The organism is Chryseobacterium sp. JJR-5R (assembly GCF_034047335.1).
In the GTDB taxonomy this organism is placed as follows: Bacteria; Bacteroidota; Bacteroidia; order Flavobacteriales; family Weeksellaceae; genus Chryseobacterium.
Map to the genome: position 1 here is coordinate 865069 of NZ_CP139137.1, position 115343 is coordinate 980411.

Annotated in this window: 98 protein-coding genes and 4 tRNA genes (1 of these 102 running past the window's edge); 55 read left to right on the forward strand and 47 right to left on the reverse strand. The window is 39.8% G+C overall.

Annotation, left to right across the window (positions count from 1 at the left end; genetic code table 11):
• On the reverse strand, window positions 1-662 hold the 5' portion of the coding sequence (locus tag SD427_RS04105; protein WP_320560024.1) for a hypothetical protein. It extends 16 nt beyond the left edge of the window; 662 of the gene's 678 nt are visible here — the first part of the coding sequence; it begins with the start codon at window positions 660-662; the stop codon falls past the left edge of the window.
• A gap of 132 nt (window positions 663-794) precedes the next feature.
• On the opposite strand from SD427_RS04105, the gene SD427_RS04110 reads away from it, so the two are divergent.
• On the forward strand, window positions 795-2312 hold the full coding sequence (locus SD427_RS04110) for an FMN-binding glutamate synthase family protein (RefSeq protein ID WP_320560025.1): 1518 nt from the start codon (window positions 795-797) through the stop codon (window positions 2310-2312).
• 44 nt (window positions 2313-2356) lie between these two features.
• On the opposite strand, the gene SD427_RS04115 is transcribed toward SD427_RS04110, so the two are convergent.
• Window positions 2357-3106 carry a hypothetical protein gene (locus tag SD427_RS04115; RefSeq protein ID WP_320560026.1) on the reverse strand — a complete coding sequence of 250 codons (750 nt, stop codon included), beginning with the start codon at window positions 3104-3106 and terminating at the stop codon, window positions 2357-2359.
• 54 nt (window positions 3107-3160) lie between these two features.
• Here SD427_RS04115 and SD427_RS04120 point away from each other — a divergent pair, with 54 nt between their 5' ends.
• Entirely contained in the window at window positions 3161-3601 is a 441-nt protein-coding gene (locus SD427_RS04120) for an RNA-binding S4 domain-containing protein (RefSeq protein ID WP_320560027.1), read from the forward strand.
• A 10-nt stretch (window positions 3602-3611) separates the two neighbouring features.
• Here SD427_RS04120 and SD427_RS04125 read toward each other — a convergent pair whose 3' ends face one another.
• Window positions 3612-4127, reverse strand: coding sequence for a shikimate kinase (locus SD427_RS04125; protein WP_320560028.1), 516 nt, complete (start codon window positions 4125-4127; stop codon window positions 3612-3614).
• 114 nt (window positions 4128-4241) lie between these two features.
• Here SD427_RS04125 and SD427_RS04130 point away from each other — a divergent pair.
• From SD427_RS04130 to SD427_RS04140, 3 genes are all read left to right on the forward strand, one after another.
• A tRNA-Lys gene (locus SD427_RS04130) sits at window positions 4242-4314 on the forward strand.
• A 36-nt stretch (window positions 4315-4350) separates the two neighbouring features.
• Window positions 4351-4433, forward strand: a tRNA-Leu gene (locus SD427_RS04135).
• 53 nt (window positions 4434-4486) lie between these two features.
• A tRNA-Lys gene (locus tag SD427_RS04140) sits at window positions 4487-4559 on the forward strand.
• 293 nt (window positions 4560-4852) lie between these two features.
• On the opposite strand, the gene panC is transcribed toward SD427_RS04140, so the two are convergent.
• Window positions 4853-5701: a pantoate--beta-alanine ligase gene (panC, locus tag SD427_RS04145; RefSeq protein ID WP_320560029.1), complete on the reverse strand. Its 849-nt coding sequence runs from the start codon at window positions 5699-5701 to the stop codon at window positions 4853-4855.
• Between the two features lie 180 nt (window positions 5702-5881).
• On the opposite strand from panC, the gene SD427_RS04150 reads away from it, so the two are divergent.
• The 9 genes from SD427_RS04150 (at window position 5882) to SD427_RS04190 (ending at window position 16537) form a co-directional block, all read left to right on the forward strand.
• On the forward strand, window positions 5882-6652 hold the full coding sequence (locus tag SD427_RS04150; protein ID WP_320560030.1) for a glycogen/starch synthase: 771 nt from the start codon (window positions 5882-5884) through the stop codon (window positions 6650-6652).
• A 15-nt stretch (window positions 6653-6667) separates the two neighbouring features.
• Window positions 6668-8257 (forward strand): DUF4270 family protein, encoded by a 1590-nt coding sequence (locus tag SD427_RS04155; RefSeq protein ID WP_320560031.1) that lies wholly within the window; start codon window positions 6668-6670, stop codon window positions 8255-8257.
• A 27-nt stretch (window positions 8258-8284) separates the two neighbouring features.
• The gene (gene glmS, locus SD427_RS04160; RefSeq protein WP_320560032.1) at window positions 8285-10138 is read left to right on the forward strand and encodes a glutamine--fructose-6-phosphate transaminase (isomerizing); all 1854 of its coding nucleotides are present in this window, start codon (window positions 8285-8287) and stop codon (window positions 10136-10138) included.
• A gap of 108 nt (window positions 10139-10246) precedes the next feature.
• Entirely contained in the window at window positions 10247-11665 is a 1419-nt protein-coding gene (gene gldK, locus SD427_RS04165) for a gliding motility lipoprotein GldK (protein WP_320560033.1), read from the forward strand.
• Window positions 11666-11731: 66 nt separating this feature from the next.
• On the forward strand, window positions 11732-12424 hold the full coding sequence (gene gldL, locus SD427_RS04170) for a gliding motility protein GldL (protein WP_320560034.1): 693 nt from the start codon (window positions 11732-11734) through the stop codon (window positions 12422-12424).
• 61 nt (window positions 12425-12485) lie between these two features.
• Complete coding sequence (locus SD427_RS04175; protein ID WP_320560035.1) at window positions 12486-14075, forward strand: GldM family protein; 1590 nt, start codon at window positions 12486-12488, stop codon at window positions 14073-14075.
• Window positions 14076-14082: 7 nt separating this feature from the next.
• Window positions 14083-15021 (forward strand): gliding motility protein GldN, encoded by a 939-nt coding sequence (gene gldN / locus SD427_RS04180; protein WP_320560036.1) that lies wholly within the window; start codon window positions 14083-14085, stop codon window positions 15019-15021.
• 55 nt (window positions 15022-15076) lie between these two features.
• Window positions 15077-16111 (forward strand): FAD-dependent oxidoreductase, encoded by a 1035-nt coding sequence (locus SD427_RS04185; protein WP_320560037.1) that lies wholly within the window; start codon window positions 15077-15079, stop codon window positions 16109-16111.
• A 165-nt stretch (window positions 16112-16276) separates the two neighbouring features.
• Entirely contained in the window at window positions 16277-16537 is a 261-nt protein-coding gene (locus SD427_RS04190; RefSeq protein WP_320560038.1) for a SemiSWEET transporter, read from the forward strand.
• 78 nt (window positions 16538-16615) lie between these two features.
• Here SD427_RS04190 and SD427_RS04195 read toward each other — a convergent pair whose 3' ends face one another.
• Both SD427_RS04195 and SD427_RS04200 read right to left on the reverse strand, forming a co-directional pair.
• Window positions 16616-17056, reverse strand: coding sequence for an META domain-containing protein (locus SD427_RS04195; protein ID WP_320560039.1), 441 nt, complete (start codon window positions 17054-17056; stop codon window positions 16616-16618).
• Window positions 17057-17092: 36 nt separating this feature from the next.
• Entirely contained in the window at window positions 17093-17491 is a 399-nt protein-coding gene (locus tag SD427_RS04200) for a hypothetical protein (RefSeq protein ID WP_320560040.1), read from the reverse strand.
• 525 nt (window positions 17492-18016) lie between these two features.
• Here SD427_RS04200 and SD427_RS04205 point away from each other — a divergent pair.
• From SD427_RS04205 to SD427_RS04270, 14 genes are all read left to right on the forward strand, one after another.
• Window positions 18017-18409 carry a hypothetical protein gene (locus SD427_RS04205; protein WP_320560041.1) on the forward strand — a complete coding sequence of 131 codons (393 nt, stop codon included), beginning with the start codon at window positions 18017-18019 and terminating at the stop codon, window positions 18407-18409.
• A 170-nt stretch (window positions 18410-18579) separates the two neighbouring features.
• The gene (locus SD427_RS04210) at window positions 18580-19659 is read left to right on the forward strand and encodes an efflux RND transporter periplasmic adaptor subunit (protein ID WP_320561014.1); all 1080 of its coding nucleotides are present in this window, start codon (window positions 18580-18582) and stop codon (window positions 19657-19659) included.
• A gap of 7 nt (window positions 19660-19666) precedes the next feature.
• Window positions 19667-22861 (forward strand): efflux RND transporter permease subunit, encoded by a 3195-nt coding sequence (locus SD427_RS04215; RefSeq protein ID WP_320560042.1) that lies wholly within the window; start codon window positions 19667-19669, stop codon window positions 22859-22861.
• Window positions 22848-24290, forward strand: a complete 1443-nt coding sequence (locus SD427_RS04220) for an efflux transporter outer membrane subunit (protein ID WP_320560043.1) — start codon at window positions 22848-22850, stop codon at window positions 24288-24290. The genes SD427_RS04215 and SD427_RS04220 overlap by 14 nt, the downstream gene beginning before the upstream one ends.
• A gap of 634 nt (window positions 24291-24924) precedes the next feature.
• A complete protein-coding gene (locus SD427_RS04225) occupies window positions 24925-26619 on the forward strand; it encodes an AraC family transcriptional regulator (protein ID WP_320560044.1) in 1695 nt (564 codons plus the stop codon).
• Window positions 26620-26872: 253 nt separating this feature from the next.
• The gene (locus SD427_RS04230) at window positions 26873-28099 is read left to right on the forward strand and encodes a DUF2723 domain-containing protein (RefSeq protein ID WP_320560045.1); all 1227 of its coding nucleotides are present in this window, start codon (window positions 26873-26875) and stop codon (window positions 28097-28099) included.
• Between the two features lie 419 nt (window positions 28100-28518).
• Window positions 28519-29373 carry a cell wall anchor protein gene (locus SD427_RS04235; RefSeq protein ID WP_320560046.1) on the forward strand — a complete coding sequence of 285 codons (855 nt, stop codon included), beginning with the start codon at window positions 28519-28521 and terminating at the stop codon, window positions 29371-29373.
• A gap of 4 nt (window positions 29374-29377) precedes the next feature.
• A complete protein-coding gene (locus SD427_RS04240; protein ID WP_320560047.1) occupies window positions 29378-29860 on the forward strand; it encodes a hypothetical protein in 483 nt (160 codons plus the stop codon).
• A gap of 18 nt (window positions 29861-29878) precedes the next feature.
• Complete coding sequence (locus SD427_RS04245; RefSeq protein WP_320560048.1) at window positions 29879-36451, forward strand: RHS repeat-associated core domain-containing protein; 6573 nt, start codon at window positions 29879-29881, stop codon at window positions 36449-36451.
• Window position 36452: 1 nt separating this feature from the next.
• The gene (locus SD427_RS04250; RefSeq protein ID WP_320560049.1) at window positions 36453-36941 is read left to right on the forward strand and encodes a hypothetical protein; all 489 of its coding nucleotides are present in this window, start codon (window positions 36453-36455) and stop codon (window positions 36939-36941) included.
• Between the two features lie 538 nt (window positions 36942-37479).
• Window positions 37480-37896: a hypothetical protein gene (locus SD427_RS04255; RefSeq protein WP_320560050.1), complete on the forward strand. Its 417-nt coding sequence runs from the start codon at window positions 37480-37482 to the stop codon at window positions 37894-37896.
• A 524-nt stretch (window positions 37897-38420) separates the two neighbouring features.
• A complete protein-coding gene (locus SD427_RS04260) occupies window positions 38421-38801 on the forward strand; it encodes a hypothetical protein (RefSeq protein WP_320560051.1) in 381 nt (126 codons plus the stop codon).
• Between the two features lie 291 nt (window positions 38802-39092).
• Window positions 39093-40628 (forward strand): M20/M25/M40 family metallo-hydrolase, encoded by a 1536-nt coding sequence (locus tag SD427_RS04265; RefSeq protein ID WP_320560052.1) that lies wholly within the window; start codon window positions 39093-39095, stop codon window positions 40626-40628.
• 104 nt (window positions 40629-40732) lie between these two features.
• On the forward strand, window positions 40733-41431 hold the full coding sequence (locus SD427_RS04270) for a hypothetical protein (protein WP_320560053.1): 699 nt from the start codon (window positions 40733-40735) through the stop codon (window positions 41429-41431).
• A 352-nt stretch (window positions 41432-41783) separates the two neighbouring features.
• Here SD427_RS04270 and SD427_RS04275 read toward each other — a convergent pair.
• Both SD427_RS04275 and SD427_RS04280 read right to left on the reverse strand, forming a co-directional pair.
• Window positions 41784-41870: transfer RNA gene (locus SD427_RS04275), tRNA-Ser, on the reverse strand.
• Window positions 41871-41926: 56 nt separating this feature from the next.
• On the reverse strand, window positions 41927-42943 hold the full coding sequence (locus SD427_RS04280) for an asparaginase (protein ID WP_320560054.1): 1017 nt from the start codon (window positions 42941-42943) through the stop codon (window positions 41927-41929).
• A 164-nt stretch (window positions 42944-43107) separates the two neighbouring features.
• On the opposite strand from SD427_RS04280, the gene SD427_RS04285 reads away from it, so the two are divergent.
• Complete coding sequence (locus tag SD427_RS04285; protein WP_320560055.1) at window positions 43108-43785, forward strand: RNA methyltransferase; 678 nt, start codon at window positions 43108-43110, stop codon at window positions 43783-43785.
• Window positions 43786-43808: 23 nt separating this feature from the next.
• Here SD427_RS04285 and SD427_RS04290 read toward each other — a convergent pair whose 3' ends face one another.
• From SD427_RS04290 to tsaD, 3 genes are read right to left on the reverse strand one after another with little or no spacing between them, the layout of a single operon-like run.
• Entirely contained in the window at window positions 43809-44504 is a 696-nt protein-coding gene (locus tag SD427_RS04290; protein ID WP_320560056.1) for an RsmE family RNA methyltransferase, read from the reverse strand.
• A gap of 45 nt (window positions 44505-44549) precedes the next feature.
• Window positions 44550-44957: a hypothetical protein gene (locus SD427_RS04295; RefSeq protein WP_320560057.1), complete on the reverse strand. Its 408-nt coding sequence runs from the start codon at window positions 44955-44957 to the stop codon at window positions 44550-44552.
• Complete coding sequence (tsaD, locus tag SD427_RS04300; RefSeq protein WP_320560058.1) at window positions 44954-45970, reverse strand: tRNA (adenosine(37)-N6)-threonylcarbamoyltransferase complex transferase subunit TsaD; 1017 nt, start codon at window positions 45968-45970, stop codon at window positions 44954-44956. The genes SD427_RS04295 and tsaD overlap by 4 nt, the downstream gene beginning before the upstream one ends.
• 4 nt (window positions 45971-45974) lie before the next feature.
• Here tsaD and SD427_RS04305 point away from each other — a divergent pair, with 4 nt between their 5' ends.
• The 5 genes from SD427_RS04305 to SD427_RS04325 all read left to right on the forward strand — a co-directional run bounded on the left by SD427_RS04305 (window position 45975) and on the right by SD427_RS04325 (window position 53781).
• Entirely contained in the window at window positions 45975-50771 is a 4797-nt protein-coding gene (locus SD427_RS04305) for a translocation/assembly module TamB (RefSeq protein WP_320560059.1), read from the forward strand.
• A gap of 134 nt (window positions 50772-50905) precedes the next feature.
• Complete coding sequence (locus SD427_RS04310; protein ID WP_027386613.1) at window positions 50906-51376, forward strand: Lrp/AsnC family transcriptional regulator; 471 nt, start codon at window positions 50906-50908, stop codon at window positions 51374-51376.
• A 75-nt stretch (window positions 51377-51451) separates the two neighbouring features.
• Window positions 51452-51829 carry a hypothetical protein gene (locus tag SD427_RS04315; protein ID WP_320560060.1) on the forward strand — a complete coding sequence of 126 codons (378 nt, stop codon included), beginning with the start codon at window positions 51452-51454 and terminating at the stop codon, window positions 51827-51829.
• A 225-nt stretch (window positions 51830-52054) separates the two neighbouring features.
• Window positions 52055-52966 (forward strand): hypothetical protein, encoded by a 912-nt coding sequence (locus tag SD427_RS04320; RefSeq protein WP_320560061.1) that lies wholly within the window; start codon window positions 52055-52057, stop codon window positions 52964-52966.
• Window positions 52967-52968: 2 nt separating this feature from the next.
• On the forward strand, window positions 52969-53781 hold the full coding sequence (locus tag SD427_RS04325) for a GLPGLI family protein (protein WP_320560062.1): 813 nt from the start codon (window positions 52969-52971) through the stop codon (window positions 53779-53781).
• Window positions 53782-53839: 58 nt separating this feature from the next.
• Here the strand turns inward: SD427_RS04325 and SD427_RS04330 are convergent, their stop codons facing one another.
• From SD427_RS04330 to SD427_RS04400, 15 genes are all read right to left on the reverse strand, one after another.
• Window positions 53840-54787, reverse strand: coding sequence for a transketolase family protein (locus tag SD427_RS04330; RefSeq protein WP_320560063.1), 948 nt, complete (start codon window positions 54785-54787; stop codon window positions 53840-53842).
• Window positions 54788-54841: 54 nt separating this feature from the next.
• A complete protein-coding gene (locus SD427_RS04335) occupies window positions 54842-55693 on the reverse strand; it encodes a transketolase (protein WP_320560064.1) in 852 nt (283 codons plus the stop codon).
• 174 nt (window positions 55694-55867) lie between these two features.
• Window positions 55868-56440: a hypothetical protein gene (locus SD427_RS04340; protein ID WP_320560065.1), complete on the reverse strand. Its 573-nt coding sequence runs from the start codon at window positions 56438-56440 to the stop codon at window positions 55868-55870.
• 158 nt (window positions 56441-56598) lie between these two features.
• Window positions 56599-57705: a DUF5700 domain-containing putative Zn-dependent protease gene (locus tag SD427_RS04345; protein WP_320560066.1), complete on the reverse strand. Its 1107-nt coding sequence runs from the start codon at window positions 57703-57705 to the stop codon at window positions 56599-56601.
• Window positions 57706-57776: 71 nt separating this feature from the next.
• Window positions 57777-59336 (reverse strand): sodium:solute symporter, encoded by a 1560-nt coding sequence (locus tag SD427_RS04350; protein WP_320560067.1) that lies wholly within the window; start codon window positions 59334-59336, stop codon window positions 57777-57779.
• A 116-nt stretch (window positions 59337-59452) separates the two neighbouring features.
• Window positions 59453-59752 (reverse strand): GNAT family N-acetyltransferase, encoded by a 300-nt coding sequence (locus SD427_RS04355; RefSeq protein ID WP_320560068.1) that lies wholly within the window; start codon window positions 59750-59752, stop codon window positions 59453-59455.
• Entirely contained in the window at window positions 59745-60152 is a 408-nt protein-coding gene (locus SD427_RS04360) for an OsmC family protein (protein ID WP_320560069.1), read from the reverse strand. The genes SD427_RS04355 and SD427_RS04360 overlap by 8 nt, the downstream gene beginning before the upstream one ends.
• Window positions 60152-60697 carry an NADPH-dependent FMN reductase gene (locus SD427_RS04365; RefSeq protein ID WP_320560070.1) on the reverse strand — a complete coding sequence of 182 codons (546 nt, stop codon included), beginning with the start codon at window positions 60695-60697 and terminating at the stop codon, window positions 60152-60154. Before SD427_RS04365 ends, SD427_RS04360 begins: the two co-directional genes overlap by 1 nt.
• A gap of 21 nt (window positions 60698-60718) precedes the next feature.
• Complete coding sequence (locus tag SD427_RS04370; RefSeq protein WP_320560071.1) at window positions 60719-61621, reverse strand: pirin family protein; 903 nt, start codon at window positions 61619-61621, stop codon at window positions 60719-60721.
• 255 nt (window positions 61622-61876) lie between these two features.
• Window positions 61877-62998: a DUF4236 domain-containing protein gene (locus tag SD427_RS04375; protein ID WP_320560072.1), complete on the reverse strand. Its 1122-nt coding sequence runs from the start codon at window positions 62996-62998 to the stop codon at window positions 61877-61879.
• A gap of 401 nt (window positions 62999-63399) precedes the next feature.
• On the reverse strand, window positions 63400-64833 hold the full coding sequence (locus SD427_RS04380) for an MFS transporter (protein ID WP_320560073.1): 1434 nt from the start codon (window positions 64831-64833) through the stop codon (window positions 63400-63402).
• Window positions 64834-64973: 140 nt separating this feature from the next.
• Window positions 64974-65786 carry a hypothetical protein gene (locus tag SD427_RS04385; RefSeq protein ID WP_056222470.1) on the reverse strand — a complete coding sequence of 271 codons (813 nt, stop codon included), beginning with the start codon at window positions 65784-65786 and terminating at the stop codon, window positions 64974-64976.
• Between the two features lie 207 nt (window positions 65787-65993).
• Window positions 65994-67673 (reverse strand): asparagine synthase B, encoded by a 1680-nt coding sequence (gene asnB / locus SD427_RS04390; protein ID WP_320560074.1) that lies wholly within the window; start codon window positions 67671-67673, stop codon window positions 65994-65996.
• A 315-nt stretch (window positions 67674-67988) separates the two neighbouring features.
• A complete protein-coding gene (locus SD427_RS04395; RefSeq protein WP_320560075.1) occupies window positions 67989-69653 on the reverse strand; it encodes a GLPGLI family protein in 1665 nt (554 codons plus the stop codon).
• 138 nt (window positions 69654-69791) lie between these two features.
• A complete protein-coding gene (locus tag SD427_RS04400; RefSeq protein WP_320560076.1) occupies window positions 69792-70997 on the reverse strand; it encodes an RsmB/NOP family class I SAM-dependent RNA methyltransferase in 1206 nt (401 codons plus the stop codon).
• A gap of 180 nt (window positions 70998-71177) precedes the next feature.
• On the opposite strand from SD427_RS04400, the gene SD427_RS04405 reads away from it, so the two are divergent.
• Window positions 71178-71522, forward strand: coding sequence for a zinc ribbon domain-containing protein YjdM (locus SD427_RS04405; RefSeq protein ID WP_320560077.1), 345 nt, complete (start codon window positions 71178-71180; stop codon window positions 71520-71522).
• A gap of 617 nt (window positions 71523-72139) precedes the next feature.
• On the opposite strand, the gene SD427_RS04410 is transcribed toward SD427_RS04405, so the two are convergent.
• Window positions 72140-73081 carry an ABC transporter ATP-binding protein gene (locus tag SD427_RS04410; protein ID WP_320561015.1) on the reverse strand — a complete coding sequence of 314 codons (942 nt, stop codon included), beginning with the start codon at window positions 73079-73081 and terminating at the stop codon, window positions 72140-72142.
• 85 nt (window positions 73082-73166) lie between these two features.
• On the opposite strand from SD427_RS04410, the gene SD427_RS04415 reads away from it, so the two are divergent.
• The 4 genes from SD427_RS04415 (at window position 73167) to SD427_RS04430 (ending at window position 77409) form a co-directional block, all read left to right on the forward strand.
• A complete protein-coding gene (locus SD427_RS04415; protein ID WP_320560078.1) occupies window positions 73167-73826 on the forward strand; it encodes a YceI family protein in 660 nt (219 codons plus the stop codon).
• A gap of 124 nt (window positions 73827-73950) precedes the next feature.
• Window positions 73951-74961, forward strand: a complete 1011-nt coding sequence (pheS, locus tag SD427_RS04420) for a phenylalanine--tRNA ligase subunit alpha (RefSeq protein ID WP_320560079.1) — start codon at window positions 73951-73953, stop codon at window positions 74959-74961.
• Between the two features lie 86 nt (window positions 74962-75047).
• On the forward strand, window positions 75048-76781 hold the full coding sequence (locus tag SD427_RS04425) for a HAMP domain-containing sensor histidine kinase (RefSeq protein ID WP_320560080.1): 1734 nt from the start codon (window positions 75048-75050) through the stop codon (window positions 76779-76781).
• Window positions 76765-77409 carry a response regulator transcription factor gene (locus SD427_RS04430; protein WP_320560081.1) on the forward strand — a complete coding sequence of 215 codons (645 nt, stop codon included), beginning with the start codon at window positions 76765-76767 and terminating at the stop codon, window positions 77407-77409. Before SD427_RS04425 ends, SD427_RS04430 begins: the two co-directional genes overlap by 17 nt.
• 365 nt (window positions 77410-77774) lie before the next feature.
• On the opposite strand, the gene SD427_RS04435 is transcribed toward SD427_RS04430, so the two are convergent.
• The gene (locus SD427_RS04435) at window positions 77775-78545 is read right to left on the reverse strand and encodes a DUF3108 domain-containing protein (RefSeq protein WP_320560082.1); all 771 of its coding nucleotides are present in this window, start codon (window positions 78543-78545) and stop codon (window positions 77775-77777) included.
• Window positions 78546-78700: 155 nt separating this feature from the next.
• Between SD427_RS04435 and SD427_RS04440 the strand changes: the two genes are divergently transcribed.
• Both SD427_RS04440 and SD427_RS04445 read left to right on the forward strand, forming a co-directional pair.
• Entirely contained in the window at window positions 78701-79756 is a 1056-nt protein-coding gene (locus tag SD427_RS04440) for an NAD(P)/FAD-dependent oxidoreductase (protein WP_320560083.1), read from the forward strand.
• Window positions 79757-79822: 66 nt separating this feature from the next.
• Window positions 79823-80152: a 2Fe-2S iron-sulfur cluster-binding protein gene (locus SD427_RS04445; protein ID WP_320560084.1), complete on the forward strand. Its 330-nt coding sequence runs from the start codon at window positions 79823-79825 to the stop codon at window positions 80150-80152.
• A gap of 85 nt (window positions 80153-80237) precedes the next feature.
• On the opposite strand, the gene SD427_RS04450 is transcribed toward SD427_RS04445, so the two are convergent.
• From SD427_RS04450 to SD427_RS04465, 4 genes are all read right to left on the reverse strand, one after another.
• Entirely contained in the window at window positions 80238-80819 is a 582-nt protein-coding gene (locus tag SD427_RS04450) for a TIGR00730 family Rossman fold protein (RefSeq protein ID WP_320560085.1), read from the reverse strand.
• Window positions 80820-80949: 130 nt separating this feature from the next.
• Window positions 80950-82395: an aminoacyl-histidine dipeptidase gene (locus tag SD427_RS04455; RefSeq protein ID WP_320560086.1), complete on the reverse strand. Its 1446-nt coding sequence runs from the start codon at window positions 82393-82395 to the stop codon at window positions 80950-80952.
• 113 nt (window positions 82396-82508) lie between these two features.
• Window positions 82509-83000: a hypothetical protein gene (locus SD427_RS04460; protein WP_320560087.1), complete on the reverse strand. Its 492-nt coding sequence runs from the start codon at window positions 82998-83000 to the stop codon at window positions 82509-82511.
• A 21-nt stretch (window positions 83001-83021) separates the two neighbouring features.
• Window positions 83022-83627, reverse strand: coding sequence for a hypothetical protein (locus tag SD427_RS04465; protein ID WP_320560088.1), 606 nt, complete (start codon window positions 83625-83627; stop codon window positions 83022-83024).
• 211 nt (window positions 83628-83838) lie between these two features.
• Between SD427_RS04465 and recR the strand changes: the two genes are divergently transcribed.
• Genes recR through SD427_RS04480 form a run of 3 tightly spaced genes read left to right on the forward strand, consistent with a single transcriptional unit; the run spans window position 83839 to window position 86131 of the window.
• The gene (gene recR, locus SD427_RS04470; protein WP_320560089.1) at window positions 83839-84453 is read left to right on the forward strand and encodes a recombination mediator RecR; all 615 of its coding nucleotides are present in this window, start codon (window positions 83839-83841) and stop codon (window positions 84451-84453) included.
• A 20-nt stretch (window positions 84454-84473) separates the two neighbouring features.
• Window positions 84474-85268 carry a glycosyltransferase family 2 protein gene (locus tag SD427_RS04475; RefSeq protein WP_320560090.1) on the forward strand — a complete coding sequence of 265 codons (795 nt, stop codon included), beginning with the start codon at window positions 84474-84476 and terminating at the stop codon, window positions 85266-85268.
• A 29-nt stretch (window positions 85269-85297) separates the two neighbouring features.
• Entirely contained in the window at window positions 85298-86131 is an 834-nt protein-coding gene (locus SD427_RS04480; protein WP_320560091.1) for a glycosyltransferase family 2 protein, read from the forward strand.
• A gap of 58 nt (window positions 86132-86189) precedes the next feature.
• On the opposite strand, the gene secG is transcribed toward SD427_RS04480, so the two are convergent.
• The 3 genes from secG to SD427_RS04495 form a co-directional block, all read right to left on the reverse strand.
• Window positions 86190-86537 (reverse strand): preprotein translocase subunit SecG, encoded by a 348-nt coding sequence (secG, locus tag SD427_RS04485; protein WP_320560092.1) that lies wholly within the window; start codon window positions 86535-86537, stop codon window positions 86190-86192.
• Window positions 86538-86674: 137 nt separating this feature from the next.
• Window positions 86675-88723, reverse strand: a complete 2049-nt coding sequence (locus SD427_RS04490) for a pitrilysin family protein (RefSeq protein ID WP_320560093.1) — start codon at window positions 88721-88723, stop codon at window positions 86675-86677.
• Window positions 88724-88773: 50 nt separating this feature from the next.
• Window positions 88774-90087: a pitrilysin family protein gene (locus tag SD427_RS04495; RefSeq protein WP_320560094.1), complete on the reverse strand. Its 1314-nt coding sequence runs from the start codon at window positions 90085-90087 to the stop codon at window positions 88774-88776.
• A gap of 173 nt (window positions 90088-90260) precedes the next feature.
• On the opposite strand from SD427_RS04495, the gene SD427_RS04500 reads away from it, so the two are divergent.
• The 7 genes from SD427_RS04500 (at window position 90261) to SD427_RS04530 (ending at window position 98842) form a co-directional block, all read left to right on the forward strand.
• A complete protein-coding gene (locus SD427_RS04500; protein WP_320560095.1) occupies window positions 90261-92108 on the forward strand; it encodes an ATP-binding protein in 1848 nt (615 codons plus the stop codon).
• Between the two features lie 16 nt (window positions 92109-92124).
• Entirely contained in the window at window positions 92125-92493 is a 369-nt protein-coding gene (locus SD427_RS04505; RefSeq protein WP_320560096.1) for a response regulator transcription factor, read from the forward strand.
• 143 nt (window positions 92494-92636) lie between these two features.
• Window positions 92637-94970: an ATP-dependent helicase gene (locus SD427_RS04510; protein WP_320560097.1), complete on the forward strand. Its 2334-nt coding sequence runs from the start codon at window positions 92637-92639 to the stop codon at window positions 94968-94970.
• A 165-nt stretch (window positions 94971-95135) separates the two neighbouring features.
• Window positions 95136-95918 (forward strand): alpha/beta hydrolase, encoded by a 783-nt coding sequence (locus SD427_RS04515; RefSeq protein ID WP_320560098.1) that lies wholly within the window; start codon window positions 95136-95138, stop codon window positions 95916-95918.
• Window positions 95919-96143: 225 nt separating this feature from the next.
• Window positions 96144-96911 (forward strand): phospholipase D family protein, encoded by a 768-nt coding sequence (locus SD427_RS04520; protein WP_320560099.1) that lies wholly within the window; start codon window positions 96144-96146, stop codon window positions 96909-96911.
• Window positions 96912-97120: 209 nt separating this feature from the next.
• Window positions 97121-98080, forward strand: coding sequence for a hypothetical protein (locus SD427_RS04525; protein ID WP_320560100.1), 960 nt, complete (start codon window positions 97121-97123; stop codon window positions 98078-98080).
• Between the two features lie 24 nt (window positions 98081-98104).
• Window positions 98105-98842, forward strand: coding sequence for a S41 family peptidase (locus SD427_RS04530; RefSeq protein ID WP_320560101.1), 738 nt, complete (start codon window positions 98105-98107; stop codon window positions 98840-98842).
• 182 nt (window positions 98843-99024) lie between these two features.
• Here the strand turns inward: SD427_RS04530 and SD427_RS04535 are convergent, their stop codons facing one another.
• The 4 genes from SD427_RS04535 to SD427_RS04550 form a co-directional block, all read right to left on the reverse strand.
• On the reverse strand, window positions 99025-100866 hold the full coding sequence (locus SD427_RS04535; RefSeq protein WP_320560102.1) for a carbon starvation protein A: 1842 nt from the start codon (window positions 100864-100866) through the stop codon (window positions 99025-99027).
• Window positions 100867-101119: 253 nt separating this feature from the next.
• A complete protein-coding gene (locus SD427_RS04540; RefSeq protein WP_320560103.1) occupies window positions 101120-102142 on the reverse strand; it encodes an alpha/beta hydrolase in 1023 nt (340 codons plus the stop codon).
• A gap of 21 nt (window positions 102143-102163) precedes the next feature.
• The gene (locus SD427_RS04545) at window positions 102164-102547 is read right to left on the reverse strand and encodes a DUF3037 domain-containing protein (RefSeq protein WP_320560104.1); all 384 of its coding nucleotides are present in this window, start codon (window positions 102545-102547) and stop codon (window positions 102164-102166) included.
• Complete coding sequence (locus tag SD427_RS04550) at window positions 102534-103307, reverse strand: HipA family kinase (RefSeq protein ID WP_320560105.1); 774 nt, start codon at window positions 103305-103307, stop codon at window positions 102534-102536. The genes SD427_RS04545 and SD427_RS04550 overlap by 14 nt, the downstream gene beginning before the upstream one ends.
• A 183-nt stretch (window positions 103308-103490) precedes the next feature.
• Here SD427_RS04550 and SD427_RS04555 point away from each other — a divergent pair, with 183 nt between their 5' ends.
• Entirely contained in the window at window positions 103491-104351 is an 861-nt protein-coding gene (locus SD427_RS04555; protein WP_320560106.1) for an alpha/beta hydrolase family protein, read from the forward strand.
• Between the two features lie 82 nt (window positions 104352-104433).
• Complete coding sequence (locus tag SD427_RS04560) at window positions 104434-104640, forward strand: hypothetical protein (RefSeq protein ID WP_320560107.1); 207 nt, start codon at window positions 104434-104436, stop codon at window positions 104638-104640.
• 96 nt (window positions 104641-104736) lie between these two features.
• Here SD427_RS04560 and SD427_RS04565 read toward each other — a convergent pair whose 3' ends face one another.
• The 6 genes from SD427_RS04565 to SD427_RS04590 form a co-directional block, all read right to left on the reverse strand.
• Window positions 104737-105558 carry a flavin reductase family protein gene (locus SD427_RS04565; protein ID WP_320560108.1) on the reverse strand — a complete coding sequence of 274 codons (822 nt, stop codon included), beginning with the start codon at window positions 105556-105558 and terminating at the stop codon, window positions 104737-104739.
• Window positions 105559-105691: 133 nt separating this feature from the next.
• Window positions 105692-106939 (reverse strand): fumarylacetoacetase, encoded by a 1248-nt coding sequence (gene fahA / locus SD427_RS04570; RefSeq protein ID WP_320560109.1) that lies wholly within the window; start codon window positions 106937-106939, stop codon window positions 105692-105694.
• Window positions 106940-107091: 152 nt separating this feature from the next.
• Window positions 107092-107565: a hypothetical protein gene (locus SD427_RS04575; RefSeq protein WP_320560110.1), complete on the reverse strand. Its 474-nt coding sequence runs from the start codon at window positions 107563-107565 to the stop codon at window positions 107092-107094.
• 67 nt (window positions 107566-107632) lie between these two features.
• Window positions 107633-108763: a 4-hydroxyphenylpyruvate dioxygenase gene (hppD, locus tag SD427_RS04580; RefSeq protein ID WP_320560111.1), complete on the reverse strand. Its 1131-nt coding sequence runs from the start codon at window positions 108761-108763 to the stop codon at window positions 107633-107635.
• A 198-nt stretch (window positions 108764-108961) separates the two neighbouring features.
• On the reverse strand, window positions 108962-110236 hold the full coding sequence (locus tag SD427_RS04585; protein WP_320560112.1) for an acetyl-CoA hydrolase/transferase family protein: 1275 nt from the start codon (window positions 110234-110236) through the stop codon (window positions 108962-108964).
• A gap of 181 nt (window positions 110237-110417) precedes the next feature.
• The gene (locus SD427_RS04590) at window positions 110418-111605 is read right to left on the reverse strand and encodes a homogentisate 1,2-dioxygenase (RefSeq protein WP_320560113.1); all 1188 of its coding nucleotides are present in this window, start codon (window positions 111603-111605) and stop codon (window positions 110418-110420) included.
• A gap of 122 nt (window positions 111606-111727) precedes the next feature.
• Here SD427_RS04590 and SD427_RS04595 point away from each other — a divergent pair, with 122 nt between their 5' ends.
• Together SD427_RS04595 and SD427_RS19040 are read left to right on the forward strand one after the other, a co-directional pair.
• On the forward strand, window positions 111728-113800 hold the full coding sequence (locus tag SD427_RS04595) for a TonB-dependent receptor (RefSeq protein WP_320560114.1): 2073 nt from the start codon (window positions 111728-111730) through the stop codon (window positions 113798-113800).
• A gap of 32 nt (window positions 113801-113832) precedes the next feature.
• Window positions 113833-114264 carry a thioredoxin fold domain-containing protein gene (locus SD427_RS19040; RefSeq protein WP_414017715.1) on the forward strand — a complete coding sequence of 144 codons (432 nt, stop codon included), beginning with the start codon at window positions 113833-113835 and terminating at the stop codon, window positions 114262-114264.
• Here SD427_RS19040 and SD427_RS04605 read toward each other — a convergent pair.
• Both SD427_RS04605 and SD427_RS04610 read right to left on the reverse strand, forming a co-directional pair.
• Window positions 114254-114934, reverse strand: a complete 681-nt coding sequence (locus tag SD427_RS04605) for a hypothetical protein (protein ID WP_320560116.1) — start codon at window positions 114932-114934, stop codon at window positions 114254-114256. The two genes, SD427_RS19040 and SD427_RS04605, sit on opposite strands and share 11 nt — an antisense overlap.
• 14 nt (window positions 114935-114948) lie before the next feature.
• A complete protein-coding gene (locus tag SD427_RS04610) occupies window positions 114949-115314 on the reverse strand; it encodes a DUF1304 domain-containing protein (RefSeq protein WP_320560117.1) in 366 nt (121 codons plus the stop codon).
• Window positions 115315-115343 lie beyond the last annotated feature (29 nt).

Consider the following 115343-nt stretch of genomic DNA (forward strand, 5'->3'; position numbering starts at 1 on the left):
TTTCTTAAGATAAAGAATAGAATAAGGCCGCCTGCAAGTCCGTAAACAGAAAGTGTTCCTGCCAGTTTGCCGATATTATATGCCGGTGAATCTTCTGTGTTGGTGTTGAATTGATTTTCCTGGTTCAGTCCTTTCCTGAATGTAATGGAAGGAATGATTTTTTCCTCAAAGAACTTTGTATTTTTGGTATTCTCAGGAGACCCCATCAGGATAAAAGTGTATGAAGTTTTATCAAGCAATAACAGATAATTATGCCAAATCTTATCGGCATCACTGATTTTGGTTCTGAAACTTGATTTAAGAAAGTATAATCCATTGATCTGTACAAAAGATTTGGTGATAAGTTGTCCTTTGGTTTCATCTAACATTCCTGTCTGGAAATCTTCATAAAATTTCAGAAGTTCATCTTTGTCTTCTATGTAGGAGGCTGATTTTTTACTGGAATTCATGATCAGAAGAGCCTCATCTTCTAAAGGTGCCCGGATTATATTCTGGTCCAAAGTATTCACAACAATGAATTCTTGTGGGATTTGGATCGAAACATCTTTGCTGATTTGATAAGGAACCAGCTGCTGACCAAAACTTTTTGTGGAAAAATTGATAAAGAAGAGAATAAAGGTACAGTAATAAAAGTTTTTGGTAACCTTTTTGTTTACATCCATCGGCTGATTAATTTTTTCTAAAGATAATAATTTGATACCTATAAAATTTTATTAAATCTTCGGTGATTGATCGTGACTTTACTTAAATTCCGTTATATTTAAGTTTTACTAACTTTTAAATCTACATTTTTTATGAGAGATAAGTTTTTATCCTGGGGATTGGTATTGGTGATTGTTACCTGGGCTGTGGCACTGCTGATCAGGGCGCATTACTGGATCCCTATGTTGTTAACGGCAGTATATACTCTGGGAGTTTATAATGCCAGCCAGACAAAACATGCAATCCTAAGAAATTTCCCTGTATTAGGCTATTTCAGATATATTTTTGAAGGCATTTCCCCGGAAATGCAGCAGTATTTTATTGAAAGAGAGACGGATGGAAAGCCTTTTCCGAGAAATCAGCGTTCCGCTGTATACAGAAGGGCAAAAAACCTCAATGATACCGTGCCTTTCGGGACACAGCTGGAAATCAACCACAGGAAATATGAAGGGATTAAGCATTCCATCTATGCCAAGTCTCCGGCAGAAGACCTTCCGAGGGTATGGGTAGGAGGCGCACAGTGCACACAGCCTTACCACGCTTCGTTGCTCAATATTTCAGCTATGAGTTTCGGGTCTTTAAGCGACAGGGCTCAGGTTTCATTAAACAGAGGGGCTAAAAAAGGAAATTTTTATCACAATACGGGTGAAGGCGGAATTTCACCTTATCATATGGAGGGCGGTGACCTGTGCTGGCAGATCGGTACCGGATATTTCGGATGCCGGGATGATGAAGGAAACTTCAGTCCGGGATTATTCACAAAATATGCTAACCTGCCGAATGTTAAGATGATTGAAATAAAATTGTCACAGGGCGCAAAACCCGGACATGGAGGCGTTCTGCCGGGCGTGAAAAATACACCGGAAATTGCAAAGATCCGCCATGTAAAGCCAGGGATGACCATTGTTTCGCCGCCGTCGCACTCTGCTTTTTCGGATGCGGCCGGACTGTTGAGGTTTGTGCAGCAATTACGGGAGCTTTCGGGTGGAAAACCTGTCGGATTTAAGCTGTGTATCGGGGATACAAAAGAATTTGAAGACATCTGTGCCCAGATGAACGTTCTGAAAATCTATCCTGATTTCATTACGGTGGATGGAGCGGAAGGAGGAACCGGAGCGGCGCCGCCTGAGTTTTCAGACGGCGTGGGGATGCCGCTTGAACCTGCTCTTATTTATGTAAACAGAACGCTTATGCATTATACAGTGAGAAATAAGTTAAGGGTAATTGCCAGCGGAAAAGTTCTTACAAGCCTGGATATTTTAAGGGCTGTTGCTATGGGAGCAGATATGTGCAATAACGCAAGAGGATTTATGTTCTCTTTAGGCTGCATCCAGGCTTTAAGGTGCAATACCAACAATTGCCCTACCGGTGTTGCCACTCAGGATAAAATGCTGATCAAAGGCCTTGATGTAACCGATAAAGCTGAAAGGGTATACCATTTCCATAAAAACACGCTTCATACCTGTAATGAGCTGATTGCAGCCGCCGGAAGAAATTCTTATGAAGAAGTGGATGCGAGTATGTTCATGAGAGGCGATGAGTTCGATCATCTGTCAGATCATTATTTTCCGGACATTTTAGGGAATGTAAAGCATAAAGCTACATTTTAAAACATAAAAAAAGCGCTCTATTTTTATTAGAGCGCTTTTAATTTTTATTGATCGTCACTAGGCCTTGTATTGGCCTTGTAAATCTCGAAGTTAAATACAAACGTTGTATTTTTTAAAGAAAAATTGTTGTAGTTGTAGTGGGCATCTCTTCCAAAGGCTGCTCTTGAAGGAACGATAATCACGCCCTGCAGATTGTAGGGATCTCCGTCCGCTTTATTTGCATATCCTTTGAAATACGTCAGGCCTTCCTGAAGCCCTTCAATCTCATAATAGCTTCTTTGCTTTGCAATATCTGTTGTCCCCAAATCTCTGACAGATTTTTTAGCATAATAAAACAAAGGATCGGTAAGCGGCGAGCCGCCTCCGTTGATGGTATTGGTAAGGCTTCCCCCGGATGCAAAAGCTACATTGCCGTCCGTATCGGTGGCAAGGTAATAATTGGCTCTGATCATGGTTCTGATCTGGGTGGCTGCATTCGCTTCTATCGTAACGCCTGTTGCCGGCTGTGCACCGTTTCTTACGATATAGATGACTCCTGAAGGCAGTTTTACAGGATTAAGTTCAGAAAGTTTTTTTTCATTGTCATCGGCAGCATCTGTAGAGCTGAACGCTTTTATATTTCCCTGGGCATCCAGATAATTTTCAGTCATATACTTCTGAATGGCCTGGTCGTCATATGAATTTCTTACTCCGATGTCATCCGGCTCTATGAAAGTTGCCACTTCATCATCATCCTTTTTACAGGCAGAAAAACAAAGAGATCCTGCAAGGATATATAAAAATATTTTTTTCATTTCAAAAACTTTAATTACTTTACAAATAATATAACGGCAAAAGTATAAAAAATTATGAGAATAGATAAATTTTTATGGAGTATTCGGTTTTATAAGACAAGAACCATTGCTACAGAAGAAATTAAAAAGAACAGGGTAGCTATCGGTGACTCTGTAGTGAAGTCTTCCAAAGAGGTGAAAGAAGGGGATGTGATTAAGATCCGCAAGAATCAGATCGACTATAAAATCAAGGTCATTCAGATTCCCAAAAGCAGGATGGGAGCCAAGCTGGTACCGCTCCATATCAAGGATGTGACGGACCAAGAACAGTACGAACTGCTGAAAACGCGTAAAATGTCCCAGGATTATTACCGGAACAGGGGAGAAGGAAGGCCTACCAAAAAAGACCGGCGGGAAATGGATGATTACGTAGGAAACGATGTTGACTCGGATTTTACGGATTGGGACGATTTCTTTGGCGAAACCAATGACGGTACCGAGAAGAAAGAAGATTAAAGTAAAAGCTCTAGAGATAGAGCTTTTCTATAATTTCATCCACGATATCCTCAGGCTGCCGGTGGTCTGTACCCACGCTGAATTGTGCCTTGCCGTAAAACAGGTTCCTTTCAAACAGGTGCTTGGCAATAAATTCAGGCAGGTTCTCATCAGAAATATGGGCAATCAGCGGCCGCTTTTCCTTTTGTTTGGAAAGCCTTTCAGACAGGGTGCCTACGGAAGCTTTCAGGAATACACTTTTTGAATTACTATTGATAATTTCCATATTGTTGTAATAAACAGGTGTTCCGCCTCCCAGGCTTAGAACCGCATTTTTTTCCTTCGCCAGAATTTCTTCTAAAACTTCCCTTTCCAGCTTCCTGAAGTAGAGTTCTCCCTTTTTTTCAAATATTTCAGGAATGGTTAATTTGTTTCTCTGAAAAATCTCTTTATCGAGGTCAATAAATTTAAAATTGAGTTTCTCGCTTAATATTTTGGAAATGTGAGTTTTGCCACTTCCCATGTATCCGACCAGTGAAATTATCATGAATTTTTTTTAAACAAATTTGCAAAAAAGTTTTGAGAAATAAAAAAAAGCTATATCTTTGCACCACTTAAAACAAGGGACATTAATCAAATGAAACTTGGTGCTAAAGTGACCGACTCGGTAGCTCAGCTGGTAGAGCAATACACTTTTAATGTATGGGTCCTGGGTTCGAATCCCAGCCGGGTCACTAGCAAAAAAATTACTGGATTTTTGTAATTTTATTGCCTGCGTGGTGAAATTGGTAGACACGCCATCTTGAGGGGGTGGTTTCCTAAGGATGTGCTGGTTCGAGTCCAGTCGCAGGCACTGCAAAAGAAAATTAATGATTAAAGTGAAACGCTTCACTTTTAATTGTGGCCGACTCGGTAGCTCAGCTGGTAGAGCAATACACTTTTAATGTATGGGTCCTGGGTTCGAATCCCAGCCGGGTCACAAGTTTACTGAAAAGTAAATTTTTTTCATATTAATATTTTGTGATTTGGTGTTTCAAAGGCCTCCTACAGGAGGCCTTTGATTTTGTATATAGTTCAGATTGGAAAATTCCTGTGTTTATTTAATTTCCATGCACAAGCAATAAAGATGCCGGTACAACCGGTTTGATGAATCAATGAAAAGGAAGAGATTCATGTTTTCCGGATTCGCTTATAAAACGGGTACTAAACTGCAGTAAAAAAGCGTCACTTAAAGTAGTAACGCCTGGCTTAAAGTATAACTGGATTCTTTAATTAATCCAGATGCATGTTGTCAATTAACCTTACTCCGTCCACCATTACTACGATAAAAGCCCTGAAGTTGCAATCTTTATAGAAGAAATCCGTTTCTTTTAAAGTTTTTTCATCTGCAATTAAAAAATATTCGAGCTGCATGCCTCTCTGGTGGTCAAAAATATCCTGGACCCTTTCCTTGATCTCGGGAACGGTCACGATCCTGAACCAGTCATTTACCTTGTTCAGTGTTTCAAAAATAACTTTGGACGCTTCTCTACGGTCCTGAAGCAGCCTTTGGTTTCTGGAGCTTAAGGCCAGTCCGTTTTCCGCCCGGAAAATAGAAACACCTTTTATTTTAACCGGAATTTTTTTCTTTTCAACCATTTTTTTGATAATCGCCAGCTGCTGAAAGTCTTTTTCACCGAAGTATGCACTGTCCGGCTTTACCTGCCTGAACAGCTCTTCCACTACCGTCCCGACCCCGTCAAAATGCCCGGGTCTTGATTTTCCTTCCATTTCATTTTCCAGGCCGTCAAATTCATAATGCTGGCTTTCTGTTTTTTCAGGATAAATATCAGATACTTGAGGAATATATACCGCGTCTACCAGGCCTGATTTTTCAAGAATTGAAATATCCCGGTTGATGTCCCTGGGGTATTTTTCCAGGTCTTCAGCATTATTAAATTGAGTGGGATTAACAAAAATTGATGAAACCACCAGGTCATTCTCTTTTCTGGCTTCTTTATAAAGGGATAAGTGGCCGTTATGAAGGGCGCCCATTGTAGGGGCAAAACCTATCTTTTTACCCATTTCTTTCTGTCTTTCAATGAAATCCTGAAGAACTTTTTTACTTTTTAGAACTTCCATAGTTTATTTAAATCGTAATTCAAAAATAGTAAAAATATCATATAATTATAATAGAATTAACGCTGTATTACCAATGCCAAGATGGGAATTATCGTAAAAAAATGTTAATTAAACTAATGTTGGATGTTTTTTCGTAATTTTGCGCATTAAAGCATTTTTACAAAAATTAGATAGAAGTTTATGCCGAATCAAAAAATACTGTACATTACTACAGAGATGTATCCATATCAGGAAGATACCAATATGGCTGCAGTGGTAAATAAAATGGCACTTAAGATGCACAACGAAGGCAATGATGTAAGAGTTTTTATGCCAAGATTTGGACAGATAAGTGAAAGAAAATTCCAGCTGCATGAGGTGATCCGCCTTTCAGGAATGAATATCATAATCAATGATCTGGATCAGCCCTTAATTATCAAAGTAGCTTCTCTTCCGGGAGAAAGGCTTCAGGTGTACTTTATTGACAATGAAGAATACTTCAAAAGAAAACAATATTATTTCGATGACGAGGGTAAGGCTTTCGACGATAATGACGAAAGGGCTATTTTCTTCGCGAGAGGGGTTATAGAGACCATCAAAAAACTGAACTGGGTTCCGGACGTTATTCATTTGAATGGCTGGATGGCTTCTTTCGTCCCGATTTATCTAAAAACATATTACGAATCTGATACGTATTTCAAAGACGCAAAAATTGTGCTTTCATTATATAATGAAAAGGATGCGGCACTGGATCAGAACATCGCGGCAAAACTTAAGTTTGACAATATTTCAGGCCTTAAGGCTTTAGAGAACCCAAGTGTAAAGACTTTTGTGGCAGACAGCATGAACTATGTGGACATGGTGGTAAAAGGAGACGAATTTCTGGATGAAGACTTGGATAAGGCCTTTAATGAAACCAGCACGCCGAAGTCGGAATACCTTGATGTAAATTCAATCAATCAACTTTATTAAAACATATTATTTTTAATGATTCATACGATTAAAAAAGCGGTCACCGTATTGTCTATGGTGATTTTTGGAAGTGCACTGCTTTACAATTGTGAGCCGGATGCCGATACGCTTGGTGAGCAGCTGTTTTTGGACGATGCTGCACAGGGTAAGGAAAAGTCTCTCGACATTATTGCTTTTAATATTGATAATAACAACAGCATCAGAAGTGATGCCGGAAAATTAACATATGCCGTTCTGGGTGCTTTCAACGAAGGACAGTTCGGTCTGCAGAAAGCATCATATCTTACCCAGTTGAGGTTATCTACCTATGATCCGGATTTTGGGACAAATGCTGTTGTAGATTCTGTAGTCTTGGTGATGAAGCCTACCTATGCTTCAGATTCTGTTACCACAACTACTGTGGATGATAATTATACGTATTCAACAACAACGGAGGCTAATATAAGTGCCAAAAAAGTAGTGAATACTTATCCGGTCCTGAAATTCGGGAAAGCGAAAAGAACATTCAATATCAATGTAAATGAAGTTACTGAGTTTTTAAAAGGACCTTCTGATACCGTTGTTTCTAACCAGAATTTTGCATATGATGCCGCTAAAACTTTAGGTTCAAAAGAGTTTAAGGGAAGTATCAGTTCCATTGCAATTACAAAAGACGGCGACGGGAGTGCTTTATTCACAGCTTCTGTTCCGGGAATAAGAATTCCGTTGGACAAGACATTCTTCCAGGATAAAATTATCGCTAAAAAAGACCAGCCTGAGCTTCAGGATGCATCGAATTTTATCAGGCACATCAAAGGGCTTAGAATTTCCGTAGCAGAAAATGACGGATATTTATTCCAGTTTTCGCCAAATGATATGGAGCTGATCATGTACTACAAATATGACAAAACAGAAAACGGCGTAACAACCAAAACTCCTGCAACCTATGCTTTTGCTTTGGGCGCTGCCAATACGCATATCGGCCAGTACCAATATGATAGAGCAGGATCTGCATTAGGAACGGCTGCTATCGGTGACAGAAAAAACGGTGATGAAAAATTATTTGCCCAGGGAATGGGTGGACCTTCAATTGGCATAAAGTTTCCGGAATCTACCATTACGGAACTTAAAAAACTGTATGAGGAAAACAAAGCTGCCATCATCAGTGCTAAAATCAGACTGTATACGGATACCAGCTGGAATAACGGTTATGCTAAACCGACAGCTTTTACCTTCGTGCAGAAATATATTTCATCTACTGAGCCAAATGCAACAGTAACCAATTTTACAAATGATGTATTGAATCTGGCCGGATCAAATAATTATACTATTTATAAAGCGTACGATTTAGATAAAAACCCTGCTTATTATGATTTTATCGTTACTAAATCTTTGAAAGATATTGTAGAGCCGAAGTCAAGCACGGAAACCAATACGGAAACCAAAAATCCTACGAAATATTTCAGAATTGATATGGGATCTTTCCAGAGTAATTCTGCAGGTACCGGTTTAGCAGGATATCAGTTTACAACCACTCCCTATAATACAAGCAGGGCTGTATTCGTAGGGTCAAAAACCAGTGACGCGAACAAAGCAACGCTTAGAGTCATTTACGGTACAAAATAAATTTTAAAAAAAAACACTTGATCAATTATGTGTGGAATCGTTGGATATACAGGTTTTCAGGACGCTTACGATATAGTAATTAACGGCCTTAGGAGGCTGGAATACAGAGGGTATGACAGTGCCGGGATTGTTCTTGAAGGCAAAAACAATAAGCTGGAGGTTGAAAAGACGAAAGGAAAAGTAGATGACCTGGTTAGTATTTCCGGAAATTTAAAAGGAACGGCTAATATCGGGATGGGGCATACCCGTTGGGCTACCCACGGTGTTCCGAGTGACAGGAATTCACATCCGCATTTATCCAATAATAATAAACTTGCATTGGTGCATAACGGTATCATTGAAAATTACGATACCATTAAAACCATGCTTACCGAAAAAGGATTTACTTTTAAATCTGAAACCGATACGGAAGTCCTGGTCAATCTTATCCAGTATTTCATGGAACTTACTTCTGAAACGGATTTCCCGACGGCAGTAAGATATGCCCTTAATGAAGTATATGGCGCTTATGCCATTACAGTGATGCATGAAGATTATCCGGGTATACTGGTAGTAGGAAGGCTGGGTTCTCCTTTGGCAATCGGAATCGGGGATAAGGAATATTTTATTGCTTCCGATGCTTCTCCTTTTGTGGAATTTACCAAGGAAGCAATTTATCTGGAAGAAGGGCATATGGCAACCATTTCACTGGAAAACGGAGTGGACATCAGGACCATTATCGCAAATTCTAAAATCGAGCCTGAAATTCAGGAACTGAAAGTGAGCCTTGAACAGATTGAAAAAGGCGGGTACGAACATTTTATGTTAAAAGAAATTTTCGAGCAGCCGAAATCTGTACATGATACCATGAGAGGAAGACTGCTGGTGGAGGAAGGTGTGATTAAAATGGCCGGAATCTGGGATCATATCGAGAAATTCAAGAATGCAAACAGGATCATCATCATTGCCTGCGGAACATCATGGCATGCGGGCCTTATCGGAGAGTACCTGATCGAGGAATATGCCAGGATCCCGGTTGAAGTGGAGTATGCTTCAGAATTCAGATACAGAAACCCGATTATCACCGATAAAGATGTGGTGATTGCCATTTCCCAGTCCGGAGAAACGGCAGATACCATGGCTGCATTGAAGCTGGCTAAAGAAAGAGGGGCATTTATTTATGGAATCTGTAATGTGGTAGATTCTTCAATCGCCCGGATTACAGACGCCGGTTCCTATACACACGCCGGTCCTGAAATCGGGGTGGCTTCTACAAAAGCCTTTACTGCACAGCTTACCATCCTTACCTTAATTGCGTTTAAATTAGGAAAGCATAACGGAAACCTGGGGAATGCAGAATTCATGAGCTTAATTGCTGAACTTGATGTCATTCCTAAGAGAATTGAAGATGTTCTGGCCTCTACCCATGACCTGGTGCAGGAAATTGCCAAAGACTTTATCAATACAACCAACTTCCTGTATTTAGGAAGAGGCTATAATTATCCTGCTGCTTTGGAAGGTGCCTTGAAATTGAAAGAAATCTCATACATTCATGCGGAAGGGTATCCTGCTGCCGAAATGAAGCATGGCCCGATAGCCTTAATTGATGAAAATATGCCGATTGTTATTATTGCTCCGAAAAAAGGGCATTATGATAAAATTGTAAGCAATGTACAGGAAATCAAGGCAAGAAAAGGGAAGGTGATTGCAGTGGTAAATAAAGGAGATACTCAGGTAAGTGCAATGGCAGATTATGTGATTGAGATTCCTGAAACATCAGAGTGTTTCTCACCAATTGTAGCTTCAGTGCCGTTACAGCTTCTTGCATACTATATCGCCGTATACAGGGGAGCAAATGTGGACCAGCCGAGAAACCTGGCAAAATCTGTAACGGTAGAATAAAAATTATGGACAAATAAAATAAATTTAGATTTCTTCCGTTATTTCAAAAAAAATCTTAAAAGTTTCTTAAAAAAATTATATATTTACGGCTTAATTATAAAAATTAACATGAAAAGGATATTTCTTTTATTATTGTCTGCGTCGGTAGCATCGGTATCTTGTTCAGGTGGGGGATCTTCTTCTGTCGGAAAACCCGGAACAAAAGGAGAATTGATACCTAGAGAAAAAACAAAATCATTTGTTGCAGAAAGGCCATTCGGAATGGTGGCAATTCCTGCAGGTTCTTTTGTTGCAGGTTTAACTGATCAGGATTTCACAAACAGTCCTGAAAAAGCTCAAGCAAAAACCGTTACTGTTTCCTCTTTCTTCATGGATGAAGCAGAAACTACAAATGCAGAATACAGGGTATTTATCAATTATGTAAGAGATTCTATTGCCAGAACTTTACTTGCTGAGGCTGCCGGAGAAGGCGGAGAAGGCAAAGGAAGAGGGACAAACATCGGAGACTATGCATACCTTGCCCAGAAAGAAGAAAATTTAACACCTTATCAGGAATATCTTGAAGCTCAGGGAGGCGGAGATGAAACTACTTTTGACCCTACAAAAAAAATCGACTGGAAAGTTCCATTGCACTGGAATACCTCTAAATATCCTGATGTAGAATACGCAGAAGTTTTGGAATCCATGTATCTGCCGGCTTCTTCAAGAGTCAGCAATGAAAGAATACTTGACGTTAGTAAACTTAAATATACTTATCGATGGGGAGATATGGATGCTGCCCTGGCCGACAGAGAAAGAGGCGTAAACTATCTTAGAAGTGAAAGTATTGCCATCTATCCGGATACAACCGTTTGGGTGAAAGATTTCCACTTTGCCTATAACGAACCGTTGTTCGAACAGTATTTCTGGCACAAAGCCTACAAAGACTATCCTGTAGTCGGAGTAACCTGGGACCAGGCAAGAGCTTATTGTAACTTCAGATCCAAACTGAAATCTGACTATAACGAAAGCTTAAAAAGAAGAAAACAAAGACCACTGATCTTCAGGCTGCCTACGGAAATCGAATGGGAATATGCTGCAAGAGGCGGAATGGAAAATGCTACTTACCCTTGGGGAGGTCCTTATTTGATGGATGACAGAGGTTGCTACCTGGCAAACTTCAAACCTAAGAGAGGTAACTATATGGAAGACGACAAAAAAGGTACTTATACATATACGGCTCCTGTAAAGAAATTCAAGAAAAACGGATTTGGATTATTTGACATGGCCGGAAACGTTTCTGAATGGACAGAATCTGCCTACAACAATTCTTCATACGGATTCTCATCTACTTTAAACCCTTCTACCAAAGACAGGACTGATGATAAAAGATCAGTACGAGGAGGATCTTGGAAAGATGTAGGTTACATGTTGATGACCGGTGCCAGAGATTGGGAAAGAAAAGATTCAGCAAGAAGCTATATCGGATTCAGAACAGTACAGGATATTCCTGAAGCTGCTGTTAAGCCAAGAAGAGTTAACAGATAATTCAATTCTATCATACCATTACTTTCAACAATAATTTTAATTTAACACTTAAAAAAACTAACTTATATGTTTAAGACTAAAGATGCTTGGATGAACTTCTTTTATTCATTCGGTGCTGCAATTGTAATTCTTGGAGCTTGGCTTAAAATTACTCACATTACCTTAGGGCCTATTAATGGTAACATAGCCCTTACCGTGGGACTTATCACAGAAGCAATTATCTTCATCATTTTCGCTTTCGACCCGCCAAAATCAGAAGAGTCTTATGCTTGGGAAAATGTGTATCCTGAATTACTGGATAAGCATGCCAACCCAAACCCACTGCATTCAAATAATGCGTCTAAAAATGTTTCCGCTCAGTTTGCTGAAATGGAAAATTCACTTTCAACCAAATTGGACAAAATGCTTGCCGATGCCAAACTTGATGTTCAGTTATTTGACAGATTAAGAACAGGGATCGATAAATTTTCAAACTCAGTGGATCAGATCAACCAGACGGTTGACGTATCAGCATCCACTCATAAATATAATGAGCAATTAAATAAAGCAGCTCAGCATATGGAAAGCATGAATGCTTTGTATGCCATGCAGCTGGAAAACGGACAGAGACAGTCTGAATTTGCTAAAAAATATGTGCAGGATATGCAGAAGTCTGCTGAACATTCAGAAAAATTCAATCAAGAATTACAAGGTTTAACATCAAACTTAAATAATCTAAACAGAGTTTATGGTGGTATGCTAACTGCTATGAAATCTTAATTCCTAAACCATTTCTAAAATTTAACTACTTAATCTTAATTAAACAAACAAAGAAAAGAGAATGGCACAAGGAAAACAGACCCCTCGTCAGAAGATGATCAACCTGATGTATTTGGTGTTCATCGCAATGATGGCCCTAAATATTGATGCAGAAATCATCAGATCATATTATGATTCCACTAAAGCGCTTAATGAGACCAGAACTTTAACAGAGCGAAAAAACGAAAAGATTTTCGAGAAGACGCTTGAAGCTAAAGCACAGCAGGTACCGGATACTTATGCTCAGCCCTGGGCACAATATCAGGTTTTAAGGGATAAAATTAATGTATTGGTAAAATCCGCTCAGGAAATCAAAGATCAGCTTAAAAAGAAATCAGAATTCCATGAGAAAGACAAAGCCGGAAAGGATATCGATGTAAGCGAGAATTTCGCAGCATTGAACAACAATGAAGCGACAACAGAATATTTCTTTAAGGAAGGAGATGAAAATGCACCTTCAAAAGGTGCTCTGGATTTAAAAGCCAAAATTGATGACGTAAGAAATTATATCAATTCAACTTTCGGTAACAACCCTCAGTTAAAAGATTTAGTAGAAAGAGCCAATAAATCTTTAATCGCGGAATATCCCAAAGGGAAATCTCCTAACGATAAAACGTGGTTCCAGAATAAATTCTATCACCAGCCGTTAATTGCAGCCATCTCTAACCTGGAGATCATTCAGAATGATGCAAGAAACGTGCAGTCTGACGCATTGGCATTGATGCTTCAGGAAAAAGTAGATGCCAGTATCAAGTTTACCAGCTATGAAGCAATTGTTTCCGCGCCTGTAGATGTAGTATCCGGTAAGCCGGCTGAAGCAGTAATCATGTTAGGAAACTATTCTAACAGCAACAAGATTTCCATGTCCGGCGTAAGCAGACAGGAAAACGGAAAAGGATATGCTTCACTTAATACAAGCGGAATAGGAGAACGCACATTAAGCGGAAATATTACTTTAACGGATGCTACAGGTAAAGCACAAAGCTTCCCGTTCACGCATACATATAATGTAATTGCAGGTCCTCAGGAAGTAAAACTTCAGAAAGGATTATTGCTTTCTGCAGATAAGATGAATGTAATGTACAGAAATCTTGATAACCCTGTATCAGGTTCTATTTTAGGTGCTGACAACGCAAAACTTTCATTATCTGCTCCGGGAGCTACTGTGAAAAATACAGGTCCTGGAAGATGGGATGTTAAACCTGGTTCCGGAAATGTTCTTAAAATTACATTATCGGGTACAGATCCTTACGGTAAATCTATTTCTCAGGTATTTGAATACAGAATTAAAAATGTACCGCCGCCACAAGGACAGATCAGAGGGAAGAATATGCTGACAATGCCGGCTGGCTCAGTGGAGAACCAGCAACTTCAGGCAGTTATTCCTGACTTTGACTTCCCGGTATCATTCAACGTGACTTCGTTCATGGTAAGGGTTCCTGGCAGAGCATCGATGCAGGTTCAGGGCAATTCATTGCAAGGAGCGGCAGGAATGTTCAGAAACCTGAGACCTGGAGACGGTGTATATATCTTTGATATTAAAGCTACGGCTACCGGATTAGGCGGAACAATCGTACCGAATATTTCACCTGTATTAATTAATGTTCAATAATAAAACTATGAAAAAACATATTAGCAGTTTTTTAGTGTTGGTTTCGGGATTCATGTTTTCCCAGACTATCCTGAACGCTTCCTCTCCGGAAGAATTCAGAAAGATGAGAGCTGAGAACAAAATGAAAGTGGGAGATACTGTTATCGACAAAAAAGTAAAGCCGCTGGAATACGGGTTTGTTGATGAGAAAGATATCCTGAAAAGCATGTTTGTTTGGGAAGTGATTGATATGAACGATAAGATTAATCAGCCTTTCTACTATAACAACCCCGACGGATTATTATCTACACAGACGAAATCCCTGTATAAGCTTTTGCTTGACGGAGCATTAAGTGGCGAGATCAAGGAAGTTTATGATGATGAAAATTTTGTTCAGAGACTTGATGCTGAGCAGATTAAATCGAGACTGGTTGATGTAAGAGTTGATGACGAAGCAATTAATATCTTAAACAGCGGACGGCAGTTAACGGAGCAGGAGAAAAAAGAGCTTACTGACGTATACGAAACTACAACTGAAAAGGTAAAGGTTTTAAAAATGTTCGGTATGTGGTTTATCGATAAAAGAGACGGACAGCTGAAGTACAGGCCTTTAGGAATTGCTGCAATGGGTCCTGATCCAAAACTGATCGGCAGAACAACTCCTGACGGACAGCCTTTGCCTGGTGCAGATGAATTAATTGATCTTTTCTGGGTATATTATCCTAATGCAAGGGACATTTTGGCAAACAATTATGTTTACAACAGAAAAAATACCTCTGCAGATTTATCTTTCGATGATTTGATTAACGCCAGAAGATTCTCTTCGGTTATCTTTAAATCTTCAGCAGGATTAGGCGATGGAGTTATCAAAGACTATATCCCGAGAGATTCTGAAGAACAGTTGGAAGAAAGCGACAGAATTAAGGCGCAGATCCTTCAAATGGAAAATGATATGTGGAATTACTAAATTTCACTTGATAATTATAGAAAACCTGAGTACTTTTACTCAGGTTTTTTTTATTATGGAGAATGTAGAATATATTATTGTAGGAGACGGATACGCAGCACTTTTTTTTGCCCATCGGCTGATCAGGGATAAGAAATCATTTGTTTTATTTTCAGAAGGAAGGAAAAGTGCCTCACAGGTTTCTGCGGGAATTATTAATCCTGTAGTTCTTAAAAAGTTCACCACTTTCTGGAAAGCACAGGAGCAGATTGATTTCCTGAAAGAGTCCATAAAAGAAATTGAAGAATATACAGGAGAAAATTACCTGATTGATGCACCTGTCCACAGAATCTTCCATGATGAAAACGAACAGCAGCTCTGGCATAAAAAATCTCAAAAAGATGAGCTCGCAGATTTCTTGGACGAAAATTTCGATCATTTAGATACCGTAAAAAACGACTTTCATACCGGAAAGGTAAACCAGTCAGCACGATTAAAAGTTAACGCATTTTTCGCAGGGTTATTTAGCTTTCTGGATAACAGGAAGCAAATTGTTAGAGAAAAATTCGGGTATTCTGAACTGGATACTCAAAATTCAGTTTACAGGAATTATCAATTTAAGAATATTATCTTTTGTGAAGGAATCGGGGTAAAAGAAAATCCGTTTTTTTCAGACATTCCTCTGCAGCCTAATAAGGGGCACAATATCAAGGTAAAACTTTCCATACCGGTTCCTGAAAATATAACCTTCAAAAAGAAGCATTTCCTATTTCCGGTACAAAACGGGCTGTATTTTTATGGCGGTACCTATGACAGGGATCAGCTTCATAATGATGTTGATGCATCAGCAGTAGAACAGTTAAAAAAAGGGCTAGCCGAGTTCTATCCCCATGGTTTTGAAATCGAGGAAGTAAACTTCGGGTTCAGGCCAACGGTAAAAGACCGCAGGCCTATTCTCGGAAGGCATTCTGAATATCAGAACCTCTATGTTTTCAATGGTCTGGGTGCCAGAGGAATTCTGAACGGATGCTACTTTTCCAAAAGCCTGTATGATTTCATAGAACATGATATCCCTCTGCATGAAGAAGTTTCCCTGGAAAGATTTCTGTAAAGTTCTGCTTAAAACATTTAAAATTTCTGATTCTACAGCACTGAAAAGAGAAATGCAGGATATCTGAAGCTGTCTGTTAAAACTTAATCATTCTGTAATAACAATCATAATCATACTGTATACGACAAAAAATTCCTTATCTTGAAGTAAAGAATAAAAAATCGTATGGACGAAAATGTATTGGGAATTATAGCAGGGATTCTTACTTCGGTATCAATGATCCCGCAGCTTATAAAAGTAATCAAAAGTAAAAACGCTGAAGATCTCTCGTGGGTAATGCTTATGGTCCTTATTTCAGGACTTTCTTTATGGGTATGGTACGGATGTATACAAAAAGAGCTTCCGATCATTGTTTCGAATGCTTTTGCAGTTCTGGTGAATATTGCCTTACTGATCTGTTGTGTGATGTATAAGAAAAAATCTTAGCATACCTTAAACAGCGAGCACTCCTGCAAAATACAGAAATGCTCTCATTTATAGTGATGTGTTTATTATTGGACTATCCTATCTGATCACAAATTTGGCCAGAGGGGCCATTCTCGCTTTGTTAAGGGTCAGGATATTTCCGTTTACGGAATAATTATCCGCCGTAAGCAGAGCATTGATAAAAGCTTTTTCCGTTTCCAGATCATCACAGGCAATCATCGTAGACATTCCCTGGTTGAATTTAATCCGCATTGCACCCGGCTTAAGCTCAAAAGTTCCGCTTACACCGTTGCATCCTCCGTTTCCTGTATACCGCATATCGGCCGTATTAAGCTTAAAATACGGATTGGCACCAGGATTTTTAAGCTGGATGGGCTGCCCGTTGATTTCAGTCAGTTTCCATGTTTTTCCCGTAATGTCAGCAGTTGTACTGGTGTTGGAACTTGCCGGCTTGCTTATACAAGAAGCAGTAAACAGAAAGACCAGGAAGGAACAGCAAATAAATATTGTTTTTTTCATAAAATATCAGGCTTATTATTTATAGTCAATCATTCATTAATAGGAAGCCATTCTTGTACTTCCTGAAGATGCTTTATTTTTTTTATGATGGAACATTACCATATTATAACCTTTTCTAAGAAATGTAATATCACCGTTGATATCAGAATACTGATACTCTGCATCTCCTGCAGTGTATTCCGGTAACTCATCACTCTTTTTCAGTTCATAAGATTTACCGTTCAAATGGACAGTAATGGTATTTCGGGTTTCGTTAACAGCCACTTCTATCTGATCACCGTATTCATCAGTATAGACCTCCTTCATAATTTTATCATGATCAGCATTCTGAATTGCAGTTACATTTTGCAAGTCGATATCCTCTTCTTTTGACGGATGTTTACAGGCTGCTGCCGTAAAAAGTATAAGGATAAATACAGGTAATAATTTTTTCATAGTATGTGATTTGGGATTGCTGCATTATTTAGCATTAAGATTCTATAAAATTACGGCTATTATTTAAATAAACTGTTAATTTTACATAAATTAATTAAAAATTATTAATCATATTTAAATTAAATGATAAAATCAGCGGAAATAATGCATTTGGAGATTAATTTTATTAATTAATTGAAGATGTTAACGATTGACTCATTGTTGAATTATTTATAAGCAGATTGATTCTCCGTAAGAATAAATAACGTTCTCTGAAGTTCATTTTATGATTTATTAACATTTTTCCTATTAATTTCAATGCTTGCTTTAATAACAAATTTGATACCAGAAAGTAAATTAACTGGAATTGTAGCTCATAACATTTTGATTGACTGAATTTTGTTGAGCAGCTTGCAAGAAGTCTTTTTAAAGTTTTTAAAGAATTCAGCTAATTTAAAGGAGTGTTAAATATCGTTAATGAAGATTACAAAAAGTTTGCATCAATTGAAATGTATTCTTACTTAGACATATATTTGCAGTAACAATATGAGAACTTACATCGTATACTTTTTGACAGCGCTTTTTCTGCTTTTCGTAGTGGAAAGCAAGATCAATGTCAAAACTCTGCGAAATGATTATATCTCTCATTCCTCACAAAACTTACCCCAGAAAGCCAACCGCTTAAACCAGACTTATGAAAAGCAGACCATTCGGCAGGCACCGGATGATGCAGGAAGTAATTATTCTGTAGAGCTTGCTGAAGATGACTTTCAGTTTTCAGATACATTGCAGGCCATTGTGGTCTTTGCCGGTATTTTCAGCTTGGCTTATATTTTTGGATTGAAAAGCTTCAAAAAACCGAAGCAGGCCATTCATGAGTCCCTGTCAGGGTTTTCTACCGTAAAAAAATTCATTCTGATTCGTTCTATCAGGATTTAAATTCTATTTTTCAATATATTTCCTGCTGACTATCGATGCCGGCAGAGAATATCCTGCGTTGTGCCTGCTGGTAATCAGCACATCGCCATCACCATCGCAATACATCCATACCATTACCATTACCATTTCCTATTAAAACATTAACGATTTATATAAACTCTGTAATTATGATGAAAAGAGTTGTCGCAGGCATTGCCTTAAGTAGTCTTTTGTTGCTCAGTTGCAACAAGAAAAAAGAAGAAAAAGAAGAAGTGTCAGTTTATCCCGTAACCTCTCCGCTGGTGATGGATACGGTAATTGACAAAGAGTATGTAGCCCAGATCCAGTCTGTAAAGAACATTGAAGTCCGGGCACAGGAAAAAGGTTTTCTTGAGAAAATCTTTGTAGACGAAGGCCAGTTTGTGCATCAGGGGCAGACCCTGTTCAGGATTATGCCCAAGCTGTATCAGGCAGAAGTATTAAAGGCAAAGGCAGAAGTGGCACAGGCCACCATTGAACTGAAAAATGCAAGTGCATTAGCCGATAATAACATTGTCTCCAAAAACGAAAGATCAATGGCTAAGGCCAAACTGGATGCAGCCAGCGCAGAAGCCAAACTTGCACAGATCCATCTGTCGTTCACGGACATTAAAGCCCCTTTTTCAGGGATTATCAACAGGATTCCCCTGAAACTGGGAAGTTTAATTGATGAAGGTGACCTACTCACTTCACTTTCAGACAATACCAATATGTACAGTTATTTCAACGTTTCAGAACCTGAATATTTAAGTTATCAGATGCATGTGGCAGACAGGGGCAGCAGCGAAGTAAGCCTGGTAATGGCAAACGGGGAAGTGCTTCCTGAAAAAGGCCAGATCCAGACCATTGAAGGGGAATTTGACAACGAAACCGGAAACATCGCCTTCAGGGCAAAATTCCCGAATCCCAATAAATTATTGAGAAACGGCGAAACCGGAAAAGTAAGAATGGCATTGCCGCTGAAAAATGCCCTGATCATTCCTCAGAAAGCCACCTACGAAATCCAGGATCAGAAATATGTTTTTGTAGTAGGAAAAGACGGGGTGGCAAGATCCAGGAACATCAAAGTATCCTATGAGCTTCCTGATGTGTATGTGGTAAGTTCCGGACTGGAAACAGGAGACCGTGTTTTACTGGAAGGTGTTCAGAAAGTAAAAGATGATCAGAAAGTCCGGACAAAATTCCAGGACCCTAAAAAAGTTCTTCAGTCATTGAAATTAAAAGCAGAATAGAAACAGTATGTTTAAGAAATTCATTCGCAGACCTGTTCTGTCTATCGTAATCTCACTGATTATCGTATTTATGGGAGTGCTGTCCCTGATGAAATTACCGGTTACCCAGTTTCCGTCTATTTCACCGCCCAAAGTGAATATTACAGCAGAATATCCCGGTGCCAACAACGAACTGTTGATTAAATCTGTGGTAATTCCACTGGAAAGAGGTTTAAATGGGGTGCCGGGAATGAAATATATGACTTCCGATGCCGGGAACGACGGGGAAGCATCCATCCAGGTGGTTTTTGACCTGGGAACCGATCCGAATGTAGCAGCGGTTAACGTTCAGAACCGTGTGTCTTCAGTAGTTAACAAACTTCCGCCATTGGTTGTCCGTGAAGGGGTGAAAATTACCCGTGAAGAGCCCAATATGCTGATGTATATCAATTTATACAGTGACGATCCCAAAGCTGACCAGAAATTCCTTTTCAACTATGCCGATATCAATGTAATGTCTGAATTAAGAAGGGTAAGCGGGGTAGGCTTTGCCGATATCCTGGGAACCAGAGAATATGCAATGCGCATCTGGCTGAAACCGGACAGATTAACAGCGTACAGCATTTCAGCAGATGAAGTGATGGAAGCTCTGAATGCCCAAAGTCTCGAAGCCTCTCCGGGAAAAACAGGGGAAAGTTCCGGGAAAAGATCGCAGTCATTTGAATATATTTTAAAATATCCAGGCCGTTTCAACAATGAAAAAGATTACGGGAATATTATCCTTAAAGCTAAAACAGACGGAGAATTTGTAAGGCTGAAAGATGTGGCGGATATCGAATTCGGTTCTTCCATGTATGATATTTATTCTACTTTGAATGGAAAACCTTCTGCTGCGATTACCGTAAAACAGTCTTATGGCTCCAACGCGAGCGACGTTATCAAAAATGTAAAATCCTTGATGGCAGAACTGCAGAAGACCACATTCCCTAAAGGCATGCATTACGATATCAGTTATGACGTTTCAAGATTCCTGGATGCATCCATTGAAAAAGTAATCCATACCTTGTTTGAAGCCTTTATCCTGGTGGCAATCGTGGTTTTCCTGTTCCTGGGAGACTGGCGTTCAACATTGATTCCGGCAATTGCGGTTCCGGTTTCATTAGTAGGTACTTTCGCGATCATGTCTGCTTTCGGAATTACCCTGAATATGATTTCGCTTTTTGCCCTGGTAATGGCAATCGGGGTCGTGGTCGATGATGCTATTGTGGTGATTGAAGCGGTCCACGCCAAGATGGAAGAAAAAGGGCTTTCGCCGCTAAAAGCAACGGAAGAAGCCATGCATGAGATCAGCGGGGCGATTATCGCAATTACCCTGGTAATGGCATCGGTATTCATCCCGATTGCGTTCATGTCCGGTCCGGTTGGGGTATTTTATCGCCAGTTCTCTATTACCATGGCTTCAGCGATTATCCTCTCCGGAGTGGTAGCCTTGACCCTGACTCCTGCTTTATGTGCTTTAATATTGAAAAACAACCACGGAAAAGCAAAAAGAAGAACTCCGGTTACGATCTTCCTGGATAAATTCAATAATGTATTTACAAAAGGAGCCGGAAAGTATGAAAAACTGCTGACGAAAACAGTAAAGAAGAAAACATTTACGCTTCCTTTGTTATTGGCATTTTGCGCATGTACCTTCTTCTTGAGCAACTCACTGCCGTCAGGGTTTATCCCGGCAGAAGATCAGGGGATGATTTATGCAATTATCCAGACGCCTCCGGGCTCTACGCTGGAAAGGACAAACCAGATTGCCAAAGAATTATTGAGGGAATCCGAAGATATCGACGGCGTTCAGTCTGTTTCTTCACTGGCCGGCTATGAAATCCTGACTGAAGGGACGGGGTCCAACTCAGGAACCTGCCTGATCAATCTTAAAAGCTGGGAAGACCGGTCGGAATCTGCATCGGAAATTATTGAGAAGCTTGAAGAAAAAGCGAAGAATATTCCCGGTGCCAATATAGAATTCTTCCAGCCGCCGTCAATTCCGGGATATGGTGCGGCCGGCGGTTTTGAGCTTCGTCTGCTGGATAAAGCAGGAAGCGGCGATTACCAGAAGATGGAGAAAGTGAGCAATGATTTCGTGAACGAACTGAAGAAACGTCCTGAATTAGGGTCTGCATTTACGTTCTATTCCGCAAGCTTTCCGCAATACATGCTCAAAATCGATAATGACCTTGCGGAACAGAAAGGCGTGACGATCGAAAAAGCAATGGATAACTTATCCACGCTGATCGGTTCGAATTATGAAACCAGTTTCATCCGTTTTGACCGGCCTTATAAAGTAATTGTTCAGGCCGGGCCGCAATACCGTGCGCTTCCGTCTGATTTACTTAAACTGTATGTGAAAAATGACAAAGACCAGATGGTCCCGTACTCAGATTTCATGCATCTTGAGAAAGTTTACGGCCTGTCTGAAATTACCAGGCATAATATGTACAACTCTGCAGAGGTAAGCGGAACGCCCGCGCCGGGATACAGTTCCGGGCAGGCTATTGCAGCCATTAAAGAAGTAGCGGATAAAACACTTCCTAGAGGTTTCGGGATCGACTGGGCCGGGATCTCCAAAGATGAAGTAAGCCGAGGCAATGAAGCCGTATTTATCTTCCTGGTGTGTTTAGGATTTGTATACCTGATCCTTGCCGCGCAGTATGAAAGCTTTATTCTTCCGTTACCGGTTATCTTATCGTTGCCGACGGGTATTTTCGGAGCATTCTTATGCTTAAAATTGTTAGGACTGGAAAATAATATTTATGCTCAGGTAGCAATGGTCATGCTGATCGGGCTCTTAGGTAAAAATGCCGTACTGATCGTAGAGTTTGCCGTACAGAAGAAAGCCGAGGAAGGCATCCCGGTAGCGCAGGCTGCCATTGAAGGAGCGGCCATCCGTTTCCGTCCGATTCTGATGACTTCATTCGCCTTTATTGCCGGTCTTATTCCTCTGGTCATGGCAACAGGGCCGGGAGCAATCGGTAACCGTACTATCGGTACAGCCGCCGCAGGAGGAATGCTGATCGGAACAATTTTCGGATTGATGATCATCCCCGGATTGTATTACATCTTCGGGACCCTCGCAGAAAAATCAAAGCTGGCGAGATATGAGGAGGAAAACCCTTTAACTGAACAGACAGAACCTTACCAACACGATGATAAACATGAAGATTTATAATAAATATATAGCAGCCATTGCTTTATCGCTTGTCCTGGCAGGCTGTAAGGCACCTATGGCAACCGTTGTAAAAGACGAGGTAAAAGAGAATGTGCCTCAGAACTTTAATCAGGAAGAACAGGCGGATGCCAATGCCAACAGCGGAACAACGCCCTGGAGACAGTTTTTTACAGATCCTAACCTGGTAGCTTTAATTGAAACATCATTAAAGAACAATCAGGAGCTCATGATTACGCTGCAGGATATTGAGATTGCAAGAAGCGGTGTCCTGGCAAAAAAAGGAAGGCTGACTCCCGTTGTTTCTGCAGGAATCGGTGCCGGAGTGAGAAAAGCAGGCCGTTATACAAGTGAAGGAGCCGGCGATGCCACTACGGACATTGAGCCCGGCAGAGAAATCCCTGATCCGCTGGGGAATTTTGAAGGCGGCTTAACCGCAAACTGGGAAATCGACATCTGGAAAAAATTGAGGACAGAAAAAGAATCCGCGGTTGCCCATTATCTTTCTACGGTAGAAGGAAAAAATTTCGTCCTGTCCAATTTGATTGAAGAGGTAGCAGATAATTATTATGAACTGCTGGCACTGGACAACCAGCTGGATATAATCCAGCAGTACATCAAGCTTCAGCAGAGAGCACTGGAAATCTCAAAAATCCAGAAAGAAGCGGCGGCCGCTACTGAGCTGGCTGTAAAAAAGTTTGAAGCTGAACTGGCAAAATCCAAAGCAACGGAATACACCATCCGGCAGGAAATTACCGAAAAGGAAAACCAGATCAATGCCCTTTGCGGGCGGTATCCGCAGCCTATTGTAAGATCAAAGGAAAGTTTTATGTCAACCATTCCGCAAACCGTATATACTGGGATTCCGTCTCAGTTGCTGGCGAACCGTCCTGATATCAAACAGGCCGAGCTGGAACTGAAAGCATCAAAACTGGATGTGGAAGCAGCAAGGAAAGAATTTTATCCCTCACTGGAAATTTCCGCAACACTGGGGCTGGAGGCTTTTAAGCCTTCTTACCTGGTCAAGCTGCCGGAATCTATGGCGGCAGGCTTAGCGGGCGAACTGGCAGGTCCGCTCATCAATAAAAGTGCGATCAAAGCCAATTTCCAGACCGCAGATGCAAGGCAGATCCAGGCTCTGTATGAATATGATAAAACCATTCTGAATGCTTATCTGGATGTAGCCAACCTGATGTCTAAAATTAAAAATATAGACCAGTATTACCAGTTGAAATCTCAGGAAACGAAGTCATTAGAACAATCGATCGATATTGCGAACCAGCTGTTCCGGAATTCAAGGGCAGACTATCTGGAGGTCCTTCTCAACCAGCGGGATGCTTTGGATGCCAAAATGGAACTGGTGGAAGCAAAACAAAAACAGCTGAGTACAGTTGTTGATATTTATAAAAGCTTAGGCGGAGGCTGGAAGTGATTATAAATCCTTAATGTTTTAAAAAGAAAAGAGGCTGCCCGTAAGGAACAGTCTCTTTTCGATTAAAACTGAAAACTTTAATAAAAACAGGTCATGAAAACCTTTTCTCAAGATACCTGCATGAATGTAGGTATGTAATTTAATTCTGATGGTTATTAATTTTAAAGGCGTTTAGTTTTTATTTGCATTAATTTCTAAAAAAGCCGGCCTTCCCTAAGATAAGTAATTCCTGTTAAAGAAGGCGGCAGGATATATGATCGAATCATCATGTTTTTGTGGTTATTAGTTTTTACCCTTTGGTCTGATTACTGATTTGCGATGACGTTTTTATTGCTGTTTTCTCGTTATTTGTTTCCGGCTTTACAAAATTATATTCGGTTATAAATTCTGTACCGCTGAATTCTGAGTCCAAAATTATCACCTGAGATCGGAATATAAAAATGGTTGTTGTCTCTATTTATAAATTATGACGTCCTAATTCAGGAATAAGGCGAATTTAATATACTGATAATCAGTTTATATTTTTGTAAAATAGAAATAATTATATTCTTTTCATTAATTCATTATTCATTGAGAAAACAAGGGTGATTTTACGTATTTTTGACCCCTATTATTCATGGAATAACTCATTAAGGTGATTAAAAAATTATTTTTTATATTTTTTACAGGATGTGTTCAGCTTTTTTTTGCCCAGCAGTCGGATATTGAGTTCGATCGGCTGAGGTCAAAATATGAAAATATTGAAGAAAATGACGTCCGGGCATTCCCTTTTATTCAGCCCTATATCAATAAAGGGAAAAAGGAAAAAAACTACGAGAGATTGGTTCAGGGATATAAAGACGGTATTTTTTATTCTTCGTTAAACGGTGAAAAATTAAAATATGCAGACAGCATGGTCTGGACGGCAAACGAATCAGGTATTGAAGATCTTAAAGTGATCGCGCATATAGACAAAGGCGTTGTTTATTATTACCATTATAAAAAATTCCAGCTTGCCCTTAATGAGTACCTTGAAGCATATAAATATTCCAAAAACTCGAAAAACGATTTTATAAAATTTCAGAATCTCTATCATATCGGGGTGGTAAAAAGTTATCTTGGGTATTATGACGAAGCGTCTGAAGTTTTTACGAAATGTATTGCTTACTACAGGGCAAAAATGAATATTAAGTCTCATCCCAACGAAATTTATAATAATAAAAGAGGCTACCTGAACAGCCTTCATCAGCTGCTCATCTGTTACCGTCACCTCGGAAAACATAAGGAAACCGATTCCGCTATACAGACAGGTCTTTCTGAAACCGGCAATAATCCTGAATATGCTCAGGAAAGAGGGTATTTTCTCCTGTCCAAAGGGATTTCTGAGTACAGGGACAAGCGGTACCAGGAGGCTTTGATTTACCTCAATCAGTCTTTGGGCTCTATGAAAAACAGCAGGGACTTTGCAAGGCTGTCAGTTAATTATTTTTATATCGGGAAAAGTTACAAAGAGCTGAAAGACACTCATAAATCTGTTGTTTATTTCCAAAAGATCGATTCTATTTTCAACCAGTACCAATTTATCCTTCCTGAGCTCAGGGAAAATTACGAAATACTGATTGATTACAGCAAAAAGCACAAAGACCAGACCCAGCAGCTCTATTACACCAACCAGCTTCTGAAGGCAGACAGCATCATGTCAAAGGATTTCAGTTACCTGTCCCCTAAGATCCATAAAGATTACGATACCAGGACATTGGTGGATGAGAAAAACAAGCTGCAGAAGATCAATTACCTGGTGACTGTCATTATTATTGTCCTGATTATCTGGGCTGTCGGACTGATTATTTTATTTGCCAAAAGACACAGGAAAGCCAAAGAAATTAAGCAGAAATACATTTTCCTTGAAGAAAAATTCATGAAAAATCAGGATGTGCCCAAGGAAGAAATCATCCCTGTTGAAGAAAAAAGAAACCTTCTGCATGAAAGTAAGGTGGAAGAGCTTCTGTTTAAGCTGCAGGCCTTTGAAGATAAAAAAGGATTTATCCAGAAAGGCCTTACCATCAGTAAACTGGCTTCACAGTTAGGGACCAATTCCAATTATCTTTCACAGGTGATCAACGAGCATAAAGGCGTTAATTTCAACAAATACCTGAGTCAGCTGAGGATCAATTACATTACCGTTTTACTGTTTGAAGACAGGCAGTACCTCAAATACAACATTGAAACGCTTGCAAAAGAATGCGGCATGGCTTCCAGGCAGAACTTCTCCGACCTTTTCTTTGAAATCAACGGTATCCGCCCGACGGATTTTATCAAGAACAGGATGCAGGAACTGGAGGATAAATAATACCATTGACATTTTTGTTGTTGTATACAATGGAATTAATACTGTATTAATATTCTTTTACAAGTGATAAATGTCACTTCTGTGAGATAACTATTTTATTTACTTTTGCGCCTTTAATCTTAAAGTGATGTGCTAGGATCAATATAATATCCTACCTTATACGCCTTTATATAATCATAGGAGCAGTTTGAAAAGAATTAATCCAAGGTAATGTTACATATCTTTTCATGAGTATTTATACAATTTAATAATTATGAATTCAATAAAAATAAAATATAATCTTCACTTCATTATTTTCTTATTATGCATAGGGGTTATATATGCATTTTCAACAGCTAAAGATCCGGCACTTGGTGATAGCTTAGGTTTTACTTTGCAGGGCTATAAGGGCTTCGGTTTTTCTTCGAATGCAACAAATCACGTACTGTTTTCCAATCTCCTATCACTCCTTCACAGCATATTTTCTTTTATAAAAGTACATGCCCTCTTTGTCTCTGTATGTATTCTATCAGGGGTATTCTCTCTGTTTTATCTGCGGAAATTACTGAGCATATTAGATGTTTCCCCAAAATCTTCTTTCATGTGTGTAATGATTTTGGGTCTTTCATTCACCTTTTGGAGACAATCTATTATCACAGAAGTATATACATTCTATTTGTTGTTTGTCATTCTGTTTATTACCAATTTATTTAAATTTATCCAGGGAAAAGAGGTCAGGTATTTTTATTATTCATGTGTTTTACTGGGTATCCTTTTTTTGATCCATATTCAGACAATTCTTTTTTTACCGCTCTGTCTCTATTTCCTTTTCAGAAATTTCTCTGTATTAAAGGAGCATGTTATTTATGGTATAATAGTAACGATCCTTTTATTTTCAGTTTTATTAATTCCGGTATTTATGGGATGTAATACTTTTACAGCCATTTTTACAGATAATTCCTATGAGAATTCTATTTTCAATTTTGATCCATCAATCATTATCAAAAGCATTATAAGAAATCTAATTTTTCTAATCTATAATTTTCTGTTTTTCTCCGTTTTTTTATTTTGGGGATTAAAGAATAAAACTTATCGTGATTATCTTCTTGTAGGCATAATCCCCTTTTTAATATTCTGTATAAAACATAATGTATCTGACGCCTATGTTTTTCAATTGGTGCCTTATGTATTTTTATTGATATTCATAGGAAGGGGATTGGATCATTTTCCTAAAATCTACATCATCCTGCCATTGTTTTTCCCTTTAATATATTTTACCTCTTACAAAATAATCCAAAAGACATCCTTAGGAAGGAATTTTGATAAAGAAAAATATTATAAGGGAGGAGCAAGATATATGGTGTTTCCGCCTCTGAAAGGAAATCCTGACTGGGATCACTTTATTCATAAATACAAAGAAGATTCTTTATACAATAATCCTGATATAAAATATTTAGATTCTTCTATCAGAGAATGGGATAGAATCAGAAAAGAAAATTAATCTGAAATAATTTCCGAATGCCTGAGACTATATAATAGATCATCATTTTTCATGCATTTATAATTGAATTAATCCTATACTTTTTTTTATAACCTTTTTTAAAGTCAATAAAAAATTGAATACTTCCAATTTGACACGGATGTATTTTTTGTTTATGATATGGTTAGTGTTTACCGGTGTCTGATAAATATCACTTCTTTGAGACAATTATTTTATTTAAATTTGCGCGCTCAAGATCATACCACATTCCATGATACTTATGATAACCATATATCTTCTTAACATAAATAAATCATTAATAAAAAATACGACACGTTTTGGCGCTTTGTGAAATTACCTTCGCAAAAAGATAGGGAGAGCATGTCTTATTATCATATTATCATTTAATTAATTCATTCAAATAAATATATTCATACTTTATGAAAACAAAATTACTATCATTAGCCATTCTGGCTTCATCATTGGTTTCTGCCCAGGCTTGGAATTTAACAGGTAATTCAGGAACAAATTCTTCAACTAACTTCGTTGGAACCTCAGACGGACAGGATCTTGTTCTGAAAACAAATAATCTTGAGAGAATGCGTGTAAACTCCAATGGAAATGTAGGTATTGCGGGAGCTCCTATTAATGATATTGCACTGAAAATATCAGGCCGAACTCAGATTTCGACAAATATTCCTTCCGATACTTTTTATGTGGGAAATGAAGGTGCTAATCATGATAATGGAAACTCACTTGTTTTTCTGCGATATACTCAATATCAGCCAAATAATCCCGGTATTATTGATGTTGGAGGATGGACAACTTCTGCTGCCTATGGGTGGATCATGTCATTAAGAGCGAATGGAAAACTTTTTTTAGGAACTAATCCTAGTGCTGTTTGCGCAGACTGTAATGATTACCGGGTATTTATAAAAGATGGAATCAGAACGGAAAAAGTAAAAGTTGATGTAGCTGCTACTAATGGCTGGGCAGATTATGTGTTTAAAAAAAATTATACGCTTAGAACCTTAGAAGAAGTAGAAAGGCATATTGCAGAAAAAGGACATCTGCCGAATGTCCCGTCTGCTGAAGAAGTCGAAAAAAACGGGATTAATCTGGGTGAGATGGATGCTAAGCTGTTAGAGAAAATCGAAGAGCTGACATTGTATTCTATTGAACAGAATAAACAAATCAAGCAGCTTCAGGAAGAAAATAAAGTTTTAAAATCTCAATCTGAAGATATTACAGAACTTAAAAAGCAGGTTCAGGAATTAATATCAGCAAAAAAGTAATACCATGAAAAGAAAAATACTATCGCTGTCTTCTTTACTGATAGGCTTCTTCGGCTTTTCCCAGACGGAAGTGTATTTTAAATATGACGAAGCAGGGAACCAGAGGTACCGGGGGACGAATTCAGCCGGCAGGCAGGTTCCTGAAGAAATTAAAGAAGTAAAAAAAGCAGAAGAAATAAAAACTGCAGCTGCCGTGAAACAGGATCCTGTGATGGACGAGAAAGCTTTTTTAAAGCAGATCAGGTTATACCCGGTTCCTGTCAACGATTACCTGACCATCGACTGGACGGAGGAAGTGGACGGTCTTATCGAATCCGTTTCCCTGTACCAGCACAGCACGGTGCACTGGAAGTTCCAGCAGCAGAATATCCCGGGGCTTAACAGGAAACTGAAAATCAACATGACCGGCTATGACTGGGGCGTTTATGTGGTGCGCTTCGCTTTGAAGGACGGCAGGGTATTCAGTAAAAACATCACCAAACGATAAAACTTTTAACCAACAATAATGATTAACGAAATGAAAATGAAATTATTTTCATCATTTATACTGTCTTTGTGTACAGTCATGGGCTTTTCGCAAACCATCCTGTACCAGGCAGAAAGTACGACCCGGACGGTCCAGGATCCCCAGACAGTGGTGCTGGCCCAGGGATTCAAGGCGTCAGGAAATGTATCGAATCCTTTTATCGCTAAAATTGGTCCCGGAACGGAAAACCCGGGTGGTGGGCCTACAGATTCAAACGCGGGAGCAAATAATCCTTCGGGAACCACTGCTCCTTCAGGGAAAAGCTTCCATGATACGAAAGGAAATATTGAAGTAACAGGAGCGGGGCAGTTACAATATACACTGCCAATAGATTTACCACCAGGTATAAAAGATGTTGCTCCACAATCGAGTCTTGTATATGTAAGTGGTTCCGGAAATGGTCTTGCTGGTTATGGCTGGAATCTTTCAGGGATTACTGCAATTACAAGAATGGGGAAATCTGTAGAGGTTGATGGAGAAGCTAAAGGTCTTCAGCTGGATTATTCCGACTATTACAGTTTCAACGGGCAACGATTGATTTTAAAATCGGGTGAATATGGGAAAGATGGAGCAGAGTATGTTACTGAAAAATATTCCAATATTAAAATTAAATCTGTGGGAGCAGCTCAGGTTTCCACCCCTCAACCAATGTATTTTCAGGTAACTTTTGAAGATGGTTCTCAGGCTTGGTATGGAGATATTCAATCTAATGATCCGGAATTCAATACTTTTAATGGAAGAACTCCTCTTGAATATAATATTGTAAAGTGGAAAGATGCCAAAGGTAATTATATCAGCTATTCATATGATTACAATACAGGGCAAATGCAAGGGCGCGTAAGCAGAATATCTTCTATACAGTGGGGGGGTAACGAAACACTAGGAAAGCCTCATTTTAATAGGATAGATTTTAATTATACTAACAGAAATTTGGTAGAAGAATCCTATGTGAAAGGATATAAATTTGTTCAAGATAAATTATTAACAGATATTACAGTACAATCCAATGGCAATCTATATAAAAAATATGTAATTGACTATTTACAGAATGGAACGAATTATAAGTTTGTAAATAAAATTACAGAATATAATTCTCAGGGAGAAGCTGCTAATCCAGTGATATTTACATATCCGAATTTTGTTGGTTCCAGCATAGATTATTATGGAGTTTTACCTTCCAACAGTGATTCTTTTGAAAATGTCAGGCTTACAGGAGACTTTAACGGGGATTCTTATTTGGACTTTGTCATGAATAATGGTGTCGTAAAGCTGGGTGCTTTCAACGATGCATACCAGGATATCTCCACAGGAAAGGTTTTTAATGCAGAAGCCAAAATAGTGAATGTCCTGCTGGATGAAGAAGGGCAGGTGTATAACGGAAACGGGATTGTTCAGTATGAAAACGGTAAAGTGGCAGGTTATATTTTCAGGAACAATACCTTTGTTAAGGTTTTTGAAAAAACTCTTTCTCAGACACCATGTACTTCATGTAATGTAAGCCTTAATGAAGGTGACATCAATGGAGACGGAGTATCTGATATCTTTATTACCCTGTCACCACAATCCGGATTTGGATTTGTAGATAAGTATATTGTAGATCTCAAGAATGCCAATGCTCCGTTTTCAACCTATGCACCATTCTCAGGAATCGTTGAAAGCGATTATCCAAATCAAAGATATCTTGATGTTGATGGTGACGGAAAAATAGATATCATCGATGTTTCAAATACAGCCTATACGGTATTTGAGTTTGTGAAGACATCTCCTACCCAATATCTGAAAAAAATCAAGTATTCCGGTAATCTTGCAGAGACAAAAGATCCGGATTACCCTATACTTTTCGGAGATTTTAACGGTGATGGGAACTTGGATTTTACAATTCCTATTACTGATTATCAAAGTGCAGATAATTGGAGATTCTATATGGGAACAGAAAATAGTTTTCAGAGTGTCTTAAAACAGAATTTTCTTAAATACAGAAAACCGACTCAGCCAGCGAATTTATCTTTAATTGATTATCATTTTTATTCTGTTTCGGATATTAATAAAGATGGAAAATCGGATATCGTTTTTATCTATTCTAAAAACTCAGTGGGTCGTATAAGTAATAGTGGAAATGCTCTTTGGAGAACTTTACAATATGAAGTTAATACTTTACAGGCAAACGGAGGAACAGAGTTTATTCCGGGATTAAGTTCTACAAGTCCAGCTTATAATGTAGGTGGAGCTGAAAATGGATTGTTTCAACCATTAACAAATCCAATTAAGTCTAATAATAACTATTATGATATTTTTGTTTTTAAAAATACAAGAGTACATAAATATAAGGCGCAAACTCCTTTAGCTGAACTATCCAGAATCAAATCTATCAATCAGTCTGGTGTTACAACTACAGTTGATTATAAAGAATTGAATCCAGATACAAATCCTTATTTTTATACTAAAACTAAAAAAGAATACTATCCATACGTATCATTAGCACGAGCAGATAATTCTTATGCAGTATCTCAGCTTTTACAAGAAAACAGAAAGCAAGATTTCAGATATAGAGGGATGACTTCTCATATGCAAGGAAAAGGAATTGTAGGTTATCATCAAGTAGCTCGCTCTTCTTGGTATGCAGATAGTTTTGAAAATACAAAAGTATGGACAGGAGTAGAAATTAATCCACTTCTTGATTCATCCCCTATAAAAGAATGGTCTATAAGAACAAACGATGAAAGTAAGGTATTTCCAACTGATATTTCCGAAAATAATACACAATTACTTTCATTTAAATCTACTGATTATCAAAAAGAAGAATTAATAGACGGAAATGTTGTTTTAACTGTAACTGATGCCGATAAACCGAAAGTAGTAACTGCAATCCTTCCTAGAACTACACTAGAGAAAAATTTTTTAACAGGAACAACAACAGCAGGTTTGGTTTCATATGGAAACTATTATCTTCCTGTGAGAAGTAGTTCTAGCATTAATAATGGTTATGGAAGTAAAAATTCTTTTTACGCATACTTTGATAACGAATCAGGAGTAGGAGAGAATTACTATATAGGACGTCCAAAATCAAAGAAAGATATAGTATATGCTTATGGAGATACACAATCTTCAAATACAGAATATACGTATGAAAATAATCTCTTAAAAACATCAAAAAACTGGAATAGAAACGATACAGAATATTTATTAGAAACGTATAATTATGACGGATTTGGAAATGTCACTCAAAAAGTTATAACCAATAGTGTCGATTCTCAAACCCAAGTTGCAGGAACCGAATACGATTCCAAAGGACGATTTGTTGTTAAAAAAATTGATAATCTGGGCTTAGAGAGCACTATAACCTATGATACTTGGGGACAAATGCTCACTCAGACAGATCCACTTGGGAATGTACTTATCAATACTTATGATAACTGGGGAAAATTACTAACTTCAAAAAGTAATATCTCTGGAACTACAACATACCAATATGAGAGAGATAATAATTCGAATATTATAATTACCCAAAATGATCCTGATGGTAAAATATCTAAAAGATATACAAACAAGCTAGGGCAGGAATATAAAACTTCTATTAAAGCTTCCGTACAAGGAAAATATATTTCAAAAGAAGTACAGTATGATCTTTTGGGAAGAAAAATAAAAGACAGCGAACCTTATTTTGAAGGACAGGGAGCATCGGAATGGAATACTATTGTTTATGACGATACTTTATTTCCTGCAAAAATAACTGCACAAACTTTTAATGGTAAACAGATGGAAACTATTGTTTCCGGTTTGACAACTAATGTAAAAGAACTCAATGGCTACGGAAGAACAACTTCTAAGACAATAGATGCCCTAGGTAATGTTGTATCTTCTACCGACAAAGGAGGAACAATCATATTCTCATATAACGCTGCCGGAGAGCAAATCAAAGCACAATATGGAAATAATATTGTAACCACAAAATACAACTCTTGGGGTAATAAGTCAGAACTAAATGATCCGTCCAATGGATTGTATAAATATGAATATGATGGTGCAGGACAACCTAAAAAGATTATAAGCCCAAAAGGGACAAAAGAATATATTCATAATAATTTAGGACAGCTCATTACTCAGACTGAAGTATCAACCGTAGACGGAGGGCAGGCTACCAATAAAACAATTTCCTTTACTTATGATAATAAAGGTAGAGTTATTTCAAAAAGTGGAATATCAAAAGGTAAAGGCTACAGTTCAAATGTATCCTTTGATCCGCAAGGAAGAATATTATCTTCTTCAGAAAGCAGCAACGGAAAAATTTTTATTGATAAAGGAATTACTTATGATGATAAAGGAAGAATAATTTCCTACGAAAAACAATTATATTCTTCCGGAACACTAACGAAAGTTCAACTGGAAAATGTGTATAATCCTTGGAATGGTGAGTTGTACCAAATAAAAGATAAAAATTCCGGGAAGATACTTTCAGAATTACAGGAAACCAATGCTAAAGGACAAATTTTAAAAGCAAAATTAGGAGAGACTAATATTAATAATACTTATGATACAAATGGTTTCTTAGCAAATGTAAATCATTCTTCACCGGTAAAACCTAGTATTCTTCAACTATCTTATTCATTTAATGCTATAAAAAATGAATTAGAAAGCAGAACAACTGGTGGTGATTTTAATATTACAGAAAGTTTTGATTATGATGATAACAACCGCCTTGTAAATTGGACGAATCCTGTAACAGGAACTAAACCTTCTGTAAATAGAAATGTTTACGATGTTAAAGGAAGAATCATGGATAATGATCAGGTTGGAACAATTAAATATGATAATGCTGCTAAAATTTATCAACCAACCGGGATGACATTGAATTTCGCAGGAGAGCAAAATTATAATAATGATTTAATTCAGACCATTACTTATAATGAAAACAATGATCCGGTATTTATTGATGGAATGAAAGGTGATGTTGCCTTCCAATATGGGTTAACAAGTATGAGACAAAGAGTAACCTATGGTGGAAATTTCAATGCAGATGGGGACGGTCAATATACTAAGTTTTATAGTGAAGACGGAAGTTTCGAAATTCAATTGAATAATAGTACAGGAGCAGAGAAACATATTCTTTATATTGGAGGAAATCCGTATAAAAGTGATATTATTTTTATGAAAAATTATGCTGAAACAATTGGTTCGTATAAATTTTTGCATAAAGATTATTTAGGAAGCATTTTAACAATAACCGATGAAAATGGCTATAAATTAGAGCAAAGACATTTTGATGCTTGGGGTAATATGACTCATTTCCAAAAAGGAAACAATGCTGTAGTTACAGACCGTAATCAAATCAATACTCTACTTGCAAATGGAAATTCATTATTAGACAGAGGATATACAAGCCATGAATATTTTCCTGAAATTGGAATTATTCATATGAATGGAAGATTATACGATCCATTATTAAGAAGATTCTTAAATGCAGATGAAAACATTCAGGATCCTTATAATACTCAAAATTACAATAAGTATGGATATGTATTGAATAACCCTTTAATGTTTAATGATCCGTCTGGAGAATTTATCTTCCTGGCTCCGGTCATTACATGGTTGGTCGCAAATGCTGTTGCAATTGGGACAGGAGCACTCATAGGTGCGGCAATAAGTGTTGCGGTGTACACAATTCAGGCAGCAATTAATAATAACTGGAGTTTGGGAGGCTTTGCGAAAGCTCTTGTCACTGGTGCAGTCACTGGAGCCGTCTCCGCAGGAGCCGGTCAAATATTCAGTGCCGGAAGCTTCTTAGCTACCGTTGGAAATGGAGCTATTTCAGGAGCTGCCAGTGGCGGTATAGTAGCTCTTATCAATGGAGACAACTTTTTGAAAGGTCTTATAAAAGGTGCTGTTATAGGAGCTGTAACATCAGCAGTAAGTTATACAATATCAGTATATAAGAGAACAGGATTTAAGTTTAAGCAAGAATTAAAAGTAGAAGATGTTGATGTAAATGTGAGTGCTGCTGATGTAGATGCTACAGATCCATATTATGCAAAAGATCCTGTAGACAGAGTAAAAGATGCAAGAAGCTCGTATGGTGATGCAAAGTACGGAGTTAGAAGTGAAACTATTGATTTTGATTCTTACGATACATATGGGTTGATTGATGGTAAAATTGTTGATGGTAAAATTACAGGAGATCTTGCTGTTTCTAGATTTAATTTCTTCAGAAATAGTACCAGTATTACTTACTCATATAAGGTGCTTCAGAATAAATATCTATTAGCAAAAACAATGGCACACGAAACTGCTCATGCCTATTATAACTCTGCTGGGATTATTTACCATGCTAGATTTGATAACCCTACAAATACACTTAATAATTTAGAGCATTTAGCAATAAAGGATAGTGAGTGGACGTTAATTAAATTAAATAATATGCCTACAAGTGGGATGAATTTAATTAATCAGGGAGAAATTTTGAAACGTATAATGTCTCTAAACCCACAAGGTTTCCAGGCTTATCAGAAGTTTATGAAATTTTTTGAACCTATTTTTAAACGTAAATTATCATATTAAAATGAAAATATATCTTTTTTTGTTATTATCGCTCTTTTCTTGTTCCAGACACAACACAAAAGTTCAAAGTCAAAATTTTTATTTTGAATATTGGAAAGATGAGGATCATTTTAATTCTAAAGATAGCTTGTTTACAAGAAATTACGAAGCTAATGATCAAATGAAAAGAAGTGATAATACTAGAAAGATTTCCCTTACCAAGGAAGAGATTAATAAAATAATTAATGAAGTAAATAATCATGATATCTTAAATTTACCAAATGACTTTTCATGTAATATTCTTCCGGTAAGTGATCCAAATTTTATACATGTTAAAATAATTATTAATAATAAAATTAAAGACATTTTATTTACATATAGTCGTAGTAATCCTAAACTAAATTGTTCAAAAGGGGAAAAAATTGTAAACTTTAGAAAGGTTTTAGATTCTATAATTTATGATAAAGCAAATGTTAAGGAGTTACCTCCAACAAATTTATATTATGAATAATTTAAATATAAGATAATATATGTTTACTATTCATTTTAGTTACATTTTACTTTTCTATGATTGAGAGTATTTAATTAGTATCTTTAATAAAATCAAACCACTGCTGGATTACAGTGGTTTGTCATTTATAATTCATCAGTTCAATAAAATATCAAACCAACATCGAATTCATAAAATATTGAAAACAAAACGATTAATTTAGCTTTTCACAAAAAAAATTTTAGTAATAAATTAATTTTCTGTATTTATTTAAAATCTTCAGGCATGAGTTTTCTTTTTCTACACTTTAAATACATTACACCAACTTTGAATAATATTCTTCAAACTTAGATTTAAATTTTAGAAACTTGAAAATACTTTTAGAAACATTTGTTATTGCATAATCCGAGAAAGTCAAAACCACAAAAAACTAAACTTCAATGAAAAACTCATCTTTATCATTGCAGTCATTGTGATCTTCCTTCTAATTATTGTCTTAATTAAAACATTCACCTATCCATTTAAAAAAACAAACATCAATACTTCAAGTGGCTGGAAGATGATAAAATACGATTCCGCTATTCAAAGGCTGTCGGGAGGACTGAAGATTCCGTCTGTTTCCTCTGGCGAAATGGGAGAATTTGATTACTTAACATTTGACACCATTAAAGAATATCTCAAAACATCGTACCCCTTGGTTTACGAAAATGCGGAATATACTGAAGTCAATACCTATGGTCTGGTCTTCCGGCTGAAAGGAAGAAATCCTTCGCTTGATCCCATTTTATTTCTTTCCCACACCGATGTGGTGCCTCCCGGGGATGCAGATATAAAAAATAAAAGCGGAAATATTTTCAGGCCGGATGACAAACCTCTGCCTTCTGTTTCAGAAGTTTCCGAAGACTGGGATTTCGGGCCGTTCTCCTGGTGGCACGAGCGTCACGCTCATGTTGTCTGTTATAATTCACATCTTTGAACAGTCCAGCCGTCTTAAAATCTTAAAACTTTGAATATCATTATTTCTTATCTTTATACAGAATCACGAGCAAGATGCTCGCGCCAGCGGGAGATTTAAAAAATGGTTAGACTAAATTATATTATATGTGTAATTATATAATCCAAAACATTATTTTCTTAATAATAATTTTTCTTTATATGTTTTTAATATTAGATTTTAGATTTAGAAATGAAGATTTTGATTTTAAAAAATATTTGAAAAAAAGGAAAAACCAATCCACATTGTCGTGGTTTATGGATGTAAACGGGTGGCAGGCGGCAATTTGTGCTTTGATATTTACGATAATATATTTTTTCATTAAGCGTGGAGTTTTGAATGATATTTTAAGTATTTTTAAGATTAGTATTTGCGTGTGAGCGTTACGTACTGCCTCAATAAAAACCACTGCAATCTGCAGTGGTTTATTTACTCAAAAATAAGCAAGCTCAAAAAATATCATAAGTTCATCAAGTCTGTAAGTTATTAAACAACAAAAAAATTCTATGGCCAATAAAATAATAATTTATATATTTTTTTGTTTCCTGCTGATCGGTTGCAGCAGCTCTGAAAACAATGATCAGATAAAGGTAACAATAAAAGTTATAGACTCTGAAACAAGACAACCTAGGGTAAATGATACTGTTACAATAAGACAAGCGAAATGGGGAATTCCCAGAAGATATGTTGAAGTAGGGCAATATGTGACTGATTCCTTAGGCAGCGTTACTCTTAGAATCAATAAAGTGAATCGTTATAGTTTTGAAACAGATGGACCAAATTTCGCATTTGGTTCAGATGAATATGGAGAAGGAGAATTAAAGAATAATCAACAAATTGTAATTAAGGTTGTTCCTCCTGATAAAAAACAATTCAGGATAGAATAACAAATAAAATTGCATTGCGGGTATTTGCCTTTTAATTTAATAAATTAAAAAATCCGTCTCATTTTTGGGACGGATTTTATAATTATTTAATGTCATAGTCCTGAAATAGCGATACAAAAAAAGAATCGTTATGAAAGAACAGTTAGAAACGCTTTATGTAGAGCGCACGCAGAAAGATTATAATACGTGAGCAAATAATAACAGCCAAACAATGCTCATAAAAATACCTGCAACAGCCATTCAAAATAATAAATACAAATCCGTTATATTTGTCATCCTATAACATCCACCATGAAAAAACTTCTCTTCATAGTACTTAGCATAATTATCATCTTAATCATTATTGTTTTAATCAAAACATTCACCTATCCTTTCAAAAAATCAAGTACCGGTACGGCTCAGAGATGGAAGGTGATAAAAGACGATTCCGCTATTCAAAGACTGTCGGGAGGACTGAAGATCCCATCTGTTTCCTCTGGCGAAATGGGAGAATTCAATTACTCAACATTTGATGCCATCAAAGAATACCTCAAAACATCCTACCCATTGGTGTATGAACATGCGGAATACACTGAAGTCAATACCTACGGTCTGGTCTTCCGGCTAAAAGGAAGCAATCCGTCCTTGGATCCTGTTCTGTTTCTTTCCCATACCGATGTGGTGCCTCCCGGAGACGCAGATATAAAAGATAAAAGTGAAAATATGTTCAGGCCAAATGACAAACCTTTGCCTCCCGTTTCAGAAGTTGCTGAAGACTGGGATTTTGGCCCGTTTTCCGGAGCGGTGGCCAATGGACGGATCTATGGCAGGGGAGCCATCGATATGAAAGGGATGCTTTTCTCCCTGATGGAATCCATGAATAACCTGATTAAAAACAGACATGTTCCGCAACGGGATATTTATTTAGCCTTCGGGTTTGATGAAGAAGTGGGCGGACAGCAGGGCGCCGTAAAGATTGCAGAATATTTTAAACATAAAAACATTCATTTTGATGCCGTTTATGACGAAGGCGGTCTCATCCTGGAAAAAGGCAGTGTGGCCGGAATCAATTCCGATATTGCCGTGATCGGCTGTGCAGAGAAAGGCTTTCTCTCCGTAAAAATCAAAGCAAAAGGATTGGGCGGGCACGCTTCAATGCCTCCGATGGAAAGTGCAATCGGAAAAGCTGCGGTCATTATGCAGAGGTTGGAACACAATCAGATGAAACCGGTTATCACTCCGCTGATCAATGAGTTTTTTACCAATATCGGCAGTTCCATGTCATTTATAAATAGGATGGGAATCTCCAATCAGTGGTTATTAAAGCCTGTCTTGTTATCTCAGCTGACAAAAAATAATTCCACCAATGCACTGGTCCGTACCACGACAGCTTTAACGATGATGAAGGGAAGCGATGCCCCGAACGTCCTTTCTCCGGAAGTGGAATTTGTCGTGAATTTCAGACTGCTGCCCGGAAATACGGTAAGCAACGTGAAAAAACATATTATCGAAGCCACCAAAGGGTTTGAAGTAGAAATAGAAGATATCGACCAGGTAAAAGAAGCCTCGGCGGTTTCTCCAACGAATACCAAAGCATTCAGACTGATTGAAACGGCCATTAAAGAAATCCATCCTACGGCAGTGGCAACCCCGTATCTTACCGTCGGGGGTACAGATGCCTATAAATACCAGATCGTCAGCAAAAATATTTACCGGTTTATGCCGGTCAAAATCAATGATGCCGAGAAACAGTCCATTCACAGTACCAATGAATACCTCAGCATTGAAAACTACATGAAGATGATTCATTATTTTGAGTTCATGATGACAAATTATGACAAGCAGTAAATGTTAATTTTAAATTTTCCGTCAAAAAAAATAAAACTAAAAAATAACACGACAAGTTTTGTCGCATTACCGTATTAGCTTTGCTTCATCAAAAGATCAGAGTTATGGAATTGCCGTTATATTTAAGTTATAAAGAATTTGAGAACCATTATTACGATAACCTCGAAAAGTGGTTTGAACAAAACCACAATGCTTCAGAAACCGATTACCTGAAAGCGCTTGCGAACCTGTACAGCCCTTATCTGTATTATAATTTTGCCAATGACAGGCTGCAGCCGGATGCTTCTGTCCAGATTAAGGACTGCTTTTTTCCTTATCAGGAAACCATCGGGATTTCTTTTTCTACGACAGGTTCTGAAGACCGGAAGCCGGCTAAAAATATAAAAAGCCTCAACCATGTATTCGAATGGAAAACCATTACGATGATGGAATACGCCCAGCATATTCTGGACAAGATTAACCAGTATCTTTCTAAAAACAAAGAGCATGAACACAAAAATATCCTTGATTTTATCAACCACTGCGAAATTATTACCTCAAGGGACGGGGCAGGATACTGTGTCAACTACAGCCGGCACCAGGCAACCCTTCCTTTCCTGAAAGCGTATCTTCCTGTGTACGGACGGACCGTGGATATTGCGGCATACCGGGATTTTATTTTTTCTATTGTACAGATTGCAGACTGTATTGACCGGAAATTAAAGGATGTCCGTGCTTTTGAATCCATGATCTACACGAAATTAAAATCAGAAGCCAGGTTTAAAGTACAGATGAGCCACCAGTTCCTTACCATGTGCAATTAAGTGATCAGTCATCAATCCATTCTACCACCAATCCATTTATATAGTTAAATTGTAGTTTGAAATAAGTTGATTATTTTTTTTCAAACGAAATCCCGGTCAGACCTGACCGGGATTTTTTATTGATTAAAACTGAATATCATCCTTACCATCACTATCCTGTTTAAATCTGTAAAAGATTATGGTGATCAGGCCTAACGGGTTTAAACGTATTGATATTCATTTAAATACTGCCTGAAAAATAGTTAAGCAAATAGATGATTTGTAAATATTTGAATTTCTTCATTCTGGATTTACGGAATTTAACTTGCTGATTGAAAATAAGAAAAGCGTTGAAAATCAACGCTTTTACTTGCAGAGAGGAAGGGATTCGAACCCTCGATACAGTTACCCGTATACTACCTTTCCAGGGTAGCTCCTTCAACCACTCGGACACCTCTCTTTATTCGAGACTGCAAAAATAAGAGAATTTATTGAATTAGCAAATTATTAGTGCAATTAATTGGAAATTTCTCCGCACAGGCTTTTTGAGAAGTTATCGGCGAAGCTTCCTGTGTAACCCGGATTGTCTATAAGATGCATCGCTTTTGTAATGGCACTTTCTGCGGTAATATCTCTTCCGCTGATGGCTCCGATCCGTGAAAAGATATTGCTGTTTTCATATTTTCCGAATGAAATACCGCCTGAAATACACTGGCTTACCACCACAATCTCAGTTCCGTTATTCCGGATCTGCTGCAGGGTCTCCACTGTTTTTTCACTGCTGAAAATAGTCCCTGAACCAAACACCTGAAGGATCAGCACCTTCATTTTCGGGATTTCCTTAAAGTGGTTCAGGTTCATGCCCGGAAAAATTCTCCAGAAAATAACATCTTCGGAAATATGATCGTCCACATGGAATTCAACATCTCTGCCACGACGGTAAAGATTTTCTTTAATGATGTTCAGATGTACGCCGGACTGCCCGAGAATAGGATAGTTCGGGCTTGCATAAGCATCAAAATATTCAGCTGAATATTTTAAAGTACGGTTTCCCCTCAGCAGCTTATACTCGAAATAAATGGCCACTTCCTGAATCACGGCTTCGTTTTCCTCATACAGGCTGGCGTAATACAGGCTGGTGAGCAGGTTTTCCTTTGCATCCGTCCGCAGGTCCCCGATCGGAAGCTGTGAACCCGTTAAGATGACCGGTTTTTTCAGTCCTTTGAGCATAAAGCTCAGTGCGGAAGCCGTGTAAGACATCGTGTCTGTTCCGTGAAGAATCAGAAACCCGTCATACCGGTCATAGTTTTTGCGGATATAATGGGCGATGATTTTCCATTCTTCCGGCCCCATATCTGATGAATCGAGCGGTTTTGAAAAAGGATGGACGAAAACTTCACATTCCATCAGTTTCATTTCAGGCATTTTCTCAAAAATATTTCCAAAATCAAAAGCGCGGAGGCTGCCGGATTCATAATCTTTTTCCATCCCGATGGTACCACCGGTATAGATCAACAGGACTTTTCGTTTCATAGAGGCTTTATCAGGTTTTTGTTCCCGGTTCGTTCAGGATCATTCCCCAAAATTACGTTAATTTGCAAAGATTTGAAAACAGATGAAACGTTTACGGCAAATTTTATCATAAAGCCTGGCATATTGAACATTACGTTTTGCTGCTGAAAAATAGAGATGATCAGATGAAAGATTTAGTACAGACCTTTGAGTATTTAAAACAGTTTTTAACCGAAGAGCGATTGCAGAAAATTGAAAATTTTTCACCGGAAAGTTCGGATTTTGTTCTCCCTGTGGTGGAAGATATTTACCAGTTCCGGAACGCAGCAGCCATTGTACGCTCTGTGGAAGCCTGTGGTTTTCATAAAGTGGTGGCTTTGCAGGAAGAATACAGTTTTGAACCCAATCTGCGGGTGACCAAAGGTGCCGATACCTGGGTTGAGGTAGAGAAAATGCCGAGAAATATAGAGTCTTTCCGGAAAATCAGGGACCGAGGGTATAAAATTGTGGTGGTATCGTTGGAAAATAATGCGAAGATGCTGCCTGAATACGAAATTACGGAACCGATTGCCCTGGTTTTCGGAACCGAAATGCAGGGGGTTTCCCAGGAAGTTTTAGATTTTGCGGATGAAACATTGGCTATTCCGATGTACGGCTTTACCAGAAGCTTCAATGTTTCGGTAGCGGCTTCGATCTGTATGTATGAACTTAAGCAGAAGCTGATAAAATCTGATCTTGATTATAAACTGAATGAAGAAAAACTCCTGAAGATGAAAATCCGCTGGGCGGTAAATTCAATGAGAAGCGGCCAGCAGATTTTTGAGAAATATTTAAAGGATCATGAAATTCAGTGGGAGCATTAAGACATCAAGCAGGCCTCTGTCTTTTATTGCAGGTTGTAATAATTCCAGGCGGCCACAAAAATACCGGCTGTTTCCGTCCTTAATCTCTGGTTGCCCAGGGAAACCGCTTTTACATGATGGTCTGCCAGATATGAAATTTCTTTCTCTGAAAAGTCACCTTCGGGGCCAATCAAAAATGTGATGTATTCTGATACAGGAATTTCCTTCAGCTCAATCCGTTCCAGGTTTTCATGGCAGTGCGCCACAAAAGTATGTTCAGGAATGATGTTTTTCAGGAAATCCTGCAGTTTTACAGAATCATTAATGGTGGGGAAATGAAACCTCAGGCTCTGCTTGGAAGCGGCAACCGCCTGTTTCCTGAGCTTGTCAATATTGATATTTTTGCGTTCCGTTTTTTCAGTCTGTAAAATAGTGATCTCAGAAATACCCATTTCCACGGCTTTTTCCACAAAAAACTCAATGCGGTCAATGTTTTTGGTAGGGGCAATGGCAATGTGAAGCCTCGGCGTAAAATCAGGATAATCCGTTTTCATCTCAGCAACTTCTATATGGGCTTTCTTCCCTTCAATAACTAAGGTTCCGGAAGCCAGATTTCCTTTTCCGTCGGTTACGTGGATTTGTTCACCGTTTTTCATCCGGAGAACCTTTACGATATGCTGTTGTTCTTCATCGTTGATGATTGCTTCCCCGTTATTGATTTCGCCAAAAAAAAGTTTCATATCTTGGTATTTAGAGTCTGCCTGAATTTTATCTATAAGTGAATGTTAAAACGTAATTTCATTCTCGCTTAAAAATGCGACACCGGTTTTTATCGTGGTATACATATCGCCTTTACAATCTCTGTATGAACATGCGTAAATTTCTTCAATCCACTTATTATTCATAAAAATTAAATTCAGATATTCGTTTTTCCTTAAATTATTTTTGATGGATAAATAATCGCCCTCTCTGGGTTCATAAGTAAAACTGAACACATTTTCTGAATTGATTTTCTCTAATATCTCTTCCTTTATATTCTGAATATATCCAATTTCCGAACTTATCATTAAATAATCTTCGTCTTCAGAATCTGTCACGTCATTCTTTCCTGTAACGGTTTCTAAAACCCAGTAATATTTTGAATTTTTCTTAGACTGCGTTCCCAGTACTTTCTCTTCTAACAGTATTTTCATAAATCATATTTTGCGGTGGCGGAAGTTCTCAGATCCGTAAATTCCCCTCTTTCAAATTTTAACTGCGCTACCATGGCAATCATGGCCGCGTTATCGGTCGTATACTCGAATTTCGGGATGTAAATATTCCATCCCAGCTTCCGGTGGTTGTCCTGCATGGCCTGCCGCAGGGCAGAATTGGCAGAAACGCCTCCGGCAATCGCTACTTCTTTTATATTCAAATCCTTTGCTGCTTTTTCCAGTTTAGCCATTAAAATTTCAACAATGCAGCGCTGCACCGAAGCACAGAGATCTTTAAGGTTGTTTTTGATGAAATCAGGGTCCTTTCTTACTTCTTTCTGGATAAAATACAGCACGGAAGTCTTGATCCCGCTGAAAGAATAATCATACTGCTCCAGCCTCGGTTTATTAAACGCGAATGCATCCGGGTTCCCTTCTTTGGCCAGCCGGTCAATGATCGGGCCGGCAGGATAATCCAGGTCAAAAATCTTCCCGATTTTGTCGAAGGCTTCCCCGGCGGCATCATCAGTGGTTTTCCCGATAATTTCCATGTCAAAATAATCTTTTACCAGCACAATCATGGTATGCCCGCCGCTTACCGTAAGGCATAAAAAAGGGAATCCGGGCGGCACAGGATTTGCATCGTCAATAAAATGCGCTAAAATATGTGCCTGCAGGTGATTGACTTCAATTAAAGGAACGTTTAGACTCATTGCCAGGGACTTAGCAAAAGAGGTTCCCACGAGAAGCGATCCTAAAAGCCCGGGTCCGCGTGTAAACCCTATCGCAGAAATTGCATTTTGTTGTATATTTGCTTTAGTAAAAGATTTTTCAACAACAGGGATGATATTTTGCTGATGGGCACGCGATGCAAGTTCAGGGACAACACCGCCATATTCTTTATGGATCGCCTGATTTGCCGCAATGTTCGACAGAATAGAATTTCCCTTGATAATCGCTGCTGATGTATCGTCACAGGATGATTCAATACCTAAAATTATAGAGTCGCTCATAATAATGGCAAAGTTAGAGAATAATAACGAGAATAATAACAAAAAGTCAGCAGCTGAAAACCTGGGCGATCAGGTACAGAAGGCTGTTGAGAATGCCGGAGGCAAGGTAAAGGAGACGGTAAAGGAAGCCTCTGAACTTGCCAGTGATGCCATTAAACATCCGGTAGAAACGGCCGGAGAGTTTGGAAAGCAGGCGGTAAAAGACGTGACAAGCTATTCCTGGTGGGCCAGGCTGTTACTGGTTTTGTTCTGGCTGAGCCTCAGTCTTGTAGTGGCGGTTTTTGTAATCATCAATCTTCCGGCTACCAAAAGGTGGGCTGCTGACCAGGCGCTGCAGATTGTCAACAGGGATTTCAAGGCACAGATGTCAACCGAAAGTGTTGATGTGGATTTCTTCGGGGATGTACAGATCAAAGGCCTGAAAATAAAGGATTATAAAGGCGCCGATTTTATTACGGCTAAAGAATTTACCGCCAATTCAGACTGGTTTTCGCTTGCCACCAATATCGGCAAAAACAATTCATTAAGTTTCAACTCCCTTACGCTTAAAAATGCGGATATAAAGGTTATTACCTATAAAGGCGACAGCATTTCAAATTTCATCCGATTTACCCAGCTGTTTGACAGCGGAAAAAAACCGGATCCTAACAAGCCGCCTTTCCAGCTGAATTCCAGGCTGCAGATTCTTGATTCCAGAGTTTCCATTGTTAATTTAAATTCTCCCGGAGAAAAAGGCAAATGGCTCACAGCTACCAATTTCAATCTCAAAGCCCCGAACGTAAAAGTTAACGGGCGCAATATTTCAGCACAGATCAACAACATGTCCTTCACCACCAAAAGATGGGGGAAATCACATTTAGTAGATACTTTTTCAACGGAACTGTCAATGACCAAGGATTTCCTGTTCCTGGAAGACTTAACTTTAAATACAGATCACAGCCTTTTGCAGGGGGATATAAAATTCAATCTTCATGATAACGGCTCTTGGTCAGATTTTGCTGATAAAGTGAAATGGGAAATGGACGTACAGCTGGGCAGCCAGCTCAGTGGCTATGACATCAGCTATTTTGTAACCAACTGGGATAATTTCAAGCCGTTCAATATTTCGGGGAAGATGACTGGGCCGCTGAATAGTTTTAAGCTGGACCATTTCCTGATCCGCAATCCCGATGTGAATATTGCCACAAAAACAATGAAAATCAACAGGCTGCTGAAAGGCAACTTCCTCATTGAAACCAATAACCTGTCAGCAGATTTTACCTATAAAGATCTGAAAGCCATGATGCCTTCATTCATCGCGACCAAAATGAAGAATTTTGCAGATGATTTCGGAAAGCTGAAGTACAACGGAACGGCAAGCGTAAACCCTAAAAAAGTATACATTTCAAGCGGGAACCTGATGACAGGGATCGGTCAGGCAAAGATCACCGGATTTTCCCTGACGGATTACAGTTCCCCCATGCCGAAATATGCAGGGATTGCCGAAGTAAGAGACCTGAATACATCGGTGATTACCAAAAACAAATCCGTAGGCCTTATTTCAGGAAGGTTCGATGTCAACGGGCAGAGCTTCGACGTGAATACCATGAGGCTGACCACGAAATCCCGGATCACCAGCATTGAGATCATGAACAAGGAAATCAACAACCTTTATCTTGACGGATTACTGGACCATAAGAAATACAACGGACTTATTACGGTGGATGACGAGCAGGCAAAAGCAGTCGTTAAAGGCTTAATTGACTTCAGCACTTCAAGGATCGCCATGAATGTGGAGGCTGATGTCAAGTATCTGAACATGAATTATTTTACCGGGAAGCCCGGAAATCAGATCGTAAGCGGAACGGTGAACGGTAAAATGGCCATGTCTTCCCTCAATGATCTTACTTTGGATGTGGAAGCAAACCATATTAATTTTGCCACAGCCACTCAGAAATATTCCATTCCCCAGGCAAAAATAAAAACATTTGCCGAAAACGGCGGCCGGGTGATTGACGTGGATGCCCCGGGTGCCGTAAATGGTAAAATTTCCGGAAGATATAACCTTGCTGATCTTTCAGGTATGGTGGAAAACGGGCTGAATAAAGTATTGGTGGGCCCCGCGCCCCGCAAATTGTACAGGGGACAGAACTTTACTTTGAATTTTGATATCCAGCAGGGGTTGGTAAGCTATTTTATGCCGGATCTGAAAATTCCCCAGGGCGCGAAAGTAGAAGGGCAGTATGACGGAAATTCAAACAACCTGATCTTAAATGCTGATGCGGCTTCACTTAAGTATGTCATGACCAAAGTTCAGGAAATTACAGAAGCTGATAAGGCGCTGGCAGCAGCTAATCCTTCCTATAGCATAAATGACCGGAACAACATCACCAGGGACAGCGCCATGGTAGACAGTGTGATGGTAAGAATCAATACGGCAAATCTTGACGAGCAGATTTTCGCAAAGATCAACAGGGTAGAGTACAATAAAAATATTATCAAAGATATTACTTTAAGCGGCAGGAACGAAAACAACAGCGTTCTTCACCTGGCTGCAAAATTCAAACACGGAAGCCCTGAAGATGAGCTGGATGACAGCCTTAAATCCTATGCCGTCAATGTCAACCAGACGACCAATGCGGGTGGCGACTATGTATTCAGGTTTGACCCTACTGAAGTTAAATTCAATGATGTCACCTGGGCTATTGATACAAGCCCGGAGCTGGACCATTCCATTACATACCGTAAAAAAGAAAAGGATTTCGACATCAGGAACCTGAGGATCTATTCAGACAACAGTGCATTGTTTATAAAGGAAGCCCAGTTTAAATCTGCCAAAGATTTCTATCTGGATGCAGAAGTTAAAGATTTTGCAGTTGAAAAGCTGCTGGAAATGCAGGCGGGCGGAAATACCATGAACATCAAAGGCCTGGCTAACGGGAATGTACAGATTAAAATGGATAAAAGTACCCTGCAGCCTTTGGTGGATATGACCATTGATGATATCATGATGAACGGGAATGACATGGGCGATATTACGATCTCTGCAACAAACGGGTTTTCCCTCAATGTATATGACGTTGACATCAAAGTGAATTCTGCCGGTGTTATCGGAAACAACAGCCTTCACGTTACAGGAACCGTAAACAATAATACAGCTTCACCTACCATTGATCTTACAGCCGAGATGAGGGATTTCGATGTGGCCTTTGCCCAGCAGTTTGTCACTACGGTATTCGGAAATTTAAGAGGAAAAGCAACGGGGGACCTTAAAGTAAGCGGAAAGTTCAGCAATCTGGATTACAGCGGTGATATTGCCCTGAAAGGTTTCGGGTTAAAGCTTCTGTTTACGGGAGTGGATTATTCATTTGATGATACGGTGATCCCGTTAACAAAAGGGCTGGCAATCCTTAACAATATTGAAGTTCATGACGGAAGGACGAATTCCAAAGGGAATATTTCCGGGGCGATTCAGTTTGAAACCATTTCATCACTGGGGGTCAACCTGGTTATGAGGGCAGATAACCTGCTGGTGTTAAATACCACTCAGAAAGATTATGACCTTTTCTGGGGAAGGGTTTACGGGCAGGGTGACCTGTATGTGGACGGGCCGGTTTCAGCCTTAAGCATATCCACCCCGAATATGAAAGCGCTGAACGGAAGTACCTTTACCTTTAACTCGGGTTCCACTTCCAATGTAGAAGAATTTAAAATGCTGAGGTTCCTGAAGGAAGGGAAAGACGGTCTGGTAACGCTTGAAGAAAAGAAAAGATCAGGTGCCAATATGAATATCGACTTTGCACTGGATGTAGATAAAGGCACTACGGTAAATGTTCTGATCGGCGATGATGTAGGAAGCATTATGGTAAAAGGAGAAGCTGAAAAGCTGCGATTCCAGATGGGCAGGCAGGGCAGTATTGCGATGAACGGCACGTATAAAGTGGAAAACGGGACCTTTATATCAAAAGCAATCCTGAATAAAACCTTCCAGATTGAAAAAGGAAGCAGCATCCGCTGGGACGGCGATGCCATGAAACCTGCGCTTGACATAACGGCCAATTATGTAAGAATGGTCTCCAATGCTGGGGAATACCTGAATATGGGAGGCCTGCAGCCTGTAAGTGTCCTGCTTCAGGCCAATATTACCCAATCGCTAAAAGATCCTAAGGTAGATCTTGATGTAACCGCACTGGATGTTTCAAGCCAAGTGAAAGAAACTTTGGCGGCAAAAATGAGCCAGGACGGAGAAAAAGTACTGCAGTTCGGTTCCATATTGCTGTTAAACAGTTTTAACGTTTCCAGGACCGGTGGGGTGGATGTAGACGTTGCCGGAGTGGCGGAATCTTCCGGATACAATCTGCTCTTAAAACAATTGGGCTCCGTACTGAATACCATGAGCAACGAATTCCAGATTGACCTTAATTATGTAAAAGGCGACCAGTATTCCAATATCGGGGACAGGGCCAATGCAGGCGTAAGCTTTGCGCTTTCACCAAGGGTTAAAGTAAAGACCGGGTTAGGGATCCCACTGACCAAAACTGAGAATACGGAAACCAATTACCTGTCCGGTGAAGGAACTATTGAATATGATATTTCCAAGAAGAATGACGGAAGCCTGCTGCTGAGAGGCTACTCCAAACCTTCCAATATCGGGGTGGTTAACGGTGCCGGGTCAAACGGAACTGCTAATCAGGCGTATGGCGGAGGGATCGTATGGAGCAAGAGCTTCAATTCTTTCTTTAAAAAGAAAGGAAAAGATAAAAAAATACAGCAGAATAAAAATGAAATAAAAACAGATTCTACAAAATCAGCAACTAAATAATTGTGATTTTTTAATGATTTTTATCATCCGTGTTAATTATTGTTAATGTTTAGTATAATTTTTTTAGTTAAATAATTTTTTCTAAATTTGCAAAAAATACATTGATTTTTTAAGAAAACTGTAATTAAATTAATATGAACTATCAACTGGACGAAATAGACAAAAAAATTCTTGATTTCTTAGTAGAAAACACAAGAATGCCGTTTACAGAAATTGCGAAACAGATGGATGTTTCTGCTGGAACAATTCACGTAAGAGTGAAAAAAATGGAGGATGCAGGTATTATTTTGGGGTCATCTCTTAATATCGATTATGGAAAGCTGGATTACCACTTTACGGCTTTCATCGGAATCCTTTTGACAAAATCAAACCGTACGCAGGAAGTTTTAAAAGAACTTTCAACGCTTCCAAACGTCATTGAAGCCAGCGTTATTTCCGGAAAATATAATATTTTCTGCAAGGTGAAAGCTAAAAATACGGATGATGCAAAAAGAATCATTTATCAGATCGATGATATTCAGGATGTCATGAGAACGGAAAGTATGATTTCCATGGAAGAGTACTTAAGTGACAAAAACAGGCTGATCAACGCGATTTCTATCTAATCAATTGGTCAGGCTTTAAACGAATTATATAAAAGAACTTATGGAATTTCTCATAAGTTCTTTATTTTTGTACCTATGGAAGAATACAGCTATTTTGATGAAGATCCGAAAAAAGGATGGGGGTTCATCCTGGCATTTGCCGCTTTGATGCTATTTACTATTATGGGGTTCGGGATTGATCTGGACGAATACCTGCAGCATGAATACTTGAATATTCCGCCATGGTATTCCTTTATTATTTTTACCATTGATGCACTGATGGCCGTAAGCCTCGTCCTGATGTTCTTCTACAGGAAAATCGGGATTTTTACCTTCCCCGCATTTCTGGTCCTGCATTTTTTTATGCACAATTATTATCTTTCAACCTTTCTTTATACAGATGTAACCAATCTTTTCCTGTTCACCGGTTTCGGGATGCTGGCCATTATCCCGAAGTGGAAGTTTTTCAGATGACTTTTATAATCAGTAAAAAATTTCTTGTTATAAAATTTCATATTTAACTGATTTTTTAAACTGCAAAGCAGATTTAATTTTATAAGATAAATTTATTCAGATTATCTGTAGAAAATAATTATATATCAGATAGTTAATGTAATAAAATAATTTCAATGTAAAAAGAAATAACTGTTATATTTGACTCGAATTAAGGTCTTCATACAGGCCTAAACTGATAATTAATTGAAGTTAAAAAAATCATACAGATACAGTAAGAGAATATTAAGTATTCTCTTACTGTTTTTATTCTTTAAAATTTTCAGCCAGCGGATATCTGTCGAAAACAAACATATCTATCCTTTAGAAATAAGGTATAAAAATCAGGTATTAAAATTAGGTAAAGGAGAAAAGAAAGTATTTGCCGATAAAGAAATCGATTTTCTGAATATTGAGTTTGATAACGGACGAAAAATAATCAGTAAAGACATTCCGATTTTACTGAATCCCAATGAATCATTGAATATCAATGTTTTAAACAGTATTGACCAAACCCTTGAATTTAAAGGGGATAAAGCGCCATTGCATAATCTGGTTATCAACCAGCAACATTATATTCTTTATAAAAATATAGGAAATTATCAGGATATTCTGAGTAAAAATACCAATACCCAACAATTGATCAGCTATTTCGAGTTTGTACTTGCTGATTATCTTACAAAAATTAAAACTCTGAATGCATCCCCGACGGGTACAGAAGATAAGATATACAGGCGTGCAGAAAAATATGCTATTAATGACTGGGTTGCTTCATTATACCTTATTCTTACAGGCCAGAAAACTTTAGATCTTCAAAAGAAAGAACTGATCCTGTATTATTACAATAAATATATTAAAAAAGATTTTCCGAATTATCATTGTGGGTATAAAGTACAGTATAATATTATCCGGGATCTGATACCCTATACACATCAGCTGAATATAAATTTTCCGGAATATTCTGTAATTGAAAATACAGACGAAGACAGAATTATACAGCATCTTCCGGAAAGCTGTCAGCGGTTTTACTTCAAAAATAACTATAACTATTTCTATGAAATCAACAGTCCGAAAAAGGAATATTATAAAGGCGTATTAAAAGAAAAATTCAACAACTGAGAATGAAAAAGAATATTAACGGTCTGCTTTTTTTTATGTTTCTGTTCGGCGGAATCTTCTTTGGTTTTTCTCAAAACTACCAGGTGCTTTATAAAGTAAAATTTCATCCGCAGAAAGATGAATCAGATCTCAAAACAGAATATATGCGCCTGGAAACCCTGTCTGAATCTAAAAGCATCTTCTATAATTATGTAAACAAGAAAGATTCGATAAACAGTAAAAAAGAAGATCAGGTTCCGTATTTAAGATTTACCGTTATCCGGGAAGAAAACAGCTGTAGATATTATGGAAACTTTAATGATCTGTATTTTGTTTTCAGTGAGGCTTTAAAAACGGATTGGAAAATAAATAACAAAACGTCTGAGTTTAAAGGGTATAAAGTTCAGGAAGCTGCAATAGAGCTGGATGGAAGGCAATGGATTGCTTTATTTACCTCGGAAGTTCCCATTACCTCAGGACCCTACAAATTTTCAGGTTTACCGGGCTTGATATTAAAGGTACATTCTGAGGACGGGGATTACAGTTTTGAAATGGTTGAGCTTACCCGGCATACATCAGAAAGTTATTTCCATTCTTTTCAGACCAGTAAATACACATCCGTAAAAAAGAAAAAGGTTGAAACATTTATTTCAAATTTTTTAAAAGAGCCGGGCGCAAGAAATTTTACTTTACGGAACAGTTATGGTGATCAGTTTGACTATAGCTTCAGCGGCCAAAAAGACGGTTCTTATAAAGATATGAATGACTATGTAAAAGGTGTTTTTGAAAAGTACAATAACCCGGTTGACAGGAAAACCTATATTCTTATTTTTTAAAATAAAAAAAGCATCCGGACAGATCCGGATGCTTTCAGTTTATATTTCAGAAAGAAATTTATTTCTCTAAAATTCTCTTCACTGCTTCCTGTACGGCAGCAGAATCAATTTTATATTTCTTCATCAGCTCAGCAGGGGTTGCAGATTCTCCGAAAGTATCGTTTACGGCAACGAACTCCTGTCGGGTCGGTCTTTTCCTGGCCAGCATTCCGGCAACGGATTCTCCTAAACCGCCGAGGTAATTGTGTTCTTCAGCCGTTACGATCTTACCTGTTTTCTCTACTGATTTCAGGATGATTTCTTCATCCAGCGGCTTGATGGTGTGGATGTTGATTACCTCGCAGGAAATACCTTCTTTGGCAAGCTCATCCGCAGCCAAAAGAGATTCCCATACAAGGTGCCCGGTTGCCACAATCGTTACATCGGTTCCTTCCTGTAAAAGAATACCTTTTCCGATTTCGAAAGGCATATCTTCAGGAATGAAAACAGGCACTACCGGTCTTCCGAACCTCAGGTAAACAGGGCCTTCAAAATCAGCGATGGCTAAGGTTGCCGCTTTCGTCTGATTGTAGTCGCAAGGGTTGATGACCGTCATGCCCGGAAGCATTTTCATCATACCGATATCTTCAAGAACCTGGTGCGTGGCACCGTCTTCCCCTAAAGTAAGCCCGGCATGGGAAGCACAGATTTTTACATTTTTATTGGAGTAGGCAATAGACTGGCGGATTTGGTCATATACCCTTGATGTAGAGAAGTTGGCGAAAGTTCCGGTAAAAGGAATTTTACCGGTAATGCTTAAACCTGCTGCAAGGCCCATCATATTGGCTTCTGCAATGCCCACCTGGAAAAATCTTTCCGGAGCCTTTTCAATAAATTTCTCCATTTTAAGGGAACCGATAAGGTCTGCGCACAATGCCACAACATTAGGATTTTTATCTGCAAGTTCAGCTAATCCTGCCCCGAATCCTGAACGGGTATCTTTTTTTTCAGTATATGTAAATTTCATTTTTTTCTAATTATTAATTAAGATTACTTATTACCAATTACTCATTACGTATAATTAATAATCAGCAGGAGCTTCCAGGTACAATTGCTTGAATGCCGTGTCCAGTTGCTCATCATTAGGCGCTTTACCGTGCCATGAATGAGACCCCATCATATAATCCACACCAAATCCCATTTCCGTATGAAGAATAATAACGACAGGTTTTCCTTTTCCGGTTTCCGTTTTTGCTTTTTCCAGCATGGCGATAACCGCTTCAAGATCGTTCCCGTTTTTCTCTTCCAGAACAATCCATCCGAAAGCTTCCAGTTTGGCGTGAAGGTTCCCTAAACTTAATACATCATCCGTATCACCGTCAATCTGGCGTCCGTTGTAGTCTATGGTAGAAATAATGTTGTCTACCTTTTTAGCGGCAGCATACATCAAAGCTTCCCAAACCTGTCCTTCCTGCAATTCACCGTCACCGTGCAGCGTATATACCAAAGAGTTGTCTCCGTCTAATTTTTTCCCTTCCGCTACACCAAGAGCCACAGAAAGCCCCTGACCGAGAGATCCTGAAGCGATTCTTATTCCCGGAAGCCCTTCGTGGGTAGTAGGGTGGCCCTGAAGTCTGGAATCCAGTTTCCTGAATGTTTTCAGTTCGTCAACCGGGAAAAACCCGAATCTGGCCAGAGTAGAATAGAATACCGGAGAAATATGTCCGTTGGAAAGATAGAAATGATCTTCATTTTTACCTTCCATTGTAAAAGAAAGGTTATAATTCATCACTTTTCCGTATAGTGCCGTAAAATATTCCGTACAGCCTAAACTTCCGCCCGGGTGGCCGGAATTAACAGCATGAACCATTCTTAAAATGTCTCTTCTGATTTGTGTAGTAAGAGATTTCAGCTCTTCAATACTTTTACTCATATATTAGGATTTATTTGCATGCGAATTTACAATTTTTTACTTGTTTATGGAAATGCCTGCCTGCCGAGATTATTAAATTTTAAATTGGCATGAATTACCTGTTTCAGTTTTATTCAAAAAAAAATCCGCACTTTAAAAATGCGGAATCCTGAAAAAAATAATCAATGATATATACTAATCAACCTGCTGGAATACAAATCCTAAATCGCCGGCATAATATGTACTGCTTACGTTGGTAGGGAAAGACTGGGCAGAAGTTGCCATCCAGTTATATCCTTCAAACGAAATGTTACCTGCTGCAACAGGGTAGGTTATTGGGGTATTCCCTGTGCGGGTACGGTTGTACCAGTCATTGGAGTTAAAAGTAATCGCATATTTTCCGTCTTTCTGAAGCATAAGCGGTTCAATGGTTTCCTTTTTCTCAACGTTGGCTACCACACTGGATATATTTATGGTTTTCAGAACTGTCTTTGTGTCTGCATCCCAGATGGTAACGCGGATCGTTGGCGCGCTGTCCGGAATATTTACTGACACCGCATTTATCTTCCCTTTTACTTTTGGAGAAAACCGCAGACCGAATTCATACGATCCTGAGTTTATAAAATTTGTCGAGACCTGATTAAATCCGGAATTGGCTATATAAGCAGAAAGTGGGCTTTCTTCTGCGTATACTTTGGCGGGCTGCTGCACTGCTTCATCTTCCTCTTTGCTGCAGCCGATTATTGCAGAAACGGCAAGCAAAGCCATAAAAATTTTGTGTTCATAAGATTTGTTTTCAATATTTATACTGCAAAACTATCCTAAAACTTTTATGGTTTTTATGGGGAAACCACGGAAATTACATCGGGAAAATACTGTTTTTTACCGTTTGGTTCATTCCGCAGAATTTCCGGCAGTACATTCCTTTAATTAAAACGGGAAGGCCAGTATTTTTTTTCTATCATTTTAATATAGCTCATTGCTTCATCAGAAAAAACAGATGGCTTACCCGGATCTTTTTTCGCCGCTTTATTATACAGGTAGATGAACTGAAAAGGATTTTGAATATTTTGGAGCAGTTGTTTTTTTAATCCGTTTTTCACAATAATATCTGCCATGTAATACCCGGGTTTGTGTCCGCTGGTCCACTGCACAAGATTCCTGTAGTCTTTTTCAGTTTTAAAATTTTTCCCGCCTGAGGTCTTTAAATCGATAATATTTCTGTTAACCACGGAAACGATGCTGTCTGCCTGCGGAATGAGAAAATCTTTGTAACACAGCGCATAAGGCAAAACCTTTTCACTGGCTATGTTGGTCGGCTTTTCAATCAAATCTGCAGAGCCTTCGTTTAATATGACCTGCAAAAAGTACATCAGGCCTTCATCCTTTTTTTCAACATTTTTAAAATCAAAGCCTTTTCTTAGAACATGGTGTATTTCATGACCTAAAAGCCCTCCTTTCTGAATTTTATCTGCATTGTATAAATTCCAGAGCGTGGCGATTACCGTGCCGCTTCCGGCAATGGCGTCGTTTTCTATTCCTATCGGATAGATGCTGATTTTTTCATCTTTTACCTGAAGATTTTTTGGCAGCATACTGAAGGTATTCCTGTAGCAGTCTGCAAAATATTCCTTGGTATCCAGCTTGCCCTGAAACTCCTTTAATTCTTTTTCATGCTGTTTGTAAACGTACACTTTGTAGGTAAGCCAGTACGAGGCCGGATCTTTTTCTATCGCTGCAACTCTTTTCTGCAGGACATCCGCATTTTTAGGCATATACACCACTTCAATACTTTTTCTCAGGCGTTCAAGGTAATCTTTATCAAAACCCTGATTTTGAATGTATGTCTGGTTGGGTTCTAAATTCAGAAATTTCTGCCAGGTTTCCTGTGAAAGTGAATCTCCTTTTTTGAGTGGTTCAATCATGTTCCAGTAGGCATCCAGAGCTTCCATATGGAATGTCTGTGCTTTTGAAAGGTTCAGAAAACCGGCAAAAAAAAGGATGATAAATGTACAGTATACATGTTTTTTCATGGTTGTATCTTTAGTTAAATTTTGAAATATAATGAATGTGCTTGCGTTAATTTAAAGTGGTATTTTTTTCTTTACACCAGCTTCAGATAATTTTTGTTTTTCACCAGCCACAACCCGGTAAACGTAAGCAGCCCGTTAAGGACAATCAGTTCAACACCGATGCGGTAATCCGTATAATTCGTAATCAGGAAGTTGATCAGATAGGTAAGAAGGGGAGCGAAGAGGGTAACGGCAAGAATTGCGTATTTTTTCGAGATCCGGAATTTGGTAAAAATCCCGAATGCAAAAAGTCCTAAAAGCGGTCCGTACGTATAGCCTGCAATCTCCATGATGAGGTAGACGATTGATTTGTCATTCATTGCTTTGAAAACCATAATCAGGATAAAGAAAACAACCGTGAACGTCAAATGCACTTTCATACGAAGATGTTTTTTCTCTTTTTCCGTTTTGTTTTTGTCTTCATTTAAATTTAACAGATCCACACAATAGGAACTGGTAACTGCCGTTAAAGCACCGTCTGCGGAAGGGAACAGAGCGGAGATCAGCCCGATGATAAAAATAACGGAGATCACCATCGGAAAATAACCCTGAAGGGATAATGCCGGGAATAAATCATCGCCCATAATGTTTTTAATGTTGCCGGCAGAATCCTTAAAGCCGAAAATGTTGGTAATCGTTTCCCCGTTGATCTGCCCGTATTCCGCGCCGTTTTGCAGGGCAAATAAATACAGCAGTCCTCCCAGGAATAAAAAGGCAAGATTGACAAAAAGCAATGTTCCTGCAAAGGTGAGCATATTTTTCTTTGAGTTGGCAAGGCTGTCGACAGAAATATTTTTCTGCATCATTTCCTGATCCAGGCCGGTCATGGCAATGGTAATAAAAATACCGCCTAAAATGGTTTTAAGGAAAAAAGTTTTGGAATTAGGGTCGAAATTAATAAAATGCGTATAGTTTTTCTGTTTTAAAATAGTATAAGCCTCTCCGAAAGACAGGTTCAGGTTGGATAAAATATAAACGATACAGGCAATCAGGCTGATGATCATGAAAGAGGTCTGTAAGGTATCGGTGATAACAATGGTTTTCACGCCTCCTTCAAAAGTATACAGAAGAACCATCAGCAGAAGCACGGCTGCAGTCACCCAGAACGGCACGCCGAGGCCTTCAAGCAGGAAAATCTGCAAAACATTCACCACCAGGTACAGCCTCGCCGTAGCACCGATGGCCCTTGAAATAATGAAAAAGATAGAACCGATCTTATGGGCTTCCACATTAAACCTCTTTCCCAGATAGGTGTAAATTGAAGTAAGGTTCATTTTATAGTACAGGGGAAGAAGGATGGCGGCAACAATAAAATACCCGATGAAAAAGCCGATGACCATCATATAATATTCAAAGCCTCCGTAAATATATTCGCTTCCGGTCATCTTCCCGACGGTTCCGGGTACGGAAATAAAGGTTACACCGCTTAAGCTGGTCCCGATCATCCCGAAGGCAACCAGCCACCATTTGCTTTTTTTATTGCCGATAAAAAAGGATTGGTTATCAGAATTTCGGCTGGTGAAATAGGAAATCACCAAAAGTCCGGTGAAATAAATAAAAACAAAAAGCAAAAGGGTAGTTCCGGGATTCATTCTTCAATTTAATTTCAGCAAATATAGTTTTTTTCTCTTCTGCTGAAAAAGAAAAAACCTTGCAGCTTTACGCCGGAAGGTTGATGTTTTAAACTGAAGATTGATGTTAATCTGAATCAGGCCTGTGCATTGTTTACCAAAACATCCTGAAGTTCCTCATGTTTCTGAAAGGTTGCTTTTGCAAACGGGCAGAGCGGGATGATGGTTTTATTGTTGCTTCTGGCAAAATCTACTGCTGCCATCAGCATTTCTTTGCCGACTCCCTGTCCGCTATACGCTTCCTCCACTTCCGTGTGGTCAATAATGAACCGGTCATCTCCGGCCCAGGTATAGGTCATTAAACCTGCAGGGTTTCCGTCTGAAGATGCTTTAAAGCTTCCGTGTTTTTCGTCGTTGCTGTGTTGGATCTCAATCATATGTTGAAAATTGGGTTAATATTTCTATTTCGTTGGTGAGTATTTTATGAACCGGGCAGGCATCGGCAATCGTGCGGAGCCTTTTGATCTGTTCGTCGTCAGGCGCTGTTCCTTCAAAGCTGACTGTTCTTTGGAAAACGGTCCTTTTCGTCAGGGGAAAATGTTCCATTTCCACTTCTATGTTTATTTTTTCAATATCCCATGCTTTCCTGTCAATGTACATTCTTAACGTAGCTGCCGTACAGCTCGCCAGGGAGGTGGCCATAATTTCAAACGGGTTGAAGCCTTTATTGCCTCCGCCTTTGTCCAACGGCTCGTCCGTGATCAGCGTATTTTCGCCTGCGGTGACTTCCGTGTAGTAATTTTCTTTTCCTAAACTTGCTTTTACCGTTACTGTCATTATGTATTAGGGTTGGTTTTAATCCGGTTTCTAAAATTAGCGATTTTATCCTTAACCTCTTTCAGGATTTCAGGATTTATGATACTGCTCTCCGGGTCAAAGTTTTCGTAAAACTTGGGAAGCGAAAAAGTATCTTTAACATCTGCCCCGAATTGCGGAAAGAACATTTTTGCCGCACTCATTATATTCCCGCCGCCGTATCCGCCCGGTGAAGCAGACATCAGGAACATCGGTTTATCCTGGAAAACCTTTACGTTGATTCTTGAAGCCCAGTCGAAGATATTCTTGAACGCTGCGGTATAGGACCTGTTGTGCTCTGCCAGGGAACAGATAATGGCGTCGCATGCTTCAATGTGTTTTAAAAACCGGTGCGCTTCATCGGGAAATCCATTCTTTTCGCGGTCTGTGGAAAAAACAGGCATATCAAAATCATTGAGATCAATCAGGCTGATGTCGGCATCCTGAAAATCTTTCAGTACAAATTTAACCAGTTCCCTGTTGATGGATGCAGAGGAAGAGCTTCCTGCAAATGCTAATATCTTCATCGCTTATTTAAAATTCAAAGTTTACGATTTACGGTTCAGGACGGCTTTCGGAAGCGGTACGTATTCCTGTTCATCACCGGGAACAAGCGGGAACGCTTCGTGGTTTTGGTCATTCCAGTTTACTTTTGCCTGATCGATCATTTCCCTGTCTGAATTTACAAAATTCCAGAATATGAAGCGTTCCTCATCGAAAGGTTCGCCGCCGAAAAGGTATACGGTGCCGTTTTCACTCATGTCAAATTCGCACAATTGGGTATTTTTGGCAATCAACAGCTGCTTGGAACCGTAGGAATTTCCGTCCGTGGTCACCTTTCCATCCAGTACATACATGGCTGCTTCGCCATACAGGTCTTTCCCGATGCTGATCTTCCGGGCTTCTCGGGTTTTGATTTCAATAAAAAACAGCCTGCTGTGCACGGGAACCGGAGATTTCCTCCCGAATGCTTCCCCTGCAATTAACTTATACCGGATTCCGTCTTCTTCCCAAGCTGGGATTTCACTGGATTCGGTATGATGGAAGGAAGGTTCACTCTGTTCCAGGTGTTTCGGAAGGCCTACCCAGATCTGGAATCCGTGCAGCCTTTTATCGGAATGCCTTAAATATTCAGGCGTTCTTTCAGAATGCACCACGCCTTTTCCGGCAGTCATCCAGTTGACAGCGCCGGGCTGGATTTCAATGCTGCTTCCGATACTGTCTCTGTGGAAAATAGATCCTTCCAGAAGATACGTCAGCGTAGAAAGCCCGATGTGCGGATGCGGCGGAACATCAAGGTTCTGATAATCCTTAAGATCGGCAGGTCCCATGTGGTCAATAAAAACAAAAGGCCCGACTGCTCTTTTTTCGCGGAACGGCAACAGCCTGCCTACCAGAAAGTTTCCGATGTCTGCTGATTTTTCTTCAATGATAAGTCCGATATTTGACATATTCTGAGGTTTTATTTTTAATGTACTGTTCTTATTTTAAAACTGATGTTGTATGATAAAAGTAAGAAAAAAAGAATAATTAAACCTGAACGGAATCTTAATCATCTTTTTGCCTGTTGTGGGTTTATCTGTAAGCAAATGTACTGCGGCTTATGCTGCGGAACATTGATGTTTGGTAAGTATTGCATTGATAAATAAGAAAAAAGCAGCCTCCGTTATTTTTGAAGACTGCCTTGTAAGTAAAGGTTGACGGTTTTATCTGAATTCAGCCTGGAACTCTTTGAAAGCCTGCCCGAATTTTTCTGTTGATTCATAATTACTTAATTCATATTCCTCCTGAAGTCCGGTCTTGGTGGTTAGCCTGATGTGCCCGTACCGCACAACCGGAATCTGATAATTATTTTTGAACCTTTTGTCGCGGGTGCCGTTTTTATTTACCTTAGCCCACGTCTGGCCGATAATTTTGGAGTCTGCCGGAACAGAGGATGTTTCTGTGAAACGGGTATGTGTACACTGGAAGTTCACCTCATCTATCCCGATAATGGCAAAGCTGTTTTCATTGGTGTACATTACGATGAACGCAGGGTAAATATAAAGATCGGCACCATTGGCATTTTTAAGATACAGTGCCTGGTAATCCGACTGTATATACGGAAGGGATTTTAATGCGAAATGAACTTCCCGCCTGTTTACTACTGTTCCGGCGGAAGAGCGTGCAGCCACCCGGTCCTGGAAATGCGCACTTGTGATATCCCATATTTTGCGTGAAGCAGCAAGCTGTCTGAAAGATTCATAGACATTTTCAAACTTTTTCCTGATTTCAGGATCAAAATCAATGTCAAGGTTAACATAGCACTTACCAATCAGGTCTTTTGTCTGGCTGACGGCGTTTTCCTGGGCTTTAATATCCCGGTCTGAATTCTGCGGGATTTTTTTGTTGATCAGTCCGTATAACAGGATGTAGCTTAAAATCTTTTTGGTTTTGGTTACCGAAAGCGTTTTTTTAATTTTAGTGAGATCAGCTGATAACTCATTCTTTTGCTGACGGGCGAGAATAATAGCTTCTTTGATGCCCTGCATATTCTGGCTGGTAATTTCATGAATATCTGCACTGAAAATATTTCCGTCAACAAAAGCAGGTTCATGTATGGGAACTTCCGGTAAAGCAATAGCAGGAGCAGGTACAGATTGTGGCGAAGTACCTGATACTCCATGACGGTTTGAAACCCCGGAGCTATTGGTACTCACTGTAGTTCCTGATCCGCTGAAATTAATACTTGCCCCTTTTATCCCGATTGAGGTAGATATTCCCTTTTTACTGAAATTAAGATGAACTCCCGGTATCACTTTGATTCTTTTTCTGTAACTCCAAGCCATGATGTTGTTTTTAGATTTAATGTACAGTCAAAAATAACAGCCTCCGCCGTTATTATTTTACGGATTCCCGTAATCCGTGGTTGGGAATTCAGATTTTAGAATATCATTTCTGTGTAAAGATTAATTGGCTTTTTTAAGCTTAAAGAATACTGGGTTCATTGTTTCAGATCCTGTAAGAACGTAAGATTGAATTGAAAAACTACCGTTTCCAACTTAGCCGTGATTGAACGGCCTGTCTGAGCTCTTTTTACAGGAATGGAAAGGGGTGGACGTAAAAAAGCGAGTAGTGAAAGCGCGAAACAGCTCCTGAAACCATCAGCTGGTAATGAACCGTGAATAATTTCATAACGGATTATGATGATAAATTTATCTGTCAGTGATAAAATGTGCCTTATACCTTTTTATTCTTCTTTCGATTTCATGTTTTTACCGTCTGAAATATGAAGCCTGCGGAACACAAGCCCGGAAATGATGGTCAATACTCCTACCGTTAGGAATGTATACCGGAACGCATTGTGGATTTCACCTCTTACCAGATCTGTGTTTTCAAATATTTTTAAGACAATAAGCCCGAATGCAATCCCAAACCCGATGGCAAGCTGCTGGTTAACGGAAATCAGCGAGTTCCCGCTGCTGGTCTGGAAGTTGCGGAGATCGGCAATGGAAATGGTGTTCATTGAAGTAAACTGGATGGAGTTGAAGAATCCCAGAACCGCAATAACCGGGATGAACCAATACAGGGAAGTATGGATATCCGGAATGGCCAGAAGACAGATCAGGGTCCCGATGATAAAGGTATTGACCATCAGTGTCTGCCGGTAACCGAACAGGTTCAGGATCCTGATCACATAGGATTTCCCGAACATGGCGGTAAGGGCCATCGGCGCAATAATCCATCCGGAAGTAACGGCCGACTGTTTATAGGCAATCTGGATCATCAGCGGCAGCAGTAACGGTACGGAACTGATCCCCAGTCTTGTCGCCAGGTTTCCGATGATCCCTACCCTGAAAGTCCTTACCTGAAATAAATTCAACGGGAATATAGGGCTGTCATCCGTTTTGGCATGTTTGTAATAATAATACAGAAACAGGAACCCGAGAATGAAAACAATTAAAACCGGAGTAATGTTCTGGATATTCCCGAAGAGTTCCAGGGCAATAGAAAGCAGGAGGGAAGCTGCCGCAAAGATTAAAAACCCTTTCAGGTCAAATTCTGCGCCGGCAGACCGGTAGTTCGGCATAAATTTAATCCCCAGGACAATCCCCATGATGCCGATGGGTATATTGATCAGGAAAATCCAGTGCCAGGAAAGATAGTCTACCATATAACCTCCCACCAGAGGCCCTAGGACAGGCCCGATAAGTGCAGGAATGATGGCAAAATTCATGGCTTTCAAAAGCTCATTTTTATCAAAAGTCTTGATCAGGGCCAATTTCCCTACCGGTGTCATCAGGCTTCCGCCGACTCCCTGGATGACACGTGCGATTACCAGCTGCGTAAGGTTTTGGGAAAGTGCACAAAACACTGACCCGAGGCTGAAAAGGATCAAAGAGAAAATAAAAACTTTTTTTGTCCCGAAACGGTCTGCCAGGAATCCGCTTGCCGGCATAAAGACTGCCAGGGTAAGCACATAACTGATGATAGCATTCTGCATGTTAAGCGGCGATTCGTTCAGATCCCTTGCAATGGAAGGCAGTGAAGTATTCAGGATGGTAGAATCCAGCATCTGCATAAAAATGGCCGTAGCAAGAATAAGCGGGAGTATTTTTTTTATCCGGTCAGGTGAGGGTTGTAATGATGGCTGCGGTTGGTGTGATGAAATTGTTTCTGACATATGCTTTTCGCCGGAGGCTGATACTCCGGATTTATTTAAGTTCAGGGAATACGATAACCGTTTCTTAAAAGCAATATTTATTCCTTTACCCCCGGAATGGGTATAAAAATAAAATCCTGTGAATTTTCACAGGACTTATTTTATTTTCTCGGTTTTTCAACCCCTTTCCATTCGTCGCCGGCTTTTCGGTACTGGCTCAGCTCGAACTCTTTAAAATCTTTTGTTTTATATTCGATGTTATCCGTATTCTGCTCAAACGGCATGATGTAATAATAGTCTGCATCTGTTTTGTCCGTCTTGGTCCCTTTTTTTACGGAAGGTACATATTTCGTAAACTTGAATCCCGGAAGATACTGCTTCAGCCTTGTATAGAAGTATTTGTTTTCTTTCTCTTCAGGAATGATGTCCACAATATTGAAATCGTCTTTCGCTTTATTGATCCACAGGTAATAGGTTTTGTCTTCTCCTGTATTCCTGTTCACTGAATTGAAGGCAAAAAGTTCTTTCGGAACCAGTTCCTTGATCTTTTCCGGGTCAACTTTTGTATAATATTCACCTTTCAGCGGGTCAACATACGTCTCCAGGTTGTACATCAGCACGGAGTTGTTGTCCAGGTTTTTGTTTTTAAAATACTGGTTCAGGGATAATTCTGCCGTTTCTCTTAGCTCTTTTCCTCTTGCATCCAGTTTTTTAGTCAGGTTCTGGGGGTTCACTTTTTTTACAAATTCATATAAGACCTTTGGCTTTATATCTTTCAGGTGAGGATAGGTTTTCAGCTGCTCTGCTTTTACCAGCCAGTAGTACTGCTGATAAAAATCGTCTTTCTCAGCATCCTTCACACTTTTGTATGTCATTGCAAGTTTTTTGGAGCTGAGGTATTTGCCGAATTTCCCCTGTCCGAAAGCAAAAGTCATGGATAATAAAGCAAATAAGATCGTAATGTTTCTTCTCATTTTTTTATAATTGATATTTTCGTTTTCCAAATATAATTATTTATTAGATAATATTTTTGATTAACGGTTAAATTCTGACAATTATTAATGTTAATTCAAAAGAAAATCCTGTATCACTACAGGATTGATAAATTTCTTGTCACAGAGCGGATTGTAAAGTCCGAAATATATTTAAATATACTTCATTAGGCCATTTTCGTTGTATGGTTATCCTTCTTCACTGTAGGAGGTTTCATGTACTTTTACGGCCCTTCCGCTTGGATCGTTCATATTTTTGAATGCTTCGTCCCATTCCAGGGCAATCGGTGTCGAGCAGGCTACCGAAGGTACCGAAGGCACGGTTGCTGCAGCGGTCTCGCTCGGGAAATGTTCCTCAAAAATAGTCCTGTACCGGTATTCTTCTTTATTCTGAGGGGTGTTTAGAGGGAACCTGAACTTCGCGCTGGCCATCATTTCATCGGTGACTTCTTTTTCAGCGACTTCCTTCAGCGTATCGATCCATGAGTAGCCGACACCATCCGAGAACTGCTCTTTCTGCCTCCAGGCAATAGACTCGGGAAGGAGGTCTTCAAAAGCTTTTCTCAGGACCCACTTCTCTATTTTCCCTTCCGCTTTGCTGATCATTTTATCTTTCGGGTTAAGGGTCATTGCAATGTCCATAAATTCTTTGTCCAGAAAAGGGACGCGGCCTTCAATACCCCAGCTCATCAGCGCTTTATTGGCTCTCAGGCAGTCATAGAGATGCAATTTTCCCAATTTCCTTACGGTTTCATCATGGAATTCTTTGGCATCCGGTGCTTTATGGAAATACAGGTATCCGCCGAACAGCTCATCTGCGCCTTCTCCGGAAAGCACCATTTTAATCCCCATGGATTTAATGACTCTCGCCAGAAGGTACATGGGCGTGGAGGCCCTTACCGTTGTCACATCATATGTTTCAAGGTGATAAATGACATCGCGTACTGCATCCAGGCCTTCCTGAACGGTGAAGTTGACTTCATGGTGGACCGAGCCTATAAATTCCGCTGCTTTCCGGGCTGCTGCCAGATCCGGTGAACCCACTAACCCAACGGCGAAACTGTGCAGCCTCGGGTACCAGGCTTCCTGTGTGTCGCCGCTTTCCACCCTCTGCCGTGCGAATTTTGCAGTGATGGCGGATATAACGGAAGAATCCAGTCCGCCGGACAGTAAAACGCCGTAAGGCACATCGCTCATCAGCTGTCTGTGCACTGCGTCTTCCAGGCCTTTTCTGATTTCTGCAATATCCGTTTTATTGTCTTTTACATGGTCAAAACTTTCCCAGTCCCTTTTGTACCACTGCTGAAGCGTGCTGCCGTCTTCGCTGTAAACGAAATGCCCGGGCAAAAATGTTTCAATGGTTTTGCAGACTCCTTCCAAGGCTTTGAGCTCTGAGGCTACATAATAGTTTCCGCTCCTGTCCCATCCCTGGTAAAGCGGGCAGATGCCCATGTGGTCACGGGCAATAAGGTAAATGTTATTTTCCGTATCATAAAGGGAGAATGCGAAAATACCGTTTAGTTTTTCAATGAAGTTCTTTCCGTATTTCAGGTAAAGGGGCAGGATGACTTCGCAGTCAGACTGAGTCTGGAATTCATAATCCGGGAATTCTTCCTTCAGTTCCCTGTGGTTATAAATTTCTCCGTTAACTGCTAAAACTATTTTCCTGTCCTTGGAGAATAAAGGCTGTTTTCCTGAAGTAGGATCAACAATGGCTAGTCTTTCATGGGAGAAAACCACGTGTTCATCCTGGAATACCCCGCTCCAGTCCGGCCCTCTGTGACGGATTTTTTTAGACATTTCCAGTACTTGAGGTCTTAATATTTCGGTTTTCTGTTTGGCATCAAACAAGCATACAATTCCGCACATTTTATTAATTATTTTAAACAAAATTATATTTAAGGTTTAAAATAAACAATTAAAATTTTTAATAAGTTTAAATTTTTAATTAAATACTGTTATTGATAGTTTAATTTAAATTATTTATATTGATAAGCCGGATTTTAGTTAAATTTTTTCACTCAGGCAGAGTAATTTTATATATACGGAATAAAAACGAGATAATTAATAATGTATGTTAATTAATTTAAGGAAATTTTATCTTTACTTTGTGGCTCGAAATAATTTTTTTTCATCATTTGTGTTTTTACCTTCTCGCCATTCATTTTGCGAGAAGGTTTTGTTTTATTGGGAGCCTAACAGAACACCTGAAACGTTCCACGAACTGAACATGGTTTCCTCACGTTCGCCCTGTGGAATCTTTACCTGAATGGTGTGTTTGCCGGCTTTCAAATCCCCGAGCGGGATAAATTCCGGGTTGGTAACCGTTCCCGGGCACCAGTTGGACCGGCTTAGGTCGGAAGATGACAATCCGTCCGGAAAATTACCGGATGCAGGGTTGTAAAGGCGGTAAGAACCGCAGTCTGTTCGCCACGGCACAAAAGAGAAAGCCATTTTCCCGTCCAGGAAAATAGAATTTGTCTTAGGGATAAATTCGTCGCCGTTTTCCCAGCCGCCGTGGCCGGTGGTAATGTATTTCAGCTGTGCATTTTTCAGGTCTTTTTTTAATGTGAATTCTACAAATAATCCTTTGTCCTTATCAAACATAGTAGCATAATCCTGGCCTGCCATTTCCATGATATTGAGGGTATTGAATAAAGGAATAACCGTATTGTTCTTATTGACGGTCTGCCCGCTTTTATGGATGGTGATTTCCAGGCTTATCTGATGACCGCCTTTGTCATAATTGCCGATAAATGTGCCGATCCACAGCTCTTTTTCACTCAGAACGGGTTTCAGGTCAGTAATATCCTGCCGGTACGGGCTTACCGTCTGCCAGCTTTTGTCTTTCAGCTGTATGTGATTGAATTTATTGATCCCGAATGCCGTAAAAAACCGCATCATTTCAACGGGAGGGTCATAATTCTCGGTTGTGGCTACTCCGTAATAGGGTTTTCCGTTTCCGTTTTCATAGGCGGGAAGGGTTTTTATCCCTTTTTCCAGCCCGTCAAGAAAAGACTGCTGCCGGTCCTGCGGAATAAAGAAAACGGTTCCGGTCCGGTCATAAGCATCACCGTTGGACTGCTGCTTTAATTCAGTAAAAATATTTTCGCCTTCCGAAATTTTAGGAAATCTGATTTTTTTAAGGATAACGGTTCCGTTGGCAAATCTTTTGATGACCGCATCAGATTTAGAACTCTCAGAGAAGTTGACGGTTTCATTTTCAAACACTTTCAGCGTGGTAAACCTGGTTTTCCACAGAAGATCTCTGTATCCCAGCGGATCAGTAGGGGTAATTGGGCTTTTAAGAATAGCGGCAATATCTGTTTTCTTTACTTTTTTTATGGATGTTGCCGTGATAAGTGAATTTTTATTTCTTTCGATTTCCAGGACAAAGCCTAAATCCTGGCCGATACTGGAAGGTCCGCCCTGGATTTTCAGGTCATTGGTATACCAGATTTCTATGGTGTTTGAATTGATTTTGGTGATGGCTTTTTTGCAGCTGTACCCTAAGATCTTCTTGGTTTCGGCGGTAAGTTCAAAAGCCTGTTTCCCTACAGATTCAGCATCGGAAGTCGAAATGATTTCATTGTTTTTTAAAAATGCATAGGAAATTATGGTATTGGACGGCTTTTCAATTTTCGTTATTTCAAACGGGAAATCTGCCTTCTGTGCCCTGATGCTGTTATTTAAGATGAAATTTTCTTTATCATTGGCCCAGACCAGGGTGGGGGGCTGGTCATTCAGAATTTTTCCGTTGTATGAACTGGTGTACTGAACTTCATACGTCTGTGCAAAACCCAGGCACGATAACAAAACAGATAAAGCGAATATAATTCTTTGATGCATAATGAATAATGATGTTTTATGCAAAGATAGATTTTACTTACATATGAATATAGATCTCCGGCCATAACCATAAAAAAACTACCCTGAAAACAGGGTAGTTTATGATATATTCGAATAAGTAAGTCTTCCTGTCTGTTGTTATGAAATCCTTTCGATCAAAGCCATGTAGAATCCGTCATAGCCTTCGCTCGGCATTACTTTTTCATCTTTGACCATTTTGAAATTAGGATTGTTTCTGATGAATTCTTCTACCTGCTCATTGTTTTCAGAAGGAAGGATGGAACATGTGGCATACACCATTTTTCCGTCTACTTTCAGCATTTTAGAATAATCCTGGATAATCTGCTGCTGCTCTCCCTTGATCCTGTTGATAAAATCCTGGTCGATTTTCCATTTGCTGTCCGGGTTTCTTTTCAGTACACCCAGCCCTGAACAGGGTGCATCAATCAGTAACCGGTCTGCCTTATCATGAAGCCTCTTGATTACTTTATTGTCAGAAATCATCCGGGTTTCAATATTATGGGCACCGGCTCTTTTCGCACGTCTTTTAAGTTCTGCCAACTTCCATTCAAAAATATCAAGGGCAATGATCTGGCCTTTGTTTTTCATTAAAGCGGCTAAGTGAAGGGTTTTTCCGCCGGCGCCGGCACAGGCGTCAATCACCCTCTGTCCTTCTTTTACATCCAGGAAGTACGCTATTTTTTGTGAAGACGCATCCTGAACTTCAAACAATCCTTCTTTAAAAGCTGTGGTAAGGAATACATTCTTTTTTTCTTCCAGCTGGACCGCATCCGGATAATTTTTTACAGGATAACACACGATATTTTCATCAGAAAGGTCAGAAACAAGTTCTTTTGGGGTGGTCCTCAGTGAGTTAGCCCTTAAAACAGTGGGCGCCTGCTCATTTAAAGCGTGCATTTCTTTTTCCCATTTCGGTCCCAGTTCTTTCTCAAGCGTTTCGGCCAGCCATTCAGGGATGGAATGCTCAATGGCTTTCGTAGGGACGGTATTCTTTTTAAGCTTTGTAAGGATATCGGCGACTTTGATCCCGTCGAATTCCTCAAATTTTTTATAGTTTGTTTTGCTCCAGAGCAGGTAGGCCATCATGAGCTTGTAGATATTGTTGGGCTTTACGCCTTCTCCCATATAATATTCCAGGCGTTTTTTCCAGCGGATGATGTTGTAGAAGATCTCAGAGACCACAGCCCTGTCCTGGCTGCCCCATTTTTTGTGCGCTTTTAAAAGTCGTTCAATTACTTTATCGGCATATTTATTTTTTTCGAAGAAGGTTTCCTGCAAAGCATCGTGGATTCCGATGGCTAAGTTTCTGTGAATAAGTTCCATAAAATTGGGTTCTGCTGTTTTGAATCCGCAAAAGTACGAATTTAAGTTGATAATTTTAAGTTGTGGGCAGTTGAGTTCAGTGCTCAGCATGGTTACGTGGTATGTGATTCAGCTTCCGTAATCCGCTTTCATGCTTTCTTACCCGCTTTAAAATATTACCTTTGCAAAAAATTAAAAAATATGAGTGATACTGTACTTTGCCCCAAATGCAGCTCAGAGTTTACCTACCCGAGCGATAACATGATGGTATGTTCCCAGTGTTTTTATGAATGGAATCCGGAAGAAGCCACTGCTGAATCATCAGCTTCAGGAAAAATTTTAGATGCCAACGGCAATGAACTGCAGGACGGGGATTCTGTTGTGGTGGTTAAAGACCTTCCTGTAAAAGGAGCTCCGAAGCCCGTAAAAGCAGGGACGAAAGTAAAAAACATCAGGCTGAGACCGGACAGCGACCATAATATCGACTGTAAAATAGACGGTTTCGGTTCGATGGCACTTAAATCTGAATTTGTAAAAAAAGCCTAGCAGCAGGCTCTTCTAACTGAAAAATATGTCTGAATATCAGTATCTTGAATAAGTGTTGATGATCTGCAACTGTAAATATGAATTGCTGCAGGAAGTTACATGTGGACAGCCTGTTTCCGGAACAACTGCAGGATATACTGCACTCTGGTTTAAGCAGCTGGTTGCAGCACATTATTTTACAGGTGCATTACCCTGTATATTTTCTTCTTTCTGTTGGGTACTTTATGATGAATGGGAGATAACCAGGGCCAGCTCCAAGCTTAATGAAGATCTTTAAACGGATACAGGCTTAAAAAGACAAAATGCTCTGAATTATTCATCTCAGAGTATTTTTTTTGTCTCTGAAGGCAACAGGTATGTATGAAAAAAGGAAAAAATTGGACAGGGTAATCTTTCAAGAAACGAGATTGCAGAACTGCTAATTTTTGTCTCAGGGGGCAGAAAGAGAATTAACCAAAAGTTTCCTTATGCTATGGAAGTACAAATGTAAGAAAAAGTTTTTAGGCTGATCCTTATATTTGTACTTTTTTTATTAAAAATTAACCAATAAGTATAAGAAAATCTTACAGTTAGCTTTTATAATCTGAAAAGCAAATGCATCATTGCTATTGTGGAATTTACACCGGTTTAAATGAAGCCCTGATTGTTCCATGCAGTTTCTCATCTGTATAAATAATGAGTTCCTTGTTTTTCATATTCACTTTATTCCAGTAATGATCCCCGGCAAACCTGCTTTCTGAAACCTCAGCCTCAAAACCGTTTTCGGCAACGTGTATTTCTTTGGGGTAATAAGAAAATTTCGGCAGCCGGAATTCTTCCATTTCGCTTTCGCTGAAAATATTCACTTCCCCGAAAAGTTTTGCGACATATGGATTGTACGGGTTCCTGAATGTATCCTCAGGATTGTCTTTTTGAATCAGCTTTCCATTCTGCAGGACGATAATCTGGTCCAGCCACGGAATAATATCCTGAAGCTCATGCGTGGAGATTACCAGGGTAATATGGTGCTGCTTTACATATCTGAATAATTTTTCGCGCAGCTCTATTTTTCTCGGGAAATCCAGGTTGCTGAACGGTTCGTCCAGGATCAGGAGCCTGGGGAGTACGGAGAGCGCCCGGGCAATGGCAACACGCTGCTGCTGGCCGCCGCTCAGGTGTTTGGGGAGGACACCGGAAAATTCTTCCAGGCCTACCACTTCCAGAAGTTCGGAAACGGTTTCTTTTTTCTTTTTCAGATGGATATTGGAAATAAACTTGCCTACATTTTCGGCTACCGTAGCATAAGGCATCAGATCAAAATTCTGGGCTACGTACTTCATGTCTGCCTCTCCGGGCACCAGGTTGCCTTTCGGGCCGGACAGCTTCTGCCCGTTAAAAACAATATTGCCGCGTTCCCAGTCCAGAAGTCCGTAAATCAGACTTAATAATGTCGATTTCCCGCATCCGCTTTCTCCTGCAAGCGCAATGATCTTTTCTTCTTCAAATGCCAGATTCAGGTTCTGAAACAGAGGCTTCTCCCGGGAGTATGAAAAGTATAAATTGTTTATTTCTAATAGCATCATACAAATGTAGTGAAATGTGCCGTTTTTAGGAAACGATCATTTTTTTTATTACCTTAGCGGGACTATTGAAATTTTATAAATTATGAAAAGAAAGCTGTTTTCACTTTTCGTTCCGGTGCTTTTTGCCTCGGCCGTGGCGATGTCCTGCCAAAAGGAAAAACCTTTAACCGGCGAAAGCAGTGAAGCGTCCACTACCAGAAACGGAAAGCCGTTTATTGTGGATACGCTGAACAGCAGGGTAGAATGGAAAGGGTATAAAATTTTTAAGTCTGAAAGCACAAGTCATTTTGGAACCATCAAATTTGAGAGTGGTGACGTAACGGTAAAAGACGGCAAACTGGAAAGCGGGAAGTTTGTTGCCGATATGAATTCCTTATCCTCCGAAGACCTGAAAAACAATGCTGAACAGGCAGCAAAGCTGAACGGGCACCTGAAAAGCGGCGATTTCTTTGAAGTCGAAAAATTTCCCACTGCTTCTTATGAAATCACGAAAGTAACGCCATCCGCGGAAGGTGACTATAATACGCTGCTGGATGGTAATTTAACCGTCAAAGGGATTACAAAGCCGGTTCAGTTTAAAGCCAATGTTTCGGTGAAAGAAGGCGAAGTAAGTATTGCTACCGAACCAAAAGACATCCACCGGGGAGAATTTGATGTAAAATTTAAGGCTCCTGCAGAAAACGGGGTGATTAAAGATGAGATGACGCTTCAGATCAACATAAAAGCTCTGGAAAAAAAATAATTTTATCAAGTAAAATAAATCATTGAAGTCTGCTCCGTCAACCGGGGCAGATTTTTAACATTTTAAGGAAAGTTATTCCACCGGAAAACTGTATTTTTGCAAAACATTTTGAAAGGGTAAAACAATGATAGAAAAGATAGAAGAATTACTCGTTGAGGTAAACGGCTTTCAGGCAACATCTAAAGAAGACATTGAAAACTTCCGGATCAGGTATAATGGCAAAAAGGGGATTCTGAATGATTTCTATGAAACATTGAAAGAAGTTCCGAATGACCAGAAAAAAGATTTCGGGCAGAAGATCAATACGCTGAAGCAGGCTGTCAATACAAAACTGGAAGATTTAAAAAATGCTTCCGCCTCTTCCGTTGTCATTGAGAAAGAAGACCTTACCAGACCGGCCTTTCCATTGGAACTGGGTTCCAGGCATCCGATTAATTTAGTGAAAAACAGGATCATCGAGATTTTCAAGTCTATCGGTTTTGCAGTAGCAGACGGCCCCGAAATTGAGGATGACTGGCATAACTTCACTGCTCTTAACCTTCCGGAATACCATCCGGCCAGAGATATGCAGGATACGTTCTTCATTGAGCAGAACCCGGATATCCTGTTAAGAACGCATACGTCTTCGGTACAGATCCGTTACATGGAAGAAAACCAGCCGCCGATCAGGATTTTATCTCCGGGAAGGGTATTCAGGAATGAAGCGGTTTCTTCACGTTCCCACTGTATCTTCCATCAGATTGAAGGACTGTATATTGATGAAAACGTAAGCTTTGCAGACCTTAAGCAAACCATTCAGTTCTTCACCACGGAATTGTTCGGTAAATCTAAAATCAGGTTGAGGCCTTCTTATTTCCCTTTTACGGAACCGAGTGCTGAAATTGACGTATACTGGGGATTAAACTCCGAAACGGATTACAGGATTACAAAAGGAACCGGATGGCTGGAGATTATGGGCTGCGGGATGGTAGACCCTGCCGTTCTGAAAAATGTAAATATCGATTCTGAGAAATACTCCGGATATGCTTTCGGGATGGGGATTGAAAGAATTGTGATGCTGCTGTACCAGATGAGCGATATCAGAATGTTCTTTGAAAATGACATCAGAACACTGGAGCAGTTCAAAACATTATAACTGATTGTATCAGATAAATTTAAGATCCTGTAAAATATAATTTACAGGATTTTTTTATTACTTTTAACAGCTGAAAACACACACAAATGATTAAGAAAATATTGAAATTCAGATTCAGGAGAATTGTTCATTATTCGTTGATTATCTGTATTCTCTTGATACAGCTCCTGATTGCCGCTTTTTTTTATAATGAATTCATTACCGGAAAAAACATAAGCTTTATTAAAAAACAGCTGCAGGAAATCCATTCACTTGAAAACCTGACGGATAATTCCAGGAAGGACCTGCTGGAGGCCCAGGGGTATTTTCAGAAATATATTATAAGTGAAAACCATACTTTTTTGGAATCTTATTTTACATCTTTACGCAAGCTCGGTAAAAATCTCGACAGTATCAACCAGTATAAGAACAAATATCCGAGGCTTCAGCATATGGTAACGGCAACCACACAGAGAAAAGACCCGTTGCAGATTAAAAAGCTGCAGTCCCTCATTGATTCTACCTATGAGTATTCTGTGAAATCAGACTTTAAGGCCGGAAATGATCTGCCTGAGCTTAAAAAATACGACCTTGACTATAATTTTGATAAATTTAATATCGAAACAAAAACCTATTCAGATACCATTAAGAGAAAAGGCTTTTTCGGACGACTGGGCGATGCGATATCCGGAAAGGAAAATATCCGCAAAGAAAGTACTGTGATTACCGTAAAGCAGGGAAAGGTTCTCAATTCAGCAAATATAAAAGCGGAATTCGACAGCATTATTAATCTGGTCAATCATCATTACACCGGCGAAGTAAGGAAAATTCAGGTTACCATGAAAGAAAAGCAGAATGACGACGGAAAGTTTTTTAAGATATTCAGTAATCTCCTGGTTTACGGCAATGGCCTGATGAACATTTATGAAGTAACCATCAAAGATTCCAAAACGGATCTGGAGAAAGAATATAACAAGCAGAATTCAAAATACAGCAGGATCAGGATGTATCTGGTATTCGGGGCAATGATTCTCATGTTCATTGTTTCCGTATTAATCATGCTTCTGACCAGGATCGCATTTATCTATGAGAGGAAGCTGAAAGCGGCCAATGAACAGATCAATGAAAACCTGAATTTTAAAAACAGAATCCTGGGCATGCTGAGCCATGAGCTGAGGTCGCCGCTGAAGATTATCGGTATTTTTATCAACAGAATCAACAGGAAAACAGAAGATGAAAGCATTAAAGAATATTTGAAATCAATAAGCTTTACCAATAATACACTGCTGATGCAGGCCAGCCAGATTTTGGAATATACCAAAAACCAGCATGTTGAAAATAAACTGATCCCGTCGGTTTTTAATCTTAAAAACGAAATACAGTCGATATTAAGTTCTGTTGAACCCTATATAGAGACCCGGAACAATGAATTTGTCATCAAAGAAGATATCAGGCCTGAGCTTACCGTGTATTCAGATCCTATTAAGATCAATCAGATTTTTATGAATATCCTGGGAAATGCCAATAAGTTTACCGAAAACGGGTGCATCAGCGTTACCGTAAAGACAGAGCCCGTCAATGAAAATACCGTTTCTTTATATGTAGAAATAAGCGATACCGGCGCAGGGATTTCACCTTCTGATCTCAGGAATATATTTGAGCCCTATTATCAGGGGATCCTTTCGGATGATGTAGAAAACCTGGGCGCAGGCCTCGGGCTCAGTTTATGCAGAGAATTGGCAGAACTGTATTCCGGTACGGTATCGGTGACAAGTGAAATTAATCAGGGAACAACTGTTGTTTTTTCTCTTAATCTAAATATTTATGAATCAGTCAGATAATAAGCCGGTCAGTTTTTTGCTTGCAGATGATCACAGCCTTATCAGGCAGGGTATTGTATTTTTGCTGGATGATTTAGGTTTTGATTATGAGGTTTTTCATGCTTCCAATCTGTATCAGCTTACGGAATGTATGAAAGTAAACCTTGTGACAATTGCCATTATAGATGCCCATTTTCCGGACGGGAACAGTCTTGCTGTCTTGCCTGAAATTATCAAGCTGAGCCCGAAGACCAAAATCCTGATCTTTACCGGAATCGATGAAAATATGCATGCGCTTAAATTTCTTGATGCCGGTGCCCACGGCTTTTTAAGCAAGCTGAATGAAGAAGGCGAGATACGGAACGCCATTCTGAGAATAATAGAACATGGGGAATACGTTTCCCAGGCAACGCAGGTATTACTGATGGGTTCACTGCATAACAGAAGCCTCATCAATCCCCTCTTATCCCTTTCTGCCAGAGAACGGCAGATTGCGGAACTGTATGCAGAAGGATACGGGAATCTTGAAATTTCCAACCGGCTGAACATAAAACAAAATACCGTGAGCACGCTTAAAAAAAGGATATTTGAAAAACTCAATATTGAAAATATGGTAGAGCTGATCATACTGATTAAAAACCATCAGTAGCTGTAATGCACGCTGGTATTTTTTTATGCACTTAAATCCGGAAAATTTACAATCTGTAGAAAAATATCTACAGGCGTACCGATATATATCTAAGCCGTATTGTATGAACGTAGTATGCTTATTGATATCTTTGTATCAATATAATAACTATTAATCAACTATATCCAAAGCCTTTAGTTCTGAAACACAGATGATGAGAAAAAATTATCAGAACTAAAGAAAAAAACACAAGTGATAAAAACAGTGTCTTATTACAGGGCTTAACAGCTCTGTGATAGATACTGAATCAAAGGATGCTTTAAGTTGATAGCATGAAAAGTGCCTGCAGAAGAACCTGCAGGCATTTTTATAATAAGTCGGCTCTTTTATTTGGTAAACTTCAGAGGATATTTTACATTTTTAAAATCATCGATACTGGCTTTTAAGGATCCTACTGCCAGTTCTGCTTTCAAAAGCATAGGAACGTGGTTGAGGTCATTGGATACCCACATCACCACGCCTTCTTTCTCTTTGAAAACCCTTCCGCTTTTTACGGACGGAATAATTTTCAGACAATTGATGGTACCGAATTTGGTGCTCAGGTTTTCAGTTCCGGCCACCTTAAGCTGGAAAGCAAACATTTCATCATCAATCCAGACATTCATATTGATTACATTCCCCACTTTGAGCTCGGCGGGGCTTTTGCTTCTTAAATAATAAAAACATGAAAGCATATCCTGGACGCCTCTCACAGACTTGATCACTTTTGATCCGTTGGCCGGCGTTTTTTTATCGGTTAACACCAATGTATTGTTGTCATGGTTAAACGCCGTTTCCAGATGCTGGCGGTAGCTTCCTTCCTTTACATTCCTGATATAATAGCTTGGAAGCTGGGTATTGATGTTGATATAGCTCTCATACACATCCTCTACCTTAAAAAATGCTTTTACCGCGCCGGTAGTCTGCCCGGTTCCCCTTACATGCAGGTGCGGAGTGCCTCTGTAGGTCGTTTTCTGGGCTTTCAGGTTGGCCGTTCCGGCATTCAGGAAACCGTAATGGATCCGTAATGTAATGGATTCGCCGTCTGCAATAGTATTGATCTGCCCGGATCCCAGAAAGAACACCAGGAGGGTTAGTACATTGAATAATTTCTTCATAATCATATTTTTTATCATAAGGTTGCCTGTGGTTAGATTAAAAAAAATGAGAAAGGTTTGATAAATCTCAGTTTTTTATTTAGACTGAATTAAAAGGCTTCGCATTAAAATTAGTAAATTTGCAGCCACAAGTATAATTAAATTATCTTATAATTATGATAACTACCGATATATTGATCATAGGAGCCGGTCCTACCGGGCTTTTTGCTGTATTTGAAGCAGGTTTACTGAAAATGAAGTGCCATATCATTGATGCACTTCCGCAGCCGGGAGGCCAGCTGGCAGAGCTTTATCCTAAGAAACCTATTTTCGATATTCCGGGGTATCCTTCTGTGAATGCAGGAGAGCTGGTAGATAATCTGATGGAGCAGATCAAACAGTTTCAGCCGGGCTTTACCCTTGGTGAAACCGCTGTTTCCTACACCAAAGTGGATGAGGAATGGTTTGAAGTGGTCACCAACAAAGGAACGGTCCACAGATGCAAAGCCATCGCCATTGCCGGCGGCCTGGGAACTTTTGAGCCCAGAAAACCAACCATGGCAAATGTTGCAGACTATGAAGAAAAAGGCCTTGAATATTTTGTAAAGGAACCAGAACATTTCAGGAATAAAAAAGTGGTCATCGCAGGCGGCGGAGATTCTGCACTGGACTGGAGTGTTTTCCTTTCTAGCGTAGCAAGCGAAGTAACATTAATCCACAGAAGAAACGAATTCCGCGGGGCTTTGGATTCCGTAGAGAAAGTGCAGGCTCTGAAAGACCAGGGGAAAATAAAACTGATTACGCCGGCTGAAGTTACGGCCATTAAAGGTGACGGAAAAGTGGAAGCCATTACCGTAGAGGTTGACGGACAGGAAGCCTTTGATATTGAAACGGATTACTTCATTCCTTTGTTCGGCCTGACTCCGAAACTGGGGGAAATTGCCCAATGGGGACTTAATATTGAGAAAAATGCGATCGTTGTTAATAATGCTTTGGATTATCAGACCAATATTGACGGAATCTATGCCATCGGAGATATCAATACCTATCCCGGAAAACTGAAGCTGATCCTTTGCGGGTTCCATGAAGCGACTTTAATGTGCCAGAGTGTCTATAACCGTTTAAATCCGGGTAAAAAATTCGTCTTGAAATATACAACAGTGAGTGGGGTAGACGGTTTCGACGGAAGCAGAAAGGAAGCGGAGAAAGCCGTTGTGAAAAAAATTGATTAAATTTGCTGCCGGTTATGGGCTGCCAGTTTGCAGGCTCTGCCATCAACAATAAACAGTTAGCAGGAAATGAATGATATAAATATAAAAATTACCGATAGGGAAGGGGTTACCCACGATGTTGTTGCGCCGACGGATATGTCCATGAACTTAATGGAAATCATCCGTTCGTATGAACTGGCGGAAGAAGGTACCATCGGGGTATGCGGAGGAATGGCGATGTGCGCTTCATGCCAGGTCTATGTAACTCATGATCCCGGACTTGAGCCGATGGGTGATGAAGAGGATGCCATGCTGGGAGAAGCTTTCCATGTAGAAGCAAACAGCAGATTGGGATGCCAGCTGCATATCGCTGCGGAAATGGAAGGCCTTGAAGTGGAAATCGCTCCTTATCCTTAGAAATTCTTATTTAAAAAATATTAAAAACTCCTGAAGATTTTCTTCGGGAGTTTCTATTTACATTTTAAGATTAAGAACTTCTTTTTTAAACCTCCTCCTTAGAAATCCACTTTCCAACCAGCGGAGCCTGATAGTTGCTCATCATTTCCAATAAATCATCAATTGTATCACTGATCAGCAGCATGTCCCGGTTGATCTGTTTCAAAAACCCTTGATCCACCATGGTCTGTACCAGTTTAATCAGGTCATCATAAAATCCGCCGATATTTAAAATTCCGATTGGCTTTTGATGAAGTCCGAGCTGTGCCCAGGTAATCATTTCAAAAAACTCTTCCAGCGTTCCGTAGCCGCCGGGGAGAACGATCACGCCGTCGCAGAGGTCATTCATTCTGGTTTTCCGTTCATGCATGGTTTCTACCAGGATCAATTCTGTCAGCTGGTTATGGGCAATTTCCTTGGATTTTAAAAAGTGGGGAAGAATACCAATCACTTTTCCGCCTTCGCTCAGAGCTCCGTCGGCAACGGCACCCATCAAACCGACGTTGGCACCGCCATAAACCAATTGGATGTTTTGTTTTGCCAGGGTACGGCCGAGCAAGGCTGCCTGTTCTTTATAGACATCATCCGAACCGAAACTCGATCCGCAGAATACGGTAATGCTTTTCATAGTTTTAAATCTAAGCTATTTTTGAATCATAGGGATTTAAGCTTAACATTCTTAATCCTTAATGGTTTAATTAAAAAGAATAACCAAAATCATTTTGATTTTGGTTATTCAATATGACAATTTTATATTCTTATTTTAAAGGAATATTCGCTAAAATTTCCTTTGTAAAACTCCAGAATTTCTGTGTGGAAGAAATATTGGCTTTTTCATCCGGAGAGTGTGCTCCGCGGATCGTTGGTCCGAAGCTTACCATTTCCATTTCAGGATAGTTGGCCCCGATGATTCCGCATTCCAGACCGGCGTGGCACGCTACTACATGAGGCTTTTCCGTGAACTTTTCAGTATATATTTTTTCCATCAGCTGAACGATCTCAGAGCCTGGCTTCGGCTTCCATCCCGGATAAGAGCCGCTGAATTCCGTATTCATTCCTGCCAGTTCCGCTACCGATTTCAGTTGTTCCGCCACAGAATCTTTTGAGGAATCTACAGAAGACCTTGAAAGGTTTAAAATTTTCAGGCTGCCTTCTTTCAATTCAACCCTTGCCACATTGTTTGATGATTCCACCAGGTCTTTTACATCCGGGCTCATCCTGTATACCCCGTTGTGAAGGGATTTCAATGTTAAAATGATTTTCTTTGAATCTGCTTCGGAAATCGCATGCTCAGAAGACGTGGAATTTTCAATATTAATCTGGAGATTAGGCTCTACTGTAGCAAACTCTTCTAAAATTTCTTTTTTCAGTCCGTCCGTTATTTCTTCAATAAATTCACCGGCATTTCTTACAGAAGCAATGGCCACCCCTTCTCTCGGGATTGCATTTCTCAATCCGCCGCCGTCAATAGAAACCAGCTGGATATTTTCTTTTTCCAAAGCCTTATAAAGCAGCCTTCCCAGGATTACATTCGCATTTCCGAAACCTTTGTGGATATCCATTCCCGAATGGCCTCCCTGAAGGCCTTTCACTTCAAACCTCACAACCTGTCCTTTAACTTCTTCTTTTTCATAAGTCTGGGTAATCGTAACATCCACTCCTCCTGCACAGCCGATATCGATTTCATCGTCTTCTTCCGTATCGAGGTTAAGAAGGATCTGCCCGCTCAACTGTCCCGGTTTTAACCCTAAAGCGCCTGTCATTCCGGTCTCTTCATCAATTGTGAAAAGTGCTTCCAGATCAGGATGGGGAATATCCTTGCTTTCCAGAATCGACATAATCGTAGCTACTCCCAGTCCGTTGTCGGCTCCCAGAGTGGTACCCTTTGCCTTTACCCAGTCTCCGTCAATTTCCATCCTGATTCCTTCCGTTTCAAAATCAAAATTTACATCATTGTTTTTCTGGCACACCATATCCAGGTGAGACTGAAGTACAACAGATTTGCGGTTTTCCATGCTTTCAGTGGCCGGTTTTTTAATAATAACGTTCCCCACTTCATCAACAGTGGTTTCCAGCCCTAAGTTTTCACCGAATTCTTTGATGAAGGCAATTACCCTTTCTTCTTTTTTTGAGGGTCTCGGAACGGCATTCAATCTGGAGAAATTTTTCCAGATGATCTGCGGTTCGATAGTGGATAGTTCCATGAAATTTTATTTTTATCAAAATTACGAAATTAAAAATGCTCCCGTTAAACGGAAGCATTCTTTTTACGGTTCGGTGCAGTCAACTGTTTTGTGACGCGGCAGGAAAGCGGTTGTCAGCATCCGCATTCACCGTAAACAGGTACGGTTTCTTTGGTGCCGTCCGGTTTTTCAATGGTCATGGAACCTTCAAATATCAATGCTTCTTCGCCTTTTACCTTCTTTCCTCTTACAGAAATCTTGTAATCACCGTTTTCTATTTCTTTGCTCAGTTCTTCACCGGATTCCATATCGCTGGAGGAGATCAGGTTCATGGCTAACCTTTTCCCGTCCAGTTTCATATAGGCGGTTTTTCCTGCATCATCGGCATAAATGTATTTTTCAGCTTCAAAATCAGCTCTGTTTTTCGCAAAATAGCATGAACATTCTTTAATTTCCTGGGGAAAAGGAAAGCTTTCCACCATGATTTTCCCGGAAGTAACTTCGTTTGGTACATGATCCTGAACTGTTTGTACAGAATCTGAAGGCGCTGTATTCTGAGCGGTTTTCTGTTCTTTTTTACATGAAACCAGCATGATGGCTGAGACAAAAACGATTATATATTTCATTGTTTTGGCGTATTGTATTATTTATCCCCTTGCTCTTTCAAGAAGCGTCATCATCAGTAAAGAAAGAATAACCAGGCTTTCATGTTCATCATCAATATCAATGAGCCTGTCCAGCTGGAACATCCTTCCGAAAAATGAAGGCATTTTTTTTAATTTAAAGTATTCCTTCCCGTCCATTCCTCTTACCGTATAAGCAGGATTAAGGAAATAGCCGGTAAACATACCTATAACAGGGATTTCACTCACCATTCCGTCCAGGAATTTGGTCCATGCATTGTCTTCTGTAATGGTGAACTTTGGTGCATCAGCAGCATCCAGAACGTCATACGTAGATTTCCAGAAAGAACGCATCCCTTTTCTCGCCAGCCTGCCGAAATTCTTTGTATTGATGGCATCCTTGATAGAGTAGGACGCATTAAAATCAATCCACTGGTTGGCCTGGATCCTGAAAAGTTCTTTTGTCTTGCTTTCATCATTGAAAACAATAACATCTTCTTTTAATTTGAACATTTTCTGGCGGACATACGCTACATAATTGCCGTTTTTATCCGTAATATTGAAATCACTGGCTAGTGTTGTGATTTTAAATTTAAAATCCAGCGGATAATTTAAATTGTTAAGTACCATTAAGTTTATTTTTCAAGTTAATATTTAGTATTCAAAGATAACGGTTTTTTAACATTTATCCGTGACGGATGATGAATTATGAGGTTTGATCCGCGATAATGACTGCTGAAAATCCGGCAATGCAGATCTGCCCTTGAATTCAATTGCTGATCCGCTTAAAATTGACTGTTGAGTATTCATTATTTACAACTTTAATTATTATTTTTGCCTAATGGATTACCCAAGTAAAGTGTTGGCAAAAGCGGTGGATGAAATTTCGGGGCTTCCCGGAATCGGCAGGAAAACAGCCCTTCGTTTAGCATTACATTTATTAAAGCAGCCCAATTCCAGAGCCATGAGCCTGGGAAATTCCCTGATCAGTCTGGTGAATGATATCAAATATTGTAAGGAGTGCCATAATTTTTCTGATTTCGAGGTCTGTGAGATCTGCAGCAATGAAAAAAGGAATGATGAAGTAATCTGTGTCGTAGAAGATGTCCGGGATGTAATCGCCATAGAGAATACCGGGAAATACAATGGCAAATACCTTATTTTAGGCGGCAAGATTTCCCCGATGGAAGGGGTGGGCCCCAACCAGCTGAATATCCCGAGCATTGAAAAAAAACTGAACGGAGGAAGGGTGAAAGAGCTTATTTTTGCTTTAAGCGCTACGATGGAAGGGGATACAACCGCATATTACATATACAAGAGGTTTAAAAGCTTTAAGGTAAATTTTTCCAGCATTGCAAGAGGAATCTCCGTGGGAGACGAACTGGAATATGCAGATGAGATTTCTCTGGGAAGGTCTATTATGAACAGGCTGCCTTACAGTGAGGGAGGTTCCTGATACGTTATTTATAAGTTTTGATGATTTCCATAATTATTCCGGTATATAATGCAGAAAATACGATAGTAAATGCTTTGAACTCAATTAAAGCGCAGACTGTCGGGCTGCAGGTATTCGAAGTGATTATAATCAATGACGGATCTACAGATTTAAGCAAAGAAATTATCGGAAATTTTATCAGGGAAAATCCGGAAATGGAGATCCGGTTTCTTGAACAGGAAAACGGAGGCGTATCCCGGGCCCGAAATGCAGGACTGAAAATTGCTGCGGGGAAATATATTGCTTTTCTGGATGCGGACGATGAATGGCTGCCTCTGAAGACGGAAAGACAGCTGGCATATCTTGAAAACAAAGATTTTGCTGTAGATTTTCTGGCTACACGGAGAAATCATAACAGGATCCTCCTGCCTTACCGTGTGAAAAACCATCTTGCTGAAATCACATTTGGAAAATTACTGCTGAGAAATGAAGCCCAGCCTTCAACAGTGCTGTTCAAAAAGAAAATTATTGACAATACCGGTTATTTTAATGATGATCAGCGATATGCCGAAGATCTCAATTACTGGATGAAAGTCTCAATACACAATAAAATGTATATACTTGATGAAAGCCTTTTGATAGCCGGTGGAGGAAAAAGAACCTTCGGCGTGTCCGGGCTTTCTGCAGATCTTCGCCTGATGGAAAAAGGCTTCCAGAGGAATATTAAAGAAATGTATGCATTAAAGCATATCAGTTCGAAACAATATTTTCTTCTCAAATTTTTTTATAAAGCAAAATACTTACTTTTGCTGGCAAGAACATGGTACTTTAGTTAAAAAACACCTATTATAAAAACCGGAAATGAATGAGGTTGTCTATCATTATTGTTAATTATAATGTCACCCAGTTGCTTAGATGCTGTCTTTTGTCAGTTCGGAAATATGTAGCAGATATTGAATATGAAGTAATTGTAATTGATAATGCTTCTACTGATTCCTCCTGGAAAGATTTGATTCCGGAATTTCCTGATGTTCATTTTACAGCATCTGAAACCAACGCGGGCTTTTCAAAAGCTAATAATAAAGCTATAAAAACTGCGAAAGGAGATTACCTTTTGATTTTAAACCCGGATACGGAATTTGAAGGATTTTATATGAAAGATATCTTGTATTTTGCAGATTCCCAACCTGATTTCGGGTGCCTGGGAGTAAGAATGCACGATGCGGAAGGAAACTTTCATCCGGAAAGCAAGCGTTCTGTACCGGATATGTTCAATTCATTTGAAAAGCTGTTCGTTAATTTTAAAAAGAATAATGCAAAATCATATTACAGGGATGATATTGATGAAACGGCTGTAGATAAAGTAGAGATTGTTACAGGGGCTTTTTTACTGATCAAAAAAGCGGTTTATGATCAAGTCGGCGGCCTGGACGAAGCGTATTTTATGTACGGTGAAGATGTGGACCTCTGTTATACTTTGTTAAAAAACGGTTATACTAATTTTTATTATGGCCAAGCTTCCATTCTTCATCATAAAGGGGAAAGCACGGTAAAGGATGAGATCTATCTGCAGAGATTTTACGGAGCCATGCAGATTTTTATAAATAAATACTACAGGAAATCCCAGCCGCTGCAATACATGCTCCTGAAAGCCGGATTGAATCTCAGATATAAAATTGAGAAATCTAAGTTAAAGTAAAAGCAAAAGCAACTCAAATGAGTTGCTTTTGCTTTGGGTATGTAAAAATATTATTTGCTTATTTAATCGGTGCAGGAGTCTGGGCTGCCGGTGTAGTGGTAGAGGCCGGAGCTGCAGATTGTGTTGCCGGAGCTTCTTTCTTGGCCGGTACCGGAACGGGAGCTGCCGATGGCTTACCTGTAATTATTACGCTTAAAAGGATAAGAACAATAATCACTGCTCCTAAAGTCCAGGTTGCTTTTTCCATAAAGTCGTTGGTTCTCTGTACCCCGAACTGTGCCGAAGAAGCACCTCCAAACGTACTGGAAAGGCCTCCGCCTTTAGGGTTTTGAGCCATAACGATGATAACCAGTAAAATACTCGCGATCATTACAAGAACCATCAATAGTATAAATATAGAATCCATTAATTTGATATCTTTTAGAATGGGCAAATTTAATCTTTTTTTACCGAACAGCAAAAAAAGATCTCACCAAATATTGTTAAAAAGAAAAAGCGGCAATTCATGTTGCCGCTTTTTCAATAGAATATAATATAATAGTGTTATTTAAAATCAGTGTCTTTTGCCTGATTCACTTCATAAGATTTTACGTTCATTGTCATATCCATTCCCATCTGGTTTACAGAAATGGTATACGGCATTTTAACTCCCGCTACATCCTTATAGTCAGAAAATACGGTAGGAACTGTTATTTCCTGTCCCTGCGGCGCCTTTACGGTTTTGGTTTCTCCTGTTTTCAATCCTGTTTTCACGCTGTAGTAGTAGGTGGTATTGCCTCCTTTTACCACATAAGAATCTTCTCCGCCTACTTTTTCAATGCCTGCTACTTTATAATCAGCAGATTTTGCAAAACCCAGTTCCTCGAAAAGCTCTGAATTTTTTTGTTTTTCAGCAATCTGTTCTGCTTTCATGGGAACTTTCTGTCCCATTTGTTCAGAATATCCTGTTTTCCCGTCGAATACCTGCTTCTGAACCACCTGTCCCATAGCAGTTACCGTAGTCAGTTCTTTTCCACCCTGTGCCTTCACCATTTTCAGGTCAATATTCTGGCCTTGCATGGTCATGGAAGCGGTCATCGAATAAGAAGAAATTTTATTAAGATTTGCTTTTCCACCGATGGCATCAATGTATTTGTCTGCAATAGAAGCTACCGTTACATTGGCATCCATTTTTTTGGCTGACGGTTTTGCAACAGGATTGGCGTCTTTGTCGTAATATTTTACGGGGTAACCTAATTTTTCCAGTCCTTCAGAAATATCAGATGCTTTTCCGGCGATAAAAATTCTGCTTTGATTGGGCAGGATATTTGTTTTTACAGCGTTTGAAACATCAGCGGCCGTTACCTTATCGATAGACTTCAGGTAGTTTGTATAGAAATCAGCAGGAAGGTCCTGGACTTTCTGGTTCAGTGCAAATCTTGCGATGGTCTCAGGTTTTTCCAGAGACATGATGAAATTCCCTTTCAGCTTAGCCTTTGCATTTTCAAGCTCTTCAGGTTTTACCGCTGAGATCGCATTAAGCTCATTGATGAACTCTTTTACTGCTTTATCCGTTACTTCATTTCTCACGCTTGCCGTGGCAGAAAACTGCGGGGAATATTTGCTTGCGCTCATATTGGAATAAGCCCCGTATGTAAATCCGTTTTTCTCACGAAGGTTCATAAAGAGCCTTGCTTCGCCACCTCCGCCAAGGATGTAGTTGGCAATGGTAGCAGGGAAATAGTCTGCATCTTTCATTTTCAGCGTGTTCAGGTTGTTTAATGAAACAACAGACTGCACAGCAGTAGGAACATCCACTACGTTAATTTCTGTTTTGCCGATATTTGCCGATGGTTCTAACGGCATAATCGGAGTATTTGCTTTTTTCCAGCCACTGAATGCTTTTTCAATCATAGGCTTTACTTTATCAAATTTTACATCTCCTACTATTACCAGATACGCATTATCCGGAGCGTAATATTTTTTATAAGTGTTCTGTACATCAGCCAGTTGGATTTTGTTGATGGATTCAACCGTTTCAAATTCTCCTCTTGAAGTATTCTTCCCGTACATCAAAGCATTGGAAACCCTTGAAGCGATAGCCGATGCATTTTTTTCTTCAGATTTCAATCCTTCGATTGCCCTTTCCTTGGAATTCTGTATTTCCTCAGCAGAAAATTTAGGATTGATAATTGCATCCGCCATTAAGCTTAAAACCTGAGGGAAATATTTGGAAAGCGAGCTGGCAAAAGCACCGCCTGAAGAGAACCCAAGATTGGCTCCAAGGTAATCGACTTTTTTATTGAAGGCATCTTTGCTCATGTTGGTGGTTCCGTTTTCGAACTGTTCAGCCATGATTTCGCTTACACCGGTCACGGTTCCTTCATTATACGGAGGCCTGTCCATAGAAAGGTTGGCGCTTACCCTCGGCAGCTTGTTGTTTTCCACCACCATTACCGTAAGGCCGTTGCTCAGCTGGAAGGTTTTTGGCTTGGCAATGTTGATCGCAGGCGTTGGGCCCGGTTTCGGCATTGCATTAAGATCTATTTTTTGTGCTGAAACCATTCCTGCGAAGAAAAATGCTGCAGCTATATATGTTAATTGCTTTTTCATTTGTAAAAATTTAATTTTTAATAATCATTGAACTTAAAAGTCTCGGCTGATTACTTTTTTTCAGGAACGTAGTTGATGATGATTCTTTGGTTGGAATTAAGATACTTTTTGGCTGCATTCTGAAGATCCTGTCTGGTGATGGATCTGTAGATGTCAATCTCTTTATTGATTAAATTGGTATTTCCCATCAGTACGTGGTTTGTTGCCAGTGAAGCGGCAATTCCCTGAATGCTGGAGTTGGCATTAACGAACTGATTTTCATACTGGTTTTGAAGCTTTTGGTAGTCTTCTTCAGAAATTAGATTTGTCTGAAGTTTCTTGATTTCAGCATCGATGTCAGCCTGAAGGGTTGCCTTGGACGTCTGTCCCATCGGGATCGCGAAGAAGGCGAAGATTCCGTAATCTTCAAGTCCCTGGTTAAATGCCTGCACCTGAAGCGCTTTTTTATCCTGGTCAACTAATTTTTTATATAAAACAGAAGATTTACCATTGCTTAAATAAGAAGAAAGCATATCCAGAATATACGCATCTTTCTCCTTGTTGCCCGGAGTTCGGTAAGCGAAAATATAAGCAGGAAGCTGGATGTTAGGATCTGTAGCCGTTACTTCTTTTTCCTGAGTAATAGGTGCGTCTTTCGGGAAGTTTTTAGAGGAAACGGTTCCTTTAGGGATGCCTCCGTAATAATCCTGGATCCATTTCTTCGTCTGTTCAGGCTTGATGTCTCCTGCAACCACCAGAGTAGCGTTGTTAGGAATATAATATTTTTTGTAAAATGCCTGGAACTCCTCTAATTTTGCAGAGTTCAGATCTTCCATAGAACCGATGGTAGGCCAGTTGTATGGGTGGTTGGTAAATAGATTTTTCTGAATGGTACTGAAAAGATTTCCGTAAGGCTGGTTGTCCATTCTCAGTCTTTTTTCCTCTTTTACAACTTCTCTTTGCGTATCCACACCAATCTGGTTAATAACTGCGTGACGCATTCTTTCGGCTTCCATCCAAAGTCCCAACTGCTCGTTGTTTGAAGGGAATGTTTCGTAGTAATACGTTCTGTCATTCGTGGTGTTGGCATTATTCTGTCCTCCGTTTGAAGAAACTATTTTAAACCAGTCACCTCTTTTAATGTTAGGGGTTCCTTCAAACAAAAGGTGCTCAAAAAAGTGGGCAAAGCCTGTTCTTCCTTTTACTTCATCTTTTGCACCTACATGGTACATTACACCTGTGGTAACAACCGGTGCAGAATTATCCTGATGAAGAATTACGTGAAGCCCGTTCGGCAGGTCATATTCTTCGAATTTAATTTGTTGCGCATTCAGAGCCATCCCGAAGAAAGCTGCGGCAGCAACAGAAAGAAGTCGCTTTTTCATAAAGTAGAAATTGTTTTGTCAATTAGTTCCAAATTTACTTTAATTGTTACAATCTCCACTATAAATTTTTGGGCTGAATTTGTATATTTATCGAAAATACTTCAGATAGGGTACAGGAGGATTTCATTCTGTTCCGGATATGGATTAATTTTACATCATAAAACAATTAAAGAATGAAAAGCTTTTTACAGCAGAATGTCTCCCAGGATTCTCTTATTACCCTTTTTAGCCAGGCCCCTGTCGCCATGTCTCTGTTGATAGGTGAGGATTTTACCATCCACAGTGCCAACCCGCAGATCCTGGAACTCTGGGGAAAGGACCATACGGTTATGGGAAAATCCCTGTTTGAAGTTCTTCCGGAAATACAGTCTCAGGGATTTGTGGAAATCCTTAACAATGTATACCGTAACGGAGAAATTTTTAACGGAAATAGATGGCCTGTTTTTTTAGAGAAATACGGCGTATCTCAAGAGCATTTTTTTAATTTTATTTATGCTCCGGTATACAATGATGACAGGGAAATTATCGGGGTAAGCATTGTGGCCACTGAAATTACAGACCAGGTGATCTCAGAAAAAAAACTGAAAGACAGCGAACACCGTTTTGAATCGCTTATTAAAAAGTCAGATTACTCTATTGCCATTTACCGTACAGAGGAGCTTTTTATAGAATTTGCCAATGAGCCCATGTTTAAAACCTGGGGCAAAGATGCTTCGGTAATCGGGATGAAACTTGAAGATGCGCTTCCCGAGCTTGAAGGGCAGCCGTTTATAGGGATTCTGAAAGATATTTTCAGAACCGGTGAGACCTATTCCGCAAAAGAAGACCAGGTGGAGCTGGTTGTAGACGGCATCTTACAGACCTTCTATTACAATTTTTCTTACAAGCCCCTTAAAAATCCGGACGGTGAAGTATATGCCATCCTTAATATGGCCGTAAATGTAACGGATATCGTAATAGCTAGAAAAGAAGTACAGGAAAGCGAAAAGAAATTACGCGATCTGGCCGATTCGATGCCGCAGTTTGTATGGACATGTGACCATGACGGGCAGATTACATACATGAACGAAAGCTGGTACAGATATACAGGTTCCAAACAAAATCAGGACCAGACCCAGCTGGTAAAAGCAATGATGAGGCCTGAAACTGTTGAGAAAGTGGATAGGGTATGGGAAGAGTGCGTGCGTACATCCAGCCCTTTCGTAATGGAATATGAGCTTGAAGATCCCAAACAGAAAGGGAACTACAGGTGGTTTCTGGGAAGGGCCGTCCCGAACTTCGGAGAAAACGGGGAAGTAAAGCAATGGACGGGAACTTTTACCGATATCAATGAAGTCAAGCAGCTGGAAACCCAGAAAGACAATTTTCTCGGTATTGCCAGCCATGAGCTTAAAACACCGCTTACCAGCCTTAAATTATACACCCAGTTTATCAAAACGAATCTGCAGAAAGCGGGAGACCATAAAAATGCGGAGGTTGTGAAAAGGATGGACGGCCAGATTGACCGCCTTACGGAACTGATCAATGAACTTCTGGATGTCACCAAAATCCATAAGGGACAGATCCAGCTCAATGAATCTTATTTTGATTTTGATAAGCTTGTGGATGAAGTGGTGGAAGAACAGCAGATGACCTCTAGGCATAAAATGATTGTAAGCAAAGCCAAGGTAGGCGAAGTTTTTGCAGACCGGCACCGGATTTCACAGGTGATGGCCAATCTTATCAGCAATGCCATAAAATACTCGCCTGATGCAGATGAGGTGCACATTTCCTCATCGTCAGAAGGAGACCGGGCCAGATTCTGCGTCCGTGATTTCGGGATTGGTATTCCGGCCGATAAACAGTCAAAAGTTTTCGATCAGTATTACAGGGTCAGCGAATCCAAAACCCACACATTTCCCGGTTTAGGACTTGGGCTTTATATTTCCTCTGAAATTATAAAAAGAGCCGGAGGGGAAATTTCCGTTTCTTCCGTTGAAGGAGAAGGGTCTGATTTTTGCTTCAGAATCCCAAAGAAATAAAAATTAAAAAATTACCATGTCCAGTTCTGCAAAAATAATGGTGGTAGATGACAGCCCTGCAATTGTTGACTCGATTGAAATGATGCTTGATTTTGAAGGATTTGAAGTTGATAAATTTTATAAAGGTTCAGAAATGTTCAATGCACTGGATCCTGACATGAAGCCCGACGTAATCTTAATGGACATGTGGCTGTCCGGTGAAGACGGCAGGGATTTTTGCAAACTGATCAAAGCGGATGAGAAATTAAAAGATATTCCTGTGCTGATTATGTCTGCCAGCCGCGGTCTTGAACAATCCGCGCTGGATGCAGGAGCCAATGAATTTATTGCCAAGCCTTTTGATCTCGGGAACATGGTAGACCGGATCAGGTTTTATCTTAAATAAATATTTATTTAAAATATCTTTGCCTTTTTTCCTCATGATCCTTTATGCCGGTAAAGGATTAATTTAACACTATTTACCTTCGTGCCGGATTTGAATTCTCCATATAATACACTAATTTTGTATTCCTAATTTTTTTTTGCAGCATGGAGGATTATCTGAAAGGACTTAATGAATCACAATTTGAAGCCGTTACCACGTTACAGGGACCGTTAATGGTTCTTGCGGGTGCAGGTTCCGGAAAAACACGTGTGCTTACCATGCGTATTGCCCACTTAATAACGAATGGAGTTGACCCTTTCAACATTCTGGCGCTGACCTTTACCAACAAAGCGGCGAAGGAAATGAAGGAGCGTATTGCAAAAGTAGTGGGGCACAGCAATGCCAGAAGTTTATGGATGGGAACTTTCCACTCGGTATTTGCAAGGATCCTGAGAAATGAAGCCTATTATCTGGGGTACCCTTCCAATTTTACCATTTATGACCAGCAGGACTCCCTCAATGTCATCAAGAAAGTTTTGAAGGACATGAACATTGATGCAGATATGTATAAACCCAAAAAAGTTCAGGCCAGGATTTCAACGTATAAAAATAACCTCATCACCGTAAAAGCATATTTCAATAATCCCGAACTTCTTGAAGCTGATGAAAAAGCCAATATGAAATTTATCGGCCAGATTTACCAGAGGTATGTAGACCAGTGTTATAAAAACGGGTCAATGGATTTTGATGACCTGCTGCTGAAAACCAATGAACTGCTAACACGCTTTCCTGAAGTTCTGGCGAAATATCAGGACCGCTTCAGGTATATTCTGGTAGATGAGTACCAGGATACCAACCATTCCCAGTATCTGATCGTGAAAGCTTTGGCCTCGAAATTTGAAAATATCTGTGTGGTTGGAGATGATGCACAGTCCATTTACTCGTTCCGTGGAGCCAATATCTATAACATCCTCAACTTTAAAAAAGACTATCCGGATGCCTTTACGGTTTCCCTGGAGCAGAATTACCGTTCCACCCAGAATATTGTCAATGCTGCCAATGTAGTGATCGCTAAAAACCTTCAGCAGTTCAAAAAAAATGTCTTCAGTGAAAATGAAGAAGGCGAAAAGATCAAAGTGTACCGCTCGCTGTCTGATGCCGATGAAGCTAATTTCGTAGCGGGAAACATCTGGGAAACCCGGAACCGCGAACAGAGAAGGTACAGTGATTTTGCGATTCTGTACCGCACCAACTCACAGACCAGGGCTTTTGAAGATGCACTGCGACGTAAGAATATTCCCTATAAAGTATACGGAGGTCTTTCTTTCTATCAGAGGAAAGAAGTGAAAGATCTTATTGCCTACCTCAGGCTTCTGGTGAATGAAAATGATTCCGAAGCACTGATGAGGATTATCAATTATCCGGTAAGGGGAATCGGAGATACGACACAGAATAAACTTATTGTCTTTGCAGATGCCCATAATGTCACCCTTTCAAATGTGCTGGACAATCTTCCGTCCTATGCACCTCAGCTGGGGCTCAATAATGGAATTTTAAACAAGCTGAATGATTTCTGGTCGATGATCAAAGCATTTCAGGTACTCCTGAAAACAGAAACGGCCTACAGCGTTGCCATGGAAGTGGCCAAACGCAGCGGGCTGATTAAATTTTTAAAAGACGACCAGACACCGGAAGGGATTTCGCGGGTGGAAAACGTGCAGGAATTAATGAACTCCATGCAGGGGTTCATTGAAGAACAGATGCAGCTAGAGGACGGAGACCCGAGCTTACCCAATTTCCTTGAAAATATCGCACTCTCTGCCGATACCCAGAAGAAAGATGATGAAGAAGAAATGGTTTCACTGATGACGATCCACCTTTCCAAAGGGCTGGAATTCCCTGTTGTTCACTTGGTAGGGCTGGAGGAAAACCTTTTCCCTAGTTTTATGAGTTCCACAACCAGGGAAGACCTGGAAGAGGAAAGACGGTTGTTTTATGTGGCATTGACCAGAGCGGAAAAGCAGGCTTTTTTCTCATATGCGGTCTCAAGGTTCCAGTGGGGCAAAATAACCGATGCCGAACCGTCGAGGTTTTTAAGTGAAATTGATGACCAATATATTGAATTCGTAAACCCGGCCATTGAAAAACGGTTCATTAATAATGCAGGGCTGAGGTCGAATATTTTTGATGAGCATCCTTCAGAACTCAAAGGATTTAAAAAGGTTGAGAAGAAAACCATTGAACGGGGTGAAGGGTCAAAACCGATCGCTGAGCCCAGGAAATTAAAACCGGTAAGCACAGCGAAAATCATTAACCCGAGCGGAGCTTCTTCACAGGACATCGAAGTGGGGGACAAGGTAAGGCATGACCGTTTCGGGGTTGGGGAAGTGACTTTCCTTGACGGAACTGATCCGCAGAACATCAAAGCCAAGGTAATTTTCCAGCATGAAGGAGAGAAGAATTTAATCCTGAAATATGCGAAGCTGACGAAGATTTAAGTCATTGAAAGAACAAAATAACAAGACAATCTTAACATAATTTCCCGCAGATTTCAAAAATCCACAGATTTTTCTGTTAGATTTGTGAAATCTGCGGAATTTTTTTAATAACGGCCAGGTAAAAAAATACAAATCTGTATATTTAAATAATAAAAAATTCCCATTATGAAAAGGATTCTGGTATTTTTAATCATCACTTTGTTTTCCGTCCCGCTATTTTCCCAGGAATACCGGACAGAAAATAACATTCATTATTATGATGAAAAAGCCAATAAAGCAGATGCTTATATCAATGAAAGATGTGTTCTGGATATCTATGTCCCGAAAAATATAAAAAACTTTCCAACGGTTATCTGGTTCCACGGCGGAGGCCTGACGGGCGGGCAAAAGGAAATCCCCGAGGAGTTGAAAAATAAAGGAATTGCCGTTATTGGTGTCAACTACAGGTTATCACCCAAAGTAAATGCACCGAAATACATTGAAGATGCCGCCGCAGCCACTGCATGGGTATTTAAAAATATTAAAAATTACGGAGGCCGTGAAGACCTGGTTTTTATTTCAGGGCATTCGGCAGGAGGGTATCTGGCAGCCATGGTAGGACTGAACAGAACCTATCTTCAGAAGTATGGTATTGATGCCAATACGCTGGCCGGCATCATCCCTTTCAGCGGGCAGATGATCTCTCATTTTACCGTCAGGAAAGAAAAAGGAATCGATGAGCTGGATGCCCGGATTGATGATTTTGCTCCGCTTCACTTTATCAGAGCCGATGCACCGCCTTTGCTCCTGATTACGGGAGACCGCGAAAAAGAATTGCTTGGAAGGTATGAAGAAAATGCCTACATGGCCCGAATGCTGAAACTGAAAGGACATAAAGACACAACGCTGTACGAATTAGACGGTTTCGATCACGGCGGAATGGCCCAGCCGGCTTTCCATTGCTGCTGAATGAAATGAAAAGGGTGCAAAAACTGAAAAAGTAATTGTCAGAAACAAAATCAAAAATAAATTCTTAAACTTATAATACTGAAGCGTCAGTCTCCTGCTTAAGTTAAGATGGACAATTAAAGTAATTACAGGTTAATAAAACTCATTTACAAAGGCTTTGCATATTTATTTTGCAGAGTTTTTTTATTTTTATTTCTTTGGGGTGAAATAAATTAAGTTCAGACGATGGGAATGTTTTATAACAATGCGGTATGTGATATTTATATAGGAAAAAGTGCCGGCGCAAAGCTTTTGCAGGATATCAGGAATGCAAAAAGGAATGTGAAGATCGTTTCGCCTTATCTTTCCCCGTCTTTAATTAAAGAACTTATCTTTCTGCATTCCAAAGGCATAGACGTCCAGCTCATTACCAGTGACGAAATAGAAGATTTTTACGGGAATGAAAAGAATATCAATAAATTGATCGTTCAGAGAAGGCATGTGGATGAAAAAGCAAAGCAGTCAAGAGACAGCCTGTCCAGCCTGTCGGGAATATTGCTTTTTGCGATGATCGGACTGGCTGTTATTTTGTTTCCCTTGATTTTTATGTTAAAAGAATGGAGCTTTGCCTATGGTTTTATCGCTGTCATATTGCTGTTTTTTGTAAGGGATTCTCTTGCAAGACAGATTAAAAATAAAAAAATCTATCACTATACCTATAAACAGCTGTTTCCTTTTAAGGTTTTTGTTTCATCCAACAATGGGAATTCTTTAAACAAAACTTTCGTTCACAGTAAAATTTATGTCATTGATAATGAAATTGCCTATCTGGGTTCCCTTAATTTCACCGGAAAAGGCATTAAAAATAATCATGAAACAAGAATAAGAACTGCCGACCCGAATGCCGTAGCTAAGATTGTGGAAGAAGTAAGTCATTTATTTTCAGAATCGAATTTAGCAGAACGGGATCTTCAGTTCTGGGGAAGCCAGCTGTATACGGAACCGATTAATTAGTGAATTTATAATACCTTATCCTGAATCTAACTTGATCTGGATTGATCTTTTGTTCCGCAACGCAATTTAAAAGAATCCAACTGTAACTTTTAAGCAAAAGCGGATGTCTTTATTTTAATTAATAACTAATTTCAACCTTAAAACGATCAGGTTCTGAACTGAATATATTAGATGTCTTAGATTTATAGACTTAAATACCAAATTATAAAATGAAATACATTGCCTTTTTTTCCGTCTTTTTAACAACAATGCTTTCAGCCCAGCTGAGTAAATTTTCCGACCGCGATTTATACGAAATGGGAAAGGTTTGGGGATTAATAAAATATTATCATCCCGCAGTTTCCCAGGGTAAAATAGACTGGGATGCCGTTTTGCTGCAGTCTTTGAAAGATGGGCCAAAGTCCGGTGCCGGCGAAATGATGGTTCAGTGGCTGGCCACAGCAGATCAGGGCAAATTTGAGGGTCTGGCTAAAAATGATAATGGTTGTGACAGCATTACCCTTCGCAATTTTGATATTTCCTGGATTGGAAAATTAAAAAAAGTTGCTCCGGAAAGTAAGAAACGTTTGTTAAATATCGTCACTGAGCCGAAAAACGTAGGCTCATTTTATTCCAACCCAATAGAAAACAGCATCCGTTTCAGCAGCAGCAATGAAAAAGTATACGATAAATTTTCAGCGGAAATTAAAATGCTGGAGCTTTTCAGGATCTGGAATGCGATTGAATATTTTTACCCGTATAAATATCTTTTGGACCATGGATGGGATGATGTGCTGAAAAAATATATTCCGGTATTCAGAAGCATCAGAAATGAACAGGATTACCGGTCTGCGGTAATGCGGCTTGCTGCTGAACTGCAGGATACCCATGTCGGGATAGAAAACACGTTTCAGTATGATGTTGTCGGAAAACTGTCGTCACCCTTTATTTTCCAGATCGTTGACGGAAAAGTGTTGGTCACCGGGATTAAAGACGAAGCTAAAATGAAGAAAGCCAATCTTGAAGTCGGAGATCTTATTACGAAAATTAACGGCAGGAGCATTCTCAAGAGTATGGATGACAAATCCGGGTATTTTGCTTATTCCAATGACGCGGTTAAACTGCGGGAGGCGTACAGCTATCTTTTCAGCAGTGAGGAACCGGCCATGGTATTGGAAGGCATAAAATAAAACGGAAAAGCCTTTAAAACGACTGTGGAAAGGAAAGAGCGCATCTTTAACCGTGAGTGGGACAAAAACGGGATTCCCAGTTACCATCTGGTTTACCATGGGAAAACCTATACTTATTTAACGTATAATGAAAAGGAAAGCCGTCTCAATCCGAGTTTCCAGGTCGATGATAAAGTGTATTTTGAATTTTCTTCATTAAAGGCATCAGAGGTTCCTGCACTGATGGAAACCTATAAAAATGCAAAAGGAATGGTATTCGATCTTCGCGGCTATAACGATGACGGTTCATTGCTGACGGTTTTTGATTACCTGTTGGGTAAACCGGAGCATTTCGGGATTAAGACGCAGGCAGATTTCAGCCAGCCGGGTAAGTTCTGCTTTGTAGACAATATTATTGATAAATCGTATAAATCTGCCGGTAAAAATAACCCCGATTCTTATCAAGGTCAGGTGGTTGTTCTGATTAATGAATATACGCAGAGCTCAGAAGAATTGTGGGCAATGATTTTTAAGAAAGTCCCGGGTGCTGTCTTTGTGGGAAGTCAGACCGCAGGGGCCGACGGGAATAAAACGGCTATCAAACTGACTGACGGGAACAAACTTATTTTTTCAGGATTGGGAATTTATTATCCGGACGGCGGAGAAACCCAGCGAATAGGAATCAAACCTGATGTTATCGTACGTCCGACTGTTGAAAGCATCAGAAATAAAGAAGATCTCCTGTTACTGAAGGCTTTTGAGCTGATTGACCAGAAAAAGTAAATCTCAGGAATACAGTAATTCCTATTGATAAAAGGGATTCCGGAATTTGTGTTTTGCAATACAAATTCCGGAATCCCTTATTATTTATTTGAAATGGTAAAGACAGTTCCTTAAGTTAACATTGGTTTCACTTAAGCTCCACCTTCACCATGAACAGCAGACAATTCATCACCATTATAATACTATCTTTCGACAAGCTCTTTTACAGATTCGCCGTAGAAATCAATTTCAGATGTATTGATTTTCAGAAGCTGGTACCATTTTCTGAAAGCACCGATAAAAACAATCAGCATCAAAGCCATTGCCACAACAGCCAGTGTAGCCAGCAGGTACTGCCCTTTAGGGATATAAATGGATGTTACCTGGATATAGCCTGCCCAAAATGTAATGATGGCCATGAAAACTCCCGGGATGGCTGAGCACAGTGCATATTTCCCGCGGTTTAAACGGATGAGCATCGTTGTGCAGACAATCAGTCCGCAGGCTGCCAGAAGCTGGTTGCTGATACCGAACAAAGGCCAGATGCTGCTCACATTTCCTGTGAAAACCAGGTATCCCCAGGCAAAAGTGAAAAGAAGGCTGCTGATTATAATTCCGGGCATCCAGTTTTTATCATTGAATTTCGGGATGACAGAACCGAGCATTTCCTGTAAAAAAAACCGCCCGACTCTTGTTCCTGCATCAATTGCAGTAAGGATAAACACAGCTTCAAACATGATGGCAAAATTATACCAGTAGGCCATCAGCTGGTCCATATAAGGGATTTTATTGAAAATATGGGCCATCCCTACAGCAAGGGAAACGGCACCTCCGGTCCTTCCGTGAAGGTCAATCCCGATTTTCTGTGAAAAATAGTCAATATCAACACCGTGTAAAGACGGGTGTGCTGCCAGAAAAGCATCATAAGATTCTTTAGGTGTATTAATCGCGAAATAATCTCCGGGCATCAGCGTACACGCTGCAATTAATGCCATTAAAGCGACAAAGCCTTCCACAAGCATCGCTCCGTAGCCTACGAAAAGAATTTCTCTTTCCCTGTTCAGCATTTTCGGGGTGGTACCGGTGGCAATTACCGCATGGAACCCTGAAATAGCACCGCACGCAATCACAATAAATATGAATGGAAGCACGGGCCCGCCGATAACAGGCCCGCCGCCGTTGACAAACTCGGTAAGCGCAGGCATCTGTACTGTAGGGTGGATTACAATGACACCGATGGCCAGCATAATGATGGTCCCGATTTTAAGGTAGGTTGAAAGATAATCCCTGGGAACCAGAAGCAGCCATACCGGCAATACAGAAGCCAGAAATCCGTACAGAGGAATAGCAATGGAAATCGTGGTAATATCCCATGAAAAAAGATCATTCATGGTTTCGTTCTGCATCAGGTTATGTCCGCCGATGATTCCTGCGATCAAAAGAATTCCTCCCAGGATACTCGCAAAAGTCACCGAATTTTTACGGTAACGCATGATCAATCCCATGATAATGGCGATCGGCATGGTAATCAGAACCGTAAATAGAGACCATGAAGCTTCATGCATCGCATTGATACATGCCAGCGATAATCCTGCCAGTGTAAGAATCAGGATAAATAATATGGCAAATCCCGCTACCGTTCCCGTTGTTTTCCCAATTTCCTTGGAAGCTATCGTTGCCAGGCTTTGCCCTTTATGCCGCACGGAGGCAAATAAAACCACCATATCATGAACGCCGCCTCCCAAAACACAGCCTATTAAGATCCACAGAGCACCGGGAAGATACCCAAACTGGGCTGCCAGAACCGGCCCTACCAATGGACCTGCTGCTGCAATGGCTGCAAAATGGTGCCCGAAGAGTACATTTTTATTGGTAGCCACGTAATCTTTGCCGTCGGCAAATTCCAGGGCCGGTGTGGTATTGTTATCATTAAGTTTCAGTACTTTATTGGCCATGAAAATTCCGTAAAAACGGTAGGCAATGGCAAAAATAAGCACAGAAACGAAAACAAGCGTTAATGCATTGATGTTATTTAGGAAATCCATATCATTGAGGTTTTTTATAAGAAAAATATATAATTTTTTGGTTGATTTAATTTATTATGATTAAATAATGGCCAAGATAAATAATTTTAGTATAAAAATACAGATATGTATATCAATCTAGCAAATTTTGCAGCTTACTTGTATTTAATGGACTGAATTTTAATGATTAAACTGATTTTTAATGTTAAATAGCTATATAGATTAATTTCAAAGTTTTACTGATTTTTATAAAGGTATAAACAGTCATCCTGACTTATTTTTTATGCAGAATAATAAAACTGACCATTTCATCCGTAAGCTGATCCAGATAAGTTTTATCAGTGGTGCCAAATCCATGGATGCCGTCTTTTACAATAACCAGTGTCGTTTCGATATTTGCTTTTTTAAGTTTGCGGTTCAGTCTTTTGGAATGGCTTAAAGGTGCAACCTTATCTTTGTTTCCATGGAGGATTAAAGTAGGAACGCCATTCTCTGCATAATTGATAGGGGAAACGGTTTTTAAATAGTCGACAGCTTTTCTTTTGTCCTTATTGATATCATATCCTGAAATTCCGAAGACGAGTTTTTCACGGATCTCGACAACAGGTTCAAAAAACAGCCCGACAATAGCTACCGGAACCTTACCTAATCTTGTATGCAGAAGCCTGTTTAAGTCGGTCGGTCCGAAATTGTTCACCACATAATTTACTTTCCCGGAATATGGTGAAAGTTCAGGACTCCCGATATATTCATTATCCTTGGAATAGGCTGCAAGCAATGACAGGTGTGCTCCTGATGAAACCCCGAAATAGCCAATATTATTAATGTCAAAATTATATTTTTCAGCATTTTTCCGTACCCACCTTACCACATCCTTGGTATCTTCAACAGGCGTCGGGAAATGTACTGTTTCACTGACCAGTGTGTGATCAATACTGATCACAGCATAGTTTTTTCCGGTGAGCTTTAAAATGGTGCTTTCTATATAGGTATCGGCTCTGACGGTTTTGTCACCCTTTGCCCAGGCTCCGCCGTGAACATAAATGACCACCGGAAGTTTTTCTGATGCTGAATTTTTCGGACGGTAAAGGTCTAAAAGCACAGGATTTCCATTTTTATTGTCTTTATAGGAAATATTTTCGGTAAATGATGTTTTTGAGGGAAGAGCAGTGCTTGGCGGAATTTTATTTTCATTAACGGGGAACTGGCAGTACCCTAAGCTGAACAGGTTTAAGCACAAAAGAAAAAACAGGTTTACGGAAAACCTGTATACTGTATTGTGTCCGGATAATTTCATAGAATGTGTATTGAGGAATTATTATTTCACTAACTCCTCAAAAAGTTTACCAAAAGTCTTTTCCAGGTCTTTTGATTTTCCCGGATGGGGCCTTGATGTCTGTACAACCGAACTGCGCACCGCTGTAAGCCAGCGGAAACGGTCAGGGATTTCCATCAGGGCAATCGGGCCTCCTTCTCTGCTTCCCTCTGCTATTTTCTTAAAGCTTTCCAGGTTTTTGACGATATCCTCATAATCCAGTCTGCTGTGCATCAGCCGGAATTTGTCAGGGCAAAGATAAAATGCGGTCTTTATGAATTTCATTTTTTTTGAAAACATGACCAGGCCTATATTGAAAAACTCTTCTCTCTCTACCTTCGGAACCAGGCGGATCACGGCGTATTCGTAAATGTTATCCTCTTGCATTCCAGGCTTCGTTTAAAAAGATTTGAGAATTTTCCAGCCTTGTCTTCAGGAAATTGAAATAGACTTCCCTTATTTCATCCGGGCTTTCTTCTGCATCGTTCCAGTGCAGCCAGTCCTGAGGAATCAAATTCACGATTTCCCTGAAAATAGTGTCGTTCAGCACTTCATGGGCAAAGCGGTCAGCTTCATCAAGCAGGGTAGCCTGCGGAAGGAGAACATGGTCTTTTACATATTTAAACGGGGTCTTTGCCGCCGTATCGAAATGCTGCCACGAATGGTGGAAATAAAAAGAGGCACCGTTATCAATAATCCATAGCTCTTTGTGCCACATCAGGAGATTGGTGTTCTTGAAAGTACGGTCGATATTCGTAATAAAAGCATCCAGCCAGACGATTTTGGAAGCCAGAAGCGGGTCTACCTGCACGCTTGAATCAAACGCGATTGCTTCAGAAAGATAATGCAGGCCTAAGTTCAGGCCTTCGGAAAATTTCAGGAGGTCCTGGATTTCTTCATCTGCCTCGGTTCTTCCGAAATCCACATCAAGGTTTGCGAAAACCAGTTCGGGAATCGGCAAACCCAACGCTTCGGTAATTTTACCGCCTAAGAGTTCGGAAATTAGCATTTTAACACCATGGCCTGCACCACGGAATTTTAAAACATACTTAAAATCATCATCAGCTTCTGCCAGCGCAGGAAGCGAACCACCTTCCCGAAGCGGCAGGATGTAACGCACGACCGTTACGGTTCTTGGATCCAACATACCGCAAAAATAAGGTTTTCCTTTGTGTTTAGGTCCATTTTTAATATTTTTAGGAAGCAGAAATTTTATCCGTTATAAAATTGACTTTATTTACAGGTGTTAATAATCCTTTGCATTAGAATCTGGGTTAAAATAAATCCTTATATTAAATAAAATAATCTGATCATCACTAAAAAGCAAAATATGGGAGTTACAAAAAAGCAGAATATCATCATTTCCAATCCTCAAACCAGGGATTTCCTTGCCGATGCCTATTACCCTGAAACAGAAGACCGGTTAACGTTACCACTGGTTATTTTTGTTCACGGTTACAAAGGCTATAAAGACTGGGGCGCATGGAACCTGATGGCAGAAAAATTTGCGGAAGCCGGTTTTTTCTTTGTTAAATTCAATTTTTCACACAACGGGACAACAGTGGAAGACCCGCATAATTTTGCTGACCTTGAAGCCTTCGGGAATAACAATTATTCCAAAGAGCTTTCTGATTTAGGCGCTGTCATCGATTATTTTGTCCAGGATGAAAGAGTAGATGTCCATAAAATAGTCCTGATAGGCCACAGCAGGGGAGGAGGGATTTCAATCGTCAAAACGTATGAAGATGAAAGGATCCATGGACTGATTACCCTGGCCAGCGTTGATACCCTGGACCGGTTTCCGAAAAATGAAGCATTTGAAAACTGGAAGACCGCAGGTGTGTATTATGTAACCAACGGAAGGACGAAGCAGGAAATGCCCCATTATTATCAGTTCTACGAAGATTATGAGCAGCAGGAGCACCGTTTTGATGTGGAAAGGGCTACTGAAATGGCAAAAGCCCATGTCCTGATTATCCACGGGACGCATGATGAAAGTGTTAGTGTAAAGAATGCGGAACATCTCCATATTCTACACCCCAATTCGGAGTTGTTTTTAATTGAAAATGCGGACCATACCTTCGGTGCAAAGGAACCTTGGGAAAACAGTGAATTACCCACAGATCTTAATACGGCAACTGAGAAATGTATTGAATTTATCAGGGAAAATTTTATTTTTCAAAATGAATAGGAATATTTTATAGATACAGTATATCATTAATTAAAAATTCATATATTAGTGAAAAATACAATACCTTAAAATACAGATCACTATGAGAAAATCAAATCTAAAAGATGCTCAGAAATTAAGCAGAAATGCGCAGAAATCCATTATGGGACAGGCGCTTCCTTCATGCCCTCCGACCGGATGTTATGTCTACTCCGTAAAGGATGGTAATGACCGGTGTTTTGTTCTTCCGTGCCATACGGTATACGGTACCGTACGGCTGGTAGAAGGCAAGTACCAGTGCTGCTTTTAAACACAAAAAAGGAGTGAATATGTTCACTCCTTTATATTATGCTTATTAATTGATATAATGTTTTGCGAAACTTATTCAAAGTAACACATGTTTAAATTATTTAATTAAAACGTTCCACGCTTCTTCAATTTTACTTTCCAATAATAACTGTTGTGCATTCTGGTGGACGGTTTCATCCGAATGATATGCTCCTGCAGGCAAAGTTTCTACATTCGCTAGCATTCCCAGATCGTTTCCGGTAAATATGCGGCTGAATTTTATTTCTTCGGGCAGTAGGTCAAAACCGATTCCTTTAGTAACCAAAGGCTTAGGAACTTCAAAAAGATGGCGTTCATTGTTCCTGGAATACCAGTTACCGCCAAGACGGGCAACCATATCCAGTTTTGCCTGGTCCAGATTGCCTTCTCCATTCAGGTATTCTTCGCGGATGTGGATTTTGATGACTTCACAGATGACCAGATTGCCTGCGCCTCCCTGATCGCCCAGGGATTTTATTTCAAGGACTTTACATTCAAAGTTGACAGGGCATTGTTCAATCAGCTTAGGCTTAACCAGGTCAGCATCTTTCATGGTAAGGCCTGATTTGATAAACTCATTAATGCCGTCTCCATATTCTGTGGAAGCCAGCGAAATCTGCTGTACAATCGGAAAATTGACCGTTCCGATGACTACTTCAGGGACTTCCAGTACATTTTCCAGGGTATGCTTCGTCGTATTGTCACGCACCCTTCTCGAAGGTGAAAAAATCAGGACCGGCGGAACCGTGCTGAACATATTGAAAAAACTGAAAGGCGACAGATTACTGTTGCCGTCTTTATCCACTGTTGATGCCAGAGCAATCGGACGTGGTGAAACGGCCGTCTGCATAATAGTTTGTAATTGTACTGCGGATATATCAGATGGGGTTACTGTTTTCATATTTTTACTTAACACTTAAGATTTTTAAGTATTTAAAATAAAAATACTTCGACTTAGCCCAGCAGTGAATCAATGATGCCATGCTGAACGTAGCCGAAGCATTTATAAATTGATATTTTAAAAGCGGTTACATTTATTTTGCAGGGATAATTTTACCCGAAACTTCACCGAAGCCTACTCTAATTCCTTCTTTTTCAGCCCAGGCTTTCATGGTTACCGTATCATTGTCGTTAATGAACTTCCTTTCCTCGCCGTTGCTTAAGCTGATCGGGTTCTGGCCTCTCCACGTCAGTTCAAGCATGGAACCGAAAGACTTCGGGTCGCTTCCTGAAATGGTTCCGCTGGCATACATGTCGCCAACTTCCACATTACATCCGTTTACCGTATGATGGGCCAGCTGCTGGGCCATATTCCAGTACATATGCTTGTAGTTGCTTTCGGAGATCAGGGTGTGCTCGCCGTCTTCAGGCTGCAGGTATACTTCAAGATTGATATCGTAATTTTTATCGCCTTCAAATTTCAGGTAGTCTAAAACTTCAGGATCCTGTGTAGGCGAGGCGGCCCTGAACGGTTCCAAAGCTTCCAGCGTAACCACCCACGGAGAAACGGAAGAACCGAAATTTTTCGCCAGAAATGGTCCCAGCGGAACATATTCCCAGGACTGGATGTCTCTTGCCGACCAGTCATTAAAGACCACCATTCCGAAAATTGCATTTTCAGCATCCTGTGTTGAAATACTTTCTCCCATTTCTGTATTCTGGTTGATGATAAAAGCCATTTCCAGTTCGAAATCAAGCTGGTTACAAGGTCCGAAAACCGGCTGATCTGCATCGGCAGGTTTCATCTGGCCTTTAGGACGGTTGATTTCCGTACCTGAAACCACAATTGAGGAGGCTCTTCCATGGTATCCTACCGGCAGGTGTTTCCAGTTCGGAAGCAAAGCATTAGCCGGGTCCCTGAACATTTTTCCTACGTTGGTGGCATGTTCGATGCTGCTGTAGAAATCCGTATAGTTCGGAATGTGAACCGGCATCATCATCTTTACCTGGTCCGGCTCATAAAAAGCGGCTTCAATCGTTTTCTGATCTTTTGATAAGATAGAACCTTCCAGCAGCAATTCCTGGATTTTCAGACGGGCAGCATTGGTGATGGGTTTTCCGAGTTCAATAAACTCGTTCAGGGTATAGGCTTCAAAAACATTGTCTTCAAGGCCTTTGATCTCGTCAAAATAACTCAGGTCATGCAGGGTGGCAAGATCAACGATCTGATCGCCTATTCTGGTACAGCATGCAATATATTCTTTATTAAAAACCGCTACTCCGAACGGGATATTGTGGATAGAAAAATCTGAATCTGAGGTATACTCTACAAATGATTTCATATTTTATAATTTAGGTTGGATTTATGTATCCGTTATACTTTGCCTGTATTATTCTTAAGTATTTGTACTGTGACAATGCCTTTTGCTGATGCTTCAGCAGAGACCCGGAGGTAATATGCAGATGATCGTAACCTCCGATAACGGTCAACTGTTTATTTTTTAAATTTCGTTTTAGAGAAAGATGATTCATCAATCCACCGGTCTTTTGTATTGATGTCAATAAGGTAAAGGATGTTGTCCTGGCTGGTTAACAGCAGTGTCTTGGTTACGGGAATCGGGACTTTTTTATTCTCCAGCATATCCGCTCTCAGGGAGATGATATTTTTTCTGTTGCGTACGATGTCGCCTGAAAAAACATTGGAACTGCTTTCCCCAGTGGCTTTATCATCGAAGACTTCTACATAAGTGGCTTTATTTTCTTTGATAACGATGAAGTCTCTTTCCGTATGATCTGCTTCATCTTTGATAAAAACAAATTTTTTATTATCAATATTTACAGATTCCAGGTGCTGATTGACTCCTTTTCTCTCTTCAAGCCTGGTAAGGATGTCATTTAGTGAACCGTATTGTGCCTTTACACCGGATATTGTTCCGACGAATAAAATTCCGATGAATAATTTTCTCATATAAATGTGCTTATAAAAAAGTTTTGTCAAGACTTTTCATCCTGACAAAACCTGATATGTTGTTAAATTAAAGATTTCCTCTTTTTTCCTGCTCCCTTTCCAGTGCTTCAAACAATGCTTTGAAGTTACCCGCACCGAAACTCTGCGCTCCGTGTCTTTCAATAATCTCAAAAAACAGGGTAGGGCGGTCTTCTACAGGCTTGGTAAAGATCTGTAAAAGATATCCTTCTTCATCATGGTCAATTAGGATGCCAAGATCCTGCAGCCTTTTAAGATCTTCGTCAATGTGGCCCACGCGTTCAGGAACCATGTCATAATATGCTTCAGGCGGAGCAGAAAGAAATTCCACACCTCTTTTTTTAAGTTCCGTTACCGTGTGGATAATGTCTTTTGTTGCTACGGCAATATGTTGTACACCTTCCCCTTCATAAAAATCAAGATATTCTTCTACCTGGGATTTTTTTTTGCCTTCTGCAGGCTCATTGATCGGGAATTTTGCAAATCCGTTTCCGTTGGACATTACTTTAGACATCAAAGCAGAATATTCCGTATTGATCTGTTTGTCATCAAAAGAAAGGATATTTACAAATCCCATTACTTTTTCATACCATTCTACGGTAGGCACCATTCTGTCCCAGTCTACATTTCCCACACAGTGGTCAACATACAGCAAGCCTGCTTCTTCAGGCTTGTACGCGCTTTCCCACTTTTCATATCCTGGCATAAACGGTCCGCTGTAATTTTTTCTTTCCACAAACATATGTATGGTTTCCCCGTAGGTATAAATTCCGGACATTCTCACTTCCCCGTTTTCGTCAGTCAGCGTTATTGGTTCCATGTACGGTTTCCCGCCTCTCTTTGTCGTTTCTTCAAAAGCTTTATAAGCGTCATCTACCCACAATGCCAAAACTTTCACTCCGTCACCGTGTTTTTTTACATGCTCGTTGATCGGAGAATCAGACTTTAACCCTGTTGTAAGGACCAATCTGATTTTCCCCTGCTGGAGCACATAGGAAGCACGGTCTCTGACACCGGTTTCAGGCCCTGCATAGGCAACCGACTGAAATCCGAAAGCCGTTTTGTAATAATGAGCTGCCTGCTTGGCATTCCCTACATAAAACTCAATATAATCGGTACCGTTAATCGGCAAGAAATTTTCTGCCTGGGCAATTTTTTCGGCAAATGTAAGTGTTGACATATTTCTATTTTTACTTTTATATTATTAGGTATGCAAATTACGAATTTCTTACTAATACGAAAAATATTAACGAACAATCGTCAGGTAAGTTTAATGATGGGCTTATAAAATTTCAGATTTAAGAATTTTATTCCACAGGAGCAGCCCGGACTGCCGGTTTTTAATTAACCCAGCCATATCTGCATCCTGAAAAACAGATTAATGGCTGAATCGCTCATACGCTGCTTTTTCCAGCATTTCCCTGTCATCAGGATGGGCAATGCTGATGAGCTCCTGCGCCCTCTGCTTAAGGTTTTTCCCGTACAGGTAAGCCGTTCCGTATTCGGTAACCACCCAGTGGATATGGCCGCGTGTGGTTACTACGCCTGCTCCCGGTTTCAGATAAGGGACAATGCGGGAAACCCCTCTTTTTGTCCTTGATGTGATGGCGATGATCGGTTTTCCGTCTTCACTCAATGCGGCGCCCCTCATAAAATCCATCTGTCCGCCGATCCCGCTGTACTGCATAGTCCCGATAGAATCTGCGCATACCTGCCCCGTGAGGTCAATTTCAATGGCAGAATTAATGGCCACCATTTTTTTGTTTCTCATGATGTTGATCGGGAAATTCACATTGCTCACATCATTAAAGGAGAATACCGTATTGTCATCTACATAGTCATATAACCTTCTGGTCCCGAAGCAGAAGCTGGTAATGGTTTTATTGTCATTATAGCCTTTGTATTTATTGTTGATCACATCATTCTGGATCAGGTCGATTACTCCGTCACTCAGCATTTCGGTGTGAATGCCGAGATCTTTGTGGTTGCCCAGGCATTTTAAAACCGCATCGGGGATGGTGCCGATCCCCATCTGAAGCGTAGAACGGTCTTCAATCAGTTCCGCAACATTTTTCCCGACTTCCATTTCTTCAGGCCCCACTTTCGATCCGTAATCTACGGTAGGGAGCTCTTCTTCGTGCCATACCAGTTTGGTGATCTTGCTGATATGGATCATTCCGTCCCCATGCGTCCTGGGCATCAGCGGATTAACGATGGCAACAATGATTTTTGCACTGTCCACGGCGGCTCTTGCCACATCTACCGAAGTTCCCAAGGTACAGAATCCATGTTTATCCGGCGGTGAAACGGTAACCAGGGCTACATCAAGAGGCAGGATGTTTTTCCTGAACAGAATAGGGATTTCACTTAAAAACACCGGAACGAAATCGCCTCTGTCCGAATTTACGGCATCCCGCACCGGAGCGGAAACAAACAGTGAATTCACGAAAAATTTATCCTTATATTCCGGCTTGGCAATTTCTACATTTCCCTGCTGGGTAATAGAAACCATTTCCACGTTATCCAGCCGGTGCGCCTGCCTTGCCATTTCGTCAATCAGGTAGTTCGGGGTACAGGCACTTCCGTGAAAAAATACGCGGTTCCCGCTTTTGATGGTATAAATGGCTTCTTCTGCGCTGATATATTGATCCATAATGAAATTTTAGTACTTATTATTTACGATTTTCTTTACTTAAAGATAGTCCATATTGCGTTGATGCATCTAATGTTTCTAAAGAACATTTGTCATGTTTTTAATGATTTTAAAAAATAAAAAGGACCAGATATCTCTATCCGGTCCTTTTTATTACAGGTAATTTTCGTTCAGGTGCAACTTATTCCTGCAGCCTGTCTTTCATGCTGTGGTCTTCACTTTCCAGCCATGAAGTCTTATAGGAAGGATCTTCCACTTTCAGGGCTTCTTCCGTGATCTGCAAAGGACGGAACGGATCTACCATGACGGCATATTCCTCCGTGAATTTCTTGCCGATGCTTCTTTCCATGGCTCCGGGATGTGGCCCGTGAACGATGCCTCCCGGGTGAAGGGTGAAATCCATTAAATCGATGTGGTTACGGCTCATAAAGTCACCTTCCGTGTAGAACAAAACCTCATCGGAATCGATATTGGAATGGTTGTAAGGCGCCGGAATGGCCATCGGATGATAGTCATACATTCTTGCACAGAAGGAACACACCACGAAATTATGTGCCTCAAAAGTCTGGTGAACCGGCGGCGGCTGGTGGATCCTGCCGGTGATCGGTTCGAAATTTTTGATATTGAATTTATAAGGATAAAAATACCCGTCCCAGCCTACAACATCAAAAGGATGCGTTGCATAGATAAAATCCGTAATCTGGTTTTCTTTTTTGACTTTGATTAAAAATTCCCCCTTTTCGTCTTTTGGTTCCTTAAATGCAGGAGCAATGATGTCTCTTTCGCAGAACGGGGAATGCTCCAGCAATTGTCCGAATTCGTTCCTGTACCGCTTCGGCGTATAAATCGGGGAATGGCTTTCCACCACAAAGAAAACGGTATCATCAGAATTAAATTCAGCCTGATAAATGGTGCCTCTCGGAATAATAAGATAATCACCCACTGAAAACTCCAGATCACCGACAAAAGTTTTTAAAATTCCGCTTCCGTGGTGAACATAAAGAAGCTCGTCACATTCTGCATTCTTATAGAAATAATCCATCGATTTCCTGGGCTTTGATAATCCCATTTTCAGGTCATTATTGACCATCAGGAACTTCCGGCTGTCCATAAAATCATCCTCGGGAGTTACATTCATCCCTTTAAACATTCTCGGGGTCACGTTTTTGGCGACTGCGATTTTAGGCGTCACATCCTTTGCCTCACCGATCGATTTGATCTGGGTAGGGCGGTGGGTATGGTACAGCAAAGACGAAATTCCGTGGAACCCTTCCGTCCCGAAAAGCTGCTCGTAATAGAATTTACCTTCCGGCGATTTGAAGACCGTATGCCTTTTCTGTGGGATATTTCCCGACTGATGATATCTCATTTTACTCTTGTATGTCGTTTCTCAAATGTAATAAATTTTAACGAATTGATTTTAATAACGCCGATTTTAAGGTTTTGTTATTCTAAAAATATTTGTTAGTTTTGTCTAACATTTTAAATTTTATGAGGCGAATATTATTTTTTTTATTTCTGTTGTCTTCATTCTGCTATTCCCAGAAAACGGATAGTGTAGGTGCAAATCAGTCGCGAAAGCCTGATTCAATAAGCATTCCGATTAAAAAGGAAATCAAAACAAAAAATATTGACGATGTTGTGATTACGGGAACCTTAAAGCCGATGAGCAAGTCCAAAAGCCCCGTAAATGTAGAGATTTACACGCAGAAATTTTTCCAGAAGAATCCTACACCAAACATTTTTGAAGCCATCGCCATGGTCAACGGTGTCAAGCCTCAGCTGAACTGTTCCGTCTGCAACACCGGGGATATCCACATCAACGGGTTGGAAGGGCCTTATACCATGATCCTGATTGACGGAATGCCTATCGTCAGCTCACTTTCGACCGTTTACGGATTAAGCGGAATCCCAAACAGCCTGATCGACAGGATTGAAGTGGTAAAGGGCCCGGCTTCATCCATTTACGGTTCTGAAGCGATGGGCGGCGTCATTAACATCATCACCAAAAATGCGCTGACCGCACCGAAACTGAGCGTTGATGTAATGACAACAACCTGGAATGAGAATAATGTGGACTTTTCCACCAAATTCAATGTCGGGAAAAATGCAGCTTCATTAGTAAGCCTGAACTATTTCAATTTAAATGAAAAGACAGATCAGAATAAGGACAATTTTACCGATGCAGCCTTGCAGAACAGGATCTCGGTTTTTAATAAATGGAACTTTAAACGAAAAGAAAACCGGCAGGCAAGTTTTGCACTGCGCTATTTATATGAAGACCGCTTTGGCGGGGAAATGCAGTGGAATAGATCTTACCGGGGAGGTTCTGATGTTTACGGGGAAAGCGTTTATACCAACAGGGTAGAAGCTTTCGGGATGTACCAGTGGCCGGTGAAAGAAAATATTATCACCCAGTTTTCATATAATTTCCATGATCAGAATTCTTTTTACGGGACCAATCCTTTTCTGGCAACACAGAAAGTAGGTTTCCTTCAGACTTATTGGGATAAAAAACTGGGAAGTCACGATATTATTTTAGGTGCAACTTTCAAAAAAACATTCTATGACGACAATACACCCGGAACTTTATCATCAGACGGATTAACAAATGATCCGATGAGGTCACCTGTTTTCGGGGTATTTATACAGGATCAGTGGGAGATAAACGAAAAAAACACATTGCTGCTGGGTTACCGGTTTGATTATGATAAAATCCACCACTCAGTATATTCGCCGCGTTTTGCATGGAAGTTTTCACCGAATCCTTATCATACATTGAGATTCAATTTCGGAACGGGTTTCCGGGTCGTGAATTTATTTACGGAAGACCATGCTGCCTTAACGGGTTCGCGAGATGTTGTGATCAGGGCAGATCTAAAACCTGAAAGATCCGTCAACGGAAATCTGAATTACGTCTGGAAGATTCCGGCTGGGGAAAGCATGGTCAATCTGGATGCATCTGCATTCTATACATATTTCAGCAACAAAATTGTCGGGGATTTTGATTCTGACCCTGAGAAAATTATTTATGACAACCTGCAGGGATACGGGATTTCCAGAGGGGCTTCTTTGAATGTAGATTACAGTTTCAGTTTTCCGCTGAGCATCAATCTGGGAGTGACCTATCTGGATGTATACCAGAAATTTGACGGTGAAGAAGGGAAAGTTCAGCAGCTCCATGCCCCGAAATGGAGCGGTACGTACAGCCTGACCTATAAATTCCACAATAACCTGACGGTAGATTTTACCGGACAGTTTTACGGACCGATGCGCCTGCCGGTCTTACCGAATGATTACCGCCCTGAATATTCTCCGTTTTATAACCTCTCCAATATTCAGGTGTCAAAAATCTTCAGGTCCGGGTTTGAAATCTACGGCGGAATTAAAAATATTTTCAATTTCACTCCAAATGATCCGTTGATGCGGCCTTTTGACCCGTTTGATAAACATGTGAATGATCCTGTGACTAATCCTAATCATTATACTTTCGATACCACATACGGCTATGCTCCGATGCAGGGAATAAGAGGGTTTCTTGGGATAAAATATACTTTGAAATGAAAAAAACATCACTTTTGTCAATATTGTTTTTAATGCCTTTTCTTATTTTTTCACAGATAAAGACAGTCGCTTTTCCAGATCTGGACAGTTTACAGAAAGAAAACCCGAAACCGGTCATTATTCATCTGTACACGGATTGGTGTTCAGTGTGTAAGATCGAATCTTTTCAATTAAAAAAAGATAAGGAGCTGGTTAACATGATCAGCGAAAAATTTTACTTTATCAGTTTTGAAGCGGAAAAAACAAAAGAAAAAATCAGTTTTCGGGGAAAAGTGTTTAATTATTTACCCAATGGAACTTCAGGGATCCATGAATTAGCTTTGGCTTTATCAAAAAATAAAGACCAACCTGTTTACCCATTGTGGATTATTCTGGATAAGGATCAGAATTTAATTGAGTATCATGAAGGGCTGTTTAAACCTGAGGAAATGAAGAAGAAATTGATGACAATTGTTAAACTTTAGTTTTTAACAAAAAGCTCAATTCATTTAATAAATCTGCAATGTAAGTAAGATCTTCTTGTTCAAAATCTATTTCATTATCTACTTTTTTTCTTAACTCAGCTACTTCATGTTTAATAAATCCCATTTGAGTTTCTATTGGAATTTTATCCTCTTGTTTTTGAGTTATTCTCCAGTTCTCAATTGGTATTTTATTAAAAGTCCCACGATCAGTAAAAGTTATTTCTGAGTCAGAAAATTGATTTTCAAACTGATAAATAATTTTATTAAAAATGTTTTTAAGATCAGAAACGTTGATTGAATTTCGACTTTGAATTATATATTGTTTTCTTGCGTTAAAAAAATCATTATTTTCAAAATAATAATTAAGCAAAAAAATTACCGCATCATCTTCTGATTCAAAATCTACACAAAAATCTCCGGGACCCGGACCGGGTGTCCAATCCCAACAAATTACAGAAATTTTATTATTACTTTTTTCAAGTCTTATTACTGGGCAATCTGTGAAGATCTCATCATCATTCCAAATTATAGTAATATTGAAGTGATTATTTTCTGGTAAAGAGTTTCCCGGAATACCTTTAGGTTTTATTACAGTCAGTCTGTTTTCATTATTTCCTGATGCTAATAAACCCTTTAATTTTAATAATTCTCGATTTTGAATACTTAACATAATAATTGAAATTATCATTTCAACAAAACTGCAACAATTCCTAAAATAGCAGGTAAAGCCTGCACGAAAAATATTTTTTTCGTTGCGGAAACGGCACCGTAAATTCCGGCGATGGCTACACACGAGAGAAAGAATAGGGCAACATTGTTCTGCCATTTGAGATCTTCAATGAAGAAAGACCAGAGCAGCCCGGCGGCAAGAAACCCGTTATACAATCCCTGATTGGCCGCTAACCCTTTCGTCGGTTTAAACATTTCTGCCGGCAAAGCTGCCTTAAAAACTTCCTTGCCTTTCGTTTCCCACGCAAACATTTCCATCCAGAGAATGTAAAGGTGTTCTACGGCAACTATTGCAATTAAAATTTTTGCTGCGATTTCCATGATTTGCTGTTTTGTCATCGTAAAACTAA

Bases quoted from the DNA above. Each gene is read 5' to 3' on its own strand.
- SD427_RS04110 (WP_320560025.1), top strand. From the start codon at position 795: ATGAGAGATAAGTTTTTATCCTGGGGATTGGTATTGGTGATTGTTACC.
- SD427_RS04115 (WP_320560026.1), bottom strand. From the start codon at position 3,106: ATGAAAAAAATATTTTTATATATCCTTGCAGGATCTCTTTGTTTTTCT.
- SD427_RS04120 (WP_320560027.1), top strand. From the start codon at position 3,161: ATGAGAATAGATAAATTTTTATGGAGTATTCGGTTTTATAAGACAAGA.
- SD427_RS04125 (WP_320560028.1), bottom strand. From the start codon at position 4,127: ATGATAATTTCACTGGTCGGATACATGGGAAGTGGCAAAACTCACATT.
- panC (WP_320560029.1), bottom strand. From the start codon at position 5,701: ATGGAAGTTCTAAAAAGTAAAAAAGTTCTTCAGGATTTCATTGAAAGA.
- SD427_RS04150 (WP_320560030.1), top strand. From the start codon at position 5,882: ATGCCGAATCAAAAAATACTGTACATTACTACAGAGATGTATCCATAT.
- SD427_RS04155 (WP_320560031.1), top strand. From the start codon at position 6,668: ATGATTCATACGATTAAAAAAGCGGTCACCGTATTGTCTATGGTGATT.
- glmS (WP_320560032.1), top strand. From the start codon at position 8,285: ATGTGTGGAATCGTTGGATATACAGGTTTTCAGGACGCTTACGATATA.
- gldK (WP_320560033.1), top strand. From the start codon at position 10,247: ATGAAAAGGATATTTCTTTTATTATTGTCTGCGTCGGTAGCATCGGTA.
- gldL (WP_320560034.1), top strand. From the start codon at position 11,732: ATGTTTAAGACTAAAGATGCTTGGATGAACTTCTTTTATTCATTCGGT.
- SD427_RS04175 (WP_320560035.1), top strand. From the start codon at position 12,486: ATGGCACAAGGAAAACAGACCCCTCGTCAGAAGATGATCAACCTGATG.
- gldN (WP_320560036.1), top strand. From the start codon at position 14,083: ATGAAAAAACATATTAGCAGTTTTTTAGTGTTGGTTTCGGGATTCATG.
- SD427_RS04185 (WP_320560037.1), top strand. From the start codon at position 15,077: ATGGAGAATGTAGAATATATTATTGTAGGAGACGGATACGCAGCACTT.
- SD427_RS04190 (WP_320560038.1), top strand. From the start codon at position 16,277: ATGGACGAAAATGTATTGGGAATTATAGCAGGGATTCTTACTTCGGTA.
- SD427_RS04195 (WP_320560039.1), bottom strand. From the start codon at position 17,056: ATGAAAAAAACAATATTTATTTGCTGTTCCTTCCTGGTCTTTCTGTTT.
- SD427_RS04200 (WP_320560040.1), bottom strand. From the start codon at position 17,491: ATGAAAAAATTATTACCTGTATTTATCCTTATACTTTTTACGGCAGCA.
- SD427_RS04205 (WP_320560041.1), top strand. From the start codon at position 18,017: ATGAGAACTTACATCGTATACTTTTTGACAGCGCTTTTTCTGCTTTTC.
- SD427_RS04210 (WP_320561014.1), top strand. From the start codon at position 18,580: ATGAAAAGAGTTGTCGCAGGCATTGCCTTAAGTAGTCTTTTGTTGCTC.
- SD427_RS04215 (WP_320560042.1), top strand. From the start codon at position 19,667: ATGTTTAAGAAATTCATTCGCAGACCTGTTCTGTCTATCGTAATCTCA.
- SD427_RS04220 (WP_320560043.1), top strand. From the start codon at position 22,848: ATGAAGATTTATAATAAATATATAGCAGCCATTGCTTTATCGCTTGTC.
- SD427_RS04230 (WP_320560045.1), top strand. From the start codon at position 26,873: ATGAATTCAATAAAAATAAAATATAATCTTCACTTCATTATTTTCTTA.
- SD427_RS04235 (WP_320560046.1), top strand. From the start codon at position 28,519: ATGAAAACAAAATTACTATCATTAGCCATTCTGGCTTCATCATTGGTT.
- SD427_RS04240 (WP_320560047.1), top strand. From the start codon at position 29,378: ATGAAAAGAAAAATACTATCGCTGTCTTCTTTACTGATAGGCTTCTTC.
- SD427_RS04245 (WP_320560048.1), top strand. From the start codon at position 29,879: ATGATTAACGAAATGAAAATGAAATTATTTTCATCATTTATACTGTCT.
- SD427_RS04250 (WP_320560049.1), top strand. From the start codon at position 36,453: ATGAAAATATATCTTTTTTTGTTATTATCGCTCTTTTCTTGTTCCAGA.
- SD427_RS04255 (WP_320560050.1), top strand. From the start codon at position 37,480: ATGATAAAATACGATTCCGCTATTCAAAGGCTGTCGGGAGGACTGAAG.
- SD427_RS04260 (WP_320560051.1), top strand. From the start codon at position 38,421: ATGGCCAATAAAATAATAATTTATATATTTTTTTGTTTCCTGCTGATC.
- SD427_RS04265 (WP_320560052.1), top strand. From the start codon at position 39,093: ATGAAAAAACTTCTCTTCATAGTACTTAGCATAATTATCATCTTAATC.
- SD427_RS04270 (WP_320560053.1), top strand. From the start codon at position 40,733: ATGGAATTGCCGTTATATTTAAGTTATAAAGAATTTGAGAACCATTAT.
- SD427_RS04280 (WP_320560054.1), bottom strand. From the start codon at position 42,943: ATGAAACGAAAAGTCCTGTTGATCTATACCGGTGGTACCATCGGGATG.
- SD427_RS04285 (WP_320560055.1), top strand. From the start codon at position 43,108: ATGAAAGATTTAGTACAGACCTTTGAGTATTTAAAACAGTTTTTAACC.
- SD427_RS04290 (WP_320560056.1), bottom strand. From the start codon at position 44,504: ATGAAACTTTTTTTTGGCGAAATCAATAACGGGGAAGCAATCATCAAC.
- SD427_RS04295 (WP_320560057.1), bottom strand. From the start codon at position 44,957: ATGAAAATACTGTTAGAAGAGAAAGTACTGGGAACGCAGTCTAAGAAA.
- tsaD (WP_320560058.1), bottom strand. From the start codon at position 45,970: ATGAGCGACTCTATAATTTTAGGTATTGAATCATCCTGTGACGATACA.
- SD427_RS04305 (WP_320560059.1), top strand. From the start codon at position 45,975: ATGGCAAAGTTAGAGAATAATAACGAGAATAATAACAAAAAGTCAGCA.
- SD427_RS04310 (WP_027386613.1), top strand. From the start codon at position 50,906: ATGAACTATCAACTGGACGAAATAGACAAAAAAATTCTTGATTTCTTA.
- SD427_RS04315 (WP_320560060.1), top strand. From the start codon at position 51,452: ATGGAAGAATACAGCTATTTTGATGAAGATCCGAAAAAAGGATGGGGG.
- SD427_RS04325 (WP_320560062.1), top strand. From the start codon at position 52,969: ATGAAAAAGAATATTAACGGTCTGCTTTTTTTTATGTTTCTGTTCGGC.
- SD427_RS04330 (WP_320560063.1), bottom strand. From the start codon at position 54,787: ATGAAATTTACATATACTGAAAAAAAAGATACCCGTTCAGGATTCGGG.
- SD427_RS04335 (WP_320560064.1), bottom strand. From the start codon at position 55,693: ATGAGTAAAAGTATTGAAGAGCTGAAATCTCTTACTACACAAATCAGA.
- SD427_RS04340 (WP_320560065.1), bottom strand. From the start codon at position 56,440: ATGGCTTTGCTTGCCGTTTCTGCAATAATCGGCTGCAGCAAAGAGGAA.
- SD427_RS04345 (WP_320560066.1), bottom strand. From the start codon at position 57,705: ATGAAAAAACATGTATACTGTACATTTATCATCCTTTTTTTTGCCGGT.
- SD427_RS04350 (WP_320560067.1), bottom strand. From the start codon at position 59,336: ATGAATCCCGGAACTACCCTTTTGCTTTTTGTTTTTATTTATTTCACC.
- SD427_RS04355 (WP_320560068.1), bottom strand. From the start codon at position 59,752: ATGATTGAGATCCAACACAGCAACGACGAAAAACACGGAAGCTTTAAA.
- SD427_RS04360 (WP_320560069.1), bottom strand. From the start codon at position 60,152: ATGACAGTAACGGTAAAAGCAAGTTTAGGAAAAGAAAATTACTACACG.
- SD427_RS04365 (WP_320560070.1), bottom strand. From the start codon at position 60,697: ATGAAGATATTAGCATTTGCAGGAAGCTCTTCCTCTGCATCCATCAAC.
- SD427_RS04370 (WP_320560071.1), bottom strand. From the start codon at position 61,621: ATGTCAAATATCGGACTTATCATTGAAGAAAAATCAGCAGACATCGGA.
- SD427_RS04375 (WP_320560072.1), bottom strand. From the start codon at position 62,998: ATGGCTTGGAGTTACAGAAAAAGAATCAAAGTGATACCGGGAGTTCAT.
- SD427_RS04380 (WP_320560073.1), bottom strand. From the start codon at position 64,833: ATGTCAGAAACAATTTCATCACACCAACCGCAGCCATCATTACAACCC.
- SD427_RS04385 (WP_056222470.1), bottom strand. From the start codon at position 65,786: ATGAGAAGAAACATTACGATCTTATTTGCTTTATTATCCATGACTTTT.
- asnB (WP_320560074.1), bottom strand. From the start codon at position 67,673: ATGTGCGGAATTGTATGCTTGTTTGATGCCAAACAGAAAACCGAAATA.
- SD427_RS04395 (WP_320560075.1), bottom strand. From the start codon at position 69,653: ATGCATCAAAGAATTATATTCGCTTTATCTGTTTTGTTATCGTGCCTG.
- SD427_RS04400 (WP_320560076.1), bottom strand. From the start codon at position 70,997: ATGGAACTTATTCACAGAAACTTAGCCATCGGAATCCACGATGCTTTG.
- SD427_RS04405 (WP_320560077.1), top strand. From the start codon at position 71,178: ATGAGTGATACTGTACTTTGCCCCAAATGCAGCTCAGAGTTTACCTAC.
- SD427_RS04410 (WP_320561015.1), bottom strand. From the start codon at position 73,081: ATGCTATTAGAAATAAACAATTTATACTTTTCATACTCCCGGGAGAAG.
- SD427_RS04415 (WP_320560078.1), top strand. From the start codon at position 73,167: ATGAAAAGAAAGCTGTTTTCACTTTTCGTTCCGGTGCTTTTTGCCTCG.
- pheS (WP_320560079.1), top strand. From the start codon at position 73,951: ATGATAGAAAAGATAGAAGAATTACTCGTTGAGGTAAACGGCTTTCAG.
- SD427_RS04425 (WP_320560080.1), top strand. From the start codon at position 75,048: ATGATTAAGAAAATATTGAAATTCAGATTCAGGAGAATTGTTCATTAT.
- SD427_RS04430 (WP_320560081.1), top strand. From the start codon at position 76,765: ATGAATCAGTCAGATAATAAGCCGGTCAGTTTTTTGCTTGCAGATGAT.
- SD427_RS04435 (WP_320560082.1), bottom strand. From the start codon at position 78,545: ATGAAGAAATTATTCAATGTACTAACCCTCCTGGTGTTCTTTCTGGGA.
- SD427_RS04440 (WP_320560083.1), top strand. From the start codon at position 78,701: ATGATAACTACCGATATATTGATCATAGGAGCCGGTCCTACCGGGCTT.
- SD427_RS04445 (WP_320560084.1), top strand. From the start codon at position 79,823: ATGAATGATATAAATATAAAAATTACCGATAGGGAAGGGGTTACCCAC.
- SD427_RS04450 (WP_320560085.1), bottom strand. From the start codon at position 80,819: ATGAAAAGCATTACCGTATTCTGCGGATCGAGTTTCGGTTCGGATGAT.
- SD427_RS04455 (WP_320560086.1), bottom strand. From the start codon at position 82,395: ATGGAACTATCCACTATCGAACCGCAGATCATCTGGAAAAATTTCTCC.
- SD427_RS04460 (WP_320560087.1), bottom strand. From the start codon at position 83,000: ATGAAATATATAATCGTTTTTGTCTCAGCCATCATGCTGGTTTCATGT.
- SD427_RS04465 (WP_320560088.1), bottom strand. From the start codon at position 83,627: ATGGTACTTAACAATTTAAATTATCCGCTGGATTTTAAATTTAAAATC.
- recR (WP_320560089.1), top strand. From the start codon at position 83,839: ATGGATTACCCAAGTAAAGTGTTGGCAAAAGCGGTGGATGAAATTTCG.
- SD427_RS04475 (WP_320560090.1), top strand. From the start codon at position 84,474: ATGATTTCCATAATTATTCCGGTATATAATGCAGAAAATACGATAGTA.
- SD427_RS04480 (WP_320560091.1), top strand. From the start codon at position 85,298: ATGAGGTTGTCTATCATTATTGTTAATTATAATGTCACCCAGTTGCTT.
- secG (WP_320560092.1), bottom strand. From the start codon at position 86,537: ATGGATTCTATATTTATACTATTGATGGTTCTTGTAATGATCGCGAGT.
- SD427_RS04490 (WP_320560093.1), bottom strand. From the start codon at position 88,723: ATGAAAAAGCAATTAACATATATAGCTGCAGCATTTTTCTTCGCAGGA.
- SD427_RS04495 (WP_320560094.1), bottom strand. From the start codon at position 90,087: ATGAAAAAGCGACTTCTTTCTGTTGCTGCCGCAGCTTTCTTCGGGATG.
- SD427_RS04500 (WP_320560095.1), top strand. From the start codon at position 90,261: ATGAAAAGCTTTTTACAGCAGAATGTCTCCCAGGATTCTCTTATTACC.
- SD427_RS04505 (WP_320560096.1), top strand. From the start codon at position 92,125: ATGTCCAGTTCTGCAAAAATAATGGTGGTAGATGACAGCCCTGCAATT.
- SD427_RS04510 (WP_320560097.1), top strand. From the start codon at position 92,637: ATGGAGGATTATCTGAAAGGACTTAATGAATCACAATTTGAAGCCGTT.
- SD427_RS04515 (WP_320560098.1), top strand. From the start codon at position 95,136: ATGAAAAGGATTCTGGTATTTTTAATCATCACTTTGTTTTCCGTCCCG.
- SD427_RS04520 (WP_320560099.1), top strand. From the start codon at position 96,144: ATGGGAATGTTTTATAACAATGCGGTATGTGATATTTATATAGGAAAA.
- SD427_RS04525 (WP_320560100.1), top strand. From the start codon at position 97,121: ATGAAATACATTGCCTTTTTTTCCGTCTTTTTAACAACAATGCTTTCA.
- SD427_RS04535 (WP_320560102.1), bottom strand. From the start codon at position 100,866: ATGGATTTCCTAAATAACATCAATGCATTAACGCTTGTTTTCGTTTCT.
- SD427_RS04540 (WP_320560103.1), bottom strand. From the start codon at position 102,142: ATGAAATTATCCGGACACAATACAGTATACAGGTTTTCCGTAAACCTG.
- SD427_RS04545 (WP_320560104.1), bottom strand. From the start codon at position 102,547: ATGCAAGAGGATAACATTTACGAATACGCCGTGATCCGCCTGGTTCCG.
- SD427_RS04550 (WP_320560105.1), bottom strand. From the start codon at position 103,307: ATGTTGGATCCAAGAACCGTAACGGTCGTGCGTTACATCCTGCCGCTT.
- SD427_RS04555 (WP_320560106.1), top strand. From the start codon at position 103,491: ATGGGAGTTACAAAAAAGCAGAATATCATCATTTCCAATCCTCAAACC.
- SD427_RS04560 (WP_320560107.1), top strand. From the start codon at position 104,434: ATGAGAAAATCAAATCTAAAAGATGCTCAGAAATTAAGCAGAAATGCG.
- SD427_RS04565 (WP_320560108.1), bottom strand. From the start codon at position 105,558: ATGAAAACAGTAACCCCATCTGATATATCCGCAGTACAATTACAAACT.
- fahA (WP_320560109.1), bottom strand. From the start codon at position 106,939: ATGAAATCATTTGTAGAGTATACCTCAGATTCAGATTTTTCTATCCAC.
- SD427_RS04575 (WP_320560110.1), bottom strand. From the start codon at position 107,565: ATGAGAAAATTATTCATCGGAATTTTATTCGTCGGAACAATATCCGGT.
- hppD (WP_320560111.1), bottom strand. From the start codon at position 108,763: ATGTCAACACTTACATTTGCCGAAAAAATTGCCCAGGCAGAAAATTTC.
- SD427_RS04585 (WP_320560112.1), bottom strand. From the start codon at position 110,236: ATGGATCAATATATCAGCGCAGAAGAAGCCATTTATACCATCAAAAGC.
- SD427_RS04590 (WP_320560113.1), bottom strand. From the start codon at position 111,605: ATGAGATATCATCAGTCGGGAAATATCCCACAGAAAAGGCATACGGTC.
- SD427_RS04595 (WP_320560114.1), top strand. From the start codon at position 111,728: ATGAGGCGAATATTATTTTTTTTATTTCTGTTGTCTTCATTCTGCTAT.
- SD427_RS19040 (WP_414017715.1), top strand. From the start codon at position 113,833: ATGCCTTTTCTTATTTTTTCACAGATAAAGACAGTCGCTTTTCCAGAT.
- SD427_RS04605 (WP_320560116.1), bottom strand. From the start codon at position 114,934: ATGTTAAGTATTCAAAATCGAGAATTATTAAAATTAAAGGGTTTATTA.
- SD427_RS04610 (WP_320560117.1), bottom strand. From the start codon at position 115,314: ATGGAAATCGCAGCAAAAATTTTAATTGCAATAGTTGCCGTAGAACAC.